Annotated in this window: 100 protein-coding genes and 1 other RNA gene (1 of these 101 only partly in view); 69 read left to right on the top strand and 32 right to left on the bottom strand. The window is 37.0% G+C overall.

Features of this window, described 5'->3' with window-relative positions:
- Nucleotides 1-106: 106 nt before the first annotated feature.
- The 4 genes from B4F31_RS02805 to B4F31_RS02790 all read left to right on the top strand — a co-directional run bounded on the left by B4F31_RS02805 (nt 107) and on the right by B4F31_RS02790 (nt 3,165).
- The gene (locus tag B4F31_RS02805) at nt 107-685 is read left to right on the top strand and encodes an RNA polymerase sigma factor (RefSeq protein WP_245764395.1); all 579 of its coding nucleotides are present in this window, start codon (nt 107-109) and stop codon (nt 683-685) included.
- Between the two features lie 70 nt (nt 686-755).
- Nucleotides 756-1,322: a hypothetical protein gene (locus B4F31_RS02800; protein ID WP_093305980.1), complete on the top strand. Its 567-nt coding sequence runs from the start codon at nt 756-758 to the stop codon at nt 1,320-1,322.
- Nucleotides 1,306-2,391: a hypothetical protein gene (locus B4F31_RS02795; RefSeq protein WP_093305977.1), complete on the top strand. Its 1,086-nt coding sequence runs from the start codon at nt 1,306-1,308 to the stop codon at nt 2,389-2,391. The genes B4F31_RS02800 and B4F31_RS02795 overlap by 17 nt, the downstream gene beginning before the upstream one ends.
- Before the next feature lie 39 nt (nt 2,392-2,430).
- Nucleotides 2,431-3,165, top strand: a complete 735-nt coding sequence (locus B4F31_RS02790) for a head GIN domain-containing protein (RefSeq protein WP_286760556.1) — start codon at nt 2,431-2,433, stop codon at nt 3,163-3,165.
- A gap of 35 nt (nt 3,166-3,200) precedes the next feature.
- On the opposite strand, the gene B4F31_RS02785 is transcribed toward B4F31_RS02790, so the two are convergent.
- Together B4F31_RS02785 and B4F31_RS02780 are read right to left on the bottom strand one after the other, a co-directional pair.
- Nucleotides 3,201-4,538: an MFS transporter gene (locus tag B4F31_RS02785; RefSeq protein ID WP_093305973.1), complete on the bottom strand. Its 1,338-nt coding sequence runs from the start codon at nt 4,536-4,538 to the stop codon at nt 3,201-3,203.
- Between the two features lie 82 nt (nt 4,539-4,620).
- Nucleotides 4,621-5,442 carry a M48 family metallopeptidase gene (locus B4F31_RS02780; protein ID WP_075327225.1) on the bottom strand — a complete coding sequence of 274 codons (822 nt, stop codon included), beginning with the start codon at nt 5,440-5,442 and terminating at the stop codon, nt 4,621-4,623.
- Between the two features lie 182 nt (nt 5,443-5,624).
- Here B4F31_RS02780 and B4F31_RS02775 point away from each other — a divergent pair, with 182 nt between their 5' ends.
- The 5 genes from B4F31_RS02775 (at nt 5,625) to lpdA (B4F31_RS02755) (ending at nt 9,686) form a co-directional block, all read left to right on the top strand.
- Nucleotides 5,625-6,494, top strand: a complete 870-nt coding sequence (locus B4F31_RS02775; RefSeq protein WP_093305971.1) for an alpha/beta fold hydrolase — start codon at nt 5,625-5,627, stop codon at nt 6,492-6,494.
- A gap of 90 nt (nt 6,495-6,584) precedes the next feature.
- A complete protein-coding gene (msrB, locus tag B4F31_RS02770; protein ID WP_093305969.1) occupies nt 6,585-7,079 on the top strand; it encodes a peptide-methionine (R)-S-oxide reductase MsrB in 495 nt (164 codons plus the stop codon).
- An 8-nt stretch (nt 7,080-7,087) separates the two neighbouring features.
- Complete coding sequence (msrB, locus tag B4F31_RS02765) at nt 7,088-7,480, top strand: peptide-methionine (R)-S-oxide reductase MsrB (protein WP_093305967.1); 393 nt, start codon at nt 7,088-7,090, stop codon at nt 7,478-7,480.
- Between the two features lie 19 nt (nt 7,481-7,499).
- Nucleotides 7,500-8,069: a DUF2977 domain-containing protein gene (locus B4F31_RS02760; RefSeq protein ID WP_093305965.1), complete on the top strand. Its 570-nt coding sequence runs from the start codon at nt 7,500-7,502 to the stop codon at nt 8,067-8,069.
- Between the two features lie 225 nt (nt 8,070-8,294).
- Nucleotides 8,295-9,686: a dihydrolipoyl dehydrogenase gene (lpdA, locus tag B4F31_RS02755; RefSeq protein WP_093305962.1), complete on the top strand. Its 1,392-nt coding sequence runs from the start codon at nt 8,295-8,297 to the stop codon at nt 9,684-9,686.
- Nucleotides 9,687-9,855: 169 nt separating this feature from the next.
- Here lpdA (B4F31_RS02755) and B4F31_RS02750 read toward each other — a convergent pair whose 3' ends face one another.
- The 4 genes from B4F31_RS02750 to B4F31_RS02735 all read right to left on the bottom strand — a co-directional run bounded on the left by B4F31_RS02750 (nt 9,856) and on the right by B4F31_RS02735 (nt 12,386).
- Nucleotides 9,856-10,584, bottom strand: a complete 729-nt coding sequence (locus B4F31_RS02750) for a diphthine--ammonia ligase (protein ID WP_349675914.1) — start codon at nt 10,582-10,584, stop codon at nt 9,856-9,858.
- Nucleotides 10,581-11,003, bottom strand: a complete 423-nt coding sequence (aroQ, locus tag B4F31_RS02745) for a type II 3-dehydroquinate dehydratase (RefSeq protein WP_093305958.1) — start codon at nt 11,001-11,003, stop codon at nt 10,581-10,583. Before aroQ ends, B4F31_RS02750 begins: the two co-directional genes overlap by 4 nt.
- 142 nt (nt 11,004-11,145) lie before the next feature.
- On the bottom strand, nt 11,146-11,634 hold the full coding sequence (locus B4F31_RS02740; RefSeq protein WP_093305956.1) for a hypothetical protein: 489 nt from the start codon (nt 11,632-11,634) through the stop codon (nt 11,146-11,148).
- Nucleotides 11,635-11,780: 146 nt separating this feature from the next.
- Nucleotides 11,781-12,386, bottom strand: coding sequence for a porin family protein (locus B4F31_RS02735; protein ID WP_093304947.1), 606 nt, complete (start codon nt 12,384-12,386; stop codon nt 11,781-11,783).
- Nucleotides 12,387-12,502: 116 nt separating this feature from the next.
- Here B4F31_RS02735 and xerD point away from each other — a divergent pair, with 116 nt between their 5' ends.
- Nucleotides 12,503-13,399, top strand: coding sequence for a site-specific tyrosine recombinase XerD (gene xerD, locus B4F31_RS02730; RefSeq protein WP_286760555.1), 897 nt, complete (start codon nt 12,503-12,505; stop codon nt 13,397-13,399).
- Nucleotides 13,400-13,517: 118 nt separating this feature from the next.
- Nucleotides 13,518-14,480, top strand: a complete 963-nt coding sequence (locus tag B4F31_RS02725) for an aldo/keto reductase (protein ID WP_286760554.1) — start codon at nt 13,518-13,520, stop codon at nt 14,478-14,480.
- A gap of 84 nt (nt 14,481-14,564) precedes the next feature.
- Here the strand turns inward: B4F31_RS02725 and rny are convergent, their stop codons facing one another.
- The 4 genes from rny to B4F31_RS02705 form a co-directional block, all read right to left on the bottom strand.
- A complete protein-coding gene (gene rny / locus B4F31_RS02720) occupies nt 14,565-16,127 on the bottom strand; it encodes a ribonuclease Y (protein ID WP_093304796.1) in 1,563 nt (520 codons plus the stop codon).
- A 50-nt stretch (nt 16,128-16,177) separates the two neighbouring features.
- Nucleotides 16,178-16,285: non-coding RNA, 6S RNA (gene ssrS / locus B4F31_RS02715), on the bottom strand.
- 55 nt (nt 16,286-16,340) lie between these two features.
- Nucleotides 16,341-16,631 (bottom strand): cell division protein ZapA, encoded by a 291-nt coding sequence (locus tag B4F31_RS02710; RefSeq protein ID WP_075327237.1) that lies wholly within the window; start codon nt 16,629-16,631, stop codon nt 16,341-16,343.
- Nucleotides 16,632-16,636: 5 nt separating this feature from the next.
- Nucleotides 16,637-16,927: a hypothetical protein gene (locus tag B4F31_RS02705; RefSeq protein WP_075327238.1), complete on the bottom strand. Its 291-nt coding sequence runs from the start codon at nt 16,925-16,927 to the stop codon at nt 16,637-16,639.
- Between the two features lie 184 nt (nt 16,928-17,111).
- Between B4F31_RS02705 and B4F31_RS02700 the strand changes: the two genes are divergently transcribed.
- Nucleotides 17,112-18,806, top strand: coding sequence for a M23 family metallopeptidase (locus B4F31_RS02700; protein ID WP_286760553.1), 1,695 nt, complete (start codon nt 17,112-17,114; stop codon nt 18,804-18,806).
- A gap of 200 nt (nt 18,807-19,006) precedes the next feature.
- Here B4F31_RS02700 and B4F31_RS02695 read toward each other — a convergent pair whose 3' ends face one another.
- Complete coding sequence (locus tag B4F31_RS02695; protein ID WP_286760552.1) at nt 19,007-20,179, bottom strand: GlmU family protein; 1,173 nt, start codon at nt 20,177-20,179, stop codon at nt 19,007-19,009.
- Between the two features lie 186 nt (nt 20,180-20,365).
- Nucleotides 20,366-20,617 carry a type B 50S ribosomal protein L31 gene (locus B4F31_RS02690; RefSeq protein ID WP_037314972.1) on the bottom strand — a complete coding sequence of 84 codons (252 nt, stop codon included), beginning with the start codon at nt 20,615-20,617 and terminating at the stop codon, nt 20,366-20,368.
- A gap of 148 nt (nt 20,618-20,765) precedes the next feature.
- Between B4F31_RS02690 and B4F31_RS02685 the strand changes: the two genes are divergently transcribed.
- Genes B4F31_RS02685 through B4F31_RS02670 form a run of 4 tightly spaced genes read left to right on the top strand, consistent with a single transcriptional unit; the run spans nt 20,766 to nt 25,880 of the window.
- Nucleotides 20,766-21,296, top strand: coding sequence for a DUF4199 domain-containing protein (locus tag B4F31_RS02685; protein WP_286760551.1), 531 nt, complete (start codon nt 20,766-20,768; stop codon nt 21,294-21,296).
- Between the two features lie 3 nt (nt 21,297-21,299).
- A complete protein-coding gene (locus B4F31_RS02680) occupies nt 21,300-22,259 on the top strand; it encodes a glycosyltransferase family 2 protein (RefSeq protein ID WP_286760550.1) in 960 nt (319 codons plus the stop codon).
- A gap of 48 nt (nt 22,260-22,307) precedes the next feature.
- Nucleotides 22,308-24,038, top strand: a complete 1,731-nt coding sequence (locus B4F31_RS02675) for a phospho-sugar mutase (protein ID WP_093304807.1) — start codon at nt 22,308-22,310, stop codon at nt 24,036-24,038.
- A 12-nt stretch (nt 24,039-24,050) separates the two neighbouring features.
- Nucleotides 24,051-25,880: an ABC transporter ATP-binding protein gene (locus B4F31_RS02670; RefSeq protein ID WP_286760549.1), complete on the top strand. Its 1,830-nt coding sequence runs from the start codon at nt 24,051-24,053 to the stop codon at nt 25,878-25,880.
- Between the two features lie 60 nt (nt 25,881-25,940).
- On the opposite strand, the gene B4F31_RS02665 is transcribed toward B4F31_RS02670, so the two are convergent.
- A complete protein-coding gene (locus tag B4F31_RS02665; RefSeq protein ID WP_075327246.1) occupies nt 25,941-26,294 on the bottom strand; it encodes a hypothetical protein in 354 nt (117 codons plus the stop codon).
- A 428-nt stretch (nt 26,295-26,722) separates the two neighbouring features.
- Here B4F31_RS02665 and B4F31_RS02660 point away from each other — a divergent pair, with 428 nt between their 5' ends.
- From B4F31_RS02660 to B4F31_RS02650, 3 genes are read left to right on the top strand one after another with little or no spacing between them, the layout of a single operon-like run.
- Nucleotides 26,723-27,268: an RNA polymerase sigma factor gene (locus B4F31_RS02660; RefSeq protein ID WP_075327991.1), complete on the top strand. Its 546-nt coding sequence runs from the start codon at nt 26,723-26,725 to the stop codon at nt 27,266-27,268.
- A 32-nt stretch (nt 27,269-27,300) separates the two neighbouring features.
- The gene (locus tag B4F31_RS02655; RefSeq protein WP_075327247.1) at nt 27,301-27,822 is read left to right on the top strand and encodes a hypothetical protein; all 522 of its coding nucleotides are present in this window, start codon (nt 27,301-27,303) and stop codon (nt 27,820-27,822) included.
- 1 nt (nt 27,823) lies between these two features.
- Nucleotides 27,824-28,267, top strand: coding sequence for a hypothetical protein (locus B4F31_RS02650; RefSeq protein ID WP_075327992.1), 444 nt, complete (start codon nt 27,824-27,826; stop codon nt 28,265-28,267).
- Between the two features lie 206 nt (nt 28,268-28,473).
- On the opposite strand, the gene B4F31_RS02645 is transcribed toward B4F31_RS02650, so the two are convergent.
- Nucleotides 28,474-29,541 (bottom strand): WD40/YVTN/BNR-like repeat-containing protein, encoded by a 1,068-nt coding sequence (locus B4F31_RS02645; RefSeq protein ID WP_286760548.1) that lies wholly within the window; start codon nt 29,539-29,541, stop codon nt 28,474-28,476.
- 269 nt (nt 29,542-29,810) lie between these two features.
- Here B4F31_RS02645 and B4F31_RS02640 point away from each other — a divergent pair, with 269 nt between their 5' ends.
- From B4F31_RS02640 to B4F31_RS02585, 12 genes are all read left to right on the top strand, one after another.
- Nucleotides 29,811-31,028, top strand: a complete 1,218-nt coding sequence (locus tag B4F31_RS02640; protein ID WP_093304811.1) for an RsmB/NOP family class I SAM-dependent RNA methyltransferase — start codon at nt 29,811-29,813, stop codon at nt 31,026-31,028.
- A gap of 76 nt (nt 31,029-31,104) precedes the next feature.
- On the top strand, nt 31,105-31,674 hold the full coding sequence (locus B4F31_RS02635) for a lamin tail domain-containing protein (protein WP_093304813.1): 570 nt from the start codon (nt 31,105-31,107) through the stop codon (nt 31,672-31,674).
- A 289-nt stretch (nt 31,675-31,963) separates the two neighbouring features.
- Nucleotides 31,964-35,650, top strand: coding sequence for a phosphoribosylformylglycinamidine synthase (gene purL, locus B4F31_RS02630; RefSeq protein WP_286760547.1), 3,687 nt, complete (start codon nt 31,964-31,966; stop codon nt 35,648-35,650).
- Between the two features lie 241 nt (nt 35,651-35,891).
- Nucleotides 35,892-37,673 carry an AMP-dependent synthetase/ligase gene (locus B4F31_RS02625; RefSeq protein ID WP_093304817.1) on the top strand — a complete coding sequence of 594 codons (1,782 nt, stop codon included), beginning with the start codon at nt 35,892-35,894 and terminating at the stop codon, nt 37,671-37,673.
- A 162-nt stretch (nt 37,674-37,835) separates the two neighbouring features.
- Nucleotides 37,836-38,288, top strand: a complete 453-nt coding sequence (locus tag B4F31_RS02620) for a MarR family winged helix-turn-helix transcriptional regulator (protein WP_075327253.1) — start codon at nt 37,836-37,838, stop codon at nt 38,286-38,288.
- Between the two features lie 72 nt (nt 38,289-38,360).
- The gene (locus B4F31_RS02615; RefSeq protein WP_286760546.1) at nt 38,361-40,769 is read left to right on the top strand and encodes a 3-hydroxyacyl-CoA dehydrogenase/enoyl-CoA hydratase family protein; all 2,409 of its coding nucleotides are present in this window, start codon (nt 38,361-38,363) and stop codon (nt 40,767-40,769) included.
- 48 nt (nt 40,770-40,817) lie between these two features.
- A complete protein-coding gene (locus B4F31_RS02610) occupies nt 40,818-41,147 on the top strand; it encodes a four helix bundle protein (RefSeq protein ID WP_093304823.1) in 330 nt (109 codons plus the stop codon).
- Between the two features lie 55 nt (nt 41,148-41,202).
- On the top strand, nt 41,203-42,393 hold the full coding sequence (locus tag B4F31_RS02605) for an acetyl-CoA C-acyltransferase (RefSeq protein WP_286760545.1): 1,191 nt from the start codon (nt 41,203-41,205) through the stop codon (nt 42,391-42,393).
- 31 nt (nt 42,394-42,424) lie between these two features.
- Nucleotides 42,425-42,790 (top strand): four helix bundle protein, encoded by a 366-nt coding sequence (locus B4F31_RS02600; RefSeq protein WP_093304827.1) that lies wholly within the window; start codon nt 42,425-42,427, stop codon nt 42,788-42,790.
- Between the two features lie 46 nt (nt 42,791-42,836).
- Entirely contained in the window at nt 42,837-44,651 is a 1,815-nt protein-coding gene (locus B4F31_RS02595; RefSeq protein ID WP_286760544.1) for an acyl-CoA dehydrogenase family protein, read from the top strand.
- Between the two features lie 116 nt (nt 44,652-44,767).
- The gene (locus B4F31_RS02590; RefSeq protein ID WP_093304831.1) at nt 44,768-46,543 is read left to right on the top strand and encodes a mechanosensitive ion channel family protein; all 1,776 of its coding nucleotides are present in this window, start codon (nt 44,768-44,770) and stop codon (nt 46,541-46,543) included.
- Nucleotides 46,544-46,549: 6 nt separating this feature from the next.
- Nucleotides 46,550-47,605, top strand: a complete 1,056-nt coding sequence (locus tag B4F31_RS02585) for a mechanosensitive ion channel family protein (protein ID WP_093304833.1) — start codon at nt 46,550-46,552, stop codon at nt 47,603-47,605.
- Here B4F31_RS02585 and B4F31_RS02580 read toward each other — a convergent pair.
- Nucleotides 47,602-49,401, bottom strand: a complete 1,800-nt coding sequence (locus B4F31_RS02580) for a glycoside hydrolase family 15 protein (RefSeq protein WP_286760543.1) — start codon at nt 49,399-49,401, stop codon at nt 47,602-47,604. The genes B4F31_RS02585 and B4F31_RS02580 overlap by 4 nt on opposite strands.
- A gap of 96 nt (nt 49,402-49,497) precedes the next feature.
- Between B4F31_RS02580 and B4F31_RS02575 the strand changes: the two genes are divergently transcribed.
- From B4F31_RS02575 to B4F31_RS02540, 8 genes are all read left to right on the top strand, one after another.
- Nucleotides 49,498-51,711, top strand: a complete 2,214-nt coding sequence (locus B4F31_RS02575) for a bifunctional alpha,alpha-trehalose-phosphate synthase (UDP-forming)/trehalose-phosphatase (RefSeq protein WP_093304837.1) — start codon at nt 49,498-49,500, stop codon at nt 51,709-51,711.
- Nucleotides 51,712-51,850: 139 nt separating this feature from the next.
- Nucleotides 51,851-52,138 carry a YtxH domain-containing protein gene (locus B4F31_RS02570; protein WP_075327262.1) on the top strand — a complete coding sequence of 96 codons (288 nt, stop codon included), beginning with the start codon at nt 51,851-51,853 and terminating at the stop codon, nt 52,136-52,138.
- A 138-nt stretch (nt 52,139-52,276) separates the two neighbouring features.
- Nucleotides 52,277-53,626: a M28 family metallopeptidase gene (locus B4F31_RS02565; RefSeq protein WP_286760542.1), complete on the top strand. Its 1,350-nt coding sequence runs from the start codon at nt 52,277-52,279 to the stop codon at nt 53,624-53,626.
- Between the two features lie 36 nt (nt 53,627-53,662).
- Nucleotides 53,663-54,523: a dienelactone hydrolase family protein gene (locus tag B4F31_RS02560; protein WP_286760541.1), complete on the top strand. Its 861-nt coding sequence runs from the start codon at nt 53,663-53,665 to the stop codon at nt 54,521-54,523.
- A 145-nt stretch (nt 54,524-54,668) separates the two neighbouring features.
- Nucleotides 54,669-55,310, top strand: a complete 642-nt coding sequence (locus tag B4F31_RS02555) for a hypothetical protein (RefSeq protein ID WP_093304842.1) — start codon at nt 54,669-54,671, stop codon at nt 55,308-55,310.
- Nucleotides 55,311-55,329: 19 nt separating this feature from the next.
- Nucleotides 55,330-56,136, top strand: coding sequence for a hypothetical protein (locus B4F31_RS02550; protein WP_286760540.1), 807 nt, complete (start codon nt 55,330-55,332; stop codon nt 56,134-56,136).
- 213 nt (nt 56,137-56,349) lie between these two features.
- A complete protein-coding gene (locus B4F31_RS02545) occupies nt 56,350-56,580 on the top strand; it encodes a hypothetical protein (RefSeq protein ID WP_286760539.1) in 231 nt (76 codons plus the stop codon).
- 17 nt (nt 56,581-56,597) lie between these two features.
- Nucleotides 56,598-57,245 (top strand): photosystem reaction center subunit H, encoded by a 648-nt coding sequence (locus B4F31_RS02540; protein ID WP_286760538.1) that lies wholly within the window; start codon nt 56,598-56,600, stop codon nt 57,243-57,245.
- Nucleotides 57,246-57,297: 52 nt separating this feature from the next.
- On the opposite strand, the gene B4F31_RS02535 is transcribed toward B4F31_RS02540, so the two are convergent.
- Together B4F31_RS02535 and B4F31_RS02530 are read right to left on the bottom strand one after the other, a co-directional pair.
- Entirely contained in the window at nt 57,298-59,424 is a 2,127-nt protein-coding gene (locus B4F31_RS02535) for a Tex family protein (protein WP_286760537.1), read from the bottom strand.
- Between the two features lie 97 nt (nt 59,425-59,521).
- Nucleotides 59,522-60,487 carry an App1 family protein gene (locus tag B4F31_RS02530; protein ID WP_286760536.1) on the bottom strand — a complete coding sequence of 322 codons (966 nt, stop codon included), beginning with the start codon at nt 60,485-60,487 and terminating at the stop codon, nt 59,522-59,524.
- Between the two features lie 68 nt (nt 60,488-60,555).
- Between B4F31_RS02530 and B4F31_RS02525 the strand changes: the two genes are divergently transcribed.
- From B4F31_RS02525 to B4F31_RS02495, 7 genes are all read left to right on the top strand, one after another.
- Complete coding sequence (locus tag B4F31_RS02525) at nt 60,556-61,431, top strand: diacylglycerol/lipid kinase family protein (protein ID WP_286760535.1); 876 nt, start codon at nt 60,556-60,558, stop codon at nt 61,429-61,431.
- 288 nt (nt 61,432-61,719) lie between these two features.
- Nucleotides 61,720-64,806 carry a SusC/RagA family TonB-linked outer membrane protein gene (locus B4F31_RS02520; RefSeq protein WP_286760534.1) on the top strand — a complete coding sequence of 1,029 codons (3,087 nt, stop codon included), beginning with the start codon at nt 61,720-61,722 and terminating at the stop codon, nt 64,804-64,806.
- Nucleotides 64,807-64,815: 9 nt separating this feature from the next.
- Nucleotides 64,816-66,405, top strand: a complete 1,590-nt coding sequence (locus B4F31_RS02515) for a RagB/SusD family nutrient uptake outer membrane protein (protein WP_286760533.1) — start codon at nt 64,816-64,818, stop codon at nt 66,403-66,405.
- Nucleotides 66,406-66,546: 141 nt separating this feature from the next.
- On the top strand, nt 66,547-69,918 hold the full coding sequence (locus B4F31_RS02510) for a VCBS repeat-containing protein (protein ID WP_286760532.1): 3,372 nt from the start codon (nt 66,547-66,549) through the stop codon (nt 69,916-69,918).
- Nucleotides 69,902-73,168: a VCBS repeat-containing protein gene (locus B4F31_RS02505; RefSeq protein WP_286760531.1), complete on the top strand. Its 3,267-nt coding sequence runs from the start codon at nt 69,902-69,904 to the stop codon at nt 73,166-73,168. Before B4F31_RS02510 ends, B4F31_RS02505 begins: the two co-directional genes overlap by 17 nt.
- Nucleotides 73,169-74,503 carry a vanadium-dependent haloperoxidase gene (locus B4F31_RS02500; RefSeq protein WP_093304865.1) on the top strand — a complete coding sequence of 445 codons (1,335 nt, stop codon included), beginning with the start codon at nt 73,169-73,171 and terminating at the stop codon, nt 74,501-74,503.
- Between the two features lie 4 nt (nt 74,504-74,507).
- The gene (locus tag B4F31_RS02495) at nt 74,508-75,410 is read left to right on the top strand and encodes a hypothetical protein (protein ID WP_286760530.1); all 903 of its coding nucleotides are present in this window, start codon (nt 74,508-74,510) and stop codon (nt 75,408-75,410) included.
- A 356-nt stretch (nt 75,411-75,766) separates the two neighbouring features.
- Here the strand turns inward: B4F31_RS02495 and B4F31_RS02490 are convergent, their stop codons facing one another.
- Nucleotides 75,767-76,411: a gluconate 2-dehydrogenase subunit 3 family protein gene (locus B4F31_RS02490; protein WP_093304868.1), complete on the bottom strand. Its 645-nt coding sequence runs from the start codon at nt 76,409-76,411 to the stop codon at nt 75,767-75,769.
- An 11-nt stretch (nt 76,412-76,422) separates the two neighbouring features.
- A complete protein-coding gene (locus tag B4F31_RS02485) occupies nt 76,423-78,129 on the bottom strand; it encodes a GMC oxidoreductase (RefSeq protein WP_286760529.1) in 1,707 nt (568 codons plus the stop codon).
- A gap of 149 nt (nt 78,130-78,278) precedes the next feature.
- Here B4F31_RS02485 and B4F31_RS02480 point away from each other — a divergent pair, with 149 nt between their 5' ends.
- From B4F31_RS02480 to B4F31_RS02440, 9 genes are all read left to right on the top strand, one after another.
- The gene (locus B4F31_RS02480) at nt 78,279-79,292 is read left to right on the top strand and encodes a sugar phosphate isomerase/epimerase family protein (RefSeq protein WP_093304872.1); all 1,014 of its coding nucleotides are present in this window, start codon (nt 78,279-78,281) and stop codon (nt 79,290-79,292) included.
- Between the two features lie 18 nt (nt 79,293-79,310).
- Nucleotides 79,311-80,546, top strand: coding sequence for a nucleoside permease (locus tag B4F31_RS02475; protein WP_286760528.1), 1,236 nt, complete (start codon nt 79,311-79,313; stop codon nt 80,544-80,546).
- A gap of 22 nt (nt 80,547-80,568) precedes the next feature.
- Complete coding sequence (locus B4F31_RS02470; RefSeq protein WP_093304874.1) at nt 80,569-81,708, top strand: Gfo/Idh/MocA family protein; 1,140 nt, start codon at nt 80,569-80,571, stop codon at nt 81,706-81,708.
- A gap of 12 nt (nt 81,709-81,720) precedes the next feature.
- A complete protein-coding gene (locus B4F31_RS02465; protein ID WP_093304876.1) occupies nt 81,721-82,776 on the top strand; it encodes a sugar phosphate isomerase/epimerase family protein in 1,056 nt (351 codons plus the stop codon).
- 9 nt (nt 82,777-82,785) lie between these two features.
- Nucleotides 82,786-83,565 (top strand): 3-keto-disaccharide hydrolase, encoded by a 780-nt coding sequence (locus B4F31_RS02460; protein WP_093304879.1) that lies wholly within the window; start codon nt 82,786-82,788, stop codon nt 83,563-83,565.
- Between the two features lie 122 nt (nt 83,566-83,687).
- Nucleotides 83,688-84,899, top strand: a complete 1,212-nt coding sequence (locus tag B4F31_RS02455; RefSeq protein ID WP_286760527.1) for a bifunctional alpha/beta hydrolase/OsmC family protein — start codon at nt 83,688-83,690, stop codon at nt 84,897-84,899.
- 103 nt (nt 84,900-85,002) lie between these two features.
- On the top strand, nt 85,003-85,599 hold the full coding sequence (locus B4F31_RS02450) for a superoxide dismutase family protein (RefSeq protein WP_075327283.1): 597 nt from the start codon (nt 85,003-85,005) through the stop codon (nt 85,597-85,599).
- 101 nt (nt 85,600-85,700) lie between these two features.
- Nucleotides 85,701-86,231: an RNA polymerase sigma factor gene (locus B4F31_RS02445; protein ID WP_093304885.1), complete on the top strand. Its 531-nt coding sequence runs from the start codon at nt 85,701-85,703 to the stop codon at nt 86,229-86,231.
- A complete protein-coding gene (locus B4F31_RS02440; protein WP_286760526.1) occupies nt 86,231-87,034 on the top strand; it encodes an anti-sigma factor in 804 nt (267 codons plus the stop codon). Before B4F31_RS02445 ends, B4F31_RS02440 begins: the two co-directional genes overlap by 1 nt.
- Before the next feature lie 208 nt (nt 87,035-87,242).
- Here the strand turns inward: B4F31_RS02440 and B4F31_RS02435 are convergent, their stop codons facing one another.
- From B4F31_RS02435 to B4F31_RS02425, 3 genes are read right to left on the bottom strand one after another with little or no spacing between them, the layout of a single operon-like run.
- Nucleotides 87,243-87,995 carry a LytR/AlgR family response regulator transcription factor gene (locus B4F31_RS02435; protein WP_286760525.1) on the bottom strand — a complete coding sequence of 251 codons (753 nt, stop codon included), beginning with the start codon at nt 87,993-87,995 and terminating at the stop codon, nt 87,243-87,245.
- Nucleotides 87,995-88,288 carry a 2TM domain-containing protein gene (locus tag B4F31_RS02430; RefSeq protein ID WP_286760524.1) on the bottom strand — a complete coding sequence of 98 codons (294 nt, stop codon included), beginning with the start codon at nt 88,286-88,288 and terminating at the stop codon, nt 87,995-87,997. Before B4F31_RS02430 ends, B4F31_RS02435 begins: the two co-directional genes overlap by 1 nt.
- Nucleotides 88,289-88,290: 2 nt before the next feature.
- On the bottom strand, nt 88,291-89,616 hold the full coding sequence (locus B4F31_RS02425; protein ID WP_286760523.1) for a histidine kinase: 1,326 nt from the start codon (nt 89,614-89,616) through the stop codon (nt 88,291-88,293).
- A gap of 190 nt (nt 89,617-89,806) precedes the next feature.
- Between B4F31_RS02425 and B4F31_RS02420 the strand changes: the two genes are divergently transcribed.
- Entirely contained in the window at nt 89,807-90,241 is a 435-nt protein-coding gene (locus B4F31_RS02420) for a hemerythrin domain-containing protein (RefSeq protein ID WP_075327289.1), read from the top strand.
- A gap of 54 nt (nt 90,242-90,295) precedes the next feature.
- Here B4F31_RS02420 and B4F31_RS02415 read toward each other — a convergent pair whose 3' ends face one another.
- On the bottom strand, nt 90,296-91,603 hold the full coding sequence (locus B4F31_RS02415; protein ID WP_093304893.1) for an NAD(P)/FAD-dependent oxidoreductase: 1,308 nt from the start codon (nt 91,601-91,603) through the stop codon (nt 90,296-90,298).
- Between the two features lie 178 nt (nt 91,604-91,781).
- On the opposite strand from B4F31_RS02415, the gene B4F31_RS02410 reads away from it, so the two are divergent.
- On the top strand, nt 91,782-92,276 hold the full coding sequence (locus B4F31_RS02410; RefSeq protein WP_075327291.1) for an RNA polymerase sigma factor: 495 nt from the start codon (nt 91,782-91,784) through the stop codon (nt 92,274-92,276).
- 6 nt (nt 92,277-92,282) lie between these two features.
- A complete protein-coding gene (locus B4F31_RS02405) occupies nt 92,283-92,921 on the top strand; it encodes a hypothetical protein (RefSeq protein ID WP_093304895.1) in 639 nt (212 codons plus the stop codon).
- A 232-nt stretch (nt 92,922-93,153) separates the two neighbouring features.
- Here the strand turns inward: B4F31_RS02405 and lpdA (B4F31_RS02400) are convergent, their stop codons facing one another.
- The 9 genes from lpdA (B4F31_RS02400) to B4F31_RS02360 all read right to left on the bottom strand — a co-directional run bounded on the left by lpdA (B4F31_RS02400) (nt 93,154) and on the right by B4F31_RS02360 (nt 105,686).
- A complete protein-coding gene (gene lpdA, locus B4F31_RS02400; RefSeq protein WP_093304897.1) occupies nt 93,154-94,560 on the bottom strand; it encodes a dihydrolipoyl dehydrogenase in 1,407 nt (468 codons plus the stop codon).
- 88 nt (nt 94,561-94,648) lie between these two features.
- Entirely contained in the window at nt 94,649-96,007 is a 1,359-nt protein-coding gene (locus tag B4F31_RS02395) for an NAD-dependent succinate-semialdehyde dehydrogenase (RefSeq protein ID WP_093304899.1), read from the bottom strand.
- Nucleotides 96,008-96,142: 135 nt separating this feature from the next.
- Nucleotides 96,143-97,393, bottom strand: coding sequence for a C45 family autoproteolytic acyltransferase/hydolase (locus B4F31_RS02390; protein WP_286760522.1), 1,251 nt, complete (start codon nt 97,391-97,393; stop codon nt 96,143-96,145).
- A gap of 82 nt (nt 97,394-97,475) precedes the next feature.
- On the bottom strand, nt 97,476-99,269 hold the full coding sequence (locus B4F31_RS02385) for a biotin carboxylase (protein ID WP_093304902.1): 1,794 nt from the start codon (nt 99,267-99,269) through the stop codon (nt 97,476-97,478).
- A 4-nt stretch (nt 99,270-99,273) separates the two neighbouring features.
- A complete protein-coding gene (locus tag B4F31_RS02380) occupies nt 99,274-102,030 on the bottom strand; it encodes an aminotransferase class I/II-fold pyridoxal phosphate-dependent enzyme (RefSeq protein WP_286760521.1) in 2,757 nt (918 codons plus the stop codon).
- Between the two features lie 2 nt (nt 102,031-102,032).
- Entirely contained in the window at nt 102,033-102,446 is a 414-nt protein-coding gene (locus B4F31_RS02375; protein ID WP_093304906.1) for a VOC family protein, read from the bottom strand.
- A 16-nt stretch (nt 102,447-102,462) separates the two neighbouring features.
- On the bottom strand, nt 102,463-103,395 hold the full coding sequence (locus B4F31_RS02370) for a carbon-nitrogen hydrolase family protein (protein WP_093304909.1): 933 nt from the start codon (nt 103,393-103,395) through the stop codon (nt 102,463-102,465).
- 149 nt (nt 103,396-103,544) lie between these two features.
- Complete coding sequence (gabT, locus tag B4F31_RS02365) at nt 103,545-104,852, bottom strand: 4-aminobutyrate--2-oxoglutarate transaminase (RefSeq protein ID WP_286760520.1); 1,308 nt, start codon at nt 104,850-104,852, stop codon at nt 103,545-103,547.
- A gap of 375 nt (nt 104,853-105,227) precedes the next feature.
- A complete protein-coding gene (locus B4F31_RS02360; protein WP_093304914.1) occupies nt 105,228-105,686 on the bottom strand; it encodes an Lrp/AsnC family transcriptional regulator in 459 nt (152 codons plus the stop codon).
- 158 nt (nt 105,687-105,844) lie between these two features.
- Here B4F31_RS02360 and B4F31_RS02355 point away from each other — a divergent pair, with 158 nt between their 5' ends.
- From B4F31_RS02355 to B4F31_RS02305, 11 genes are all read left to right on the top strand, one after another.
- Nucleotides 105,845-107,059, top strand: coding sequence for an aminotransferase class I/II-fold pyridoxal phosphate-dependent enzyme (locus B4F31_RS02355; RefSeq protein WP_286760519.1), 1,215 nt, complete (start codon nt 105,845-105,847; stop codon nt 107,057-107,059).
- A gap of 88 nt (nt 107,060-107,147) precedes the next feature.
- Complete coding sequence (locus B4F31_RS02350) at nt 107,148-107,726, top strand: outer membrane beta-barrel protein (RefSeq protein ID WP_177195694.1); 579 nt, start codon at nt 107,148-107,150, stop codon at nt 107,724-107,726.
- Between the two features lie 139 nt (nt 107,727-107,865).
- Nucleotides 107,866-109,353 (top strand): Na+/H+ antiporter NhaC, encoded by a 1,488-nt coding sequence (gene nhaC / locus B4F31_RS02345; RefSeq protein WP_093304922.1) that lies wholly within the window; start codon nt 107,866-107,868, stop codon nt 109,351-109,353.
- A gap of 186 nt (nt 109,354-109,539) precedes the next feature.
- Nucleotides 109,540-110,178 (top strand): peroxiredoxin, encoded by a 639-nt coding sequence (locus B4F31_RS02340; protein ID WP_057480715.1) that lies wholly within the window; start codon nt 109,540-109,542, stop codon nt 110,176-110,178.
- Nucleotides 110,179-110,201: 23 nt separating this feature from the next.
- A complete protein-coding gene (locus tag B4F31_RS02335; RefSeq protein ID WP_075327297.1) occupies nt 110,202-110,516 on the top strand; it encodes a thioredoxin family protein in 315 nt (104 codons plus the stop codon).
- Nucleotides 110,497-110,745, top strand: coding sequence for a DUF6952 family protein (locus B4F31_RS02330; RefSeq protein WP_075327298.1), 249 nt, complete (start codon nt 110,497-110,499; stop codon nt 110,743-110,745). The genes B4F31_RS02335 and B4F31_RS02330 overlap by 20 nt, the downstream gene beginning before the upstream one ends.
- 131 nt (nt 110,746-110,876) lie before the next feature.
- The gene (gene tpx, locus B4F31_RS02325) at nt 110,877-111,377 is read left to right on the top strand and encodes a thiol peroxidase (protein ID WP_093304924.1); all 501 of its coding nucleotides are present in this window, start codon (nt 110,877-110,879) and stop codon (nt 111,375-111,377) included.
- Nucleotides 111,377-111,739: a diacylglycerol kinase gene (locus tag B4F31_RS02320; RefSeq protein WP_093304927.1), complete on the top strand. Its 363-nt coding sequence runs from the start codon at nt 111,377-111,379 to the stop codon at nt 111,737-111,739. The genes tpx and B4F31_RS02320 overlap by 1 nt, the downstream gene beginning before the upstream one ends.
- Before the next feature lie 191 nt (nt 111,740-111,930).
- Nucleotides 111,931-114,300, top strand: coding sequence for a DNA translocase FtsK (locus tag B4F31_RS02315; RefSeq protein ID WP_075327301.1), 2,370 nt, complete (start codon nt 111,931-111,933; stop codon nt 114,298-114,300).
- A gap of 17 nt (nt 114,301-114,317) precedes the next feature.
- Nucleotides 114,318-114,959, top strand: coding sequence for a LolA family protein (locus tag B4F31_RS02310; protein WP_075327302.1), 642 nt, complete (start codon nt 114,318-114,320; stop codon nt 114,957-114,959).
- Between the two features lie 70 nt (nt 114,960-115,029).
- Nucleotides 115,030-115,343, top strand: the start of a protein-coding gene (locus B4F31_RS02305) for an LptF/LptG family permease (RefSeq protein ID WP_232228843.1). 1,066 nt of this gene lie beyond the right edge of the window; the window shows 314 of its 1,380 coding nt (coding positions 1-314); the start codon lies at nt 115,030-115,032; its stop codon lies beyond the right edge, outside the window.

Below are 115,343 nucleotides of genomic sequence, written 5' to 3'. Positions count from 1 at the left end.
AGAAGTAGTCAATTCCTGTGCCACCATCTTTTCCAGATTTTTTTTCTGAAAAGTGTAACAAATCAAATTCAAAGCTATCTTTAGTACAGAAACAAGATAGTTTTAATTGACACCAACCATCACACATATCAATGATCTTGTTGCGCGTTGCCGGAAAAATGACCAGCGGGCACAAATGGAAGTTTACGAGCGCTATTATAAGGCCTTGTATAATACTTCCCTGCGTATTGTAAACGATACAGCTGAGGCTGAAGACATTATGCAGGAAGCATTTTTAAAAGCTTTTTCTAAAATAGATAGCTTCCAGGGGACTTCAACTTTTGGCGCCTGGTTAAAAAGAATCGTGGTAAACCTAAGTATTAATGCTTTCAATAAAAAGGTGAAATTAAACGAAGTAGCCTATAATGATGAGCTCAAGAACGAAATGGATGAAGGTGAAGGAATTATCCTGGAAGAAGATTCAAAAAACCAAAAAGTAAATAAGGTTTTAAAAACACTTAATTCACTTAAAGAAAATTACCGCGTTGCTTTAACGCTGCACTTAATAGAAGGTTACGATTACGAAGAGATTGGTGAAATACTAAATTTAAGTTATGCCAATTCCCGAACAACAATCTCAAGAGCTAAAGAAAGCCTAAGAAAAAAATTGCTAAAAGATGAAACCGGCCTGATGCCGGACACATAAGCTGGAAAAAAACCAGGTGAAAATAATTAGTCTGCGAGAAACTTACTGGATTATTTCAATTTATAAAATTATGAAAAAGGATAATATAAACGAGCTTTTTAAAGAGCTGGATTTTGATAATAAAGAGCCTGCTTCGGGACATAAAGCAAGGTTTTTGAGAAAACTGGAAGAACAGAATGGTAAAACCAACACTTCTGGCAGCAGTCCTCATAAAAGAAGTATATGGGCGCCAATGCTTTCGGTAGCTGCAATACTTGCGATAGCTTTTATGGTTTTTGCCGGTTTTTTTAATGAAAACGCCAGCAGAAATTCAGGAGAATTGGCAAGTGTTTCTCCAGAAATGAAAGAAACCCAGCAATTTTATACCCAGCTTATAAAAACAGAACTGGCAACACTGGAAGCTGAAAATACCCCGGAAACCGAAGCTATTGTAAATGATGCGCTAACACAACTTGAAAAACTGGAAACCGAGTACGAAAAACTGAAAAAAGACTTGCAAAACAGTGGGAAAGACAAACGGGTTATCTATGCGATGATCTCCAATTTTCAGCAAAGAATAAATCTATTAAATGAAGTACTTGAGCAAATAGAAAATATTAAAACCCTAAAAAACCAAAGCGATGAAAACTATATTTAAAATATTAATGGTAACGATGCTGGCCCCGGCTTTAAGCTACTGCCACGGCGATCTCAACGGGAGACATACCAAAGAGAAAAAAGTTACAAAAACTTATAATGTGAGTGCTACTGATTTGCTCACTATAGACAACAGCTACGGGAATGTAGATATCTCTACCTGGAATCAGAACAAAGTGGTGATAGAAGTGAATATAAAAACCAATGGCGACGATGAGGAAAAAGTACAAAAGAAACTGGACGAGATCAATATAGAATTTAATCAATCTTCATCTGGAGTGAGTGCAAAAACCCATTTTACGAGAGAAGACAGATCCTGGTGGAGTTCACTTTTTAATAATTCTGGCAGTGTAAATATGGAAATTAATTATACCATTAAAGCGCCTGAAAGACACAGCGTAGATATAGAAAATGATTACGGCGGAATTTACATAGATCGTCTCTTAGGTAATGCAAAAATAAGCTGCGATTATGGAAAAATTGATATTGGCGAATTACGTGGAAATTCTACCCAGCTTAATTTTGATTACACCCGAAACAGCCACATAGGTTATGTAAAAAATGCGGAGATAAAAGCCGATTATAGCGGGTATGAAATTGAAGAAGCCGAAATACTAAATATTAGTGCCGATTATACTGATTCCAGGATTAAAAAAGTAGCCCAGCTCGATTTTAATTGTGATTATGGAAGTATAAATATTGAAAAAGCAAAAAGGATCGTTGGTAATGGAGACTATTTAAGTACTAAAATTGGTCGTGTTTTTGAATCTTTAGACCTTAATCTCGATTATGGTTCTGCAACTATAGAAAAGATCTTAAAAGGAGTTTCTAAAGTAGAAATAAACACCGATTATGCCGGTATAAAACTGGGTTACGATAGAGAACATCCCTTTAATTTTACGGTAAAATCATCTTATGGAAGTGCAAAAGGGCTTGAGGAGATGCAAATTAGAAAACGCCACGATGAGAATACCAGCAAGCTTTTTGAAGGATATCACCTTGAAGAAAATTCAGGTAACAGTATTTTTATAAACACTAGTTATGGAAATGTAACTTTCAGTAAACAATAGACAAACTAAAAATAATTCATCAATCATTAAACTTAAATCATGAAAAAACTAATCTTAATTTTATCAGTATTATTTACCGTATCATCTCCAGTACAGGCGCAATGGTGGGGTAGCAACGAAACCATAAAAGGAAACGGCCAAATGACTTCAGAAAAAAGAAGTATCGGTGATTATGACGAAATTTCCCTGGTAGGCTCTATGGATGTGGAACTGGTTTCTGGCAGTGAAGGCAATTTAACCGTAGAGGCCGAAAGCAACCTGCAGGAATATATCACTACCGAAGTGAATGGCGGTACTTTGAAAATTTCAGTAGAAAAAGGTTATAATTTGAAACCTTCCAGAAGTAATGGTATTAAAGTTACTGTTCCTTTTAAAGACTTAGCTGCAGTTGAAGTAACCGGATCTGGAGATCTTTGGAATTCTTCAACAATTACAGCCAGAAACTTTAGCACCAAACTTACCGGTTCTGGCGATATAAAATTAGATCTGACGGTTGAAAACCTGGAAGGTGCGGTAACCGGATCTGGGGATATACTTTTATCTGGAAAAGCCAGGGACTTTAATTGTAAAGTTACCGGATCTGGAGATTTTAAAGCCTATGATCTTAAAGCTGAAAATGTAGAAGCAACCCTAATGGGTTCGGGAGACATTCAAATTTCCGCCAGTAAAAAGTTGAAAGCTAAAGTAATGGGCTCGGGAGATATTAAATACAAAGGAAACCCTAAAAACCAGGATTTCAAAACTTCAGGTTCGGGTTCAATTTCTTCCAATTAATATTCAGAAGAAATAAAATTGAAAAAGAAAAATTATTAAATCCTGTCTTTCGAGACGGGATTTTTTATGGGTACCCGTAGCAATAAAATTACTCCTCCAATAAAAAATATCACTAGAAATAAGATTGAATTTCTGACACTCCCGGTGATTTGAGCTACAATTCCGTACAGAAACATTCCTATTACAATCCCTATCTTTTCGGAAACATCATAAAAGCTGAAATAACTAGCGGTATCTATAGCATTTTCTGGAAGCATCTTAGAATAAGTAGACCTGGATAAAGACTGAATTCCTCCCATAACCAACCCTACCGAAGCAGCCGCCACATAAAATTGCTGCGGACTCACTATAAAAAAAGCATAACCGCAGATAGCGATCCAGATTAAATTTATAAAAATGAGGATTTTAATATTTCCATATTTTATAGCTAGTCTTGAAGTTAAGGTTGCGCCTATTACAGCCACCAGTTGAATTAATAAGATACTAATAATTAAGCCGGTTGTGGCATCTTGCTCCCCCCACTCCAATTCTTCTATCCCAAAATAAGTTGCTACTAGCATTATAGTTTGTACAGCCATACTGTAAACAAAGAATGCGGCTAAATATCGCTTTAGTTGAGTATTATGTTTTAGAGTGAGCCATATTCCGCGAAGTTCTCTAAATCCATTGAAAAGCACATTTTTAGTAAATGCAGCTTTTTTATTTCCTTTTGGTAAATAGGCATAAGTGTATTGGCTAAAACCAATCCACCATACTCCGGTTAATACAAAAGACAAACGTGTAGGTAGAGCTTCACTTTCAAAACCAAAAGTTTCATAATTAAGAATCATTAATAAGCAGACTACCAATAAAATCACACTACCAATATAACCCAAAGAAAATCCTTTCGCGCTAACTTTATCCTGCTGATTTGGAAAAGCAATATCTGGTAAATAGGAATTATAAAAAACCAAACTAGCCCAAAAACCAATAAGCGCAAGAAAATAACACAATAAGCCAAACCAGAGAAATTCCAGACTAAACCAAAAAAGACCAATGCAGCTAAATGCTCCCAAATAGCAGAAAAACTTTAAGAAATTCTTCTTACTACCCACATAATCGGCAATTCCAGATAAAAACGGACTTAAAATAGAAACCACCAGAAACGCAGCTGCGGTAACGTAACTTATTAAAGAATCGTTGTTAAAACTTATTCCGAAGAAATCTACAGTATCGTCCAGGATACTACCATCTTCATCTTTTACAATGGTTAGTGCTCCATAAAAAATAGGAAAAATCGCTGAAGAAATTACAAGACTATAAACGGAGTTCGCCCAGTCATAAAAAGCCCAGGCATGTAGTAATTTTTTATGCCCTTTGGGGAGTGTATTCATTTATTCAGAATCTTTAAGGAGCCCTAAAATAGAAAAAGCTGCCTTAAAAGACAGCTTTTTCAGATAATTTATACATTATGTTTTATTGGAAACTTGTAACACCGTATTTTTTAGCTTCGGCTTCAGCTTCAGGTGCCCATTTTTGCAGGTTGTTTATCCTGGTTTCATTAGCAGGGTGAGTACTTAAAAACTCTGGTGGAGCCTGTCCATCACTTTGCGCAGCCATCCTTCTCCACAAATCGGCAGCCTCGTAAGGATCATATCCAGCTATTGCCATTAAAGTTAAACCAATTCTATCGGCTTCGGTCTCGTGGCTACGGCTAAAAGGTAACATTACTCCTAACTGTGTTCCCAAACCGTAAGCCTGTGCAAAAATTTGCTGAGTTTCCTGGCTTCTACCGCTAACAGCAACTGAGCCTGCAACTGCTCCTAATTGTTGCAATTGTGCTGCACTCATTCTTTGGGCTCCATGATCGGCAAGGGCGTGGGCAATCTCGTGAGCCATAACAACGGCTATGCCGGTTTCGGTTTCAGCTACCGGTAAAATTCCGGTAAAGAAAACTATTTTTCCACCAGGCATTGCAAACGCATTTACTGCATCATCTTTTACAAGATTATATTCCCATTTAAAATCTTCTAAAAATCCCTGGTACCCATTTGCATTTAGGTACCGCTCAGCGGCAGTTTCAATTTTATTACCTGTTCGCTTAATCATTTGTGACTCGGCAGTGCCAGTTATAACTTCATTTTCAGACAAGAATTGATCGTATTGCTGAAAAGAAGCAGGAAATAACTGATCGTTAGAGACAAAATTTAAATTCTTTTCTCCGGTAAATGGATTGGTTTTACATGCTACCACGAGCAGTAAAACAGCAATCACACTAATTGTCTTTTTAAGTTTCATATGTTTTGGTTTAGTTTTGTTAAAATTACAAAAGCCTTGAATGCTTATTAATCGCTTTAAGCATCATTTAACAGTTTTCAAAAATGATACCATAATGAGAATAATCCTGGAGATAGCCGTTTCTTCCGGGATAGGGCATTTAAGAAATATGTAAATTGCGACTTAATTACCTAAAATTAAAAATGAACAAACAGCAAAAAGACCAAATCCCGGTACAAAGATTACTTGTACCTAATTATATTAGATATACCGGCAACGTACTCTCTAAGCTATCACCCTTTGTAGCCAGCAGGTTTGCTGGGCAACTTTTTTTAACTCCGTTTAAATATAAGCTGCCAGAGCGTGAAAAAAACATGGATGAACTTTCTAAACAATACCGGACAGAAATTCCAAAAACCGGGCGTGAAATTGTGGTATATGAATTTGGGGAAAGCAAAAAGAAAATTTTATTGGTGCACGGCTGGAGTGGCCGTGGAACCCAATTAGCCAAAATAGCTGAAACCTTAAAAGCTGAAGGCTTTAGTACCATTAGCTTTGATGCTCCCGCCCACGGTAAAGCTCCTGGCAGGAAAAGTATGATGCTGGATTTTATAGATTCCATTCAGTTTTTAAATGAAAAACATGGCCCATTTGAAGCTGTGATTGGCCATTCGCTTGGGGGTATGGCTACGCTTAGAGCTGTAAAAGATGGATTGAACACAAAAAAACTGGTAATAATAGGCACAGCCAATAGTATTACCCACATAACCCGTGAATTTGCGCGAAACCTTAAGATGAACCGTAAGGTTGCCGATAAAATGAAAGCTCATTTCGATAAAAAATTCGATATTGATATGGACAGCTATTCAGGAGCAATCTCGGCTAAAGAGGTAAATATACCTACTCTTGTTGTTCACGATGAGGATGATGTAGATGTAGAAATATCTTCAGCTTACGATATTCACAAGGCTTTAGAAAACAGCGAACTCTTTATAACAAACGGCTTAGGACACAGACGTATATTGGGCGACTCTAAAGTAATTAACAAAATCACAACGTTCATCGCGGTATAATCTTTGTACTTTTAAAGGAAAAAACCCATCTAGGGTTTTTAGAAATGGCTATTTCCTTATAAAATATGTAGCTATTTAAATTAAAAAGCAATGAAAAAGATAATACCAATTTTACTCGCCGTCTTTGTGATGAGCTGCCAGGGCAATGCCCAAAAAGAACAGGAGAAAAATCAAAAAGCACAGGAAGAGTTTGAAGTTTCCAAAACTGATAAAGAATGGAAAGCAGAACTAACCGATGCAGAATATAAGGTTTTACGAAAAGCGGCTACAGAGCCAGCATTCTCCAGTCCTTTAAATGATATAAAAGAAGCCGGGACTTTTGTTTGCGCTGCCTGCGGAAACGAACTTTACAAAACCGAACATAAATTTATGAGCGGTACGGGCTGGCCAAGTTTTGATCGCCCCATTGAAGGCGGAGTTGCTTATGGAACCGATTCTAAATTAGGCTACCAAAGAAACGAAGTACACTGCGCCCGTTGTGGTGGGCATTTAGGCCATGTTTTTGAGGATGGACCAAAAGAAACCACTGGTAAAAGACATTGCATAAACGGGATTGCGATGGATTTTGAACCAAAAGAAAAATAAGATTTATTATGAAAAAGTACAGTATAGAAAAACCCGAAACCGAATGGAAAGAACAACTCTCTGAAGAGCAATTTCGGGTATTGAGAAAAAAAGGAACAGAAGCACCACACACCGGCAAATACAATATGCATTTTGAAGATGGTGAGTATTTTTGCGCCGGTTGTGGCGAAAAACTTTTTGACAGTGAAGCCAAGTTTGAGAGCGGCTGCGGTTGGCCCAGTTTTGATAAAGCTATAGAAGGAAAAGTAGAATACGTACAGGATAAAACCTTTGGTATGATTAGAACAGAAATTCTATGTGCTAACTGCGGCGGGCATCTTGGCCACGTCTTTGATGATGGACCTACTGAAACCGGACAACGATATTGCGTAAATTCGGCCAGTATAAATTTTAATAAATAACAACCTAACACCTATTATTATGAAAAAATTATTTTCTATTTTATTTATGACCACATTTTTATTCTCCGCCTGTGAAGGAGATCAGGGCCCGCAGGGACCTCCAGGACCTCCCGGTGAAGATGGATTTGGTGGCGCATCTGCAACGATATTCGAAATAAATTCTAACTTTTTTTATGACGAGGGAGCTAATTTATGGACTACTGATCTTTTGGCTTTTAGCGACTTCACTGATGTTGAAGTTCTTGAAACAGATGTTGTTTTAATTTATCGCCTGGACGCTATAGGTCAATTAGATGATGGTAGCGATGTAGATGAATGGAGCATGTTACCTCAGAATTTTTTTACCGAAGATGGAACTATACAATATGTTTTTAACCATACTTTTGTAGATACTGAAATTTTTATTGACGGAAATTATGACCTGGCTGCACTAAGTGATGATTTTACTGAAGGTCAGATTTTTAGGATCGCCATTATTCCGGCTAATTTTTATGAAAATGCGAATTTTGACAGTTCAAATATTGATGCCGTTATGAACGCACTTGATTTAAAAGAAAGTGATGTAAAAAAAGTTGAAGCAATTAAATAAGCCTTCATTTATATTAAGTTTTTATTAGACCTCCCAGGTTTCAAAACCTGGGAGGTCTATTTGTATTCATAAAATACAACATAAATAGAATTCAAAATCTTCACCTTTAATATAGCTGGTATACTCCTTACGAAAACTTTTCAGTTTAAGCGATTATTCCTTAAATTCGCAACTTCACTCGCTAAGCGAGATTTGATTTATTAAGCCTAATAAAAAATTCCGAATATGAGTAAATACGATATCATTGTTTTAGGTAGTGGCCCGGGAGGTTATGTAACCGCCATTAGAGCTTCACAACTAGGTTTTAAAACCGCAATTGTAGAAAAAGAAAGCCTTGGAGGTGTTTGTTTAAACTGGGGATGTATCCCAACTAAAGCCCTTTTAAAGAGTGCCGAGGTTTTTGATTACCTGAAACACGCCGAAGATTACGGATTAAGCCTTGAAAAAGCCGATAAGGATTTTTCAAAAGTCATTAAACGTAGCCGCGACGTGGCTGCAGGAATGAGCAAAGGAGTTCAGTTCCTAATGAAGAAAAATAAAATTGACGTAATTGAAGGCTTCGGAAAATTAAAATCCGGTAAAAAAGTCGCTGTCACAGATAAAGACGATAAAACCAAAGAATACCAGGCCGATAATATTATTGTAGCTACCGGTGCGCGTTCTCGCGAATTACCAAACCTTAAGCAAGACGGTAAAAAAGTAATTGGTTACCGTGAGGCAATGAGCCTGGAAAAACAACCAAAATCTATGATTGTTGTTGGTTCTGGCGCTATTGGGGTTGAGTTTGCTCATTTCTATAATGCTATGGGAACAGATGTTACAGTGGTAGAATTTTTGCCAAATGTAGTTCCTTTAGAAGACGAAGAAATCTCCAAGCAATTTGAGCGTAGTCTCAAAAAAGCGGGAATTAAGGTAATGACCAATTCTTCAGTAGAAAGTGTAGATACATCTGGCAAAACAGTAAAAGCTAAGGTAAAAACCAAAAAAGGCGAAGAAACACTGGAAGCTGATATCGTACTTTCTGCAGTTGGAATTAAAACCAATATTGAAAACATAGGCCTTGAAGATCTTAAGATCAAGACCGATAAAGATAAAATTGTTGTAGACGATTTTTATAAAACCAATGTAGACGGAATTTATGCCATTGGTGATGTAGTTCACGGGCCAGCCCTTGCTCACGTTGCTTCTGCAGAAGGTATTCTTTGTGTAGAAAAGATAAAAGGAATGGATGTAGAACCATTAGACTACGGAAACATTCCCGGATGTACTTATGCTACGCCAGAAATTGCATCGGTCGGTATGACTGAAAAGCAAGCCAAAGAAGCCGGTTACGAACTTAAAGTAGGTAAATTCCCGTTCTCTGCTTCAGGAAAAGCAAAAGCTGCAGGGAAATCTGAAGGGTTCGTAAAAGTAATTTTTGATGCTAAATACGGTGAATGGTTAGGTTGCCATATGATTGGCGCCGGCGTTACCGATATGATCGCGGAAGCAGTTCTGGGACGTAAACTGGAAACTACAGGCCACGAAGTATTAAAAGCAGTTCACCCTCACCCTACAATGAGTGAAGCGGTGATGGAAGCTGTGGCTGCTGCTTACGATGAAGTAATTCATATTTAAGAAGCATATAATTTTAAAAATTAAAATCCCCGAAGCAATATTGTTTCGGGGATTTTTAGTTTTTAACGTCATCCTGAATTTATTTCAGGATCTAATATGCTTAAATTTAATTATGTTAGAAGCTGAAACAATCCCAAAGTTTCGTGAAGAAGTAAAAATGTTTAGATTTCTATTCCAACAACAAATCACAATACACAAAACTGGTATCCCAGGATTTTTGATCGTTAGAAAAGCAATTATTATCTGATTCTTCAGCAGGTTTATAAGATCTCTCCACCATCTCCCCTTTTTTAAATTTAATTGGTTCGTTAAAGATTGGTCCATCAAAAACAAAAGTGTGAAATTCCCCGTTTTCACCACATGGATCCACGTCTTTTGGTAAATCTTTTAAAAAGCTTTGGTCTAAAATTCTTCCGCAGTAAGATTTGTCGAGTTTATTTGTATTTACGCAAACTACAATAGCTTTAAATCCGGTTGCAATAAATTCTTCTAAAAGCTTTTTTGTATCCTGTTTCCAAAGCGGAAATACTGCCTGCACCCCTATTTCCTCTAATTGATTTTCACGGTAACGCTTCAGGTCTTCGAGAAAAATATCACCAAAGATACTATGGGTAAATCCTTCATCTAAAAGGTTGTTCGTTTCTATTGTCATTATCTCATTATAATTTTCCATAGAAACCTCACCATTCAATTCTATTTGTTGAAGCGGTAAATCTAAACATGCTGTCTGTTTTTGTAGTAATTCGAGTCGTACACCGTGCATAGAAATTCGGTTAAACTCAGTATTTACCGTTGTGACTAATTTTTGCACCGAATATTCGCCATCCTGCTTAACCTTATAAAATGCCAAAGCAGCATCTTTACCACTACTCCAATTTAGATAGGCTTTTTTCATCATATTTCATTTAAAAAACTTTGAATTGCTAAATCATATCCCAAAAGTCCAAACCCAAGGATTACCCCCTTAGCGTTAGGAGCTATATAAGATTTATGCCTGAATTCTTCCCGCGAATGAGTGTTGGAAATATGTACTTCTACAACAGGAGTTTGTATGCCTTTAATTGCATCTCCCAATCCCACCGAAGTATGTGTGTAAGCGGCTGCATTTAAAACAATCCCGTCAAACTCCTTATCGGCTTCATGAAGTTTGTTGATGAGCTCCCCTTCTATATTACTTTGAAAATATGAAAGTTCGGTTTTTTGAAATTTAAACTGAAGTTCAGAAAAGTAGGTTTCAAAACTTTTATTTCCGTAGGTATCAGGCTCACGGGTTCCCAAAAGGTTTAGGTTGGGACCGTTTATAATCATTATTTTCATTTTTTACCGGTTAGCTGGTTATACTCGTAAAGGTAAAAAATAAGATATAGTTGATCTATAAAAAACCCTTCAGAAAAAAAAGAAGATCCTTTTAGGGAAATTCAATTTTTAAGAAGGGTAATTTCTGGTTGGTTACTTACAGTTACAATCCAAATTCAAGTCCCAGGTTTATAGCGCCAAAGCTACCGCCATCTACACTAATTCCGGTATAAGATCCTACCAGACCTATAATTCCAAAATTATAGCCCACTTGCGGCCTATAATAAAAACCACCGTCGTTGCCATCATTTAAACCTACTGCGTAGCCCAAATCGGCTCCAAAAAAGAAACCTCTTGCAAGTGAAATTCTTCCTGATGCTGCAATAGGTAGAAAAGCAGGATCATCTACTTCAAAACCGCCAAAATTATCTTCGTCCATAAAGAATTGAGTATATCCTATTTTAGGACCTAGATATAACATATCAGCGACGTCTAGCATATAAGCTAAATCTACCCCGGCTTGAAAATTACTGACTTCTTCAATATCTCCAACAGGTAAGCCAACATTTCCTCCTATTCTTAATCCGCTTTGTGCCTGCATAGCAGTGGTTCCCAATAAAGCAAAACAAATAATAAGTACCAGACGTTTCATAATTATACATTTTTGGTTACTTACCTAAAGGTATTGTAATTAACAATTATTAGAACCTATAGTAGTGAATTACAGGATTTCAGGTATAAAAAAAAGCGGGAACCATCAAGTTCCCGCTTTCCATTCATAGGTGTTAATATGCTGTATTAAAACATTAGTCCAATACCTGCCTGGATCCCGTTATTTTTAATAGCATCGTCATCCCAGTTGTCGCTATCAAATACATCTGTAAATCCTTGAGTATACCTCGCAGATAAGAAGAACCCGTTGTTGAACTTGTAAGAAGCACCAATAGCACCTCCAAATTCAAAAGTACTTCCGGCTTCAGTATCAAATTCTGCTTCACCAATACTACTTTCAAAATCGTACTCCTCTTCTACTAAAAAGTTAAAAGAAGGTCCTGCTTCAATAGATAAACCATCTATTAGGTAGATCTTAGCTAGAACAGGCACTTGAATATAATCAAGTTGGTATTCTCCATTTACATTCTGCCCGGCGAAATTTCTATTTGCTTCTACTCCCTGGGTTGCATAAAGCACCTCTGGCTGTAAAGAAAAACGTTCGCTTAATGGAATTTCAGAAAGTAAACCTAAGTGAAACCCTGTTCGGCTTTTCTCATCCTCAAATCCGTCTGAAGTCATATTGGTGAAATTAACCCCACCTTTAGCTCCAAAATACACGAATTCCTGTGCGCTAGCCGCGGTACTAAAACCAAATACGGCAATTACTGCAATTAAAATTGACTTTTTCATTACTTTCATTTTTGTTAGTGTTACAAGGGCAAATGTAGGAACAGGCTTCTTAATAAAATGTTATGTAAGCCTAAAGTATTACTAAGATTAAGGCAAATTGTTTATATCTTTAACGTATGAAATGGGCTTCAGCACTACAGGATTATTGCAACTATCTTCGTATAGAACGCGGACTTTCAAACAATTCTATTACTAATTACAGGATGGACGTGGTGAAACTTATCAACTTTTTAAGCGTTAAAAAAATTGAAGTCTCTCCACTTCAAATTTCAAAAGAAATCTTACAACAATTTATTTACGAAATTGCTCGCAATGTTAATGCGCGTTCCCAATCGCGTATAATTTCTGGCTTACGCGGATTTTTTAATTATCTGGTTTTTGAAGATTACCGCAAAGACAATCCTTTAGATCTTATAGAATCGCCCAAAATAGGCCGAAAACTGCCTGATACCATTTCGACTGAAGAAATAGACCTGCTTATCGCAACAATAGATCTAAGCAAAGCTGAAGGCGAACGCAATCGTGCCATCCTGGAAACTTTATATGGTTGTGGTTTACGGGTTAGTGAACTTACCGAGCTAAAAATTTCAGACCTGTTCTTTAAAGAAGGTTTTATTAAAGTAACCGGAAAAGGAAATAAACAACGTTTTGTACCTGTTTCAACTTATACACAGAAGTTTATTAATATTTATAAAGATGAAGTTAGAATTCATCAAAAGATCAACAAAGAATTTTCTGATACTTTATTTCTAAATCGAAGGGGAAACCAGCTCACCCGCGCAATGATCTTCACTATAATTAAACGTTTAGCCGAAAAAGCCGGAATTCAGAAAAAGATAAGTCCGCACACTTTTAGACATTCATTTGCCACCCATTTACTGGAAAACGGTGCCGATTTACGTGCTATTCAACAAATGTTAGGACACGAAAGTATTACCACTACTGAAGTGTATATGCACGTAGACCGCAAACATCTTCGGGAAATTATGGAGCAATATCATCCAAGACGATAACTTATATTAAAGTTCGGTTAAACAGGTTTCAAAACTTCAAAAAGCCTGTATTTATTAGTATTTTAAGGCCAACTGATTTTTAAAAATTGCGAAGAAAAAATTTAAACCAATTCAAAAAATGAAAACATTAAAGTTTAAGAACGGTGATAAGATGCCGGCTATAGGATTAGGCACCTGGAAATCTGGAAAAGATGAAGTAAAAAAAGCGGTGAAAACTGCATTAAATAACGGTTATCGCCATATTGATTGCGCCGCTACTTATAGCAATGAAGACGCGGTTGGTAAAGCTTTCACTGAAGTTTTTTCTGAAGGGAAGATAAAACGCGAAGAAGTATGGATTACTTCAAAACTATGGAATAACGCTCATAAAAAAGAAGATGTGATTCCTGCATTGAAAAAAACGCTGAAAGACCTTCAATTAGATTATTTAGACCTTTATTTAATTCACTGGCCGGTAGCATTCAAACCCGAGGTGGATTTTCCTCAAAATGATGAGGAATATTTATCATTGGCAGAAGTGCCGCTAATAGAAACCTGGAAAATGATGCTTGAAGCCAAAAACCAAGGTTTGGTAAAACACGTGGGTGTTTCTAATTTCAGCACAATGAAACTCGAAGAATTAATGGAAGAAACTTCAGAATATCCAGAAATGAACCAGGTAGAGTTACATCCCTATTTACAGCAAAATGAGTTACTGGAATTTTGCAGTAAGCATAACATTCACGTTACCGCATTTTCCCCTCTTGGCAGTGGCGACCGTCCCGATAGAATGAAAGCCAAAGACGAACCTTCATTATTGGAAAATCCTGTAATTAAGAAAATTGCTAAAAAGCACGGTGCAAGTGCCGGCCAGGTATTGATAAAATGGAATGAAATGCGTGGAACCGCGGTGATTCCAAAGTCTACCAATGAAGAAAGAATTATAGAAAACCTTGCCAGCGCCGGACTTAATCTAAATGAAGAAGATTTAGAAGAAATTGCTGCTTTAGACGAGCATTACCGGTATGTAACCGGCGAGTTTTTTGTCACCAAAGGAAATTCTTACCAGAACATTTATGACGATGACGATTATAAAGCTTAGTTAATTGTAATTAAAAAGGGTGTTTGAAATAGTTACTAAGTCAAACACCCTTCTTTATATGAAGTTTTAAAATATTATCTAACTCTATTTAGCAATATTTACCGCTCTTGTTTCGCGAATTACCGTTACTTTAACCTGTCCTGGATAAGTCATATCAGTCTGGATCTTTTGTGAAATTTCAAAAGAAAGGTTTGAAGCTTTTTCATCGTTCACTTTTTCACTTTCAACAATTACACGTAGTTCACGTCCTGCCTGGATGGCGTAAGCTTTTTTCACTCCTCCAAATCCAAAGGCAATCTCTTCAAGATCCTTTAAACGCTGAATATAAGAATCCAGCACCTGCCTTCTGGCTCCCGGTCTTGCACCGCTAATAGCATCACAAACCTGAACAATAGGAGAAAGTAAAGAATTCATCTCTATCTCGTCGTGGTGAGCACCAATAGCATTACAAACTTCAGGTTTTTCACCGTGTTTCTCTGCCCATTGCATTCCAAGGATGGCGTGAGGCACTTCTGTTTCAGTTTCCGGCACTTTACCAATATCGTGTAATAATCCCGCACGTTTAGCCAGTTTTGGGTTAATACCAAGCTCTGAAGCCATTACGCCACAAAGTTTTGCAACTTCCCTGGAGTGTTGTAATAAGTTTTGGCCGTAAGAGGAACGATATTTCATTCGTCCTACAAGTTTGATCAATTCTGGGTTTAAGCCGTGAATTCCTAAATCAATTACGGTACGTTTACCAATATCAATAATCTCCTCGTCAATTTGCTTACGGGTTTTCTTAACCACTTCTTCAATTCTGGCCGGGTGAATTCTACCATCGGTTACCAATTTATGTAGCGATAAACGGGCAACTTCCCTTCTAACCGAATCAAAACAGGAAAGAATAATAGCTTCAGGAGTATCGTCTACAATAATTTCTACCCCGGTTGCGGCTTCCAATGCCCTAATATTTCTTCCTTCGCGGCCTATAATTCTACCTTTTACATCATCGCTCTCAAGGTTGAAGACCGAAACACAATTCTCAATTGCCTCTTCAGTTCCAATTCGCTGAATGGTGTTTATAATAATTTTCTTGGCTTCTTGCTGTGCGGTTAATTTTGCTTCTTCTATAGTATCCTGGATTAACGCCATAGCATCTGTCCTGGCGCTGTCTTTAAGCGCTTCAGAAAGTTGTGCCTTGGCTTCATCGGCGGAAAGGCCAGAGATCACTTCTAACTGCTGTATCTGGCTGTTGCGAAGTTTATCTATTTCGTCCTGTTTCTTTTCAAGATATTCTACGCGCTGATTATAATCGGTTAACTTTTCTTCAAACTCTTTATTGAGCTTTTTATTCTTAGAAAGTTCTCCTGAAACCTGCGATTCTTTATCCCTAATGCGTTTTTCGGCATCGTTCATCTTCTTATCCCGGTTAAGAATTACCTTCTCGTGCTCCGATTTTAACTCGATGAATTTCTCTTTAGCCTGTAGTATCTTATCTTTTTTGATACTTTCTCCTTCAGATTTTGCCTCCTTAAGAATGTTGGCTGCAGTCTTCTTGGCGTTTTTAATGGTTTGTGAAGCTCTTTTTCGCTCCAACTGTTTTGCAATAGCAAAACCTATCGCTATACCCACAACCCCAATAACTATATTTAGTAATATCTCCATATTTAAAATTTATGTATAAAAAAAGCCTGTATTAGATAGGTTTTTGGATTAAACTCCTTAAAAACAAGTTTAGGGCTAACAAGCTGATCAAGAATCCGCTCTAAGGCGGCGCGCTTTTACAACTTAGACTCACCCTCTTTAAAGAATCTCTGTTGAGTTTATCAAAATATCACTAATACAGGCAGTAACCTTTATTTATTTAAAGAACGTTTATTATACCAGGTGCTTCTGCAGCAAATCGTTAAGTGATTTGAGTTTATCTTCTGCTTTAAGCGTATCGGTAGATCTATCTATATCTTTTTGCTCGGTTTGGGCGGCAAATTGTAAAGCACACATTGCTAATACATCCTGCTTATCCCTCACGGCATAACTTTGCTCAAATTGCTTAATCATAGCCTCAATTTTCTTGGCTGCCTTACGTAAACCTTCTTCCTGTTGGGGATTAATAGTTAAAGGATACACACGGTCTGCAATAGAAAGTTTTATTTTTAATTTATCGGCCATATTTATTATTCAGATAATTGAACAATGCATTGATCAATCTCCCTTATTAAGCTATTTAGTTTAAGCTTGGTTTCTGTTTTGAATTCGGTACTGCCCAGCATTGCATTGGCGGCTTTAAGGTTTTGAACTTCCTGATTAGAACCTTCAATTTTTTGGGCTAATCTTTGGTTTTCTTCTTTAACAGCGGTCATTTCTTCCTCTAAAGAACGGTGATTCTGCTTTAAATTTTCATACTTATGAAGCAGTTTACTAATCCTATTTTCAAGGCTATCAACGATTTCTGTCAATTCACTCATAAAAGCCAAATGTAATGCTTATCCCCACAAAGTTAACATTCGCGCTCTAATATGCCAATTGTTTTTTCGTCTATTTTTAAAATTAGGCAAGACATTTGCTAAGTTTCTAAGCACTAAGCCTTTAATTTTTGATTAAACTTTAATTAACTTTACCGCCCTGTTATACCCCTAATAAAAAATTAATATGAAATCTATTTTAGCTGTAATTCTATTATTCTTTAGCACTGCAATCTTTGCCCAGGCGCAGCTTCCGAAAGATTATTTTCAAAAACCGCTTGATGTTCCACTTGTGCTTTCAGGTACTTTTGGAGAACTGCGTTCCAACCATTTTCATAGCGGATTGGATATTAAAACCCAACAAAGACAGGGGTTAAATGTAATTGCTTCGGCTAAAGGATATGTTAGTCGAATAAATATTCAACATTATGGCTACGGAAAAGCGCTTTATATTCAACATCCTAACGGCTACACCACTGTTTACGCTCACTTAAAAGAATTTTCGCCCGAAATTGAAGCCTATGTAAAAAAGCGCCAATACGCAAACGAAACATACGAAATAGAGCTCTTTCCTGAAGCTGGAGAATTACCGGTAGAAGCCAATGAACTTATTGCCTTTAGTGGAAATACGGGTGGTAGTGGTGGCCCTCACCTTCATTTTGAAATTCGTGATGGCAGCCAACGACCTATGAACCCAAAACTTTTTGGGATAAATATTGAAGACAATAGAGCACCCATAATTGACGGATTGTATGCTTATCCTTTAGACGAAGAAGCACACATAAATAATTCCCGGGAGCGACAAAAAATAAACCTTACACCACTTGAAGATGGTAGTTATATTGCAAGCGAGATTGATGCCTGCGGAAATATTGGCTTTGGTATTTCATCTGTAGATCAGCAGGATGGAGCACCTAACCGAAATGGAGTTTATCATATTGAAGCTGAGCTAAATGGAGATCGTGTATTCACCTTACCCTTTAAGCGCTTTTCTTTTGCTGAAACCCGTCATCTTAATCAGTTAATCGATTATGAATATTATAGTAAAAACCGAAAACGCATTCAAAAACTCTTTGTTGAAGACGGAAATCCGTTAAGTCTTTATGAAGATGTAGTAAATAAAGGAGAGCTACATATTCAGGATAGCCTTAATTACAACTACACGATTAAGGTGAGCGATTTTGCCGGAAACCAGCGAGTGATACGAATTCCTATCCAGGGCATGCAGCGCAACGATATTCCGCCTAAAAAAGAAGATAAAACCGATTACTTTGCTCAGGCAAATCACCCCTTCGCTGCCGAAGCTAATGGAATGGATATTTATATCCCCAAAGGAAGTCTTTATAGCGACACCTATTTAGATATTGAATTTGGAGAAGACAAAGTGAAAGTTCATCAAGACCACACTCCGCTTCATAAAAATATCACTATAGGTTTTGATGTAAGTGAATATTCAGCTGATGAAAAGGAAAAACTTTTTATCGCAAGATTAGGTTATGGAAACCGCCCAAATTATTCTTCTACCTACAAAAAAGCAAACCGATTCACCACCGGCACAAGAACTTTTGGAGAATACACCCTGGCATCAGATGTTACACCCCCAAAAATATGGCCTACCAATTTCAATGATGGCCAGTGGATTTCCAGCAACAATACTTTACAAGTAAAAATTAGCGATGATCTTTCAGGGATTAAAAGCTATCGAGCTACGGTAAATGGGAAATTTATTCTTATGGAGTATGAGTATAAAAACAATACCCTAACCCACGATTTTAGTGATGGTGTGGTAACCGATACCGAAAACCAATTAAAAATTATTGTAACCGATAATGTTGGGAATAGCAATACTTATGAAGCAAGGTTTTTTAGGAAGAATTCTTAAAAACAGAAGTAAATAAGTTTTAATGAAAGAAATAAAAGGCTATCTAAAATATCTAATTTACATCAAGCTGAACTTGTTTCAGCTTCTAACACGTTGCAAATTCAACCAACTTAGATCCTGAAATAAATTCAGGATGACGACTTAAAGATATTTCAGATAGCCTTTATTAATATTCCTTTGGAAAGTGATGTTTTAATCAACTACCCTCTTCTCCACTTACTTGTTTCCTCAAAAACGTGTTCAAGGATCTTTTTATCTTCTTCTGAAAATTCTACGTGCCGGCGGTTCATAACAATTTCAGCAACTTCAAAGGCTTTTTCAGTTTTGTAAACCGTCATCCCGGCGCTGCCTCCCCAACTGAAGCTGGGTACAAAATTTCGTGGAAACCCGGCTCCAAAGATATTTGAACTTACGCCCACAACCGTCCCGGTATTGAACATCGTGTTTATTCCGCATTTACTATGGTCGCCCATCATTAATCCGCAAAATTGCAATCCGGTTTTAGCAAAACCTTCAGTTTCATAATCCCAAATACGAACTTCAGCATAATTATTTTTAAGGTTGGAATTATTGGTGTCAGCACCCAAATTACACCATTCCCCTAAAACTGAATTTCCTAAATAACCATCGTGACCTTTATTGGAATTCGCAAAAAGCACTGCATTATTTATTTCGCCGCCACCACGACATCCAGGTCCCAAAGTTGTTGGCCCATAAATTTTAGCTCCCATTTTCACCAAAGCACCTTCGCAAACTGCGAGAGCACCTTTAATAAGGCTGCCTTCCAGGACTTTTGCATCTTTCCCGATATATATGGGCCCGGTAGAAGCGTTTAATGAACAATTCTCCACTTCAGCCCCTTCCTCTATAAAAATCTTTTCGGGATTTTTTACGTAATTTGATTCGTGGATAGGCTGCGATTTTCGGCCTTTGGTTATAATTTCAAAATCGGCTTCTATGGCTTCCCCGTTTTTTGAAAAAATATCCCAGGAATTATTTATTTGAATTACTCCATCGGCCAACTCTATTTGCTCATATTCATCTAAAGCTACTTCCTGATCTTCATAAGCGTGAAAAGCAACAATATCTTCCTGATGAAAAATTGCCTGGTTAGGCTTTAGATTTTGTATTTGCTGTAAAAATTTAGGATTGGGAAGAAAAGAAGCATTTATCATTATGTTTTCTTCCAATTCTACAATAGGCCATTTTTCGGCTAAATAATCTTCAGTAACTGTAGAAGTGGTAGATTTTAAAAGTAACTCCCATTTTTCCCGACTTGTAAGAATACCAACTCTAATATCGGCTACAGGCCGCGTAAAGGTAAAAGGAAGTAAGCGGTTCCTGGCAGAACCGTCAAATAATATATAATTCATCCGCACAAATTTAGGTTTCAAAAATACAAATAAACTCACTTGACGCAAGTCTACGGGCTTTTAACTTGAAAAATGAAGTAAAAATAATTTCCTTCTTCCTGAAACCTTATATTTATTCAAAAAAGTAAAGCACAAAAAAAGTCGCCTTAAAAAAGACGACTTTTTGAAATTATATATAACAAAAAATTATTTCTTGAATTTCTTGTACTTGTTTTTAAACTTGTCAATACGTCCGGCGCTATCAACCAATTTGGTTTGCCCGGTGTAGTATGGGTGAGAAGTTCTTGAGATTTCCAACTTAATAAGTGGATACTCTGTACCTTCTACTTCAATAGTTTCTTTAGTGTTCGCGGTAGATTTAGTAATGAATACATCTTCGTTAGACATATCTTTAAATGCTACTAATCTATAATTTTCCGGATGGATTCCCTGCTTCATCGCTTTAGTTCTTTTAATTTTCGAGGTGCAAATTTAAGTAATTCAATTATAAAAACAAGGGATAGACAAAAATATTTTTAATTCTTCTGCAATGTAACGTTTTGTTATATTTGCTTACTAACCGGTTGTAACTAAACAATCTTAAATTATGGAAAATTCTACAAAAGTTTCACCTGGTAAATTTGGTGCAAATTACGGTCTTGTATTGGGAATTATACTCGTATTGATTTCTATTATAATGTATGTAACGGGTATGGCGCTAGAAGGCAAGCAATGGCCTATGTATATTTTTTATTTTATATTCTTAATCGTTATTGTTTTAGCCATTAAAGGTTATAAAAAAAATAACGCTAATTATTTAAGCCTTAGTGAAGCTTTAAAAACAGGTGTCTCTGCAGCGGTAATTAGTGGCCTTATTTATTTGGTTTATAATATTTTATTCAATTATGTTATTGAACCTAATTTTGCTGAAGATATGATTGATGTAGCCCGTGATAATATGAATGAAATGGGAAACCTAACAGATGAGCAAATAGAAATGAGCTTGCAATGGATAAAATGGGTTTCTAATCCATTCCTGGGAGGCGCAATTTGGCTAGGCTTTAGTGCATTTTTCGGATTAATTTATTCTTTAATTGCCGGTCTAATTATGAAAAATAAGAACCCACAAGACGTATAATACATGCAGATTTCCGTCGTTATTCCTCTTTTAAACGAAGAACAATCTTTAACTGAATTATATAATTGGATCGCAAAAGTAATGCGATCCAATTCCTTTTCACACGAAATCATTTTTATAGACGACGGCAGTACAGATAATTCCTGGAAAACCATTGAAGCTCTGGCAGAAAATGACCAGGCGGTTAAAGGAATAAAATTCAATAGAAACTACGGGAAATCCCAGGCACTTCACGCCGGGTTTCTACGAGCTAAGGGAGATGTTATTATCACCATGGATGCCGATCTACAAGACAATCCAGAAGAAATCCCCGAACTTTATAAAATGATTAACGAAGAAGGTTACGACCTGGTTTCGGGCTGGAAAAAGAAGCGCTACGACTCTGTAGTCACCAAAAATATCCCTTCAAAAGTTTTCAACGCTGCAGCGAGAAAAACTTCCGGCGTACAACTTCACGATTTTAACTGCGGACTTAAAGCTTACAAACAGGCGGTAGTAAAGAATATTGATGTCTATGGCGAAATGCACCGATATATCCCGGTTCTTGCAAAAAATTCGGGTTTTACTAAAATTACCGAAAAGGAAGTTCAGCACCAGGCCCGTAAATACGGAAAAACAAAATTTGGCGCCGAAAGATTTATTAATGGCTTCCTGGATCTTATAAGTATTTGGTTTCTTTCAAAATTTGGCCGCAGGCCTATGCACCTTTTTGGGGCTTTAGGGGTTTTAATGTTTATTTTCGGTTTTCTTTCGGCCGGTTGGATTGGTATTTCCAAACTCTACAAACTTTATCACGGCCTGCCCAACGTTTTGGTAACCTCAAACCCCTGGTTTTATATCGCGCTCGCGGTAATGATAATTGGTTCGCAATTGTTTCTTGCAGGTTTCCTGGGTGAGCTTGTTTTACGCTCTAAACGTGAAAAAGAACGCTACCTTATCAATAAAACCACGCCAAATTTATAATGCCATTAAGGCATTAATCCTTATTTTTGTTTCTCTAAACTTATAATTATGGCTAAAAATAAACCAGAAATCCTGGCTAAGGCTAAAACCTGGCTGACTGATATATTTGACGTAGACACGCATAAAGAAATTAACCATCTTATTGAAAACGATCCAGCTGAACTGGAAGAATCTTTTTATAAGAATGCCGCTTTTGGAACCGGTGGTATGCGTGGAATTATGGGTGTAGGCACCAATCGAATCAATAAATATACCCTCGGAAAAAATACCCAGGGACTTTCTAATTTATTGAAAACCGAATTTAAAGGTGAAAAATTAAAAGTAGCGATCGCGTACGATTGTAGAAATAATTCTAAAGAACTGGCGCAAATGGTAGCTGAAGTATTTTCGGCTAACGAGATTGAGGTTTATTTGTTTTCAGAATTAAGGCCAACCCCAGAGCTTTCTTTCGCGGTGAAATATCTTGATTGCCACGCGGGAATTGTACTTACCGCAAGCCATAATCCGCCAGAATATAATGGTTATAAAGTGTATTGGCAGGACGGTGGCCAGTTGGTACCGCCACAAGACACCAAGCTTGTAGACATAATCAATAATTTAGAATACGAAGAAGTTAATTTTAAAGCCAAACCGGAATTTATTCATAAAATAGATACCGAAGTAGATGAAGCATTTCAAAAAGCTTCAGTTGAAAATGGAAGTTTTAATACTTCCGCCTCGGCGAAAGATAATTTAAACATTGTTTTCACCTCCTTGCACGGAACGGCCTGTAAGACGAATCCGCAGATTTTAGAAAAAGCTGGTTATAAAAATGTTTTTCTTGTTAAAGAACAAAAAGAACCTAACGGAAATTTCCCAACGGTAAAATCGCCAAATCCTGAAGAACCGGAAGCCTTAAAAATGGCGTTAGACCTGGCGGAAGAAAAAAATGCCGATATTGTAATTGGCACCGATCCAGACGGCGACCGTCTTGGCGTAGCAGTTCGTGATTTGAATGGAAAAATGATTCTGCTTAACGGTAACCAAACCATGTTAGTTATGACCTGGTTTTTGCTGGAACAACATAAGAAACAGGGTAAATTATCGGCTAATTCTTTTGTGGCTTCTACCATTGTTTCTACCCCTATGCTTAAAAACATTACAGAAGATTTTGGCGCTCAGTATCACGAAGTTTTAACTGGGTTTAAGTGGATCGCCAAATTGATTAAAGACAATCCAGACCTTGATTATGTTGGCGGGGGTGAAGAAAGTTTTGGTTTTATGGTAGGCGATTTTGTGCGTGATAAAGATGCGGCTACTTCTACTCTACTCGCCTGCGAGATCGCAGCACAAATGAAAGCCGAAGGCAGCTCTTTCTATGAACAACTTTTAAAACTTTATACTGAATACGGTCTTTACCGTGAAGAACTAATTTCTTTAGTGAAAAAAGGGATTGAAGGGGAAGCAGAAATCAAGCAGATGCTAATTGATTTAAGGGAAAACCCGTGGCAGGAAATTGATGGTGAAAAAGTTGTTCTTATTGAAGACTATCACACCTCTAAAGCCAATAACCTACAGGATAAAATTGAAGAAGAGATTAGAATCCCAAAATCTAACGTATTAATTTACTATACCGAAAACGGGACAAAAATAGCAGCAAGGCCAAGTGGTACCGAGCCAAAAATCAAGTTTTACTTCAGTGTGAATTCAGATTTGGATAAAGTAGAAAATTTTGATGCTGAAAATGCCAGGCTGGCCGAAAAGATAAAGCGCATTAAAAATGAATTACAACTGGGCTAAGCGCTCTACTCTATGACCTATTTAAAGAAGATTCTTCAGTTTGCAAGACCCTACAAGCGTTTTGCGATACTTAACATTATAAGTAATATTTTTTACGCACTTTTTAGCACCCTGGCGTTTATTTCTTTTATTCCCATGTTGCGGGTGCTTTTTCAGGAAGAAGAGCCAATTAGCAGCAGGCCGGTATGGAATGGCGAGTTTAGTGGCCTAAAAGATTTTGCTAACGATTATTCTAATTTTTTCCTGAATCAACAGGTAGAAGCTCACGGCCAAATTGCTGCTTTGGTAAGTATTTGTATTACAGTAATTGTGCTTTTCTTTTTAAAGAACTTTTTTAATTACCTGGCTTTATATTTTATTGCCAACCTTAGAAACGGGATGCTTAAAGATATAAGGAACCGTATCTACGATAAAATTGTAGAATTACCGGTTTCCTTCTTTTCTGAAAAACGAAAAGGAGATTTTATTTCCAGGATTACCAGTGATGTTCAGGAAATTCAGACTTCATTCTTAAGTATGCTGGAGCTTTTTGTTAAAGAACCGCTTACTTTGATTTTTACCCTGGTAGCAATGATCGCGCTTAGCCCGAAATTGACGCTCTTTGTGTTGGTATTTTTACCACTTTCAGGTTTATTGATTTCTTCTATTGGAAAGAAATTAAAATCTCAATCTACACAGGCACAACAGGAAAATGCAAACTTTCTAACCATTGTAGAGGAGTCACTTTCAAGCTTAAAAATCATTAAAGGTTTTAATGCTGAAGATAAATTTAAAAAGAAATTTTATGACAGCACCGGCCGATTAAACCGAATTTTAAATATGCTTTTACACCGCCAGAACCTCGCCTCACCTATGAGTGAGTTTCTGGGTGTGGTGGTAATCACGATAATTTTATGGTTTGGGGGAAGAATGGTGTTGATTGATAATACTATGGACGCCTCAACTTTTATAGGATTTCTGGTATTAACGTATAATATTCTAACGCCCGCAAAAGCAATTTCAAAAGCTACTTACTCTATTCAAAAAGGAAATGCCAGTGCCGAACGAATTTTAGAAATCCTGGAAACCGAATCAACAATAAAGGATGATAAAAATGCCATAAAGAAAGAGAGTTTTGAAAACAGCATTAAAGTAGATAATATCAATTTTAGGTACGAAAAAGAAAACGTACTTAAGAATTTTTCTATGCAGGTGGAAAAAGGGAAAATGGTTGCTCTGGTAGGTCAATCTGGTAGTGGGAAATCCACCATCGCAAACTTAATAACCCGTTTTTACGACGTTAACGAAGGTGATATTAAACTAGATGGGCATAACATTAAAGGAATTACCAAAAAATCGCTGAGAAACTTAATGGGACTTGTTACCCAGGATTCTATACTCTTTAATGATACGGTTAAAAATAATATTGGATTAGGGAAAGACAATGCTACCGAAGAGGAAATTATTGAAGCCTTAAAAGTTGCCAATGCCTGGGAGTTTGTAAAGGATCTTCCCAAAGGCCTGGAAACAAATATTGGCGATAGTGGCAATAAATTAAGTGGCGGTCAAAAACAAAGGCTTTCAATTGCCCGGGCTGTACTTAAAAATCCACCAATTATGATTCTTGATGAAGCTACCTCTGCCCTGGATACCGAAAGCGAAAAGCTGGTGCAAAAAGCCCTGGAAAATATGATGAAAAACAGAACTTCTATAGTTATCGCCCATAGACTTTCCACCATACAAAACGCAGATAAGATTATTGTACTACACCGGGGCGAAATTGTAGAGCAGGGCAAACACCTGGAATTACTCGCCCAAAAAGGTACCTATCAAAAGTTAGTAGAAATGCAATCTTTTGATTAAGGCACAAAAAAAGCTGTCTAAGAAAATCTCAGACAGCTTTTTAAAGTTTTAGATATTTTTTTATAAAATCAACTCTCCATTTTCCAGAGCTTCATCTATATTAGCGCTAATCGTAGTATGGGTTCTAAAGAATTTTCTTCCATCTTCTCTTTTCAATTTAACAGTAGTTTCACCTGCATCATTTGTTTCTACTGCAGTTACTTCTACTCTATTCCCATTCAGGCTCTTATAGTTTGCAATTCCACCTTTTTTAATTATGAAATTAGCTTTAGGTAAATCTAAAGATTTAAAATTCTGATTTTCAGTTTGATTAATCACTAATACATCTCCTACCGTTACCGGTTCAGTTTGGTTTTGTGCCTCTACTTGAAAAGCAAATAATAGCATAATCGGAATTATAAGTAAATTTCTCATAGTAATTGTTTTTATTTAGCAAAAATATACATATTTTTTTGCCATAATACAATTATTAAACACTTTTAGCATAACTTTCACATGTTCATTTATAGGCATAAAAAAAGGACGAAGTAAACTTCATCCTTTTTTAAAAATTATTCTCATTGTGGGGCAACTAAGAATAATAGATTTAATTCGTTTTCAATTGGGGCAAAAAAGATTAAATCATTTTTGATACTGTAAATATAGATTAGAGAAATCAAATCACCAAACAAAAAATGCATTTTAACTGATTTTTATGCATTTTGTCGATTATATAAAGATTTGGCTTACGCGAAAATTAGGATCGAATTCTTTTACTCGCTGACTTTAAGAAGAATAAAGTTTTAATTACCTTTGGCTTCCGCTACACGGGATTCCACATGAAAATTAAGACAAGTATCCCTTTGAAAACGTCCGAAGATCTACTTATTAAACGCTTACAGGATAAAAAGACTTCTTCTGAAGCTTTTAAGGAATTGGTATCTTTATATAAGGAGCGTTTATACTGGCACATTCGTAACATGGTGAAAGACCATGAGGATGCGCATGATGTGCTTCAGAATACTTTTATCAAAATTTTTAGAAATATCAATAATTTTAAAGGAGAAAGTAAATTATTTTCCTGGATGTATCGCATAGCCACCAACGAATCTATAAGTTTTTTAAATAAACGCGCTAAATGCAATCACATCACTTCAGAAGATTTACAGCAACAACTAATTTCCAATTTAGAAAGCGATGTTTATTTTGAAGGAGATGAAATTCAATTAAAGTTGCAAAAAGCAATTGCCAGTCTGCCAGCTAAACAACAACAGGTTTTTAATATGAAATATTTTGAAGAATTAAAATACCGGGAAATGGCAGAAATACTTGAAACCAGTGAGGGAGCGCTAAAGGCATCATACCACCACGCGGCTAAAAAAATTGAGGAATACTTAAAAACCAATTAAACCTTTTGTACTTTTCATAGTCAAATAAGCAAATGAAGAAAGAAAAAATATCATATAATCAAAAATCAGGCTTTAAGACCCCAGCAAACTATTTTGAGGGTCTAGAAGAGGATTTGTTAGATATGGTGAAACTTTCAGAAACTCTGGGAGAAAAAAAATCTGCTGGTTTCACTGCACCAATTGGATATTTTGATGGCCTGGAAGACGAAATTCTTAAAAAAGCGACTAAACCAGAAACCAGGGTTAGAAATTTATTTACCAAAGAAGCATTTCTTTATGCTGCCAGTATCGCCGCAATTGTAATTGCTTTTGCCAGTACTTTTTACATTAACCCTGAAACTCAAACAAGCTGGGACAATGTAGAACTTTCAGTGATGGAAAATTATATAGACAATAATAACATAGAATTTTCTACAAGTGAGATTTCAAATTATATTTTTCAGCAAGGATATATTATTGATGATGCAGATCTAAATACTGTAAATTCTGATGCGATGAAGAATTATCTTGATGAAAATTTAGAAGATCCGCTTTATATTTTAGATGAAGATTAATATGAAAAACCTACTTATAATATTATTAATGTTTTCTGGATTGTGGGAAATGCAGTCCCAAAACAGAAGTGAATCTCATCGAGAGAAAATAAAGGAATTAAAAACTGCTTTTTTTACCCAGGAGTTAAACCTGGATAAACAAAAAGCTCAAAAATTTTGGCCAATTTATAATGAATATGAGTCTGAATTGCACGAATTGAGAAAACGAGAGCATAGAGATTTGCCTAATTTAGAATGTATTTCTGAAGATGAGGCCGAGGAAATGCTAAAAGAATACGTCATTATAGAAAGGCAGGATTATGTTCTTAAAGAGAAACTTTTCAAGGATTTGAAAGAAATAATGTCTTCTCAGGAAATTATTAAACTTCATAAATTGGAAGACGAATTTCATAAAAAATTGATTAAAGAATACCGATCTAGAAAAGATCGCGAAAATCAGGAATAATAAAGCAAAATCCTGGTTGGGCAATAAAAATCTCACCTGGTGAGTCTTAAAAGTTAGTTTTTTGGTTAGTTAGTAGTTAGTTAGCATCCCGGTAGGTTTTGCCTCCCGGGATTCTTTTTAATTCAAACTCCTCGAAAGGTAAGTTTACAGGATATAGTATTGATTATTCTTCCCCTAGAGGTGAGCCCAGAATATTTAAATCTCGATTATTGAGTAAAATTGAGCTTCGCAATCCTACCTTTTCCTGCAGCATACGCCACTGAGTCGTTTCTAAATCTTAAGGTATAAAAACCTTCTTTAGAAATTTCTTCCCAGGTTTTACCAGAGTCTTTAGAATATGAAATTCCGCTAAATCCAGTGGCTATTATTTTTTCTCCTCCACCATTAGGTACAAACCTCACACTACTTTTGTAGCCTGGCTCCTGCCCTTCTGCAATTAATTCCCAGGTTTTGCCACCATTTTTGGTAATAGCTTTATTCCCGGTATTTCCATTGGGTTTGGTATAATCTCCACCGATAATAATTCCGAAGTTTTCATCATAAAAATCCATACTATATCCGCCGGTTGTGGCTTCCCCATCTATTAAAGGAGTATTATAAACTTCCCAGGTTTTCCCTTTGTCTGGAGAGAAATAAATTCTGGATTTCATGCCGCCGGTTAAAATCCAGGTATTATCTCCTTCAATAGCTATATTAGAATTACTCGCTGCAAAAGCAGCTTCTCCTTCTATAACTTCAGGTAAAACATCGCAGTTTAACTTTTCCCAGGTTTTACCACCGTTACGAGTTATAATTATTGAAATACAATTATCGGTTGGGTCACCCATTGCAATTCCTTCCTCATTATTCCAAAAAGCCATGGCATCATAAAAAGCTTTTTCGTGCTCCTCTTTATAAACTAATTCCATCGCACCGGAATCTCCGGTTTTATAAAGTAAAGCGGGGCTTCCAACGCTCAACATAAAAAAATCGTTATCTGTAGAAGCTACTGCTCTAAACTCGGGAACAAGTGTATCGTATTTTTGATTATTGGTTCGCCAGTTTTTATTATTAAAATTATACATCCCAAAAGTGGCATTATTTGCTGCGAAAGCCAGGTTATTCCCAATTATCTCAATCGCTCTAATACTCAAGGAATTATTTTCCAGAATAGGTTCTATAGTTACTGAAGTATATTCTATTTCAGGTTGTACCCGGTTTTCTTTTTCCGCTTGTTTCTCATTTTTACAGGCACTAAAAATTATAAAAAGACATAACAATAGAATTCTGTTCATAAGTTGAATTTAAATGTTCTGGTTAAAAAAATTACTTCGGCACAAACCTAAAAAGCTCTCCTCAAAAATATATGGTGATCTCGAGACAGTACTTATACTAATTCATCTCAATTATCAAATCAAATATAATTTTTTTCTGCAGCAAAACAGCCTATTGTGAGCTTATAAAGCGCCCTAAAACTTATTATTTAATATGTAGCCAGGCCTTGAAGCAATTAAACCACAATTGTCGACTAAAAAAATTACCTTTGCAAATTCAAAATTTAGTTATGCGGTTACACAGGAATTTGGTTTTTGCCACCATAGACGCCTTAAATGAAATATTCAACAATAATAAATATGCCGATAAGGTTATAGAGCAAACCCTAAAGCGCGATAAGCGTTGGGGGGCTCGCGATCGTAGTTTTATTGCTGAAACCGTTTACGATATTGTTCGGTGGAAAAGACTTTATGCTGAAATTGCTGAAGTTAAAGAACCTTTTGATCGTGAAAATTTATTTAGATTATTTACCGTTTGGGCTACCTTACGCGGAATTGCGCTCCCAGACTGGCCTCAATTTGCTGGCACACCTACCCGAAGAATTAAAGGAAAATTTGATAGTTTAAGTAAAATTAGAAAATACCGGGAATCTATTCCAGATTGGATGGATGAGCTTGGAGTAAAAGAACTTGGTGAAAAGGTGTGGGATAAAGAAATCGCAGCGCTAAATCAACAGGCGCCCGTTATTCTTCGCGCTAATACCTTAAAAACAAGTAAAGATAATTTACGCAGCGTTCTTAAAAACGAAGAAATTATTTCTGAACCTATAAAAGGGTATAAAGACGCTTTAAAACTGGAAGAACGCGGTAACGTTTTTAGAACGCAGGCTTTTAAAGATGGTTTTTTTGAAGTTCAGGATGCTTCTTCGCAAGTAGTAGCCGAATTTCTTGAAGTAGAACCCGGGATGCGCGTAGTAGATACTTGCGCCGGTGCCGGTGGTAAAACACTTCACCTCGCAGCTTTAATGGAAAACAAAGGCCAAATTATTGCTACCGATATCTACGGAAATAAACTCAAAGAACTTAAACGCCGCGCCAAACGTGCAGGTGCCCATAATATAGATCCGCGTGCCATAGATAGCACAAAAGTGATCAAGAAGCTTTACGGAACTGGAGATCGTGTGCTTATAGATTCCCCTTGTAGCGGCCTCGGAGTGTTAAGCCGAAATCCTGATGCCAAATGGAAATTGCAACCTGAATTTATAGACAATCTTATAAAAACACAGGCCGAAATTATTGAAACCTATTCCCGTATTGTAAAACCGGGAGGAAAAATGGTTTACGCAACCTGTTCGGTTTTACCTTCTGAAAATGAAAAGCAAGTAGAAAATTTTCTAAAAAATACTGAAGAAGGAAAAAAATTCAGATTGCTTAGAGATCAAACCCTGCTTTCTTCTGAAACCGGTTTTGACGGATTCTATATGGCACTTTTAGAAAAAAAGGTTTAAAGGTTTCTCCCCAAATTTTTAGAATCAATCAATTTCAGGTAAAATCACGCTATTTTTCCTGAAATTGATTTTTTTGATGAAAAATTTCTACTTTTTATTTCTTCTTATACTTTTTTATTCCTGTTCAGAAGACGGTACCTCAATTCCTGAAGAAAAACCGGAAGAAAATAATTTTTCTTCTGAAATCTTCTTTTCAGAATATGTAGAAGGCACCTCCTATAATAAAGCGCTGGAAATTGTAAATCTTACCGGAGAAAATATTAACCTGGAAACTAAAATTTATTCCATTAAAAAACAGTCTAATAGAACCGGCGATTGGATGGGCGAAGTTTTACTTGAAGGTGATTTAGCACATGAAGAAACTTTTGTGATAGGTAATGAATCGGCTCCTATTTCTAAAATTATTTCAGGATCTAATCAATTAAAAGCCGGTACACCTTTAGATTTTAACGGTAACGATCCTGTAGGGCTTTTCAAAAACGGGGAGTTAATAGATATTATTGGATATCTTGATACCGTTGAAGATTTTGCTAAAGACCAAACTTTAAGAAGAAAGAAATCTATAACAGAACCTTCTCTTGAATACAATCCCGATGACTGGGAATTTCTGGAAATGGATAATGTTGAAGATTTGGGTAGTTACTAAACTACGAAAGGAGTTATGTTATTGCGAGCGCGGGACGAGTCTGGCAATCTTTGGTTATAGTCCCGCTTATTTTAAAAGGAACTTATTTGAAAAAGTACAGATTGTGTCGCAGACGCCTAAAAAAACTCCTTCGCAATGCCAGTACTTTAAAAGAGCAATACTTAAAATTAAAGATCGGTTCGTGAATTCGTGGCAAAACCTTCACAATATTTTCTGCACTAACTTCCTAAAATATTTCCTTTAAAAAACCTAAATTTGTCTTTTCGCGAACAACACAAAACAACATAGAATGATCCTTTTCTTTGGAGACCAATCCACCAAGGTTTTTGCGGTAGAAACGCATACTAACCTTACGGCGCAAGACATTACTAAATTAAACTGGCTTTTTGGGAATACACAACAAATTAATAAATCTGCTCTGGCAGATTTTTTTGTTGGACCCCGTGCTGCAATGATCACTCCCTGGAGTACCAACGCGGTAGAGATTACCCAAAATATGGGAATAAATGGCATTATTAGAATTGAAGAATTTTTGCGAATAGATAAGAATTTTCACGATTTTGATCCAATGCTTTCTCAAAAATACGAAGGTTTAGACCAGGATATTTTTGATATTCATATTAATCCTGAACCTATTATTGAAATTGATGATATTGCGGCATATAACCAGCAGGAAGGTCTCGCACTTAATATAGAAGAGGTTGCTTATTTACAGGGCTTAGCCGATAAATTAGGTCGTAAACTCACAGATTCTGAAGTTTTTGGTTTCTCCCAGGTAAATTCTGAACATTGCCGCCACAAAATTTTCAATGGTACTTTTGTAATTGATGGAGAGGAAAAACCGAATTCGTTGTTCAAAATGATCAGAAAAACTTCCGAAGAAAATCCTAACGAAATTGTTTCTGCTTATAAAGATAATGTTGCTTTTATAAACGGGCCGCGAGTACAGCAATTTGCACCAAAACGCCCCGATGTTCCCGAATATTATGAAAATAAAGATTTTGATTCGGTAATTTCCATAAAAGCCGAAACTCATAATTTCCCCACCACGGTAGAACCATTTAATGGTGCTGCAACCGGAAGCGGTGGCGAAATTCGTGACAGGCTTGCCGGCGGAAAAGGTTCTTTACCTTTAGCCGGGACCGCGGTTTATATGACTTCTTATTCCAGGCTGGATAAAGACCGGAAATGGGAAAATGGAATGAAAGAACGCGATTGGTTGTACCAAACTCCAATGGATATTTTAATAAAAGCATCTAACGGGGCTTCAGATTTTGGAAATAAATTTGGACAACCTTTAATTTCAGGATCGGTACTTACTTTTGAACATACTGAGCACAATAGAAAATTAGGTTACGATAAAGTAATTATGCTTGCTGGCGGTATTGGTTACGGGAAAGCCAGTCAGGCACAAAAAGATATTCCGAAGAAAGGTGATAAAATTGTAATTCTTGGTGGTGAAAATTACCGGATTGGAATGGGCGGTGCCGCAGTTTCATCTGCAGACACCGGAGAATTAGGAAGCGGAATAGAATTAAACGCCATACAAAGAGCCAATCCCGAAATGCAAAAACGTGCCTCTAATGCGGTGCGTGGAATGGTAGAAAGTGAAGAAAACCCAATAGTTTCCATTCACGATCACGGTGCAGGTGGGCATTTAAATTGTTTAAGTGAACTTGTTGAAGAAACCGGGGGAAAAATAGATTTAGATAAATTGCCGGTTGGGGATCCTACCCTTTCAGCTAAAGAAATTATAGGAAACGAATCCCAGGAACGAATGGGACTGGTTATTGGCGGTAAAAATTATGAAATACTTCGCAGGGTTTCAGAACGTGAACGCTCCCCTATTTATCAGGTTGGTGATGTAACAGGCGATCATAGGTTTACTTTTGAAGGTTCAAAATCGGGTAAAAAACCAATGGACCTGGAACTTTCTGATATGTTTGGTAGCTCACCAAAAACTATAATGACCGATACATCGGTAAAACGTATTTATGCCGATTTAGAATATTCTTCAGAAGATATAAAAGATTATTTAACCCAGGTACTTCAATTAGAAGCCGTGGCCTGCAAAGACTGGTTAACCAATAAGGTGGACCGCTGTGTAACCGGGCGCGTGGCAAAACAACAAACCGCCGGGCCATTGCAGCTTCCGCTAAATAATTGCGGGGTGATGGCGCTGGATTATAATGGAAAAGAAGGTGTGGCCACTTCTATTGGTCACTCTCCTGTTTCGGCTTTAGTAGATCCGGTTGCGGGTTCTAAAAATTCAATTGGCGAGGCGCTTTCAAATATTATTTGGGCTCCGTTGGAAAAAGGCTTAAAATCTGTTTCGCTTTCAGCCAACTGGATGTGGCCTTGTAATAATGAAGGGGAAGATGCCAGGCTTTATGAAGCGGTGCGTGCGGTTTCAGATTTCGCGATTTCCCTGGGAATAAATGTTCCTACAGGAAAAGATTCGCTTTCCATGAAGCAACGCTATAAAGATGGCGAGGTACTTTCTCCCGGCACGGTAATAATTTCAGCTGCCGGGCATTGTGATGATATCACGAAAGTAGTTGAGCCGGTTTTACAGCCCCAAAGCCTCGGGGGCGGTGATATTTATTATATCAATTTATCACAGGATAATTTTAAACTGGGCGGATCTTCTTTAGCGCAAATTCTAAATAAAGTTGGGACAGAAGTTCCAACTATTAAAGACCATATAAAATTCGCTGATGCTTTTTATAATATTCAGGCATTAATTAAGCAGGATTTAATCCTGGCCGGGCACGATGTTGCTTCTGGTGGATTAATCACTACGCTTCTTGAAATGTGTTTTGCCGATACTAATCTTGGCGCAGATTTAGACCTTACCGCCTTGAATGAAAAAGACAGTGTAAAATTATTATTCAACGAAAACTGCGGAATTGTTTTCCAGGCAAAAGATGAGACTGCGGAACAAGTACTTACTGATAATAATGTTGAATTCTTTAAAATTGGAAAAGTAACGGAAGGAAACGAACTAAAAATCAAGAACGGCGCAGAAAATCTCAGTTTCAATATTCCTGAAATGCGAGATGTTTGGTATAAAACTTCCTTCCTATTAGATCAGAAACAAAGCGGTGTAGATAAGGCTACTGAGCGATTCAATAATTACAAAAATCAACCACTGGAATTTAAATTCCCTTATGGATTTACCGGTCAGCTTCCATTCCAATCTGATTTATTGGAGAAGCCTACCAAAGCTATTAAAGCGGCGATTATTCGTGAAAAAGGTTCTAATTCTGAACGTGAAATGGCCCGTGCGATGCACTTAGCCGGTTTTGAGGTTAAAGATGTACATATGACCGATTTAATCTCGGGAAGGGAAACCCTGGAAGATATTCAGTTTATAGCAGCCGTAGGAGGATTCTCAAATTCAGATGTTTTGGGCAGTGCAAAAGGTTGGGCAGGAGCTTTCTTATATAACGAAAAAGCTAAAAATGCGCTCGATAATTTCTTTGAAAGAGAAGATACCTTATCGCTTGGAGTATGCAACGGTTGCCAGCTTTTTATTGAGTTAGGATTAATAAATCCAGACCACGAAAAGAAACCGAAAATGCTTCATAATGCATCGCATAAATTTGAATGTAATTTTACTTCCGTAGAAATTATGGAAAACAAATCGGTGATGCTATCCACACTTTCTGGAAGTAAACTCGGTATTTGGGCTGCTCACGGTGAGGGGAAATTTAGCTTTCCTTATAAAAAAGAGCATTATAATATTGTAGGAGAATACGGCTATGATAAATATCCAGCCAATCCAAATGGCTCTAACCACAATACAGCTATACTTACCGACGATACCGGAAGACATTTGGTTATGATGCCGCACTTAGAACGCTCTACCTTTCCCTGGAATTGGGCCTATTACCCAAAAGACAGGAAAGACGATAAAGTAAGTCCGTGGCTTGAAGCCTTTGTGAATGCCAGAAAATGGTTAGATAAAAAATAATTTTTCTTCAGCATTATTTAAACGCCCAATGATATTTTTATTGTTGGGCGTTTCTAATTTAATTCAATGATTATCAATTTAATAAATAGCCCTATAGGTATAAAACTGTTATAAATAGAATAGCTATATTCTTTAAAGAATTTATATTCTTAGTAATATATCTATGTTTATTTTAATATTTCAATTTGAAATAGGCTACAAATTTGCTATTTTGCAAAGTATATAATAATGCTACACCCAAATGGATAAACCAACAAGACTTTTTGACTTTCCTTATTTTCAACTGGAAAAACACGCTTTAGATAAGTCGTTAGTCACAAAATATAATGGAGAATGGAAAGCACTTTCCACCCAGGAATATATTGATAAGGCAAATGCAATAAGCCGTGGATTATTGCGATTGGGTATAAAACCAAACGATAAAATTGCTATAATTTCTACGAGTAACCGTACAGAATGGAATGTAATGGATATTGGGGTTTTGCAAACAGGTGCGCAAACTGTACCTATTTATCCTACAATTTCTGAAGATGATTATCAATATGTATTAGATCACAGTGAGGCCGTTTTTTGCTTTGTATCAGATAAAGAAGTACTGGATAAACTAAATTCTATTAAACACGATACCAAACTTAAAGAGGTCTATACTTTTGATGAAATAGAAGGTTCTAAAAACTGGACTGAAGTATTAGAGCTGGGAGACGATAAAAGCAACCAGGACGAGGTTGAACAATTAAAGAAAGCGGTTAAGCCAGATGATCTTGCAACTTTAATATATACATCAGGAACTACCGGGAGGCCAAAAGGAGTTATGCTTTCCCACAATAACCTGGTGAGTAATGTAATGGATAGCTCTAAGCGTGTTCCTTTTGAAAGGGGAACTTATGTAGCGCTTAGTTTCTTACCGGTTTGCCACGTTTTTGAAAGAATGATACTTTATTTATATCAATATTATTCAGTATCAATTCATTTTGCCGAATCTATAGAAAAAATTAGCGATAACCTCAAGGAAGTAAAACCCCACGTAATTACTGCGGTTCCAAGACTTTTAGAAAAAGTCTACGATAAAATTATTGCCAAAGGTTCTACCGTTGGTGGCGTTAAGCAAAAATTATTTTTCTGGGCCGTAGAACTTGGTTTGGAATATGAACCATACGGCGCAAATGGATGGTGGTATGAAACCCGACTTAAACTTGCCAGAAAACTTATTTTCTCTAAATGGAAAGAAGGTTTAGGCGGAAATATTGAGTTGATTGTTTCAGGTTCGGCAGCGCTTCAACCGCGTTTGGCACGTGTTTTTGCCGCAGCTGACATTCCGGTGATGGAAGGTTACGGATTAACCGAAACTTCACCGGTAATTGCAGTAAACGATCAGAGAGATAAAGGTTTCCGAATTGGAACAGTAGGAAGACCTATAGATAACGTAACAGTTAAAATTGCAGAAGACGGTGAAATTCTCGCTAAAGGACCAAATGTAATGCTTGGTTATTACAAGGAGCCGGAAAAAACAAAAGAGGTTTTAAACGGTGATCAATTTTTCCATACCGGTGATATTGGAGAGCTGGATAAAGATGGTTTCCTTAAAATTACCGATCGTAAAAAGGAAATGTTTAAAACATCGGGAGGAAAATATGTAGCACCACAAATTATTGAGAACACGATGAAACAATCTCGATTTATCGAACAAATAATGGTAATTGGCGACGGCGAAAAAATGCCGGCGGCGCTTATTCAACCAAATTTCGAGTTTGTAGAAGAATGGGCCAGACGTAAAAATATTGATATTGGTGATGGCTCTGAAAAAGCTATTGCTGAAAATACCCAGGTTAAAGAACGTATTCAGGAGGAAGTAGATTTTTATAATGAGAAGTTCGGGAAATGGGAGCGTGTAAAAGTTGTTGAACTCACCCCTGAAGTCTGGGGGATTGAAGAAGGGCACCTCACGCCAACAATGAAATTAAAACGTAGGAATATTAAAGATCGCTATAAGAAATTATACGAGAAGATTTACAGACCTTCATAATTACAGATTATTTACAACTTAAGTTAAAACCCTTCTTTTCGAAGGGTTTTTTTATGCATTTCTCATAAATTTACTCAAATAATAGAATGTCCTGATTATTTATTCCATTTTATTATGCGTGCATAATATATTTTTCTTAACTTTGAGAATCAACATTCAAAAATGAAGGAAAAGACCATAGATTATGTTTTACGTGCCACCTGGATGGCGGTATCAAAAATGTATAATGAAGAAGCCGGTAAGGCCGGCAGCACTATGTCTACCGGTTTTGCACTTTTAAGCATAGACCCCGAAAACGGAACTCCTTCTACCTCGCTTGGTCCTAAAATGGGAATGGAAGCGACTAGCTTATCCCGAATCCTTAAAACTATGGAAGATAAAGGATTAATTCTGCGTAAAAAAAACCCAAAAGATGGTCGCAGCGTCCTTATCTATTTAACCGATTTTGGCCGGGAAATGCGGGAATATTCCAAAAAAGTGGTTCTACGCTTTGATGAAGCCGTAAAGGAAAACGTTTCAGAAGAAGATCTAAAAACCTTTACAGAGGTAGCTAATACAATTTTAAACCTTATTTCTGAAAAGAAAATTTATAAAGAAGAAATTAAAATTGAATAGACCTCGCAGGTTCACAAACCTGTACAATTAAGTTAATAATCGAAAACCTTATAGTAAAACCAGATAAAAATTATGAAGAGAAGAATTAATAAAGTAGCGGTAATCGGTTCCGGAATTATGGGAAGCGGTATTGCCTGCCACTTCGCCAATATTGGCGTAGAAGTTCTCTTGCTGGATATCGTCCCGCGGGAACTCAATGAGAAAGAGAAGAAAAAAGGACTCACTTTAGAAGATAAGGAAGTTAGAGACCGCCTGGTAAATGAATCTTTGCAAGCTTCTTTAAAATCCAAGCCCTCTCCTATTTATCATAAAGATTTTGCCAATCGTATAGAAACCGGAAATATGGAAGATGATATTTCTAAGGTTTCTAAAGCAGATTGGATTATTGAGGTAGTAGTAGAACGCCTGGATATTAAGCAGCAGGTGTTTGAAAAACTGGAAAAACATCGTAAAAAAGGAACGCTAATTACTTCCAATACTTCGGGAATTCCTATTCAGCAAATGAATGAAGGAAGAAGCGAAGATTTTCAGCAGCATTTCTGCGGAACACACTTTTTTAACCCACCGCGTTACCTGAAATTATTTGAAATTATCCCGGGACCAGACACGAAACCGGAAGTTCTTGAGTTTCTTAACGAATATGGCGAAAAATTCCTTGGTAAGAAATCGGTATTAGCTAAAGACACTCCGGCGTTTATTGGTAACCGAATTGGTATTTTCAGCATTATGAGCCTTTTCCATATGGTTAAAGATATGGATATGACCATTGAAGAAGTAGACAAACTTACGGGGCCGGTTATTGGACGCCAGAAATCGGCGACTTTCCGTACGGTAGATGTAGTTGGTTTAGATACTTTGGTACACGTAGCCAACGGGCTTCATAAAGGTGTTCCAAACGATGAGGCCAACGAACTTTTTGCTTTACCAGATTTTATCCAGACGATGATGGATAACGAATGGTTGGGTAGCAAAACCAATAATACCGGATTTTACAAAAAAGTAAAGAAAGAAGATGGTTCCAGCGAAATCAAGTCTTTAGACTTAGATAAAATGGAATATCGCGATAGAAAAAGCGCGAAATTCGATGTGCTGGAACAAACCAAAACTATAGATAACCTGGAGGACCGCTATGAAGTTTTAGTTGGTGATAAAGGAAAAGCCGGTGAATTTTACCGTAAAAACTTTGCAGCATTATTCGCTTATGTTTCTAACCGAATTCCAGAAATCTCCGATGAACTTTATAAAATTGATGATGGTGTAAAAGCCGGATTTGGTTGGGAGCACGGTCCATTCCAAATGTGGGATGCCCTTGGCGTAAAGAAAGGTGTTGAAATGATGAAAGCCGAAGGTAAAGAACCGGCGGCCTGGGTAAATGAGATGTTGGAAAATGGTAAAGACTCTTTTTACACCGTAAAAGAAGGCAATACCTATTATTACGATATTCAGAAAAAGGATTATACCAAAATTCCTGGTCAGGATGCATTTATCATTTTAGATAATATTCGTGAATCAAAAGAAGTTTTCAGCAACAGCGGCGTTGTAGTTGAAGATCTTGGCGATGGAATCCTGAATGTGGAATTCCGCAGTAAAATGAACGCCATTGGTGGTGATGTTTTAGACGGCATCAACAAAGCCATAGATATGGCCGAAAAAGATTACCAGGGATTAGTAGTCGCAAATAACGGAAAGAACTTTTCTGTTGGAGCAAACATTGGGATGATCTTTATGATGGCTGTAGAGCAGGAATATGAAGAGCTTAATATGGCGATTAAATATTTCCAGGATACGATGATGCGTATGCGCTACTCCTCCATTCCTACCGTAGCTGCCCCACATTCGATGACACTTGGTGGTGGATGTGAACTTTCACTACACGCCGATAAAGTGGTAGCAGCAGCCGAAACTTATATTGGTTTGGTTGAATTTGGCGTTGGGGTAATTCCCGGCGGTGGAGGTTCTAAAGAAATGACCGTTCGCGCTGCAGATACTTATGAAAAAGATGATGTAGAATTAAATCGATTAAGAGAACATTTCCTAACTATAGGAATGGCAAAGGTTTCTACTTCGGCTCACGAGGCATTCGATTTGAATATACTTCAGAAAGGAAAAGATATCGTAGTGGTGAACCAGGAACGACAATTAACCATCGCAAAGAAACACGCATTGTTAATGGCTGAAAATGGATATACAAAACCAATTCACCGTACCGATATTAAAGTGCTCGGGAAACAAGCCTTAGGGGCTTTCTTGGTAGGAACCGACCAAATGAACGCCGGAAAATATATTAGCGACCATGATAAGAAAATCGCAAACAAACTGGCTTATGTAATGGCCGGAGGAGACCTTTCAGAACCACAAATGGTTAGTGAACAATACCTGTTAGATCTGGAAAGAGAAGCATTCCTTTCCCTAACCGGAGAACGCAAAACCTTAGAACGACTTCAGCATATGTTGAAGAAAGGCAAACCATTGAGAAATTAGTAGTGAGTATTTAGGATAGAGTAGTGAGTAAGCATAAAAATCAGAGATATGCACCATTTAAATGATTTAAAAATTTGGAATAAAGCAATGGATATTGCTGAAAAAACTTACCTACTCTCTGCTAATTTTCCAACTGAAGAAAAATTTGGTTTAACAAGTCAGATAAGAAGCGCTGCTGGTTCGGTTCCTTCCAATATTGCTGAAGGAGCGGGTAGAAATACTAAAGGAAAATTTAAAAATTTCTTATGTATAGCCAACGCTTCTTTTTATGAACTGTATACGCACTTGATTCTTTTGCATAGACTTGAAGAAGAAAAAGTTAAACCGGTTTCGTCTGAAGTTTTTGAGGTTCAAAAAATGAATTATGCATTAATGTAATCGTTAGCGGTTTGAGTTTTCTCAATACTCAATCCTAACATCTAAATACTAAAAAATGAACAAAACAGCATACATAGTAAAAGCATACAGAACAGCCGTGGGGAAAGCTCCCCGTGGGGTGTTCAGGTTTAAGCGTCCAGATGATCTGGCTGCAGAAACCATAGAATATATGATGAAGCAATTACCCGATTTTGATAAAACCAGGATCGATGATGTAATTGTTGGAAATGCGATGCCCGAAGCAGAGCAAGGCCTTAACGTTGGGCGTTTAATCTCATTAATGAGTTTAGATACCGATAAGGTTCCCGGGATGACAGTTAACCGTTATTGCGCTTCGGGACTCGAAACCATCGCGATTGCTTCGGCAAAAATCCAAAGTGGAATGGCCGATTGTATTATCGCCGGTGGCGCCGAAAGTATGAGCTACATTCCAATGGGCGGTTACAAACCGGTTCCCAATTATAAAACTGCCAAGGAAGGTAACGAAGATTATTACTGGGGAATGGGGCTTACTGCAGAAGCAGTAGCCGAGAAATACAAGGTTTCCCGGGAAGACCAGGATGAATTTGCCTTTAATTCTCATCAAAAAGCATTGAAAGCTCAGGAAGAAGATCGCTTTCAGAACCAGATTGTCCCTATAGATGTTGAAGAAACTTTTGTAGGGAAAGACGGTAAGAAGCAAACCAAAACTTATACGGTAAATAAAGATAAAGGGCCGCGTGCCGATACCTCTAAACAAGTTTTAGGGAAACTAAGACCAGTTTTTGCCGAAGGCGGAAGTGTAACAGCAGGGAACTCATCACAAATGAGTGATGGCGCCGCTTTTGTAATGGTGATGAGTGAAGAAATGGTGAAAGAATTTAATCTTGAACCAATTGCAAGGATGGTGAGTTATGCGCCTGTAGGTGTAGATCCTCGAATTATGGGAATTGGGCCGGTTCATGCTATTCCAAAAGCTTTAAAACAAGCCGGATTAAAACAAGACGATATGCAACTTATTGAATTGAATGAAGCTTTTGCTTCACAATCTCTAGCGGTAATAAGGGAGCTCGGATTAAATCCTGAAACCCTTAATCCGAATGGAGGGGCAATTTCTATGGGTCACCCGCTGGGTTGTACAGGAGCAAAACTTTCAGTTCAAATCTTTGACGAAATGCGTAAACGCAATCTAAAAGACAAATACGCTATGGTAACCATGTGCGTAGGAACCGGACAGGGAGCTGCTGGGATCTATGAAGTATTTTAAATGATGAATGTTTAATGTTAAATGAATAAGATTGAAAAGTGAGAACATCATAGTAGACAAAACCTTTAAGTTTTCTCTTGATATTATCTCGCTTTTCAAAAAACTTCAAGAGGAAAGGGAGTTTATAATTTCCAGGCAATTATTAAAATCTGCAACAAGTATTGGCGCTAATGTAGAAGAAGCAAACGCGGCACAATCAAAGCGAGATTTTATAAGTAAAATGTCAATCGCTTCCAAGGAAGCCAGGGAAACTAAATACTGGCTAAGACTTTTGGAAGATTCAGAAATAACAAAAATTGAAGTTTCACATTATTTAAATGAAATCACACATATAATAAACATCATAACTAAAATTATAATTACAGCTCAAAAAAACATTAATAACACTGAATTATAAAAGCTTGATCATTTAAATTTTATAATTCAAAATTCAAAATAATAGCATGGAAACAACAGAAAATAAAAAAGAACTTCTACGCGGTGGGCAGTTCCTGGTAAAGGAAACCAAAGCAGAAGATGTATTTACTCCAGAAGATTTTACAGAGGAGCAAAAAATGATGCGCGATTCGGTTAAGGAGTTTGTAGACAGAGAGATCTGGCCGAAAAAAGAAGAATTTGAAAAGAAAAATTACGCGCTTACCGAAGAGGTAATGGGCAAAGCAGGAGAACTTGGCTTCTTAGGTGTTGCTGTACCCGAGAAATACGATGGCCTCGGAATGGGCTTTGTTTCAACAATGTTGGTTTGCGATTATATTTCAGGAGCAACCGGATCTATCGCAACCGCTTTTGGTGCCCACACGGGAATTGGAACTTTGCCAATCTTACTTTACGGGAATGAAGATCAGCGTAAAAAATATATTCCGAAGTTAGCTACGGGAGAATGGTTCGGCGCATATTGTCTTACCGAGCCGGGAGCGGGAAGTGATGCAAATTCAGGGAAAACAAAAGCTGAGCTTACCGAAGATGGAAAGAGCTATAAGATAAATGGACAAAAAATGTGGATTTCCAATGCGGGATTTGCAAGTGTTTTTATCGTTTTTGCAAGAATTCAGGATGATAAAAATATCACCGGTTTCATTGTAGAATACGATAAAGAGAATCCTAACGGAATCACTTTTGGTGAGGAAGAAAAGAAACTGGGAATCCACGCCTCCTCTACCCGTCAAGTATTCTTTAACGATACTGTGGTACCTGCTGAAAATATGCTTTCAGAAAGAGGAAACGGATTTAAGATCGCGATGAATGCCTTAAACGTTGGTCGAATTAAACTTGCCGCAGCTTCTTTAGAAGCACAGCGTAGAGTGACAGATGTTGCAGTGAAATATGCGAATGATAGGGTTCAGTTTAAAACTCCAATTGCAAAATTTGGTGCTATAAAATCTAAACTTGCCGAAATGGCTACTTCGGCCTGGGTTGGAGAAGCTGCAAGTTACCGCGCTGCTAAAAATATTGAAGATAGAATTAATCTTCGACTGGAAGCCGGAGAATCGCATTCAGATGCTGAATTAAAGACTTTTGAGGAATATGCAATAGAATGTTCTATTCTAAAAGTTGCTTGTTCTGAAGATGTTCAGAATTGTAGCGACGAAGGCATACAGGTCTTAGGCGGTATGGGCTTTTCAGCAGATACGCCTATGGAATCTGCGTGGAGAGATGCCAGAATTGCCAGAATTTATGAGGGAACCAACGAGATTAACCGAATGTTGGCGGTTGGAATGCTGATTAAAAAGGCGATGAAAGGCCACGTAGATCTTTTAGGTCCAGCACAGGCAGTGGGCGAAGAACTTACGGGAATCCCGTCTATGGATAAACCAGATTTTAATGAATTATTCGCTGAAGAAAAGGATATGATCAAGAAACTGAAAAAAGTTTTCTTAATGGTAGCCGGAAGCGCTGTTCAAAAATTCGGTCAGGATCTGGAAGAACACCAGCAATTACTAATGGCCGCTTCAGATATTCTTATTGAAGCTTATATGGCTGAATCTGGTATTTTAAGAGCCGAAAAGAATGTAAATCGTTTTGGTGAAGACTCGCAGAAAGAACAAATTGCTATGGCTAAATTATATTTATACCACGCTGTAGATATTGTAAACCAAAAAGCCAAAGCGGGAATCGCTTCTTTTGCTGAAGGTGATGAGCAACGTATGATGCTTATGGGACTTAAGCGTTTCACTAAATATGACAGGATGCCAAATGTGGTAGAATTAAGAAACACTATTGCGGAAAAACTTACTTCAGAAAATAAATATTGTTTCTAATAATTTCTATTAAATCTATTGTAAAAAGGCCGTCAAATTTAGACGGTCTTTTTTTATTCCTTAATTTTAAAATTATTCCAACGATAAATTTCGCATAATTTTCAATAATTAGAGGTATGATAAACCGTATTAGATTGCTATTGTTAAGTTCTTTCTGTGTCTTTTGGATCCAGACTTCAGGCTTTGCCTCCCAACAAGATTCCACTAGCACTGAAGATGAACTTCCTTCCGAAGAAAAAATAGCAGATTCTACTGATTCTAATTATTTGCCTAATAGTTTAAAAGATTATAATGAAGCTTATTATTCAATAACCAGGTTAAATAATCCGCTTGGTTCTCCCCCCAATAGATTCAATTTACAAACTCCGCAAGCTACTTTAGAGCATTTTGTAATTAGCTGCAGAAATAAAAATTTTAAAGATGCTGCCTATGCTCTAAACCTCAATTTAATGCCTAATACTATAAGTGAGAAAGAGGCAATAGATATAGCTCAAAAGCTTTATTTTGTGATGGATCAACGGGTAGCAATAGATTGGCATGGCTTACCCGACCGCCCCGATGGGCAGGTAGATATTAGAACCACCACCAACCAGGCAGTTGCAGGGGAACCCAGAAGAAGCGTGGTTTTTGGTGAAGCAAGCATAGAAGACCGCGATATTATTTTTAGGCTACAAAGAGTAAAATACCAAGATTACGGAGCTTTTTGGTTAATTTCAGCAAATACTGTAGAAAATACGGAAGAGCTTTACCAAGTTTACGGTCCCACCTTTTTAGACCGGCATATGCCCAACTGGTCCCAGGCACAAATTGGAACTGTGCCCCTATGGAAACCCGTTTTAACCATTTTGTTATTAATAGTTTCCTACCTTTTGGGAAGAGTGGTTATTTTATTAATTAGAAAAATTGCAAAATCTTTTACCAAACCACTTATCCTGGCTTTATCTAAAAGGTTGGGTCTTCCTGCGGCTTTAGCTACGGGGGTTTTGTTTTTCTATATTACTCTTAATAATCTCATTTCTTATTCTGGTGCTTTTTCGAGTACAGTTTATGCTCTTTTACTCGCAGTGGTTATTGCTTCAATAACCTGGTTTTTTATGCGAATTCTGGATTTTGCAATGCGTTATGTTGCCGAAAATAAAATAGGCGATGTTACTTCAGAAAACAGTCACGAATCAAGACAACTTTTCACCTATTTATCTGTGGCCAGGAGAATTTTAACTTTTACCGTGGTAATTGTGGGTACAGCAATTATTCTTTCTCAATTTCGATCTTTAGAGAAGCTGGGGATTTCTATGCTGGCTTCCGCAGGATTAGCCACCATAATTTTAGGTATAGCGGCACAAAGCACTTTAGGAAATATTATTGCAGGAATTCAAATAGCACTCACCAAACCGGCAAGAATTGGGGACACGGTGATTATAGATGATCGCTGGGGTTATGTCGAGGATATTAGGTTTACTTATATGATTGTGAGAACCTGGGACCTTAGACGCTTAATTGTTCCTCTCAAAACAGTGATTTCTGATACTTTCGAAAATCTTTCTATTACAAGTCCGCATTCCATAAATGAAATTGAATTTTATGTAGATTACCGGGTAGATGTAGATAAACTTAGAACGAAATTTAAAGAATTAGTTGAGAACTCTGAAGAATGGGACGAAGAACATCCACCAATGCTGCAGGTCACCGAAATGACCGAAAAATCGCTAAAACTTAGAGCCATTTGCAGTGCCAAAACTGCCACCATCGCCTGGGAACTTCATTGCAAGTTAAGAGAAGAAATGGTAGCCTATATTAAAGAATTGGAAGAAGGCATATACTTTAGCAGATCACGTGTTGAATTAAAAAAACCTCATTTTACAGCCGAAGATTCTAAAAAAGCCAATAAATAATTACTTATGAGCTTAGACCCTTTAACGTTTAGATATATTCTTGCAGGTGTAATTAGCCTGCTTGTTTGCTTCTTAATAGCGTTTTATATCCTGAAGAAAATAGGCAAAGATCCCCGAAACATACTACCGGTAAATTTTGCACAAAGGGTTTGGGTTCCATTATTAATACTTCTGGCTGCTTTAATTTTGAAAGTTGCCCTGCTAAGTAAGATTTTTATTTACGAATACACATACAATCTTCTTCAACCCATAAGTACCCTGGGAATAATTTTAAGTGTTACCTGGTTAATTATTTTAACGCTAAAAATTCTTAAAAACCGAATGCTGAAACGGTATGACGTAAACACATCTGATAATTTAAAAGCGAGGAAAATTTATACTCAGTTTAATATCCTTGAAAATATTATCATTTTTATTATCGTTATTCTGGCCATAGGAATTGCTCTCATGAGTTTTGAAAGCATACGCTCGGTTGGGGTAAGTGTATTAACTTCAGCAGGAATTGCAGGGATTATTATAGGTTTTTCGGCACAAAAAGCTATTGGAACGCTACTCGCGGGAATTCAAATTGCTTTTACTCAACCAATAAGGCTGCAGGATGCAGTAATTGTTGAAGGCGAATGGGGTTGGATTGAAGAAATTACGCTCACTTACGTGGTAATTAAAGTTTGGGACAAAAGGAGACTGGTAGTGCCTTCTACTTATTTTATTGAAACACCTTTTCAAAACTGGACCAAGAATTCTGCCGATTTATTAGGAACCGTGTTTTTGTATACAGATTATACCGTTCCTGTTGAAAAGATTAGAGAAGAACTGGATAGGTTACTGGAAACGACCCCGCTTTGGGATAAACAAGCTAAAGTAGTACAGGTAACTGATGCTACCGATAGGTCTATGGAAATAAGGATTTTGGTAAGCGCTAAAGATTCTCCAACCGCTTTTGATTTACGCGTATTTATTAGGGAGAAACTCATAGATTTTCTAAAAGAAAATTATCCCGAGAGCCTCCCTAAAAGTCGCGTGCAAATTAATAAAGAAGATAATAAGCAAGATGAGAATTAAAACTCGCTAAGCCAGGTTTCTTCAGAGGTTGTCCCCAAACTAAAATTGGCAGCGGTTTCTATTAAAGCTAAATGCGAATAGGCTTGAGGGAAATTACCCAGCAACCTTTTGGTTTCAAAATCTATGTCTTCACTAAACAAGCCTAAGTGATTACTGTAAGAAAGTAACTGATCAAACATTTGTTTGGCTTTCTTCTTCTCTCCTATTTTGAAAAGACTATCAATTAACCAAAACGTACAAATCGTAAAAGAAGAAGTTGGTTCTCCAAAATCATCCTTATTTTTATAACGGTACATTAACCCGTCTTTACATAATTCCTTTTCAGTGGCGTGTACCGTACTTACAAAGCGAGGATCTTTGGCTTCAATAAATCCATATTGTTCCATTAATAAGGTAGAAGCATCTAAATCTTTAGAACCATAATATTGGGTATAAGCTTGCACTTCTTCATTCCAGCCGTTATTGTAAATATCGTTATAAATTTCAGCTCGTAGAGATTTCCAATGCGTATCATTAATACCCATTCTCAAAACTTCACCAATTTTTATGGCTCTGTCTATCGCCACCCAGCAAAGTAGTTTTGAAAACACAAAATGCCGGTCTTCGGTACGTAATTCCCAAATTCCTTTATCTGGTTTTTGCCAGTTTTCTTCTACAATTTTTACAATTCCGCGCACCACGGTCCAGAGTTCTTCAGAATTTTCTAAAGAAGTCTCAAACTGATTAAACTGCTGATAGATCACCTCCATCAAAATTCCGTAGATATCGTTCTGCTTCTGAATATAGGCGGCATTTCCGGTTCTTACAGGATGGGAATCCTTATAACCAGATAAATGATCTAAAATATGCTCGGTAAGCTCTTTTTCACCATTAATTCCGTACATAATCTGGATCTTTTCATCTTTATCGGGGATAATATCTATGATAAATTGAAGAAAATCTTTAGCCGATTTTATATGGCCAAGGCCTGCCATTACTTTAATTACCATAGAAGCATCACGAATCCAGCAGAAACGGTAATCCCAGTTGCGTTCTTCGCCAATTGTTTCGGGCAAAGAAGTGGTGGCTGCGGCTAAAACCGCACCAGATTTTTTGTAACTAAGGCATTTTAAAACCAAAGCACTACGCATTATTTCATTTTCGTAATGCGTATAGCGGGTAGTCTTTGCGCTCCAATTCATCCAATAGGTTTTGGTACGCTGAAATTTTAAATAAGAGCGATCTAAAGACTGGGTAATAAGCTTTTCATGGTAACCAAGTAAAAAATATGCGTTTCCGGTTAATTCCAGTTCTTTACCTTCTAAAACATCGTTAAGATCCAAATTCGAGTATAGAAAAAGGGAATCGTATTTACCTTCTTTGGTAAAACTTTTTATATAATTTCCTTTATATTCATTGTAGGTTTTTTCACGGGCAAAATCTAAACGAGGATCATATTTTACTTTAAACTTAGGCTTTCCGCTAATTAATCTTATAAACCTTATTACATCTGGCGGGGCGTAAAAAGAACCATCTTCCCGAGGATAACGGGGCATAAAATCTATAACCTGAAAAGAGTTTGTTCCATCGGTAAATTCGGTATTTAAAATATTGGTTTCCCAAAGATATTCCTGGGTTATTTTATAAGAATCGTCTACTATAATTTCAAAACTTCCTCCCTTTTTCTCATCAAGTAGTTTTGCAAAAACCGCAGCCGATGCAAAATTTGGCAAACAACACCATTCTAACGAACCTGTTTTTGATATTAGCGCAGCACTCTTACAATTCCCTATAATTCCGTAATCTAAATTCTCCATATACTCTTAAAATTCTTTAAAAAGACTTGTCGTGTAAAATGATTTTCGGAAATTTAATAAAAATCAATTTCGCAACAACAGCATTCACATATAATTATGAGTAAGACAATAATAATTTCCAACCGATTGCCATTACAAATTAACCTAGAAAATAATAATCTTGAAGTTACGCCAAGCGTAGGTGGGCTCGCAACAGGCTTAAAATCATTCCATAAGGATGGTGATAGTATTTGGATTGGTTGGAGCGGACTTACCGAAGAGGAAATTCCGGAAAATCTTTTAGAAGATGTTAAGGAAAAAGCCCGAAAAGAAGATTGTGTTGCTGTAAATCTTAGTGAAGAAGAAATTGAAGGATTTTATTACGGGTTTAGTAATCGTACCATATGGCCGCTTTTCCATTATTTTATGGAATATACCGAAGCCGATAAAGATCATTGGGAAATTTATAAAAGCGTAAATAAAAAATATGCCGAAGAAGTTCTGAAACATTATGAAGATGGCGATCACATTTGGGTACACGATTATCAATTACTTTTAGTCCCAAATATGATTAGGGAACAACAGCCTGAAGCCATTATTGGCTTTTTTAATCATATTCCATTTCCTTCTTACGAGGTTTTTAGAACCCTGCCCTGGCGGGATGAAGTTTTAAAAGGAGTATTGGGTGCAGATCTAATTGGTTTCCATACCTACGATTATGAAAGACATTTTTTAAGTTCTGTAAGTCGAATTTTACGTCACCAGGTAAGTTTTAATGAAATTACCCTGCCCGAGAGAATTGTAAAAGTAGATTCTTTCCCAATGGGAATAGATTATAACAAATTTGAAGACGCCGCTTTAAATCATTTTAAAAATACCGAAGAGCAACGTACCGAGTTACAGCGCAGGTTAGACCATCATACCAATGAAACCCCTGAAGCTAAACTTATTCTAAGTATAGACCGCCTGGATTATACAAAAGGTATCGCCAATAGAATTAGGGCTTTTGAATATTTTCTTGATAACCATCCAGAATTCATTGAAAAAGTAAGATTGGTGATGCTTGCCGTACCATCAAGATCTAACGTGCCGCAATATCAACGTTTAAAAAGGGAAATAGATGAATTAGTTGGAAGAATAAACGGTAAATTCTCTACCGTGAGCTGGACGCCTATCTGGTATTTTTACCGCTCTATGCCTTTTGAAAATTTAATTGACCTTTATACGAGTTGTGATATTGCACTATTAACACCAATTAGGGACGGGATGAACCTGGTTGCCAAAGAATTTGTGGCTACAAGAATAAATCAAACCGGAGTACTTATTTTAAGTGAAATGGCTGGTGCCGCACACGAGATGAACGAGGCGTTAATTATTAATCCGAATAATTTTGAGCAGATTTCCGAAACTTTAATCCAGGCAATTGAAATGCCTGAAGAAGAACAAAAGCAGCGCAATAAAATACTTCAAAAGCGACTGAAACGCTATAGTGTAGAAAAATGGGCAAACGATTTTATGAAAGCCTTACATGAAACGAGTCAGGATAGAGATGCGTTTAAAGCGAGAAGAATTTCCTCTAAAGTTTCAGATGAAATTCTGGAGAAATTTAAAAATGCGAAGAACCGAATCCTATTCCTGGACTACGACGGTACATTAGTAAACTTTACCGATAAGCCCGAAAAAGCAAAACCAGACCAGGAATTAATAGATTTAGTTCACAAATTAAATCAATCAGCAAATACAGATGTAGTTCTTATTAGTGGTAGGGATAAAGACACCCTTGGTGCGTGGTGGCAGGAAATTCCTGTAGAACTTATTTCAGAACACGGGGTTTGGATGCGCCAAAAAGATAGCGAATGGGAACTTTCAGAAAACGTGAATAACGATTGGATGAGTGCGGTGCGCCCGGTAATTGAAACTTTTGTAGATAGAACGCCCGGTACATTTATAGAAGATAAAAACTATTCACTAGCCTGGCATTATAGAAAAGCCGATCCCGAACTTGGTGAAATAAGGGCCAATGAGCTTTCAAATGTTTTAAAAGAATTAATCTCAAATCGCGGACTTAGCGTTCTTGAAGGAAATAAAGTACTGGAAATAAAAAGTAGCGGAGTAAATAAAGGAAAAGCTTCCAATAAAAAACTGGTAGGCAAAGATTACGATTTCATCTTTGCCATTGGAGACGACTGGACAGATGAATATATGTTTGAGGAACTTCCAGAAAATTCTTTTACGGTTAAAGTTGGAATGAAAAAAACCAGTGCACGTTATTATGTTGAAGACACTTTAAAGGTAAGGGATATACTTAAAAAGTTTGCTGAAAATTCATAAGCCTTTAAACTGTTAAATTCCTTGACATTTTCTAAGAAAGTTTATGCATAACTTAACTTCAAAAATATGGTAACGGCGTGATTATGATCTAATTTTACATTAAACAAAAATACGAACCAAAACTTAAAAACTTAGATCGATGAAATCAGGAAAAATGTTATTAGGATTAATATCAGGAGCAGCTGCAGGAGCGGCCTTAGGACTATTATTTGCCCCTAAAAAAGGTGCAGATACCAGAAAGGCGATTTCAGATTCAAGCAACGAAGCTATACAAGGAACTAAAGGAAAATTCAATGAATTTTCTGACTCTTTAAGCCACAAAGTTGATGCTTTAAAGAACAAAACTAAAGCCAGCCTTTCTAACTCGAAAGCTGACCAAAAAGCACACGAAGCAAAAGCTGAAATTCATAATATGAAAGCAAGCTAAATTGTAGTTAATTAGAATGTGATTTAAAATCCCGGCATTATTTGTCGGGATTTTTTTGTTTCATATTACTTCTAAAGCGTATTTAATTGTGAAATCACCCAAACATTAGGTATTTTAGAAGCTTAAAAAAATAATTTTATGATTAGAAATATACCCAGTCTTGCCCTACTCCTATTTTCGGGACTCATTTTTCAACAAACAAATGCGCAAACCGATGAGCGTATTTACGAAATAATAGATAGCATTTCTGCAGATAGGATTGAAGCCGATATTAGGAAACTTGCTGGTTTTGGAACAAGGAATACATTTAGTGATACAATTTCTGACACCCGTGGAATAGGTGCCGCACGTAGATGGATAAAATCTGAATTCGATAATATATCTAATAATTGCGATAATTGTCTTGATGTTTTTTACCAAAAAGACTTTGTTACTACAGAGGATGGGGAACGCATACCACATGATGCCTGGGTGGTAAATGTGGTTGCGGTACAAAAAGGAACCAAATATCCAAACCGCTATATTATTATGAGCGGCGATATAGATTCCCGCGCCAGCAATACTATGGATTTTGAAACCGATGCGCCCGGTGCCAACGATAATGCCAGCGGTATGGCTGGTGCTATGGAAGCCGCCAGGGTTTTATCTCAATATGAATTTGAAAGCAGCGTGGTATATGTTGGACTTTCTGGAGAAGAGCAAGGTCTTTTTGGAGGAAAAGGACTGGCCGAATATGCTAAAGAAAACAATTGGGAGATTATTGGAGTTTTGAATAATGATATGATTGGGAATATTGAAGGTGTAGATGGCGTAATTGATAACCGAACTTTTAGAATATTTTCCGAACCCGTTCCTCCAAATGAATCTGAAAGAGAAAGAACAATGCGTAGATTTTACGGCGGTGAAGTAGATGGAATTTCACGACAACTTGCTCGTTATGTACATAAAACTACAGAAACCTATATGCCAGAAATGAACCCGATGATGATCTATCGTTTAGACCGTTTTGGTCGTGGGGGTCACCACAGGCCATTCAACGATCTTGGCTTCGCCGGAATCAGGATTATGGAAGCGCACGAAAATTATAACCGACAACACCAGGATATTAGAACCGAAAACGGTATTGAATATGGCGATGTTATAGAAGGTGTTAATTTTGATTATGCTGAAAAACTTACCGCAGTAAATGCTATAAATATGGCTAGCCTTGCCTGGGCTCCACCGGCACCTGAGAATGTTGAAATTGGAGGAATTGTAGAACCTTCAGCAAAATTAAGATGGGATAAAGTTGAAGCTGATATCGCCGGCTATAAAATTTACTGGAGAGAAACTACTGAAGCGCAGTGGCAATATTCCCGTTTTGTAGGTGACGTAAATGAATTCACTCTTGATGGAATTGTTATAGATAATTTCTTCTTTGGAGTTGCTACAGTAGGAAAAGACGGTCACGAAAGTGTTGTAGTTTTTCCTTCAGGAGTTTTCAGATAGAAAATTGAAAGAATATTCAATTAAAATTTTATAGTTATGAAACATTTAAACCACATATTGCTGCTGTTTTTCTTTGCGTTTTCCCTTTTTTCCTGCGGAAATAAAAATGATAAAAAAGGGTCTAATAAAGAAGAAGCGCAAGTTGAAGCTGATACGACAATAGCTCAAAAAACTGAAGCCGAAGAACTTTCTGATTCTCCAAGACATCACGAATGGGTTACTATATCTCACGGTGAGAGGGAATTTCAGGCTTTTGTAGCCTATCCTGAAACAAATGAGGCTACAAAATCTGTAATTGTAATTCACGAAAACCGTGGATTAAATGATTGGGCAAGGTTGTTTGCCGATAAACTTGCTGAAGCCGCCTATTTGGTGATCGCTCCAGATCTGATTTCAAATACACAAGGTAAACGTCGAACCACAGATTTTGAAAATCCTGATGCTGCAAGAGATGCCATTTATGCCTTAGACCCAGAACAGGTAACTGCAGATCTTGATGCTGCCTTCAACTATATTAAGGAGGATTCCGCATCAACCGGAGAAGTTGCTGTAGTTGGGTTTTGCTGGGGTGGCTCGCAAACTTTTAGGTATGCTACCAACAACCAGGATATCTCTTCCGCACACGTTTTCTACGGAACCGGTCCTGAAGATGCAGAAGCAATTGTTAATATGTCGGCTCCTGTTTATGGCTATTACGGCGGTGATGATAATAGGGTAAATTCTACCATTGAGGCGAGTGAAAAAATGATGAAAGAAGCCGGCAAGACATATAAATATGAAATCTACGAAGGCGCCGGTCACGCTTTTATGAGAAGTGGACACCAAACCGATGCCGAAAAAGCAAATAAAGAAGCACACGATAAAGCCTGGAACCGACTCAAAGATCTTCTGAAATAAAATTTATTAAATATTCTTTTTAAAAAGGCATTCCATTGGGATGCCTTTTTTGATTATAACCTAATTAACAATAGTTTGGGCTAACCTTAGTATTATTAAGAAGTAGATTATTTAACTTTAAGAATCTAACCAGAAAACTAGAATTATGGCAGAAATTAAAATTGAAAAGAAAAAACCTATTTGGCCCTGGATTCTCCTTGGTCTAATAATCCTTGCAGTAATAGTATATTTTGTAATCGCCGATAACGGTGACGACGATGATGATTTTAATGAAGAGGAAAACACCGAACAGGTTGCAACACCTATGGAAACCGAGGAAGAAGAAGATACTGAAACTGCACGCTGGGAAGATGATAACCTTTCCGGAGATGAAAGTGTCTCTAAATACCTTACCCATATTGGTGACCGCGAAAAAATGGGAATTGACCATGAATATAGTAGTGAGGCCTTAATCTATCTCATCAATGCTCTTGAAAACAGATCAGAAGAAGCTAATATAGATACTGAAATTGAAATTCAGGAGTTAAAAGATGATGTTAGAGATATTAAAGAGGACCCACAGAAGCTTACTCACGCTAATACAATTAATGATGTTGGTGGTAAGATAGTGGACCTGATGGAGAAAATGCAGGAAGAAAAATTCCCAGACATATCACAGGATGTTCAGGAAGTAAGAACCGCATTAGAAAGTATTGAGCCATCAACTCCTACCCTTGATCAAAAGGACGCAGTTAATTCTTTTTATAAAGAAGCCGGCGATGTAGTACAGAATATGAAAATGAGCTAATTAAAAAATTAAAGAGATTATGGCAAGTAATGATAATAATAACAGAAGTAGAGATAAACATTTGTTCTATCTAAACGAACTTTCGGATTATAAAGTTTCAAGTGAGGATCCAGATGTTCGTGGTTGGAAAGTAAAAGATGTAGACCAGCGCGTGATAGGGCAAGTGGATAATCTTCTTGTAAATAAAAATACAGAACGTGTTGTTTACCTGGATGTAGAAGTAGACAAAAGTATTATTGAAGCAAATCACGATCCCTACAGGTCTTCTGCAAATGAAGGAGTACATGAATTCGTGAATAAAGATGGTGAAGAACATCTTATAATTCCTATTGGTCTTGTACGGCTAAATGAAGATGATAAATTTATTTATACAGATAAAGTGAATCATAGAACTTTTGCCGAAACTAAAAGAAAAAAGAAAGGTGCTAATATAGACCGGGAATACGAAGAAGTTGTTTTAGCTTCTTATAACAGAGGCGCTATTTCTTCAGATGATAAACACAGAGACGATCGGAGTCAGGCAGAATTTAACGATGATACCGCTACTAAAATCCGGGAGGATCGGGAAACAAACTTAAAAAATTCAGATGTTTCTCGTAACGAGCCTACTCATAAAAAACCTGGTGAAAAGGGTGAAATTAAAGATGATTTTAATCCTAAAAATACTCAGAAGACAAGTTTTACGAGTAACAAAGACAAAGGTTCAGGTCACGGCACTTCCCGGTCTCAGACAGATACTTCCGCAGGCAGAAGAGATCATAAGGAGGATGAAGATTTCTATAACAAGAAGGAATTCGATGATAAAAATTATCGGAAAAGGAAATAGATTACCAAAAGGGAAATTGAAAAGTTTCACTTTTTTCTTTTAGCAGAATTCTATTTTTTTCACTTGAATTCTTTAAAATCCTTTTCTAAAAATGATATTTACCAGAACCACTTTTTTTTGCTTATGATCTAATTAACAATTGTTTGGGGTAATCTTAGCTATGTTAAAGGTCAGGATTATTTAATTTTAAGAGTCTAACCAAAAACTAAAATTATGGCAGAAATTAAAGTTGAAAAGAAAAAACCGGTTTGGCCCTGGATTCTCTTAATCGCTATCATCATACTGGGCATATTATTTTATGTTTTCGCTTATGATGACACTACTGACGATGTTGATAATATTGATGATACCAATGATATTGAAGAATTGAATGATACTTCAGGCATTTATTTTAATGAAAATAGCAAGATCAGTTTTCTTTATTCAAAAGAATTGATTGCATAACTGAAAAACTGTGAATTATGAGCAAGGATATAAAGAATAAGAATCTATATTATTTAAGTGAATTAAAAGACTATAAGATTGCAGGCGGTTATCCCGATATTCGGGGCTGGGTGGTAAGAGATGCCGACAAACGTGTAGTTGGAAAAGTCGATAATTTACTCATTAATAAAAATCTTGATCGCGTAGTTTATGTAGACGTAGAAGTAGACCAGACCATTATAGATTCCCGGCACGATCCCTATGGAAAACCCGCAGATCCTGAAATTAAGGAGTTTGTAAACAAGGACGGCCAGAATCACGTAATTGTACCCATAGGCCTGGTAGAGCTCGAAGAAGGTGAAAAATACATCTATACTTCAAGAATTACGCACCAAACCTTTGCTGAAACAAAACGCATTGAACGCGGTGCTAATCCAGATAGACATTATGAAGAAACTGTTTTAAGCTCTTATAATCGTCCGTCTCTTGCCGAAAGAGAAGACGAGCATCTCCAACGCCGAAAAGAAGAGGAATATGCCGATAAGCCAATTTCTGAACAAAGGGAAGGGAAAATTATTGACAATGAAAATGAACGTAGAGACCGCTATAGCGAAGATCGCTACGCTGATGATGAATTTTATGAGCGGGAAGAATTTGACGGCGCAAATTTTAGAAAAAGAAATTAGAAAGTTTAAAAACAAACGAGGCTGTTACCAGTTTTTCAACAGCCTCGTTGTATTAATCTATTAAAGAAAGTTGAACCCTCTTTTTTTCTTCATCTACAGAAAGTACAGTCACTTCCAGTTCCTGGTTGAGTTTAACCACCGAATTTACATCACTTATAAATTCATTGGCAAGTTTTGAAATATGGATGAGCCCGCTTTCTTTGATTCCAATATCTACAAAGCAGCCAAAATTGGTTATATTATTTACTATTCCCGGCAGTTTCATACCCGGCTTTAAATCGGTAATACTTTTTACTGAAGGATCAAAACTAAAGGCTTTTTTCTTTGCTCTGGGATCGGCTCCAGGTTTTTTTAATTCTCCTAGAATATCTTTTAAACTCAGTAATCCAATATTATCAGAAATATAATCTTCCGGTTTTATTTTTTCAAGAACTTCAGTATTTCCTATTAGTTCTTCCGGCTTCAAGGCATTATTTTTCGCCATTTTTTCTACCACAAAGTAACTTTCTGGATGCACGGCCGAATTATCTAATGGATTCCTAGCATTTTTAATTCGTAAAAATCCCGCCGACTGTTCAAAGGCTTTTTCTCCCAGGCGTGGCACTTTTAGCAATTCTTTTCTGCTTGTAAAACGTTTATTTTCTTTTCTGTAATCCAGAATATTTTGTGCCAATCCCGGGCCAATTCCAGACACATAAGACAATAATTCTTTACTTGCAGTATTTAAGTTTACTCCTATTTTATTTACACAACGCATTACCACAACATCAAGTTTTTCCTTTAATTTGCTTTGATCTACTTCGTGTTGGTACTGCCCTACTCCTATTGATTTTGGATCTATTTTAACCAGTTCTGCCAGCGGATCACTTAATCTTCTGCCTATAGAAACTGCTCCGCGCACCGTAACATCATAATTAGGAAATTCTTCCCTGGCAATTTTCGAGGCAGAATAAACAGAAGCTCCTGCTTCATTAACCGTAAAAACCGAAACTTCTTTTGGTAGATAAACATTTTTAATAAATTGCTCGGTTTCCCTGGCTGCGGTGCCATTACCTATAGCTATAGCTTCAATTTTATAAGCATTTACCAAACTTTTAATCTTTGCTGAAGCCGCATCTGTTTTCTTCTGTGGCGGGTGAGGAAATATTGTTTCATTATGTAATAAATTCCCCTGTTCATCTAAACACACCAATTTGCAACCCGATTTAAAACCCGGGTCCAATGCGAGAATTCGTTTGCTACCCAAAGGGGCTTCCATTAACAATTGCTCAAGATTTGAAGCAAATACGCCGATGGCATCTTCATCTGCTTTTTCCTTAGCTTCATTTAGAAATTCTGTTGCAAAAGATTTTTTCAGCAATCGTGTAAAAGCATCTTCAAACGCTTCTTTTAAATATTTTACTCCAGAAAAACCGGGATTTTTAATTATTGCTTTTTCAATTAAGTTTAAAGCTTCTGCTTTATCGACTTCAATTTTTAGTTTAATTATCCCCAATTTTTCGGCTCGATAAATAGCCAAAAATCTGTGTGAAGGAATTCTTTTAAGCGGTTCTTCCCACTTTTCAAAGTGTGTGAATTTGGAAGCTTCTGAGTGCTCTTCCTCTGTTTTCACCCATTTGGTACTTAGTTGCGCTTTTCGGGCATATAATCTTCTAAGGGAATTTCTAACATAAGTATTTTCATTAATCCATTCTGCAATAATATGCCCGGCCCCGTTAAAAGCTTCTTCTTTAGTTTTTATATTTTCAGAAAGAAATTGTTTTACCGAGAGGTCAATATTGGCTGCATTTTGAGCCATTAAGATTTTGGCAAGTGGTTCTAAACCGGCTTCCCTGGCTGCATCAGCCTTTGTTTTTCTTTTCTTTTTAAAAGGTAAATAAAGGTCTTCAACTTCGGTTAAAGTGTTGGCTTTATTAATTTTTTCCGCTAAAGCTTCGGTTAACTCATTCTGAGTCTTTATGGCTTTAAGTACCGCTGCTTTTCGCTTTTCGAGTTCGTTAAAAGAATTGAGTAACAGCGCAATTTTTTCAACAGCAACCTCATCTAAATTGCCGGTGGCTTCCTTACGGTAGCGGGAAATAAACGGAATTGTAGCATCGGCTTCTAAAAGTGCAATAGTATTTTGAATACTTTTGGTGGGCAATTGGGCCCTGGATTTTATATAGTCTTGTACGTTCAAAAAATGAAATTTCAGAGTAATTAAAATATCGACTTAAACTTTGGTTTTTTATATTTAAACAGCGAGTTAATTTCAGCACATATAGGATTCAAAAACTTTAAATAATCCCTTCTGCGCGGGAATGTTTTATGGCCTTATTGCTATGTTTAAAGTAACAAATACTTACGCCAAGGCTTTCTATATTCTTGAGAATTGTAGTGATTTCCGGCTTCTTTTTTCTTCCGGTTTGCCGTATATAAACTGCTTTTAAACTCTTTGGAAAAATTTTACATATACGCTCGTAAATATGAGCATCTTTCTGGGAATCGTCTCCTAATAGTACATAAGGAATGTGGGGATAAAAAGAAATAATATCTTTTATCTTTTCAAATTTATGATCGTGGCTTCCGCGGCCGGTAGAGAGAAAATCTGAAATCCCCGTTTTAATTTTCTTTAGTTTAATTACCGCTTTAGGCAACTGGTGCATCTTGGCGAATTCATTGATAAACTCATATAAATTCCACTCACTGCTGGAAACATAAAAGAAGGAATTGGAAGCATGCTCAGAGTCCTGCCCTGCACGGCTCAATTCTTTATAATGATCTACAACGTCATCAAAAATCTTACGCTTATTGATGTTTTTGGAAAGCATCACATATAACTTTTTAAAAAAGCTATTGCTATGGGAAATAAGAAAAGTATCATCTATATCTGAAATTATACCGTATTTAGATGGGTGCGGTTTTAATAATTCCCCCTTCTCTATCATTCCAAAATCCTTGATATTACAACTCACCTCGTATTCATGCCAGCCGCTTTTTAATTCTTCTGAAAAAGGAATTGTAAATCTAAAATACCCATCGTTCAGGGTTTTAGTGGTGACTGTAGTATTGCGAAATTTCAAGGTGATTTCCCTGTTTTTTAAAGGACTAATGCGAAACATATGAATAATAGCTACCGCATGTTTTATTCCTTTTCTATCCAGCCTGTACTTATCTGGCGCCCAGGATTTAAATAAATGGCCATATACAACCAACTCCTGATTATTAACATAACCACGATAAAGTTTTAGATCTAACTTCAAAATTTTAGATTTTTATTGAATTTTTCTTACTCCAAAATAATTAAATTTAAGCATATTTTAGAAGCTATATGAAAGAAATACAGAAGGTACTACTTGTTGTGAACCCAATTTCAGGAGGTCTTAATAAGGAGCATATAATACAAACTATTGATTATGAGCTTTTAAAAATTAATGCTGGACTCATTACTTATAAAACCACCGGCAAAAATGATCGTGAGAAAATTCAAAAATTGGTTACCGAAAATAATTTTGACCGGGTTTTTGTGGCAGGCGGCGACGGGACTATAAAACAAGTAGCAGAAGCTTTAATTAATTTTCTAATTCCTATAGCAATATTTCCTGCAGGTTCAGCCAACGGGCTTGCTGTTAACCTGGGCATTCCCAACATCCTGGAAGAACAATTGAAAATAGCGCTGAGTAATGAGCATAAAGAAATGGATATGCTTGAAATTAATGGAGAACTATGCCTGCACATAAGTGATTTGGGATTAAATGCTGAATTAATTAAAAATTACGAACATTCCAGAATAAGAGGAAAAATGGGCTATTTGCTACAATCTATACCTACACTTTGGGAAAGTAAATATCCTTTTGAATTTGAAATTGAATTAGAAAATAAAACTATTACCAAAAAAGGAATTCTCTTGGCATTTGCCAATGCAAAAAAATACGGCACCGGTGCTAATGTAAATCCCAAAGGAAAAATAGATGATGGTGTTTTTGAAATCCTTTTATTCAAAAATTTCGACATCCTGGAGATTCTAAAAACTTTGCGTAATGAAACTGATGTAAACTCTGAATTTGTGGAGATAATACCGGTTAAAAGTGCTAGAGTTTTTTGTAGAAAACCGGTCGCTTTTCAGGTTGATGGTGAATATATTGGAGAAAAGGAAGAAATTTCTGTCAAAATTTCGGCCAAAAAACTATCAATAATGACCTATTAAAGGGAATAAAATGAAATTTTATCAACAAAAATTATAAAATTACGATTTCATCACGTGTATTTATTACATTTAATTTTTAGAATCCTGTAAGACAGCTGTTTACTTCGTATTGCGATATTTTCAATAAAATTTTAGCTTCAATTTTAGTCTAAAAAACCCCTTCAATATTCACATCTTTGAAAACACGAAAACGTTTGCGTGTATAGACTACTTAATATTTAGCATAATTTTTTACTAATTTAGGTCATCAACTTAATGGTTTAATTAATCAACTGTAAAATTAAATTTATGAAACAAGGATTACTCAAAATCGGTTTGTTTCTGTTTGCAATCTGCAGCTTCGGATTTGTCCAGGCGCAGGAAACAATAACAGGAACGGTAACCGATGGGGAAATGCCCTTACCGGGAGTGAACGTTGTGGTTAAAGGTACCTCTAATGGTACGGTAACCGACTTTGACGGAAATTATTCGTTAAACGATGTTCCAGGTGATGGTGTTCTGGTATTTAGCTTTGTAGGCTATGCCCAACAAGAGATTTCGGTAAACGGAAGAACAACTATTAATGCTACCATGCAGGAGGACACCGATGCCCTTAGCGAAGTAGTGGTTATTGGTTATGGAAATGTAGAAAGACGAGATGCCACTGGGGCGGTTTCTACAGTTTCTTCTGATGAATTTAACCAGGGTGTAATTTCTTCGCCAGAAGAACTTATACAAGGTAAAACAGCCGGTTTACAGGTTACTACCTCCAGTGGAGAACCTGGCGCCGGTGTTAACATTCGTATTCGAGGTACAACTTCGGTTAGGGGTGGTAACAATCCGCTTTTCGTTGTAGACGGTGTGCCATTGGCTGGTGATGAAGTATCAGCAGGTGGAGACGATGTAGGTTTTGGTTCTTCTAGTGCTAAAAACCCACTAAACTTCCTTAACCCATCTGATATTGAAAGTATGAGCGTTCTTAAAGATGCTTCTGCAACCGCAATATATGGTTCCAGGGGAGCTAACGGGGTTGTAATTATTACTACAAAAGATGGTAGAGGAGATCAGGGAAGATTAAATTACAGTACCAACCTTGGTATTGCAACTCCGGCTAACGAATTTGATCTTTTAAACAGAGAAGAATTCTTAGACGCTGCCGAAAGTTATGGCGGTAATAGAGAAGACCTTGATTTTGGTGGAGATACTGACTGGCAGGACGAAATTACCCGCTCTGCTTTTTCTCAAATTCATAATCTCTCCTATTCTAATTCTTATACCGGTGGTAACTATAGAGTTTCTGGTAATTATACCGACCAAAAGGGGATAATAGAGAATTCCTCTATGGAGCGATTAACTGGAAGGTTAAATATCACCCATAGGCTATTTGATGATAAATTGAAGCTAAACCTTCAATCTACCATTGCAAGAGTGAATGATGAACGTGCACCAATATCAGATAATGCAGGGGCGCAGGGAGATTTATTAGGAACAGCATATTTTGCTAATCCTACCTACCCGGCCGACCCTGAATTTACTCCTGGTGGTGATTTTATAAATCCGTTGGCATTATTAAAGTATAACCAGGATGAAACTGAAACTGATAGGGTTTTACTTAATCTATCTGCCGATTATAAAATCTTACCAGAGTTAAGTGCAAAAGTTGCCCTTGGATATGATGAATCTAACTCCTACCGTGGTGCCGCTCTTTCTGGGGACATCGCAGGGGTAGGATCTGGTGTTCCGGGAAATGGTAGAGGTTATATCAATGAGATTAATTCTACCAACCGCTTAATGGAACTTACCGTGAATTACGAAAAACAATTTGAGAATTCTAAGTTCACCGCATTAGCCGGTTACTCCTTCCAGGACTTTAGTCGTTCAGGAATAAATGTTTCAGGATTTGGTTTCTCAACCGGGGATATGGATGCGATGATAGATGAACTTCAAGCCGGTAGAGACGCTATAGAAGGTTCTATAAGTGGTTCTTATCAGCAATATGGTTATACCGGAGAAGATATCTTTGTAAATCGTCTTTTTCCTGAAATTGCTACAGATAATGTGTCTAACCCAGGAAATATAGTAGCCAGTGCCATTGCCGGTGATAAATTTGATGTAACCGATGAGTTGCAATCTTTCTTCACCAGGTTAAATTATGAATTAGCCGGGAAATATTTATTCACCGCGACTTTAAGAGCTGATGGTTCTACACGTTTTGGTGGAAATAATAAATACGGTTACTTCCCTTCTGGAGCTTTTGCCTGGCAAATGGGTGATGAAGATTTCATCCCAGATGCTATATCTACTTTAAAACTAAGATTGGGTTACGGGGTTACCGGTAACCAGGAAATTCCTTATAACCAATACCAGCAACGTGAGAGATGGGCAGGTTTTGGAATTAACAATGGAGGCGGTATAGATGCCCCAGGTACTACCCTTGTATCATTTGCTAATCCAAACTTACAATGGGAAGAAACCAGTCAATCCAACATCGGTCTTGATTATGGTTTTATGAACGATAGGTTAAGCGGATCCTTAGATTTTTATTACAAAAACACTACAGATCTTTTAATCCAGGTTTTCTCTGCTCAACCTTCTCCACAACCATTCGTATTCCAAAACCTGGATGCTAATGTGATTAATAAAGGGGTTGAATTTGCAATAGATTATGATATAATTCAGCAAGAAGATTTATTCTGGAACTTCGGCTTCAACATTGCTTACAACGATAATATGGTTGAAGATTTTGATGGCGTTATTGATACCGGCGGAATTAGCGGACAGGGATTAACGGGAGCCTTTGCTCAACGTTTAGTTGGTGGCCAACCACTGTTCTCCTATTTCTTAAGGGAGTTCGCAGGCTTTGATGAAACAGGCCAGTCTATTTATCCTAATGGAGATGTTCAACAATTTGTTGGAAAAAGCGCACTACCCACCACCAATTTAGGTATTTCTACCAGTGTACAATATTTAAACTGGGATCTATCTGCATTTTTAACAGGCCAGTTTGGGCACTATATTTATAACAATACCGAGAATGCTTTCTTTACTGCGGGAGCAATTGGTAATGGTAGAAATGTTACTCAAAATGTAATTGGAAATGGAGAATCTAACCTTAACGCACCAGATGTATCTACAAGGTTCCTTGAAAAAGGAGATTTTTTAAGAATGCAAAACCTAACTTTAGGATATAACTTTGATATCGCTGAAGAGAGTTTATTCAATACATTGAGATTATCTTTGACAGGTCAAAACCTTTTTGTAATTACTGATTACACAGGTCTTGATCCAGAGGTAGATACCAATAAAGCACTAAATAATGTTCCTTCGGCAGGTATAGATTATACCGCATACCCAAGACCTACAACAGTGACTTTTGGTTTAAATGCATCATTTTAAAAAAGTATTATGAAAAGGAGTATTTTAAAAATAACACTAGCTACTTTAGGAGTTCTAAGTATCGTGTCCTGTACCGATCTGGAACTTGAAGATACCGACTCGGTATCCCGTGAAACTTCAGATGGGGGATTTGACGGAGTAAGTAACGTAGAAGGCTCAATAAATAACGCGTATAACACGATCCAGGGACATTTACAAACCCAGGAAAATTTATATGCTTTACAGGAAGCCACATCAGATGAATTATTAATTCCAACCAGGGGAACAGACTGGGGAGATAATGGGGTTTGGAGAACCTTGCACCAGCACACCTGGGATGCTACCCACCCATATCTTTTAAATACCTGGAACAACTTTAATTCCAGTGTATTTTCCTTAACAGAAATCATCGAAACCCCTGAGGCAAGCGCAGCACAAGTTGCAGAAGCCAAGGTTTTAAGAGCCTTCAGTATGTACTGGATAATAGATCTATTTGGCCAGGTGCCGTTTAGAGGTGTAAATGAGGGTCCAGATGTTAGCCCAATGGTAATGTCGCGAGCTGAAGCTTTTGATTTTGCTATGAAAGATCTTGAAGAAGCATTGCCTGAATTACCAGCCAATGGTCCTGGAGCTGAAACCAATAGAGCTTCTAAGGCACTTGCAAACTTTCTACTAGCAAAAATGCACCTAAACAAGCATATTTATTTAGGTACAGGAACTGCATCTCCCGAAGATATGAATGAAGTGATAAATCACGTTGATGCGATTGCTGAAGATGGATTTGCACTTCAAAGTGGATTCTTTGAAATTTTTGAGCCCGATGTAGATGTTTCTGATACAGAAATAATTTTTAGAACCAATTACGGAGCAGATACCCGTATGTGGAGTACCTTACATTATAACCAGGGTACACCGGGTCAACCACCGGGAGGCTGGAATGGTTTTTCAACTTTAGCTGAATTCTATGACCTTTTTGAAGGTGATCCACAGGTTAACGTTCCAGGTTCTGGCCAGGAAGAACGCAGAGGTTTTGTACCTACTTCAGGAAGTACTGCCGAAGCAGGCGACTTAGATGAAGATGACGACGGTATGGAAGATGGATCTTATATTGGATATGGATTTCTTATAAATCAGCAATATGCTTTAGATGGCTCTGAATTAAACGATAGAACCGGGAACCCTTTAGTTTATACCAAAGAATTGCCAGGTTTAGTAGGTAACAATGAGAGAACAGGTATTAGATTACTAAAATACCATCCATCAGATGGAGCTTATCCAGGCAATTTAATCGTTTTCCGTTATGCAGATGCTCATCTTATGAAAGCTGAAGCTATTCATCGCGGTGGAACTGCAGATGAGTCTGCTTTAGGCCTGGTTAATGAATTACGTGAACTAAGACAGGCTACTCCGCTGGAAAGCCTTACAGATCAGGATCTACTGGAAGAAAGAGGTCGTGAGCTTTATATGGAATTCACCAGGAGACAGGATCAAATTAGATTTGGTACTTATACTGATACCTGGGAATTTAAAGATAATACAGAAGCTTTTAGGGTATTGTTCCCAATACCTTCAACAGCCTTAACATCTAATCCTAATTTAGAACAAAACGAAGGTTACTAATTACTTGAAATAGTTTTTATATTAAAGAGACTATCAATGCATTTGCATTTTTAGTCTCTTTTCTTTTAGACTCCTAAATTCTTCTTAAATTTTGTTTAAATTGCCAATTAAAATAGCCTCCCTTCTAACCTGTTTTTCTCAATGAAAATCACTTCTCATTTATCTTCTTCAATTTTTGGTTCAATCTTTATTATACTGCTTTTTATGGCTTGTGCTAATGATAGAACAGAAAATGAAATGCCTGCGGAAAAAGAAAATAAAGATGCATTATTCTCCAAAATGTCATCTACTCAAACGGGAATCAATTTTGAAAATCCAATAACCAATACTAAAGATTTCAATATTTTTAGATATAGAAATTTTTATAATGGTGCGGGTGTAGGTATTGGAGACATTAATAACGACGGTCTACCTGATATTTATTTAACCTCAAATCTTGGTAAAAACAAACTTTACTTGAATAAAGGCGATTTTAAATTTGAAGATATTACTGAAACTTCAGGTACTGCAGGAACAAAAAACTGGAGTACCGGTGTAAGTATGGTAGATATTAATCACGACGGACTCCTGGATATTTATGTGAGCAATGCCGGGAATATTGAAGGTGCAGATCGTAAAAATGAACTTTTTATCAATAATGGAGATCTTACATTTACTGAAGACGCCGCTTCCTATAATTTAGATGAAAATGGATTTACCACCCACGCTGCTTTCTTTGATTATGACGGGGACGGTGATCTTGACGTATATATTCTTAACAATAGCTTTATCCCGGTTTCCAGCCTAAGTTTTAATAACAAACGTGATCTAAGAAGTGAAGATTGGGACTTACCAGAAATTTTTAAAGGCGGTGGTGATAAATTACTACGAAACGATGACGGGAAATTTACCGATGTTAGTGAAGAAGCAGGAATTTACGGAAGCTTAATAGGTTTTGGACTTGGAGTTACCGTAGGTGATGTAAACAACGATCAACTCCCCGATCTTTATATTTCTAACGATTTTTATGAACGCGATTATCTTTATATCAATAATGGTGATGGTACTTTTACTGAAGATATTAAAAACCGTGTTTCCCATTTAAGTCTTTCTTCGATGGGCGCAGATATGGCCGACATAAACAACGATGCGCGTCCTGAGATCTTTGTTACCGATATGCTTCCGGAAAGCGATAAACGCCTTAAAGAAACTTCAGATTTTGAACGATATGATATCTATAAACTCAAAGAAAGTAGGGATTTCTATCACCAATTTATGCAAAATACCCTACAGCTCAATACGGGTGAAAATTCCTTCTCTGAAATCGCATTTCAAAGTGGTGTTGCACAAACAGACTGGAGTTGGGGCGCCCTAATTTTTGATATGGATAACGATGGGTTCAAAGATATTTATGTGAGCAACGGGATCTACCACGATCTCACTAACCAGGATTTTATGGATTTCTTTGCCAACGATATTCTTCAGGAAATGGTTCTCACCGGTAAGAAAAAAGAATTTGATTCCATTCTTAGTGAAATGCCCAGCAATCCTATTCCCAATTATGCATTTCAGAATAATCAAGACCTAACATTTGATAATAAAACTAAAGATTGGGGCCTAAATGAACCCAGTTTCTCTAACGGCTCTGCTTACGCCGATCTGGATAATGATGGTGATCTAGACCTTGTTGTCAATAACGTAAATCAGGAGGTATTTATTTATAAAAACAGAACTTCAGAACAATTAGAAAATAATTACCTGAAATTAAATCTAAAAGGGGAGGGAAAAAACACTTTTGCTATTGGTAGCAAAGCCCTACTCTATTTTGACAACCAGGTGCTTTCACAAGAATTAATTCCTACACGAGGTTTTCAATCTTCAATAGATTACAGCCTAACTTTTGGCCTGGGAAAAACTAAAAAAATCGATTCTCTCCAAATTATCTGGCCCAATAAAGCTACACAAGTCATTAAAAATCCTACGATCAATACCACTTTACAACTGAGTCAAACAGAGGCGAATTCAACTTTTAATTCAGATAGAAAACAAACGCAACCAATTCTTACTGAAATAAATACAAAACTTCAAAACCACAAAGAAAATAATTATATAGACTACGATTATGAAGGTCTAATACCAAAAATGTTATCGCGTGAAGGCCCGGCATTAGCTGTAAGCGACATAAATGGTGATGGAAATGAGGATTTTTATTTAGGAGGCGCAAAAGGCCAGGCCGGAGTTCTTTATCTACAGAATAATTCAGGAAGCTTTAGCGAAAAGAATCTCGAAGTTTTTACCTCAAATTCAAGTTTTGAAGATACCTATGCAGTTTTTGCTGATGTAAACGGCGATAATAAACCAGACCTGATAGTAGGTTCAGGCGGGAATGAAGCTAACGTTGATAAAGAAATATTTCGCGATAGAATTTATATAAATCAGGGAAATGAAAGTTTTAGCGCTTCAGAATATCAACTACCTAATTCTGCACAAAATACTTCAGTGATCGCGCCATATGATTTTGATAATGATGGTGACATAGATTTGTTTATAGGAAAGAGAAGCGTGCCGGGAATTTTTGGAATTAACCCCAAACATCAGCTATTAGAAAATGACGGTAAAGGCAGTTTTAAAGATGTAACCGATGCTAAAGCTTACATACTTAACGACCTGGGAATGATAACCGATGCCACTTGGGAAGATACAAATGCTGATGGGAAAAAAGATCTAATTTTAACCGGCGACTGGATGGCGCCTAAAATTCTTCAAAACAACGGAAATTCTTTTAACCCGGCAGATAATAATCTGAACGAATTTTCCGGAGCCTGGACAGGTTTATCGGTTTCAGATATAAATGGGGATGAAAATCCAGATTTTATTTTAGGAAATCGCGGTACCAACTCGTTTTATCAAACTTCAGCCGAAAATCCGGTTAAAGTTTATATCAACGATTTTGATAATAATGGTACTATAGAACAAATTTTTACCAGAAATATTGATGGCAGAGATATCCCAATTCATTTAAGAAGAGAACTGGCAGGGCAAATTTCAGCAATAAAAAAGCAGAATCTTAAATTTTCAGAATATGCTACGAAGTCAATTCAGGAACTTTTTTCAGAAAAAATTGTTGAAAATTCTATTGTAAAAGAGATAACCACTTTTAAAAGTTTTCTTGCTTTAAATAATGTTGAAGGTAATTATGAGTTTAAAGAACTTCCTACCGAAGCACAGTTATCAAGTATTCACGCTATTGAACATCTAACTACCAAAAATGGAAATAGTTATTTTTTACTCGCCGGAAACGATTTCAACTTAAAACCCCAATTTGGGCGTTTGGATGCAAGTAAAGGGCTTCTCCTAAAGGTGAGTGGGAATGGTGATATGGAGATTATATCTTCAGAGAAATCAGGATTTTTAGTTGAAGGTGAAGTGAAACACATAAGGAAAATATCAAATAAAAATGCAGAAATTCTTATTCTGGTAGCCATAAATAATCAGGAACCAAAAATTTTTAAGTTTGATGAGAAAGCTCTTTAGCCTGGTATTTTTATTCATCTTTCTCACTTCCTGTGAAAAAGAAAAAACTTCGGAAGATTTTCTTTTTGAAAACCTACCGGCAGAAACCACAGGCCTAAATTTTAGCAACGATCTTACTGAAACAAATGCGCTAAATATTTTAGATTATTTGTATTTCTATAATGGCGGCGGCGTTGCTGTGGGCGATATAAATAAGGATGGTTTACCAGATATTTACCTAACCGGAAATCAGGTAAAAAATAAACTTTTTCTTAATAAAGGAAACTTGCAGTTTGAAGATATTACCGAAAAGGCAGGAGTTTCAGGCACGTCTAATTGGAATACAGGAGTAGTTATGGCCGATGTTAACGGTAATGGGTTGTTAGATATCTATGTTTGCGCAGTCTCTGGAATAAACGGTTTAAACGGGAAAAACGAATTATTCATCAATAATGGTAACGGCACATTTTCTGAAAAAGCTGAAGAATTCGGGCTCGATTTTCAGAATTATTCTTCTACTGCTGCTTTTTTTGATTTTGATAATGATGGCGATCTGGATATGTACCTACTTAATCACGCTGTTCACACGGTGAATACTTACGGCCCTGCAGATATTAGAAATAAACGTATTGCTGAAAGCGGTGATAAACTTTTAAGAAATGATAACGGAAAATTTGTGGACGTTAGCGAAGAAGCCGGGATTTATGGTGGCGCAAACGGTTACGGACTCGGACTCGCAACTGCCGATTTTAATAACGATGGTTTCACAGATATCTACGTGAGTAACGATTTTCACGAAGATGATTATTATTATTTGAATAATGGAGACGGTACTTTTACCGAAACGCTAAAATCTAAATTTGGGCATGTGAGTCGGTTTTCTATGGGAAATGACGCCGCTGATGTGAATAATGATGGATTTATAGATATTCTTACCCTGGATATGCTTCCCCAGGATGAAAAGGTTGTAAAAGCCTCTGTAGGAGACGACCCACGCGATTTAGATAAATTAAAGACCGAAGAATTAGGCTATCATTACCAGTACACCCGAAATATGCTGCAAATAAATCAGCAGGGGGATTACTTTCAGGAAACCGGTCTTTTAAGCGGTTTAGCTGCTACAGATTGGAGTTGGGCTCCCCTATTTGCCGATTTTAACCAGGATGGCTTTCAGGATCTTTATATAGCTACAGGGATACCCAAACGTCCCAATGATTTAGATTATATAAAATACGTTTCCAGCAACCAGATACAGAAAAAAATAAATAATACACGTTTAGTAGATAATGAAGCTTTAGAAATGATGCCTTCGGGAAAGGTGCATAATTACGTTTTTAAAGGTTCTAACAGCCTAAATTTTAAAGACCAATCGGGGAAATGGATGGCTCGAGATTCGGTTATTTCTACGGGTCTCGCCTATGCCGATCTGGACAATGACGGGGATTTAGATATTGTAAGCAATAATATTAATGCAAATGCGAGCATTTATGAAAATCGGGCAGACTCAACCTCTACCTATTTAAAATTATCTTTTAAGCTAGATACTCAAAATACCTTTGGCATTGGCACCAAAGCCATTGCCTGGCAGGAAGGAAAAATGCAAACGCGCCAGCTTTATAATTCCAGGGGATTTCAGTCTTCTTCAGAACCCATTATTCATTTTGGTTTTCCGAAGAAAGAAAAGTTAGATTCGTTATTGATTATCTGGCCAGACAATACTTACCAAAAAAAGGAAAAACTGGATTTAAATCAGCATTTGGTAATAAGTCCGAACCAAAAGCGCGATGCTATTGATTATAAAAAACTTTTCCTTGCGCCAAAGCAATGGTTTGAAAAGGTAGATTCTCTACCGGGAATTACTTTTAACCACAGCGAAAACAGGTATACCGATTTTGACAGGCAAAAATTGATTCCTTATCAAATTTCTGACCGTGGGCCCGCGGTGGCCGTTGGCGATTTAAATGGGAACGGGCTGGATGATATCTTCTTCGGAAATTCTAAATTTGAACCTGCAGAAATTTATTTTCAGCAGGAAAACATTTTTAAAAAGCAGGATTTTAAATTGTTGAAAAATGATGAAAAAACCGAAAATACATCAGCCATTATCGCAGATCTCAACCGGGATGATAAGAATGAACTTTTTGTCACTTCAGGTGGTGGAGAATTTTACGGGGAAGCAGATGCCCTTTTAGATAAATTATATTGGTTTGAAAACGGTGAATTAAAAGCTAAAAAATTACCGCAATTTTTTGAAAACACTTCAGTTGCGAAATTAGGCGATATTGACGGCGATGGCCACCTGGATATTTTTGTGGGTGGTGCAGCAGTTTCCAACGATTTTGGCAAGATCCCTTCCTCCTACCTGCTCATTAATGAAAATGGTAATTTCAGAATCCAGGAAAATTCAGAGCTGGAAAAAATAGGAATGGTTACCGATGCGATTTGGACAGATTTTGACCAGGATGGCCAGGAAGATCTAATTGTTATTGGAGAATGGATGTCACCTCAATTCTTCAAAAATAATAATGGAAGTTTAGAAAATATTTCAGGAAAAATACTGGAAGAAAAGCTAAATGGGCTTTGGCAGCGTATTATTCCTTTTGATATAAATAACGACGGAAAAATGGATTATTTACTCGGAAACTGGGGCCTGAATACTAAATTCCCAGCTTCGGCAGAATTTCCGCTAAAAATGTTTTATTCAGATTTTGACAAAAATGGAAGTACAGAAACAATTATAGCTTATGCCAAAAATCAAAAATATTATCCCGCAAACGGGCTCGATGAACTGGTAGGCCAGCTTTCCTATTTACGAAAGAAGTTCCCGCAGTATAAAGATTTTGCCGGGAAAACTATTGAAGAAGTTTTTGAAAAAGAAACCCTTGCAGAAGCTAAATTACTGAAAGTGCATACAATGGCGTCGGGATATTTGCTAAATCAGGAAGGAAAGTATATTTTTAAGCCTTTTGAAAGTGCATTACAGGTAGCGCCTATTTTAGCATTTTTAAAAGCCGATTTTAATAAAGATAATCAGGAAGAAGTACTGGTTGCCGGCAATTATTTTGGAATAACGCCCTACCACGGAAGATTTGATACGTTAGCGGGAAATTTAATCACGCAAAATGGTGAGGTTTTAGAAGGAGTTGAACTGGGATTAAATCTTACTCAAAAGAGTGTAAGAAGCCTTGATTTAATTAATTTTAAGGGAAAAGATTATCTTATGCTAAGCCTGAACAATGGTAAACCACAATTTTATAAATTGAACAATTAAATGAAAAAATATCTTTATTTTTTTATAAGCACATTAATTTTAACTTCCTGTTCCCAGGAAGAAAAACCTATTGTAGTTACAGCCGAGAATTATCACCAAACGGTAGATAAAATTACCGATATTATGGTGCACGATATTTTTTCACCACCGGTAGCCAGCAGAATTTATGCGTACTCCAACCTGGCTGCTTATCAGATTATGCGGCAGGAAAATAAAGATTTAATAGATCTCACTTCAAAATTTGAAGAGCTGGAACCTATCCCTAGTGTCGATTCTACTGCAAATATCAATTATAAACTCGCCGCGCTTGTGGCAAAAATAGAAATTGGAAAAAAATTAATTTTTTCTGAAGATTTACTTACCACTTACCGTGACAGTCTCTACACAGAATGGGAAAAAACGAATAAAGATGAGTTTAACTCATCAAAAGATTATGGCCTGGCGGTTGCTCAGCATCTTTCCTCCTGGATAGATAAAGATAATTATAAAGAAACCCGCACTATGCCCAAATACTCGGTGTATAGTGACGATCCCAGCCGTTGGCAGCCTACCCCTCCATCTTATATGGATGGTATTGAGCCTCACTGGCCAAAAATTAGACCTTTTACATTAGATTCTGCCTCCCAATTTAAACCTTTACCTCATCCCGAGTTTTCATTAAAAAAAGGAACCGCCTTTTACGATGAGCTCGTTGAAGTCTACGAGATTAAAAACGAAATGGAGAAAAAAGGAGACGAAGCCGAAGAAATGAAAATTGCTCAATTTTGGGATTGCAATCCTTATGTGTCTACCCAACGCGGTCATCTTATGTTTGCGACTAAGAAAATCACTCCTGGCGGGCACTGGATGGGAATTTGCAAAATTGCTTCTAAAAAGGCAGAGTTAGACTTCGCACAAAGTTCATATGCTTATACCACAACTGCTATCGCTTTGGCCGACGGGTTTATAAGCTGTTGGGACGAAAAATACAGAAGTAACCTGGTAAGGCCTGAAACATTAATTAATAAGCATATAGACGAGAATTGGAAACCTGTACTGCAAACTCCGCCCTTTCCTGAATATTCTAGTGGGCATTCTGTAGTTTCGGGGGCGGCTTCTATTGTTCTTACCCGTATTTTTGGTGAAGAATTCAGTTTTGAAGATGATACCGAGGTAAAATATGGTTTACCGGTAAGATCGTTTACTTCTTTTTCCCAGGCTGCCAACGAAGCGGCAATAAGTAGATTATATGGCGGAATTCATTACCGCTCTGCTGTAGAAAATGGCATTGTACAGGGAAGAAATCTTGGCAACCACGTAGTAGAAAACCTCAACATACAACCCCTCACCTACTAATTTAATGTCCAAAAAATTCTGGCTACTGTTTCTTACTGGTTTACCTGTGCTTTTTCTGCTATGGTATTTCGTAATTAAAAATGACGATTATACTATTAAGTTCGAGGCGAAAGCGCTTCCCGGCGAAATAGTTTACAGGGTAGATTCACCTATTTTTGATAAAATGAAGGTGGAAAATTCTGAAATTAAATCTGATTTATCACAGGTAATTCAGGAAACAGAATTGAATTCAGAAAGCTATGAACTCAATTGGATTATCAAACCAAAGAACGATTCCATCACCCAGGTAAAAGTAGAAATTAACAATAAAAATAATTCTTTTGAACACCGTTTCTTATTGCTGACAGGCCAAAATAATTTTCAAAAAGAAATGAAAGCTGAAATTGCCTATTTTAAAAAAGCTCTATCTACCAATAGAGCGTTATATAACGTACAAATTGAAGGAAAAAATGTTACTCCTCAGAACACCTGTGCCTGTATTACAACCAACAGTAAAGTAGATCAAAAAGCTTTTGAAATGATGAAGACTATAGATATACTTTCTAATTATATCCTAGAGAATGATTTAGAAACCCTGGGCAGACCTAGAATTCTAATTAATTCCTGGAATAAACAGACTAAAAATATCAACTTCAGTTTTTGCTTCCCTATCGCAAAAATGCAAACCTATCCTAAAGATTTATTAATTGATATTCAAAAAATTACTTCAGAAAAAGCTTTAAAAGCGAGTTTTCTCGGGAATTATATGTTTTCGCATAATGCCTGGTTTCATTTACTTGATTATGCCGAAAAGAATAATATTGAGGTTAAAAGTGAAAATATCCTGGAAATCTTTAAAGATAATCCGCAAATGGGTGGAGATGAATCTTTATGGGAAGCTGAAATATATTTACCAATAGTAGAATAGAATACTATCTCTTATCCTCTCAGTGGTTTTAAGATTCTAATAAATAAATAAATAAATAAAGCCTGAAAAATTCTGAAATTTGTCATCCTGAACTTGTTTCAGGATCTAAGATAATTGATAATCAAACCACGTTAGAAGCTAAAACAATCCCAAAGATTCGGGGTAGCTTAACGAAAATAATACTTTTTAGACTTTCTTTTAATACGGTAAAAACCTGAATTAAACTGCGCGGCTGGCAGTTGTGGGAAAACATAGTGTGTCTTAAAAACAAGTCTGGATGCATTTAATACTAAAAAAACCTCACAGGTTTTTAAAACCTGTGAGGTTTGATATTTATTCCATGTACTTCTTAAAACTTAAAGCGACATAGCTTTGCCCCCGCCCAGTTCATCTACGGGACCACAAGCAATATACTCTCCTGGAATTGGATCGTACCACATTACTTCTTCCCCAATTTTTTCACTGGTCTTATAGGCCCAAATTCCCATACTTCTTACTTCTTCCAAATAAGCTAAAGCACCGGCATCTGCATCTAAAGTTATTTTTTGATCTTTATCCTGCGGATCCTGGGTTTCGGTATTTCGTTTAGCTATTTCATCTCTTTCTGCCGGAGTTGCTCTAAGATATTTTGCTACAATTTGCTCATATTCTTCAGCATTACCTTCTCCTGCATCTTTATCAAATTCGTTTTTAAACGCCCTGGAAAAAGCATCAGCAGATTGTTTGAATTTGTCCTGCCTGTCCTGGTGAGCAACCTCTTCCATATAAGAATCTATGAATTCGGCTATATTTAAATCATTAGCACCAGGAGTATCAGTTTTTGGAATAATAACTTCTAAAACCTGTTTTAACGCGAAACCGTTAGCAGCGCTTAAAAAAGTTGGCTCCCAGTTATAAGAAGGATCATTTTTACAGCTTTGCAAAAGGTTTAAAGTAGTGGGACCTACAATAATAGCTCCCGCGCCAAGTCCTATATTTCTTAATGCTTGTCTTCTATTCATAATCCTAATAATTAAGCGTTAGATGATTTTTTAAAGTTTTTAGAAGCGTGATCTGCTGCTCTGGCAGTCATAGCCATATAAGTTAAAGAAGGGTTTTGGCAACCTGCAGAGGTCATAAAAGAACCATCGGTAACATATACATTAGGAACAGCGTGCACCTGGTTGTTTCCGTTTAAAACCGAAGTTTTAGGATCTCTACCCATTCTGGCAGTTCCCATTTCGTGTATTCCAAGTCCCGGTGCGCCAATATCATCGTAGCCCTGCACATCTTTAAATCCGCCTTTTTCCAGCATCTCTACTGCCTGGGCTACCATATCTTCTCTCATTTTGAGTTCATTTTCCTTGAACTCGGCATCAAAAGTTACTGTTGGTAAACCCCATTCATCGGTTTTATCATAATCCAGCATCATTTTGTTTTCATGGTAAGGTAAGGTTTCCCCAAAGCCCATTAAGCCCATAGTCCAGCCACCTGGTTTAACGATAGCTTCTTTTAATTCTTTTCCATAGGAAGCTTCAGCAATACCTTCACTCCAGTCTCCACGACTCGCACCACCCTGATAACCATAACCACGGGTAAAGCCTAAATTATCGCTTCCGTTAATATTTCTAAAACGAGGTAAATAGATTCCGTTAGGCTTTCTTCCTTTATAATATTGATCTTCAAAACCATCATATTTACCAGATGCTCCAGCTTTAAAATGGTGATCCATTACATTATGTCCCAGTTCTCCACTATCGTTCCCCAAACCATTCTCAAATCTATCAGATTTTGATTGCATTAGGATGCTTGTAGAAGCAATGGCAGAAGCACAAAGGAAGATAACATTAGCTTTAAATTCTATTTCTTCTTTAGTTTCGGTATCTATAACTTTTACCCCTGTAGCAAGTTTAGTTTCAGGATCGTAAATTACTTGATTTACTACAGAATTAGGTCTTAAAGTCATATTGCCAGTTCGTTCTGCCGCCGGTAATGTAGAAGAGTTACTACTAAAGTAAGCGCCGTAAGGACAACCTCTAATACAACGGTTTCTAAATTGGCAACTAGACCTACCTTCAAATTCTTTATCACCAGTAATATGCGCAACCCTACCTGCGGTTAGCACACGGCCGTCACTAAAATTGTCGGCCATACTTTTTTTAAGGTGATCTTCAACGCAGTTTAGCGGCATTTGCGGCAGAAATTTCCCATCGGGTAATTGGCTTAACCCAAGGTTTTCACCACTCACGCCAATATATGATTCAACATAATCATACCAGGGTGCAATATCTTTATAGCGAATTGGCCAGTCTACACCGTGGCCATCTTCTTTATTGGCGGTAAAATCTAAATCACTCAAGCGGTAGCTGTGACGTCCCCACATAATAGATCTTCCTCCCACGTGATACCCACGCATCCAGTCAAATCTTTTTACTTCATTATAAGGGTGTTTAATATCGTCTACAAACCAATGTGCGCTGGCTTTATTAGTAGTATAACCGGTACGTGCTTGTTTTTGCTGACGTTTTTCTTCTTCTCGTGTTAATTGTCCTTTAAACTTATAATCCCAGGGATCATCGTTCATTGTTGGATAATCTTCAATATGTTTTACCATACGTCCACGTTCAAGCACAAGGGTTTTAAATCCTTTTTCACTAAGCTCTTTGGCGGCCCAACCACCGCTAATTCCTGTACCTACGACTATTGCATCATAAGTGTCTTTTTCATAATAATTGCTCACTGTCTTGTAGTTAATTAATAATTTAGTTAATCGAATGCCTTCAAATATATAAATTTATGGTTATAATTTTGCTTCTTTAAAAAAAAGTATACTTTTAAGATTTTAAACTATCAGTAAAATCACATTCTAATAACCCTTAAACCTATTTTATGAACCTAAGACCAACCAAACTTTCTTATTATTTATTATTCCTTTTTATCTCCTTCGGAATTTTTTCCTGTAAAGATCAAAAAGCTGAAAAAGACAACGCAGCAACCGCTGAAGTTAAAACCGAAGAAAATGCTGAACCATTTTTTAAACTTTCTCTTGCTCAATGGTCTCTTAATAAGCCAATTTTTGCCGGGGAATTAGATCCAATAGATTTTGCTGAAAAAGCGAACGAAATGGGATTTGAAGGCATTGAATATGTTAGCAGCTTTTACGGCCAGCGCATTAGTGAAGCCAGTAATCCTGAAGAAGCAATGCAAAAAGTGCTGGATACTTTAAAGGCAAAGAGCGAAGAATTTGATGTAGAGAACGTTCTAATTATGGTAGACGGTGAAGGCGAATTAGCCAGCCCCAACCAGGCAGAACGTGAAAAAGCCGTAGAAAATCATAAAAAATGGGTTGATGCCGCTAATTTTTTAGGCGCCCATTCTATAAGAGTTAATCTTTTTGGTAGTGAAGAACCGGAAGAATGGAAAGCTTCAGCCGCCAAAGGCTTAAAAGCGCTTAGCGAATATGCAGCGGGAAAAAATGTGAATGTTTTAGTAGAAAATCACGGATATCTTTCTTCTAACGCGGCACTTCTTGTTGAAGTTATTGAAGATGTAAATATGGAAAACTGCGGTACCCTTCCAGATTTTGGTAATTTTTGCCTTAAAAGACAGGGTGGTGAACGTTGGGAAGCAAAATGTGTAGAGGAATATCCAAAGTACCAGGGAATAGAAGAAATGATGCCTCATGCAAAAGCTGTGAGCGCAAAATCTTACGATTTTAATGACGAAGGGGAAGAAACGAGCCTTGATTATGAGAGAATCTTAAAAATTGTTCAGGATGCAGGATACACCGGTTTCATTGGGGTAGAATATGAAGGAGGAAATTTATCTCCTGAAGAAGGTATAAAAGCCACTAAAAAACTTTTAATAGAAGTTGGGAGCAAATTAAACAGCAACAATAACTAAGAGAAGCTACAAAAGATAATGAAAAGTTTAACCAGATTCCAGCTATCAACCATGATGTTCCTCGAATTCTTTATTTGGGGAGGGTGGTTTGTAACTTTAGGTACTTTTTTACCACAAAATTTAGAAGCCACAGGTGCACAAACGGCTATGGCTTTTTCTACTCAATCCTGGGGAGCAATTGTAGCTCCCTTTATTATTGGACTAAGTGCCGACCGTTTTTTTAATGCCGAACGCATCCTTGGGGTACTTCATCTTATTGGTGCCTTATTGCTTTATATGATGTTTCAGGCAGAAGATTTTAGCAATTTTTATCCTTATGTTTTAGGGTATATGATTATTTATATGCCTACCCTGGCTTTAGTAAATTCCATTTCTTTTTATCAAATGTCAGATCCTTCTAAACAATTTTCAAGTATTCGAGTATTTGGAACCATAGGATGGATTATTTCAGGATTAATAATAAGTCTAGTTTTTGCATGGGATTCTGCCGAGGGCCGTGCAGAAGGAATGCTTCGATATACCTTTTTAATGGCTGCTATAGCTTCTGCTATGTTAGGTTTATTCAGTTTTAGTCTACCTAAAACTCCACCGAGTAGCAAAGGAGAAAAAGTTTCAATTTCCGATATTTTAGGACTGGAAGCAATTGGCTTACTTAAAGGCAAAAACTTTCTTATTTTCTTTATTTCCTCTATTCTAATTTCTATTCCACTGGCTTTTTATTACCAAAATGCCAACCCTTTTCTTTCTGAAATTGGAATGGAAGATCCTACAGCAAAAATGTCTATAGGCCAGGTTTCAGAAGCTTTGTTTCTTTTACTTATTCCTTATTTCTTCAAAAAATTCGGTTTTAAGATTACCATCCTGGCAGGAATGTTAGCCTGGACGGTTAGATATTTGCTGTTTGCCTATGGAGATACCGGGGAACTTGCTTTTATGTTAATAATAGGAATTGCACTTCACGGAATTTGCTATGACTTTTTCTTTGTTTCGGGACAAATATATACCGACTCCAAAGCGGGGCCAAAAATTAAAAGTGCCGCTCAGGGCTTAATTACTTTAGCCACCTATGGTGTGGGGATGCTTATTGGTTTCTGGGTAGCCGGGCAGGTTAGCGACATGTATTTGAACGCCGATGGCAGCCATAATTGGGAACAAATTTGGATCTTCCCCGCAGCATTTGCTTTTGTAGTTCTTATATTATTTGCTATTTTCTTTAAAGATGAAAAAATAGCCAAAAAAGATATTGAAATATAACCAATCAAAAAATTACTGAAATATGGGTAAAAAAATAAAATTAGGAGTTTTAGGCGGCGGAGGAGATTCCCTTATAGGAGTTTTACACCGGGTAGCTTCTTCTATGTACGATAAATTTGAATTTGTTGGCGGGGTTTTTAATCCAGCATTAAAAGAAAGTCAGGAGTTTGCTAGAGAACTTGGCATTGGTACCGATAGAGTTTATAAAGATCTGGACCATTTAATTGTAGAGGAAGCCAAACTGCCTGAAGAAGAGCGCATAAAGGCTGTTTCTATTCTTACCCCCAACTTTTTACATTTTCCAATGGCAAAACAGCTGCTGGAAAACGGTTTTCATGTGATCTGTGAAAAGCCAATGACCACCACTTACGAAGAAGCAAAAATACTTGAAGAGACACTTACCAAATCTAAAACGGTTTTTGCGGTAACCTATACCTATACCGGTTACCCAATGATTAGGCAAATGAAAGAAATGATTGCTGCCGGAGAGATTGGAGAAGTTCAAAAAATTGACGTGCAATATTATCAGGGTTGGATTAATTCAATTATACACGATAAAGAAGAAAGAAACAGTATTTGGCGACTTGATCCCGAAAAAGGTGGAATAAGTTGTTGTATTGGTGATATTGGAACCCACGCTTTTGATATGATTGAATATGTAACAGGCCTGGAAGTAAAAGAGCTTTTAGCCGACCTGAACTACGTATATTCCGATAATAAGATGGATGTGGACGGCACTGTGCTTCTTCGTTTTTCAGAATTTGTAAAAGGAGTGCTTAGATCAAGCCAGATCGCTACCGGGGAAGAAAATAACTTTGCGGTAAAGATTTATGGAAAAAAAGCCGGTTTAAAATGGGAACAGGAAAACCCAAATTACCTTTACAAATTAGAAGAAGGGCAACCTATGAAGGTTTTAAAACCGGGGCACGAGTACAATTCTGCCCTATCTTTAGACGGCACCAAACTCCCTCCGGGACATCCAGAAGGTATTTTTGATTCTATGGGGAATATTTATAAAGGAGTTGCTCGCGCCATTAATGGCGAAAAATATCACCCTGCTGAATTTCCTACAATGAAAGACGGCATACGTGGAATGAACTTTATAGAAAAAGTAGTAGAGTCTCACGCTAAAGGAAATGTTTGGATAAAAATAGACGCATAAAAAATTAATGAGATGAAAACAGTAAAAGGACCTGCGGTTTATTTAGCCCAATTTATGGATACAGAAAAGCCTTTCAATAGTTTGGATGGTTTATGCGAATGGGCAGCAGATTTAGGATATAAAGGAATACAAATCCCAACTTGGGAATCAGCTTTGATAGATTTAACCAAAGCGGGGAAAAGCAAAGATTATTGCGACGAGATTAAAGGAAAAGTAGAATCTTACGGACTGGAAATCACAGAGCTTTGTACCCATTTACAGGGACAGCTCGTGGCAGTCCATTCTGCGTACGATACTATGTTTGATAATTTTGCTCCAAAAGAAGTTAAAGGCAATCCAAAGGCCAGAACCGAATGGGCCGTAGAACAAATGAAAAGTGCAGCCCGCGCAAGCCGTAATTTTGGTCTTGATGTGCACGGTACATTTAGCGGGTCTTTGCTTTGGCATACCGCTCATCCCTGGCCGCAAAGACCGGAAGGTTTGGTAGAAATGGGATTCAAGGAACTTGCAAAACGCTGGCTACCTATTTTAAATGAATTTGATGAACAAAACGTAGATGTTTGTTATGAAGTTCACCCGGGAGAAGACCTTCACGACGGAGTTACTTTTGAACGCTTTCTTGAAGCAACCAATAATCACAAGCGGGTTAATTTATTGTATGATCCTAGCCATTTTGTGCTGCAGCAATTAGATTATATTTCATACATAGATCATTACCACGAATTTATTAAAATGTTCCACGTAAAAGATGCTGAATTCAACCCTACCGGGAAAAAAGGTTCTTTTGGTGGTTACGGTGATTGGATAGATAGAGCGGGAAGATATAGACATCCCGGAGATGGCCAGGTAGATTTTAAAACTATTTTTTCTAAATTAACCGAATATGGTTGTGATGTTTGGGCAGTTCTTGAATGGGAATGCTGCATTAAATCGCCAGACCAGGGCGCTCGTGAGGGAGCTCCTTTTATTCAAAGTCATATTATTGAAGCTACTCAAAAGAAATTTGATGATTTTGCAGGAAGTGAAATTGACGAGAAGAAATTAAAACGAATCTTAGGAATCAACTAATTATATAAAATGAAAAAAATAAGTTTAATTCTAGTAACGGCTACAATTATGGCCACCGCCTGTAAATCTGATAATAAATCAGACAGAGAAAACCAGGAAGCAAAAGAGGCCTATGAATCTGATGCAGCGAACGATACTACGGCAATGGCTAATAATGAGGAAAATTACACCAACTTGTTCAACGGGCAAAACCTTGAGGGCTGGAAAGCCTTTAACGCCGATTCCATTTCAAACCAGTGGCAGGTAAAAGATGGCGTGCTTGCTTTTACCCCTGCTGAAGGAGAACGTGAAGGTACTGAGAATCTTATTTCAGAAAAAACCTATACTAATTTTGAACTTTCTCTTGAATGGAAAATTTCAGAAGGAGGAAATAGCGGAATTATGTGGGGCGTTCAGGAAAGTGAAGAATTTTCTGAACCATATTTAACAGGTCCCGAAATTCAGTTATTGGATAATAAACTGCATCCAGATGCAAAAAATGGTGAGGTTAGACAAGCCGGTGCCCTTTACGATATGATGCCGCCAAGTGAAGATAAAACCAAAAATGCGGGAGAATGGAACAAAACCGTAATTAGAATTAACCATAAAACCAATAAAGGTTCGGTACGTTTAAATGGAACTTTAATAAACGAGTTCCCGGTACATGGGGAAGAATGGAGCAAATTGGTAGAAAACTCAAAGTTTAAAGACTGGGAAGATTTCGGTAAAAATCGGGAAGGCCACATTGCTTTACAAGATCATAGCGATAAAGTTTGGTTTAGAAATATTAAAATAAGGGAACTGGAATAAGCAGAAACCTTCTTGTTATTAAAAGCTGATTGAAATTCAAAAAATCCATTTTTTTGATAATTCAATCAGCTTTTTTGTTTTAGCCATTGCAAACAATTTGTACCTTGAATAAAAACTTATAGATGAAAACGGAAAAAGTAAACTTTAAGAATAAAAATGGAGACGATTTATCTGGATATTTAGAGCTTCCATTTAACCAGGATCCTCATAATTTTGTGCTCTTCGCCCATTGTTTTACCTGTAATAAGAACTTTTTTGCTGCTAAAAATATCAGTAGAACGTTGGCCCAAAACGGCTATGGAGTATTACGTTTCGATTTTACAGGACTGGGAGAAAGCGAAGGAGAATTTTCAGAAAGTAATTTTTCAGGAAATATTCAGGATCTTCTGGCTGCTGCAACTTATTTAGAGGAAGAATTTACAGCACCCAGCCTTTTAATTGGACATTCGTTAGGTGGTGCAGCAGTTTTATTCGCTGCAAAAGAATTAAAATCGGTTAAAGCGGTAACCACTATAGCAGCGCCTTCAACTACTGCTCATGTTCAGCATTTAATACAAAATAATGTTGAGGAAATTGAGAAAAACGGTGAGGCACAGGTAAATATTGGCGGTAGACCTTTTAAAATAAAGAAGCAATTTCTTGAAGATATTGATAAACACGAATTAAAATCTTACCTGGGTGAGCTTAAAAAGTCACTGTTAATAATGCACTCGCCACAGGACAAAATTGTAAGTATTAAAAATGCCGAAGAACTTTATATTGCTGCCCGGCATCCTAAAAGTTTTATTTCCCTGGACGGTTCGCAACATTTGCTTGCCAATAAAGAAGATGCCTCTTATGCCGGAAATGTTATTGCTTCCTGGGCTTCAAGATATTTAGACATTCCTAAGAAAGAAGTACCAGAATCGGAAGCTGATGTGGTAGCAGGCTTAGAAGCAGAAGATGGGTTTACCACCCAAATGAAGGCCGGGAACCATACTTTCCTGGCAGACGAACCTATAAAAGCCGGCGGTAAAGATTACGGCCCTACTCCATATCAGTTCTTATCTTCTGGCCTGGCTTCCTGTACTTCTATGACGCTTCAAATGTATGCTAAACGAAAAGACTGGCCTTTAAAAGACGTTGAAACCCACGTTCATTATTCCCGCGAACATAGTACAGATTGCAAAAACTGCGAAGAGAAAACTTCAAAAATAGATACTTTTAGAAGGGAAATTAAGCTCGTTGGGGATTTAGATGAAAAGCAAAAACAAAGACTTTTGGAAATTGCCGATCGTTGCCCGGTACACAGAAGTTTAACTTCTGAAACAAATATTACTACCAAACTAATTTAGAATGCTGAAAAACTGAGTTTGTTAACCTATCCTTAAATCTTTGGTCAGGCCTTGGGATAGGCTTAATTTAGTAATGTTTAATCTAAAAACCAATCAATAGATTATGAAAAGAATAAGTTTATCATTAGTATTTTGCGCCTCTTTATTTATAATTGGCTGTAAAAACGACAAAAAAGACAATGACGCTGAAAACGCTGCCGAAACAGAAATGAATTCTGAAATGGAAGCACAGCAAGACGAGGAAGAAGTTAAAGAAATAACTGTACCTCTAGAGCCTAAAAGCGGAAGCAACTTAGGTGGTGAAGTAACTTTTACCCAGGAAAATGGAGAAGTTACTATGGAAGCTACCATCACAGGTTTAGCCGAGGGTCAACACGCGATCCATATTCACCAGAAAGCAGACTGCTCTGCTGAAGATGGAACTTCTGCCGGGGGCCACTGGAACCCAACCAACGAAAAACATGGTAAGTGGGGTGATGCTGAAGGCTACCACAAAGGCGATATAGGCAACTTTGAAGTTGATGCCAATGGAGAAGGTACTGTGAGCATGACTACAGATGAATGGTGTATAGATTGTGACGATGAAAACAAGAATATTGTTGGAAAAGCAATAATAGTTCACGACGGAGTTGATGATTTCACCTCTCAACCTTCTGGAGCTGCAGGCACCAGAGTTGGATGTGGAGTAATAAAAATGTAAATCTTTTCACATAAGAATTAATAAAAAGCGGCAATTTGCCGCTTTTTATTTTTTTACACGGGAGTTTATCATATTTTTACCCGGCAAGTCATTATATATTTATGCAACAAGACGCTTTAATTTTAGAACTTCAAAAGGGTAACGAACGTGCCTTTGAGCGTATTTACCATTTATATTCTGAAAGTACTTATGGAATTATTTTTACCATAATTAGAGACGAAAAAGTTGCTGAAGAAGTATTGCAGGACGTGTTTTTAAAAATCTGGGACAAAGCACCCAGTTATAATTCAGATAAAGGTCGTTTTTTCACGTGGATTCTTAATATTGCCCGAAATGCTTCTATAGATAAAATACGATCTAAAGATTTTAAAAACGACCAACAAAACCTTAAGACCGATAACTTTGTAGATATATTAGAGGCTAAAACTAATTTCTCTGAAGCTGTAGATTCTATAGGTCTTAAAAAGTACATAGACGCTTTAAAACCGGTTTGTAAAAAATTGATTGATTACTTATTTTTTAAAGGCTATACTCAAAAAGAAACTTCAGAAGAATTAGATATACCACTGGGAACGGTGAAAACCAGAAACCGTGTTTGTATAGATAAATTAAGAGCAATGGTAATTAAGTAATGGATATCCAAAAGTACATATCGTCTGGAATTCTTGAACTATATGTTTATGGAGCACTTTCTGAAAAAGAAAGTAGAGAGGTTAGTCATGTGCTAAAAGAATATCCTGAAGTTAAAGCCGAAGTTGAAGAAATTGAAAAAGCATTACTTACACTTTCGGCTGCTACGGCTCCAAATAATGCCGAACATTTGATTTCTTCAATAAAAGAGAAGTTAAGCAAATCACCAACGGGAACCGCTCCGGTAGCGACTCCTGTTAGAAGCATAAACTGGATTACTTACTCAGGTTGGGCAGCAAGTTTATTATTGCTTATTGGCCTTTTCGTTTTCTTTAACCGAACCAGCGAATTAAGAGAAGAATTGCAAGCTGCCAATGCCAGAAATGTTCAAATGGAAGAACAAATCGCTAACGCACGTGAGGATGCTGAAAAAGCAGAAGAATTACTTGCGGTTATAAGAGACAGAAACGTACAGCGAATCCCGCTAAAAGGTCAGCAGGTAGCTCCTGAAGCCTTTGCTTCCGTTTATTGGAATACACAAGAAAACACCGCTTATATAGATGCAAAAGAGCTACCTGAACCTCCCAGAGGAAAAGTTTACCAGGTTTGGTCACTTACCATGCAACCTCTTACTCCTACCAGTTTAGGTTTACTGGCAAATTTTGAAGCCGATGATAATAAAGTTTTCAGTCTGGAAAACCCAAACCAGTCTGAAGCTTTTGGAATTACCCTGGAGCCTGAGGGTGGTAGTGAAACTCCAACAATGGATCAGTTATACGTTTTAGGAACTGTAGCTGCACCTTAATTTTAAAACAAAACATTTTAGTTGAATCTCCATCATTAAAAAATGAAGGTTCGCCATATCTTATACAGCAAACCTTCATATAACCAACCAAAAAAAATAGAAATAGAAAACCGGAAGAAAACAAAGTTGTTTAAAATCCAGTCTTCATTAATATTTACGAAGAAATAAGTCGTAAGGTTTTAAAATATTCTACTTTAACAGTTTAAGGTTAAGAAATCCAATTTTTAAAGTCTTTAACCCGCTCCCGACTTACAATTAATTGAAACGCTGAAAAAGCATTCAACTTAACTTCTAAACGGCTGTTGGTGTAGCTAATAATATCTTCTATGCAATCAATATTCACAATAGATTTACGATTAATTCTGAAGAATTTTTCAGGATCCAGGTCGTTTTCCAGGTTTTCAAGCGAAATATCTACAGGATAATTTCTACCGGAAGTGGTTGTGAGGTAAGACGCTTTATTTTCAGAATAAAAACAACAAATTTCGCTGGTTGAAATAATTTTTAGATGCTGCCCAACCTGAATGGTAAAACGGGTTTTATAATCTGGTTTGCCACCGGTTTCAAGAATTCTTCTAAAAGCATTAAAATCAATTTGGGAATTATTCTTCTGGTAATTTTCCCTGAACTTGTTCACGGCATTTTCCAATTCTTCTTCATCTATGGGCTTCAGCAAATAATCTACACTATTTAGTTTAAAAGCTTTTAGCGCATATTCATCGTAAGCAGTGGTAAAAATCACAGCACTATTGATTTTTACCTTGTCAAATATTTCAAAGGAGATGCCATCACTAAGTTGAATATCAAGAAAAACGAGATCGGGTTCAGGATCTTTATTAAACCACTCAATTCCTTCTTTTACCGAGTGTAACATAGTATTTACTTCCAAATCCAGCTTTTTCAGCATTCTTTGTAAGCGGCGTGCGGCAGGTTTTTCGTCTTCAACAATTACTATTTCCATTACTCCAAACGTTGTTTTTCTTCCTTCTCCATATATTCCCTAATTTTTCGTTCTTCCCAGCGTTTATCAAACATAGGGTTTAATCTAAAGGCTTTTAGAGCATCGAAGGCTAAACCAATTCCCCAACCGCCTACAACCCATAAAAACCAGGGATATTCCCATTGATTTGTATAGTAATTGATTCCGGCTAAAAATAAATTCACTAAAATATAGGAGAATAAATGATTGTAGAACTCCCGTAATTCTTTAACCCGTTCCCGGGCTTTTAAATATTTATCTTCTGAAGTTTCCATAATTAGTTGATTTTATCTTTTTGCAATAATTCTTTAATTTTTCGCTCTTCCCAATTTTTTCCAAGTAAAAGATTATAATTAAAAACCGATAAGCCGTGAAAAAACACTCCTATGCCCCAACCTATTGCCGGAAAAATAGCCCATATAAATCCGCTGTAGGTGAGGTAATTGAATAATCCCAGTACAGGAATTACAATTAAATAAGATGTTAAATTTGCATAGAATTCGCGCTCTACTTTTACTTGCTTCTTTGCCCGTAAATAAGCGTCCTGCTCGGCAAACACCGGTGGTTTTTCTTCCATTTTTACAATTTTGGTTAACAGCGGTAATTTTACGCTGAAAATGTTATTTGAATTGTCTATTTGCACTTTCCTATCGGTTAGCAAATGATAGCGCTGTTTAATATTTGAAAGTCCTACTCCACTACCCCGCTTGAGAATTGCTTTGGGCTGAAGATTATTTTTCACCACCAGATTTCTATCTTCTTCTACAATGCTAATCTCTAATGGATTTTCAGAATTTACAGTGTTGTGTTTTATAGTATTTTCTAAAAGTAATTGCAGTGAAAGCGGGACAACTTTTGCTTCGGGATTTTTTAAATTTGAAGGAAAATTAAAAACAATAGCATCTTCAAAACGCATTTTAAGTAATTCCATATAGGTTTTGGCGAATTTTAATTCTTCTTCAAGATCAACCAATTCCTTATTTTTTTGCTCAAGAACGTAACGATAAACCTTTGAAAGCGCACTGGTAAACTTTTGTGCCTGCTCGGGGTTTTCATCAATTAAAGCACTTAAAACATTTAAACTATTAAATAAAAAATGCGGATCTAATTGATTTTTAAGCGCATCAAATTTAGCCGAAGCCGTACCGGCGATTATCTTTTGCTCCTTTACCTTCTTTTCTTGTAAAGCTTTGTAGAAATAAATAAGATGGAAAAACAGGGAAATAATAGTAGTGAAAAGCAAAGGAAAAAGATAAAAAGACATTCTTTCGTTGCTCAAAAATTCCTGAAATGGGACTCCATCATAAACTACGTGATGCAATAAGCGACAAAAAAAGAAACCTATTAAGGTTAGAACCACAGAGCCAAAAGAGCCTAAAAGTACTTTTTTTAAGGTTGCATTCTCCCAGCTAATTTTCGCTCCAAACCACCAGAAATAACTCGCATTTATAAAGGTGAGGATAAAACTGTAAGAAAAATATAGCAGCCAGGTTTCTAACTCCAGGAAAATTTCAAGATTAAATTCACTAAAAAGTAATTCAAGAAAAACCACCAGGGCGGTTATCACCAAACTAATCTTTAATATTTTCAGAAAAAATTTCATCAATTTTTATTTACAGGAGCTAAGATGCGAGAAAGTCAATTTCTTTACTAATTAAAATTTCTGAATTGTAGAAAACTTAAGCTGAACCGTAATTATTCTTTAGAACCGATTTAAACTATAAAGAAATTACCTGATTATATTTTCTTTAACTTATAAATCAATAATTTCGATGCAAAACCCATACTAAATTATGAATATTTTTGAAGCATTACGCCAGGAACACGAAATACAACGCGATCTCGTAGCTAAATTGGTAGAAACCCACGGTGATACCGAAGAAAGAAAAAAGATTTTTGAGCAGTTAAAACACGAATTAAAAATTCACGCCGATGCAGAAGAAAGGCATTTTTATATTCCGTTGATAAAGAAAGATCTTACACAGGAAAAAGCCAGGCATAGTGTGGCCGAGCATCACGAAATGGATGAACTAATAGAAGAATTGGAAGATACTGAAATGGACGCTTCTAACTGGCTAAAAATCGCTAAAGAACTAGAACATAAGGTAACTCACCATCTTGATGAAGAAGAACAGGAAGTTTTTCAAATGGCCGGAAAAGCCTTAACCGAAAAACAAAAAACCAGCCTTGCAGAAGATTATAACAAAGAGATAAAGAAAATGAGATAATTGTAATTTTAAAAATGCAGTTAAGCGAAAAACTCTTAACTGCATTTTTAATTTTTATATCTCTTCTTTATCAACTTTCATTTGCTTTTCGTAACCTTTAAATGGCCTGATAATTAGCCTGGCGGCTTTATCATAATTCCAATAGTTATACAGCCAGTTAAAGAAAGTTACCAGCCGGTTCCTAAAGCCAATTAGAAACCAAAGGTGTACAAACATCCAGATAAACCATGCGAAAAATCCGCCGAAAGAGCCCTGTTCTAAATCTACTACCGCACGGTTTCTACCCACAGTGGCCATAGTTCCTTTATCTTTATATTTAAATGCTTCCAGTTGTTTCCCTTCCAGGATATTCATAATATTTCTGGCCAAATGTTTCCCCTGTTGAATAGCCGGTTGAGCAACCATGGGATGCCCTTTTGGATAGGCTTCAGTTTGCATTAGCGCAATATCTCCAATTGCAAAAATATTCTCATAACCTTTAATCTGGTTAAAAGCATTCACTTCATATCTATTGGCTTTTTCTACCATGGCTTCGGCCTTTAAACCTTTAACCGGTGCACCGGTTACTCCCGCGGCCCAGATAAAAGTCTCGGTTTTTAGGGCGAGGTCTGTGTTGGTGGTCACTAAATGCCCATCATATTCCTCTACCATAGTATTTAAATGAACCTTAACACCTAACTCTTCCAAAAAAGCATGAGCTTTTTTAGAAGCTTTTTCGCTCATAGGTGGTAAAACCCTATCTAATCCCTCCAGCAAATGAATATTCATCTCGTTAGGGTTTATATCGGGATAATCGTTGGGTACAATATGATTTTTTAATTCTGCAATGGCGCCACTAAGCTCTACGCCGGTTGGCCCCGCACCTACTAAAACAAAGTTAAGTAGTGCTTTTCGTTTTTCAGGATCATCAGTAATTACGGCCTGTTCTAAATTTTCCAGAATTAAACTTCGAATATTCAATGCCTGCGGAACGGTTTTCATCCACATTCCATTCTTCTCAATACTTTTATTTCCGAAGAAATTAGTCTTAGATCCGGTAGCGATTACCAGGTAATCATAAATTAAATCGCCAATAGAAGTTTCAATATAACTTTTTTCGGTATTTATAGATTTCACCTCAGCCATTCTAAAAAGGCATTTTTTACTATTACGTGTAATTTTACGCATAGGATATGCAATAGAATCTGGCTCTAAACCAGAGGTAGAAACCTGGTATAATAGTGGCTGGAAAGTATGATAGTTATGACGGTCTAAAATAACGGTTTGAACGTCTTCGCCAATTAATTTTCTTACCATTGCCATTCCAGCAAAACCGCCACCAATAATAACGACTCTAGGTAAATTTGTTCTTGGAATATTCATAAAGGTTGGTTTTACTCGATAATCGAGATTTAGATCGCTCCCTTTTTATGGAAGTTATGCACTCAAATTTAAGTTTTCTCCCGCTTTGGCTGAAAAAATAAGCCTGCATTAACTATACTTTATACTTTTTTGTAACATTACAGCCTGTTATACTACATATAAGAGCTAACCAATTATTGTGGATAAAGAATTAGAACATCAGTTTGTAAAAAACCTGGAGAAACACCAGAATATAGCGCATAAAATATGTCGTATTTATACTAATGATCAGGATTCCCACAACGACCTATTTCAGGAAATTACTATTCAGCTGTGGAAAGCTTACCCCAAGTTTAGGGGAGAAGCAAAATTTAGTACATGGATGTACAGGGTTGCCTTAAATACTGCCATCACCTTATACCGAAAGAAAAAAAGAAGTATAAAAACGCAGGATTTTGATACTGTAGATTTTAAAATTAAAGCCGAAGAATATGATGATGAGACCGAGCAACAATTAAAGGTAATGTACTCGGCAATTCAGGAATTAAACGATATTGAAAAAGCACTCGTTTTTTTATATCTCGAAGATAAAAATTATAGAGATATTTCTGAAACCCTGGGTATTACTGAAGTAAATGCAAGAGTGAAGATGAACAGGGTAAAAACTAAGTTAAAAAACATTTTAAATCCGTAGAGAATAATGGATGGACTGGATTTATTAAAAAAAGATTGGAAAAAACGGGAAGGTAATATTCCCCAACTTTCCTACGATGAAATCTATAAGATGCTGTTGAAGCGCTCATCTTCAATTGTAAAATGGATTTTTGTAATTAGTATTCTTGAATTTCTATTCTGGGCACTTATTACTATTTTCTGGGCAGATCACGAATACTGGGCCGAAATGGAACGTATTCATTTAAAAGAATTTACCGTAGTAACGTATGTTATTAATTATGGAATAACCTTTTTCTTTATCTATTGTTTTTACAAGAACTACCGAAGAATATCTTCTACAGATAGTGTAGCGAAATTGATTAAAAATATTCTACGAACAAGAAAAACTGTAAAATACTATATAGGTTATATTTTAATTTCCACTGCGCTAATTACCCTTATTTATACTTACTTTTTTATGAATTATCACGCCACTAATACCGTGGTTGAAGATGTTGAAAAATATAGTTTTACTCCGCTACAATGGCTAATGTTTGCTGGAATAATGTTAGGTGGACTGGCAGTTTTCCTGGGAATTATATGGTTATTCTACCGGGTGATCTACGGAATTCTACTAAGACGTTTGAATAAAAATTACAAAGAATTAAAGAAATTGGAGGTATAGATAATAATTTACAGTTGCAATATTCTTTAAAGCGTACTCCTCATCGTAAAAGAGCCTCTCCACAGTTTATTTGGGGGTCTAATCAGCTTAGATTCTGAAACGAGTTCAGAATGACGCCCCTTACCAGAGAAAAGTTAGAATAATAAGCTCTTAGACTTCAAACTATAAAATAAAAAATGGCTGTTTGAAAATTATATCAAACAGCCATTTTTATATAAAATTTAATTCAAAATTATACGTGTAGCGCACGATTATCGGTTGCGGCAAGAGCGGCTTCCTTAACGGCTTCAGCATAAGTTGGATGTGCGTGGCTCATCCTAGCGATATCTTCGGCAGAAGCACGGTATTCCATTGCGGTTACAGCTTCAGCAATAAGATCGGCAGTACGAGCACCAATCATATGCACGCCTAAAACCTCATCGGTTTTTTCATCGGCTAGAATTTTTACAAATCCGTCTGTATCTCCACTAGCTCTGGAACGTCCCAGAGCACGCATTGGGAATTTTCCTTCTTTATACTTTATTCCTTCTTCTTTAAGTTCTTCTTCGGTCTTCCCTACCGCAGCAACTTCTGGCCAGGTATAAACAACACCCGGAATTAGGTTATAATCTATATGCGGTTTTTGTCCGGCGATAGTTTCAGCAACAAAAGTTCCTTCTTCTTCGGCTTTATGAGCCAGCATCGCACCACGAACAACATCTCCAATGGCGTAAATATTATCTACATTGGTTTGTAAATGCTCGTTTACCTCTATCATTCCTTTATCGGTCACTTTAACCCCGGCAGCATCGGCATTTAACCCATCTGTAAAAGGTTTACGACCTACAGAAACTAAGCAGTAGTCTCCTTTAAATTCTACTTCCTTATCTTTCTTATCGTCAGCTTTAATAATGATCTCGTCTCCTTTACGCTCTACCGATTTCACTTTGGTAGAAGTATGGAATTTTACGCCTTGCTTCTTCAGTACCTTTTGAAGTTCTTTAGAAAGTGCGCTATCCATTGTAGGTATAATTCGGTCTAAAAATTCTACCACAGTAACCTCAGCTCCCAGACGGCGATAAACCTGACCTAATTCCAGGCCGATCACTCCGCCGCCAATCACTATCATGTGCTTGGGGATTTCCTTAAGCTTTAAAGCTTCGGTAGAAGTGATAATTCTTTCTTTATCAAGTTCGATAAACGGAAGGTTAGCCGGTTTTGAACCTGTAGCTATAATGGTTTTCGCAGCTTCAATGGTTTCGGTTTCACCATCGGTTTTCTCAATATTGATGTGGGTTTTATCTTTAAAAGAGCCTACACCTTCAAAAACATCAATTTTATTTTTATCCATCAGGAACTTTACTCCGTCGCAAGTTTGACTTACCACCGAAGATTTACGTTCCATCATTTTTTCAAGATTAACTTTTACTTCTCCCGGAATTTCAATTCCGTGTTCTTCAAAATGTTTTACCGCATCGTGATAATGATGTGAAGAATCCAGCAAAGCTTTACTTGGAATACAACCTACATTAAGGCAGGTTCCACCCAAGGTTGAATATTTTTCTATGATAGCAGTTTTCATTCCCAGTTGCGCGCAGCGTATAGCGGCCACATATCCTCCGGGGCCCGAACCTATAACTGCAACATCATATTTAGTCATAATTCTATATTTTATGTTGATTTTTTGACAAAGTAAACACAAAAGTACAACTATTCAGGGCAATGACCAATGCTCATAAAATTATGATTTAGGCTTTAACATAAACTGTTTTCTTATTAACAAACTCCATCATTCCTTCTTTTGCAAGCTCTCTGCCATACCCAGATCTTTTGGTTCCGCCAAAGGGAAGCCTGGGATCAGATTTTACCAGTTCATTTACAAAGTATGCGCCATCACTTACGCTACCAGCCATTTCCATAGCTTTTTCTAAGTTTTTAGTAAAAACCGTTGTCCCCAAACCAAACTTTGATTTTTCTGAAAGTTCAAAAGCTTCTTCTATGCTACTTGCTTTAATAATAGCTGCAAGTGGGCCAAATGTTTCTTCGTCAAAAGCAGCCATTCCCGGCTTTACATTTCCAAGGATAGTTGGTTGGTGAAAACAGTTATCCTGTTCACCGCCAAGTAGCAACTCAGCTCCCTCTTCTAAAGACCTTTTGACCTGGCTTTGAAGTTGATCTGCCAAATCTTTCCTCGCCAGCGTACCAACCTGCGTAGCATCTTCCATAGTGTCTCCGGATTGTAACTCGCTTACTGCAGCCTTAAATTTGGAAACAAATTCATCGTAAATTCCTTCCAGAAGAATAAAACGTTTCGCTGCGATGCAGCTTTGTCCGCAGTTTAACATCCTGGCAGAAACCGCTGTTTTAACAGCGCGTTCAATATCAGCATCTTCCCAAACAATAAAGGAATTATTTCCTCCCAACTCCAGTAAACTTTTTTTAATATATTTTCCCGAAAGCTGTGCTACTGCAGATCCTGCAGCTTCACTACCTGTTAAAGTAACAGCCTGCACAGCCTCGTGGGCAATAATCAATTCGGTTTGATCGTGATGTACAATTAAATTCTGAAAAACACTTTTTGGATAGCCTGCTTTTTCAAAAACTTCTTCGATCTTTATAGCACAGCCAAAAACATTAGGAGCGTGTTTTAAAACCCCGGTATTACCGGCAGTAAGAGTTGGTGCGGCAAACCTAAAAACCTGCCAGAATGGAAAATTCCAGGGCATAATCGCAAAAACACTACCCAAGGGATCGTGCCTTACATAACTATGAGTTGCATCTGTTTTTATTTCTTCCTGCTGAAGAAAATCTGAAGCATTTTCGGCATAATAATCACAAACCCAGGCGCATTTATTAACCTCAGATCTAGATTCAGAAATTGGTTTTCCCATTTCCCGGGTAATCATACGCGCATATTCTTCTACATTATCCCTTAAAACCTGTCCGGCTTTTTTTAAAAGGTCGGTTCGGTAAGAAAGTGATGTTTTCTTCCATTCTTTAAAAGCTTTTCCAGAATTATTTAAAACCTCTATGGTTTCCCCTTCCTTCTGAGCCGTATACTTTCCAACTTGTTCCCCATTGTAGGGGTTTGTGCTATAAAATTCCATTGTATTTTATTTTTTATGGAGTATTAAATTAAAATTACTCCGAAGAATTTTTAACTAAAAAACCTGGTGAAATAAATAGGAGATATCCTTTATTTATAGCACCAGGTCCTTAAGAAAATTATTTAACAGAAATACCTAACTCCTCCAGGATTGGGCGTAACCTGTTCCCATTTTACTCCAGAAACCGGCTACTGCCTGCCAGGATACTTCTCCTTTATTAATTATTTTTTCTCTTAATTTTTCAAGATCTCGCTCATTTGTTGATGGGTGAGCCTTAGCCATAGCATTAACCATAATTTCGGTAACAGTTTCCTGCCAATCTACATTTTCGGCGAATTGCTCCTCAAATGGATCTTCTACCGTTTGGGCTACATCTACCGCATCCTGGTTCCACCATTCAGTTGCAACCTGAGCCGGTTCGTAATTTATCAGCTTATAAACTTCCTTAAAGTTTTCAAAACTTTGTTGAACCGACATTTCAGGCCAGCGAAGTTCTACTTTCCCCTCTAAAGGCCTATAAACCGAGGTAAATAAAGTTCCAAAACCTTCCTTAAACTTTGTGTTATAAAGTGGAGTTTTTAGAAAAGCATCAGCCACCTTCGTCGAATTCACGCCTTTCTCTGACAACAATTTATTCAGAAAAGATGACCGCTCCCGGGTTTTATTAAAGGCCGCATTTTCCGGCCAGTCTATTGTTCCCTGGTGGTTTGTGGTAAAAGCCGCATCAGTAACCCGTGGTGTCTTATCTGGTGCCAGTTGTACGGTTTTAAATTTTCCGGTTTTGTCCACTACGGTTACGTTATATGACATATGTGAAGGAATCCTGATTAAAGCTGCAACAGCTTCATCAACATCACTGCAAAATTCTAGAACATAACGCAAAATAAACGGAATACCGAAACCTACTCCTACCTCTTTTCTACCTCCAAAAGTGAGCGAAATGGCCAGGCCGTCTTCATTCATTCCGTCTACAACCCCAATAAGAAAATCGCTGGTAGCAATTACTTTTTTGCCATTCCAGGAGGTTAGCAATTGAGTTCCCTCCATAAGATCTGGATGAAAATCGTAATTTCTAACCAACTGAATATCACTTCCCGTTGTAACCGCCTGTGAGCAGCCACTTATATAAGCAGGAGGCTGAAAGCCTGTTAAAAATCTTGAGGCTACCTTATCGTCTTTCGCTAATTTGCATAAGCGCTGATAAGTAGGCCACATCTCTGGCATATACTTTTTAAGTGCTTCCTGTGAGGTTTTAAGATCTGGATAATTTGTTGTTCCTTTTGATTTAAGCCAACTTTTATAAGCGGACCAGTGAGTATTATATAATTTTTGCCATTTGGAACCCGGTTTTCCGAGTTCTGAAATAGCATTAAAATGTAACTGCATTTAGAATGGTTTTTAAATAATATTGATTTATTACTGTGGCAAAGTAGTTTTATTTCCTTTTACTCTCACAAAATCTCACCTATTATTTAGTTAAAGTTCCTGATAATTTTCGCTTTTTCTTGTCTTCTACCATTTCAGAAGTGTATTGTGCTCTAATAGCTTTAATCCAGTGTTTAGCCCTGTTATTGAGCCTAAAATCATCGGTCATCATACGCCCGCGGCTTACCAGAATTCCCATATCTGCACCTTCATATAAATAATCTCCTTTTCGGGTTATTCGTAAGAAAAACGCTTCATTTTCATTTTCCACTGCCCTACGGTGAGTATCCATCCTGTCAAACTGAATATGGCCGGTATCATACATTCTGTAAATACCAGAGTTTGGTGCATTTGTCACATATTCTATGGTATCTTCGGTATGCTTTATAATAAGCTGGCTCCAGCTATCTATATTTTCCTGGCGGGCCCAACGGTTGTTTATAGCTTCTATATCAAGATCATAATCAATATCCATCCATTCCAGAATATGAAAAACGAATAATGGTGCATCTGCCAGGGCAAATACCGCGTGATTGGTTATAGAACTTGCTCCTGTTACCCGTGGATTTAGTTCTCCTAAATAGATCTCTCCATTATCCTGATCTATTAAGAAATCTAGTTCAAAATAGCCTTTATAACCTTCTTCCCTTAATTGATTTCCGAATAACTGGGTATATTCTATCGCTTTATCTCTTAACTCGGGCGTAAAAGCATTTGGATAAATCTCGTTACCACACCAACCACCTTCATATGGAGTAAGGTCTTTAAAGCCTACTAGTTCTGTCATAAGCGGAGCTACGATTGTTCCATGCCTGGTTACACAAGCTTCTATAGCAGAACCACGGCAACGAATACGCTTCATTACCTTTACTTCTTCTTCTTTTTCAATTTCTTCAGCGTGTTTTTGGTATTCTTCCTCATTAGAAATAAAGAAAGTAGTATGGCCGGAATCTCCAAAAGGGGTCTGGATAACCAACTCGTTTCCAAGGTGCTTAGAAACCTCTCTTAAATGTTCATAATTATCTACTTTTGTCAACACATAAGGCACACAAGCCACTCCGGCTTTTTCTGCAATACGGTTGGTATTTACTTTATTATCTAGGAAAGTTCGCATTTCGGCTTTTGGAAACATAATTTCCAAACCGAGTTTTTCTGCAAGTTCCTCGGTTTTTTCATTAAACATAAGGAACATCGCTTTCCCTGCCCTTCCATCTACAGATCGTGTTTTTAGATAATCCTGAACTTCGGGATGTTGTAATAAATAGTTATTTATGTCCTCTATTCCTTCAAAATCATCGTGAGGAATTTCGGTTTTAGGAGAAAAAACATTAGGATGAAGACCATCAAAACATTCGATATGGCATATAAATTTGAATCCTTTAATCCACTCATCGGCACCTAAAAGATTAAAATTTGTGGCGCTTATGAAATATAAAGGTTCTTCGTTTTTGTGAAAAGATCTTCGAATATCTGAAACTCCCTCCAGCGCATTCTTACTTTTATACTGTCTTGGAGCATTGGTAGCTAATTTTTTACCAGTAGCCTTAGTGCCTCCTACTTCTTTTTTTGTGGTGGTAGTAGTTTTAGGCTTTTTAGCACTCGAAGTTTTAGCAGTTTTTTTCTTTTTTGCAGAAGAAGAACCTGGTGCTTTACCTTGCTGCGCCGTAGAATCTAAAGGCACAGATTTTTTTCCTTTTAATGGTTTTTCTTCGGTAACCTTTAATTTTCGGTCTTTTTTCGCGCTACGTTCCGGGGAAACCGGTTCTTTTTCAGGCGTTGTTTTTTTTGTATTTGTTCCTTCCTTTTTATTGGAAGATTTTGGTTTCTTTGATTCCATAATTTTAATTTTTTAAGTTAGTGATCTTTTTCTTCGAATTGTTCCCCATAGAGCCCATAGAACTCACTGTTTTTTGACGATTTAGCACATTATCCTTAAAAATTCTTAGGCCGAGATCTGCCCGGTAGCCGTGAATTTCAGAAACATCTAGTGCAGTAAGAAATCTTATTATTTCCTTACTTACTACCTGACCGGGAACAAGTACCGGAAATCCCGGCGGATAAGGAATTATAAAAGAGGAAGCTACCAGGATCCGGTTTTCTTCCATTGCCGGTAAGCAATCGGTAAGCGGCATATATTCATAATTCTCTTCGTTGTAAGCGAGAAAAAATGCCTCTCTAATATTACCGCCCGGAACTCCAGGAACGGCCTGAAATGAATGATGGAAATAACTAAAATCTGGTAAGGGTGGGAAATCTTCAGTTAAAGATTTAATTCTATCCCTGCGATTATTCCCCTCTTTCTGGCTAAGGGTTTTGAATTCCTGGTCCAGCTCATCGGCTATTTTCAAAAGTGCATTAGTTAAATAAGTTACACTCCCTCGTGTAGTTCCAATATTCGTCATAAACAAAACCGTATTTCTGGAAGTTTTATTAATCTGAATATTGAATTTATCCATCAAGTATCTATTCTTAAAAGTATCTCCGTCTACACCGGTTCTACCAATGTGTAGGGTAATTTTGGTTGGATCTAAAACAAACTCATCCTGTTCCCAGGCGGTTTCCATCCTATTCCAACCTTCCTTTGAATTATAATATTCCTTTATGCCCGATTTACGGTGTTGTTTCGGAATAAAATTGCCTATTGTTAAAACATCAAAATATTTCTTCAATTTAGGATGATCATTCACCTTGGCCCTTAACACCATAGCCAGCTCTATGCTTTTTTCTACCAGCTCATAACCTTCAAATTGCACCTGTCTTCTTCCAACATCTAATGAAGCGAGCATCTGATAATTAGGAGAAGTTGAAGTGTGTGTCATGTAGGCTTCCATAAAAGTATTCTCGCTTTTTTTACGGAAATCTTCGTCCCAAATATGAATCATAGAACCCTGCCTGAAGCTACTAAGCGTCTTATGTGTACTCTGCGTAGAATAAACCCTGATTCGCACTTCATCTGGATTTGGGAGGCTTGGAATTTCATTCTTTTTAAGGTTTTTAATATGCGCATTGTATTCTTCCCTGTAACTATCGCTTTGGTATTTATTAAATAATTTTTGCGCAACAAACATTCCGGTTCTTTGCTTATAATTATAGGTAAAACCAGCAAATGCAAACCAGGCTTCATCCCATAGAAAGATCATATCTGGTTTAATGGCCAGAACTTCCTGCATAACTTTTTCAACATTGTAAACGAGTCCGTCAAAAGTGCAATTGGTTAACAACAGCATTTTCACCAAACTTAACCTTCCTGCTTTTTTTAACTGAAGTAATTTTTCTTTTATCTGTTTTAGCGGTACTGCACCATACATAGAATATTCTTCAATAGGATAAGAATCCAGATAAACAGGATAAGCTCCTGCTAACACTAATCCATAATGATGCGATTTATGGCAATCCCGGTCTATTAAAATCACATCTCCAGGTTTAACCAGGGCCTGCACTACTATTTTATTGGCGGTAGAAGTACCATTGGTTACAAAATATGTATTTCTGGAACCATAGGCATCGCTGGCCTTTTGCTGCGCTTTTTTAAGCGAACCGGTTGGTTGCAATAAAGAATCTAAACCTCCCGTGGTAGAAGAAGTTTCTGCCAGGAACATATTTCGACCGTAAAAATTTCCAAAATCGTTGATCCATCTTGACTTAAAAACCGAATTTCCCCGCGAAATAGGCATTGCGTGAAAAATTCCGGTTGGCTTTTTACTGTAATCTTTTAAAGCTGAAAAAAACGGTGTTTCATAGCGCTCGCTTATTCCTCTAATTACGGTAAGGTGTAATTCCTGTAAATCTTCAGTTCTATAAAAAATCCTTCTGAAGGTTTTTAAAGTGCTATCTTTTAAATTACCTAAAGCCGTATCAGTAACATAATAGGTATCCAGTTCTGGCCTGAATTTTTTTACCATAGTTCCTAAAATCGGACCTAACTCTGTAGGCGGTTTAGAACCATATTTCAATTTTAAAATATTCTGTATAAAAGGTTTAATTACCGGAGTAATCTTTTTAGAATGGTAGGGAGGCGCATAACGAATTACAACCGCCTGAATATTAAAATTAAACTGAAGCGCAATTAAAGCATCTTCAAAAGAACGCTGTACTACAATCCCATATGCAAACTGCTCGTTAGAAAGTCGCATTTCTTTAAGATCATGCCTCAGTTTATTTTCTTCTGCTTGAGAAATATCTTCAACAAACATGACTTCAAAATAATTTTTCCTGGCAACTTCGGTATATTCTCCTTTATCTGTAAGGTCTGCTCCTGGATCTTCATCTTCCAAAAAATCTGGATTACTTCTATACCGGTCACTTACCAGGTTCTTTGTGATTTCAGCAATTTTATGGGAAGCCGCGGTATGTTCCTGTCTATCTAACATTTCGCGCAGAGTATCTATACAGGATAAACCCGGAAATGCGAAAAAGCATTCTACACCCTCCAATTCCTTGAGTAGTTGCCGAAGATTTTTCTTATGTTTTTTTTCATCTTCTGATCCTCGAGGGGAAGAATGAAGTTTAGTCGACTCACTTTTTAAGGTGTTCCAGGATTCTACTCTACATTGAGCGATATTATAATAATGTGCACTATCTAATTTTTTCTCTGGCATAATTATTCTTTTGAATGTAAAGCGAGTTTATTCCCTTCAGAATCTATAAAAATGGCGAAATAACCCGATTCAGGATTAATCAGGGTTTTGGTCATCACAATTCTTCCTCCGGCTCCTTCAACTCTATTTAAAATACGGTTTAGATCTTTGCCGGCATTGAGATAAAGCAAGGGCCCTATTATTCCCGGAATAGAATTTGGACCTGTAACAATGGCCCCTCCAATTCCCTTTTCTGCCGGGAAAAATGCCATCGCATAATTTCCGTCAAATTGAGTTTCCATATCCATATTAAAAATACGGTTATAAAAATCTACCGCTTGCTGGAAATTAATTGCAGGAATTTCAAACCAACTAATAAAATCTTTAAGCGTTTCTTCCTGTTTTTCCTTTTTCTTCTTTTGTGATGTTCCTCCCATAGTTCCTGTTTTTTAATTATGCTCCAAAACCTTTATATCCTGTAGGATTTTCAGGTGGTTCATATTCGTGTTCTTTCATTTTTAACTTGGCAAGATTATCTAATCTCGTAGGTTTAATAAGTGGCCCCAGCGAATTGAGATAAGGCAATTGAGTTCCTTTTTGATAAATATTGAAATCACCTATATGATCTCTAAAGCTTTTTAATGGTTGTCCCAAACGTAAAACTCCGAGTTCCCGACTTCTTCTTACCCTGTTAATATTAAGCTCTAACGGAAAAATTTCCTCATTGCCTTCGGCCTGATAAATAACACGTCCATCTGGTCCACAAACCAATGATCTTCCATTACCACCAGACTCCAGCCCGTTTACGTCAAAAAAGTAACACTGATTCACCGCGGCCATAGCCCTTACAATTGATAATTCTATATCCCTGTCTATAGTACCGGTCATGGTGGGGTGTAAAATTACTTCGGCTCCCATTACTGCGAGGGTACGCACAGTTTCAGGAAACCACATATCGTAACAAATAGATATCCCAAATTTTGCCACTCCCGGGACGTCAAAAACGCAGAAACCAGAACCGGGAGTTACTCCTACTTCGTAAGGGTAAAAAGGAAACATTTTTCGGTAACGTGTAACAATTTCTCCCTGAGGGTTTATTACTGTTGCGGTATTATAAATTTTACCTTCACTTTTTTCGAATATTGAACCCGGTAATAACCAAACCCCGTGCTTTTTAGCTGCGGCCTGCATCTCCTTTTCAAAATCTCCCGGTATTTCCTGTGCATTATGAGTTAAAGGGCCGTAGCCACATAATTCACTAAAAACTACCATATCTACCCAGGGGTAAAGGCTCATGGTAATATCAAGTTTCAACTTCATCATCTCAACATTTGAGGCGACTGCCGAAACTTTCATCTGTATTCCTGCTATTGCAAATGGATTCATATATTTTTATTTCTTATTACCCGTAGAAAATATTTTCACGGGTTTTATGTATTTAGTTTATTATCAAACAACTACTAATTAATTTAATTCAAAAAATGAGCACAACAGTGTCACTGTATCTTCTTTTTAGAAAATTCAGTTTGAAAAAATTAGGTATGCTTTTTTATTTGATTTTCAAGAATATCCAGAGCACTATTTAATTGTTCATCGGTGATTACGAGAGGGCATAATATTCTTATTACATTTTTAAAGGTACCTGCACTTATAAGTATTAAACCCTCTTCTGCGCATCCTTTTACGATTTTAGCACAAAGTTCTGTATGGGGTTTTCCAGGGTCGTTATCCTGAATAAATTCTATTCCAATCATAGCACCTAAACCTCGTACATCGCCAATTTCAGGACATTCTTTCCTGAAATTTTCCATTCTTTCAGTAATGAGCTTACCTATATAGAGTGCTCGCTCGTTTAGGTTTTCATCTTTCATCAATTGAATAGTGGCAAGGGCGGCTGCACAACAAACGGGGCTCCCAATATAAGTGCCACCAATGGTTCCCGGTTCAGCAGCATCCATAATTTCAGCCCTTCCAAGAACAGCGGCAATAGGAAGCCCGGAGCCCATAGATTTTGCATAAGTGCTAATATCTGGTTGTACGCCGTAATGCTGCCAGCTGGCCCAATGGCCTGTACGGCAAAAACCACTTTGAATTTCATCAAAAATTAATAAAACTCCATGTTCATCACAAAAGGAACGCAAGCCTTCCAGGTATTTCTGCGGAATTGGATTAAACCCACCTTCTCCCTGAATTGGCTCAACAATAATAGCAGCAACGCTATTTATATCTACCATACTATGGGCGCTTTCCTTAAGTCTCTTTAACTCTGTCTCTACAAACTCCTCCATACTTTGGGTACCGTGATATTTGTAAAAATTGGGAAAGGGAATTCGGTAAACTTCCGGAGCAAATGGCCCCGAAGAAAATTTGTAGTTCACTTTACTGGTTAGACTCATTCCCATAAGCGTACGTCCGTGGTATGCCTCGGTAAAACAAATTACCGCGGGTCTTTTTGTGGCCTGCCGGGCAATTTTAATGGCATTTTCTACGGCTTCTGCGCCCGTGCTAATAAGCATAGCTTTGGTTTTCTCTCCATGCGGAAGAATTTCAGCCAGTTCTTCACAGAGTTGAATATAAGGCTCATAGGTCACCACGTTAAAACTGGTATGTAAGTACTTTTCAGCCTGTTCCTGTATAGCTTTCACAACAGGTTCGGGACAATGGCCTGCGTTTACCACACCAATCCCCCCGGCAAAATCTATATGTTCTTTTCCGTCTACATCGGTAATTATTGCACCTTTTGCCTTTTTAACTGTGGCTGTATTGAAAACACCAACTCCGTTGGCGACAATGTTTTTTCTCCTGTCAAGGAGCTGCTGAGATTTAGTTTGCTCTTCAGTCATAAAATATTTGGTTGTTCAGTTGAATGGTTAATCTAAAACATACAAAAAGCGAGAAGGAATAAATAAAAGCCCCACTTTTTTTCGATGCTTGTTAATATACAATATTATTTTCTTATTTCATATGGCTTTCTTACTGAAAACCAATTAGAAAGAGCTTCTAACACTGATATTTGGAGAGAAAAACTGAAGAATTATTAAATGAAAACAGAAGCTAAAAAAATCTTATATTTTACTAATATTCAATAATTTATAGATTTCAAGAATGTACTTCTTAAAGTAAAAATAAAGACTATTCAATTAAAATTTACTTCCTGTAAACTATTTTAAATATTTTGTGATCTTATTGTTATTTTTAATAACACTTTAACTTAAATACTATAAAGGTATAGCTGTAGTGCTTTTCACCGGACTTATTATAAAAGTACTTTGAGTACTACCAATGTGATCTAAATTAGTGAGTTTGGTAACCATAAATTCACGGTAAGCTTCCATATCTTTTACAATAACTTTCAAGATATAATCATATTCGCCACTTACGTGATAGCATTCCAAAACCTCAGTAAGTTTTGTGACCTCACTTTCAAATTTTGTTAAATAAGACCGGGAATGCTGAATAAGTTTTATCTGGCAAAAAACCATAAAATTCTTTTCCACTTTATCTGGCGAAACAAGTGCCACATATTTAGAAATCACCCCTTCCCGTTCCAGGCGTTTAATTCTTTCAAAAACCGCAGTAACCGAAAGTTTCAACTTGTTAGAAATCTCTTTATTAGTCATTTTACTATCCTGCTGAAGATGTTTTAAGATTTGGAGATCTTTTTGATCTAATTTCATAAAGAAAATTTTTCTACGCTTAATTACTAAAATAAGTATTTACTGATTATAAATCTAATAAATATCCCATATATAGTTTTATTTACTGAATTAAATCGCACCTATTGATTTTAATTCTATTAGTCTGTAATTTTGAGAGAACTATAAATTTGATAAAGATGAAATATAAACCTGCAGATAATATCCAGGACCTTCAGTATTTTGGCGAATTTGGAGGAGTAAATCCTTCAATTTCCGATTCTTCTATTTACACTTTTCTTTCGGCAAAAACCATGTTCGATACGTTTGAAGGAAACTCAGAGGGTTGCTACCTTTATTCCAGGCATTCTTCCCCTTCAAATTTATATTTGGGTGAAGCCCTTGCCGCAATGGAAGGTACCGAAACCGCAAATGTAGCCGCCAGTGGGATGGGCGCTATCACTTCTACCCTGCTTCAACTGTGCCAGGCCGGCGATCATATTGTTTCCAGCCGAACGGTTTACGGAGGAACTTATGCGTTTATGAAGAATTTTATTCCGAAATTTAATATCAAAACCTCTTTTGCAGATATTACAAATCTTAAAAGCATTGAAGCTGCCATCACCAAAAATACTAAAGTGCTTTACTGCGAATCGGTAAGTAATCCGCTTTTAGAAGTTGCAGATCTTGAAGCTTTAGCAAAAATCGCAAAAAAGCATCAGCTCACCTTTGTGGTAGATAATACGTTTTCACCACTTTCTATTAGTCCGAAAGAATTGGGAGCCGATGTGGTAATCCATAGCCTAACTAAATTCATTAATGGCAGCAGCGATACGGTTGGTGGCGTTACCTGCGGAAGTCAGGATTTTATTAACGCGCTTCGCAGTGTTAACGATGGTGCTAATATGTTACTTGGCCCAACAATGGATAGCATGCGAGCGGCTTCGGTTTTAAAGAACCTAAGAACACTGCATATTAGGATAAAGCAACACAGTCATAATGCCATGTTTTTGGCTAAAAAATTCCAGGAAGACGGCTTAAGAACGGTTTACCCCGGATTAAAAACGCATCCCGGCCACGAAACTTTTAAAAAGATGATGAATGAAGATTACGGTTTTGGTGGTTTATTAACCGTAGATGTAGGTAGCCTGGATAAAGCCAACGCGTTAATGGAACTAATGCAGGAAAAAAACCTGGGTTACCTTGCCGTAAGTTTAGGTTTTTACAAAACCCTGTTTAGCGCACCCGGAAGCTCTACATCTTCTGAAATCCCAATCGAAGAGCAGGAAGAAATGGGCCTAAGCAACGGACTTATTCGTTTTTCTATTGGTTTGGATAATGATATAGAACGAACTTATAAAATAATGAAATCCTGTATGGCTGAAGTGGGCATAATGGATGAGGAGATAGTTTAATAAAGAAGAAAGTCCGAAAATAAAATCGTTAAAGGGTGATAATATTTTCGGACTTTCTCTTTTTTGTATATTCACAAAAAATAAAACTTTGAAAAAACTACTACTCTCCCTATTCCTCCTATTTTTTAGCCTCAGTGCGTTTGCACAAACTCAAAATGAAGTTCGGCTTTATTTCGGGTTTACCAACAGCGATTTATTAAGAAGTGAAGAAATTACCGGAGGCGGAAGCGCTGACATTGAAAACTCATATGAATTCGGCTTCAGATATTTACTTTCTGTAACCGATAACCTTTCCCTGGAAACCGGACTAAATTACTGGCGGGGAGATGTATTGATAACATCAGCCCCAATGCCGGAACAAACTACGCGCTCTGAGGAATTGCAAACCACTTCTATTCCTATTTTTGCTAATTATAATTTCCTGGATTATTTCTTTGTAAATGGAGGCCCTGTAATGGATTTTCAAGGCTCAGAAAGTGAATCTGTAGATCCGCAGGCGGGAATTGGTGTTGGTTTTGGATTAGGCGCCCAATATGCGTTTAATAATTTCAATTTTTATGTGAATCCTAATTTTAGAAGGTATGCGGTAATTCCTTTTGAAGAAAAAAATTTCCACCAAAAACTTACCACCTTTGGAATTCAACTTGGAGTTGGATATAAATTTTAATCAATTTTATAGTTTTATAGAAAACTTGCTCATTTTCCTGTAAAATCGTAAAATTACAGGCGAATAGAAAAATCTGATTAAAATAAATTCAACCGAAAACCTTTTTTGATAAGGTTTTCTACATATACTTCAAGCTTTAATGGAAAACCAAGACCCGTCTCAAACCAAACAAATTCCTACCAATAAAGAACTCGGTATTTGGCCTGCATTAATTCCTGTTTTTGCGCTTATCGCAATGCTGGCCTTTAATGTATTTGTTTTTGGGGACGATTCATTAAGCGGTTCCAACCAGTTTGTCTTGTTACTTGGAGGTGCTGTTGCAGCTATTGTTGGGTATTTTAATAATGTGGAATACGATAAAATGATAGATGAGGTTGCCGGTAATATTCAAAGTACGGCCGGGGCAATTCTTATTCTATTAATGGTGGGTGCTTTGGCGGGGACCTGGCTTATTTCAGGAATTATTCCCACCATGATTTACTACGGATTACAAATTTTAAATCCTACGATCTTTCTCGCCGCGTGTGTCATTATTTGTGCTGTGATCTCAGTCGCGACAGGAAGTAGCTGGACAACTTCAGCCACCGTAGGTATCGCCTTAATAGGAATTGCGGAAGCTTTAGGAATTTCGGTAGGGATGACAGCGGGAGCAATTCTTTCCGGGGCTTATTTTGGAGATAAATTGTCACCTTTAAGCGATACTACCAACCTTGCACCGGCAATGGCTGGAACCGATTTGTTTACGCATATTAGATATATGACCCTTACCACCGTTCCCACGGTCACCATAACACTAATTATTTTTGTGATTATTGGATTGAATTTAGATACTTCGGGAACTACAGATACTTCTGCTATTCTTGCATCCATAGAAAATTCTTTTAGAATATCCCCCTGGTTATTTTTAGTACCCATAATTGTAATTGCATTAATAGTAAAAAAGACTTCCCCTTTAATCGCTTTATTACTGGGCACGCTACTTGGTGCTGCCGCTGCCTTATTTTTTCAACCTGAAATTGTAGCGCAAATCGCAGGTACCACAAACCTGGATTTTGTTAGTGGCTACCGGGGCGTTATGCAGGCAATTACTGTAGAAACTGCAGTTGAAACCGATAATGAAAACTTAAACGATTTGTTTTCTGCCGGCGGAATGGCGGGAATGTTAGGTACGATTTGGCTAATTATTTGCGCTATGGTTTTTGGCGGAATTATGGAAGCTATTGGTGCACTGGCCAGAATTAGCAAGGCTCTATTAAATTTATTCCATACCACCTTTGGTTTATTCGCCAGTACGGTATTTAGCTGTCTGGCTTTAAACGCTACTGCTTCAGATCAATATTTAGCGATTGTAGTTCCGGGAAAAATGTTTGCCAAAGCTTACCGCGATAAAGGTCTTGCTCCAGAAAATTTGAGTAGAGCTTTAGAAGACTCGGGAACGGTTACTTCAGTATTAATTCCGTGGAATACATGCGGGGCGTATCACAGTGGTGTTTTGGGTGTACCAACCCTTAGTTATGCGGGCTATGCTTTCTTCAATTATTTGAGTCCGTTTATGACCCTGCTTTTTGCTGCTTTTAGCATAAAAATCAAAGAATTAAGCGAATCTCCTAAAACTCAAACTGCTTAAAACCCCTGTTTTTACTGGTAAAACAATTCCTAAATAAAACCTCTCTATTTAGTTTCGCAATAGCAATAAGCAAAATCTATTATTGTATAGTATTTTAAAATTTCAATAACTTTTTTAAGGGGAAACTTTCCTTAAATTTGCACAAGAATTACAATGTAAGTTAAACCAATAAAAAACAGAATTAATATGTCATTAGTAGGAAAAAAATTTCCAAATTTAAGCGTAAACGCAATGGATGAAATGGGTGATACCTTTCAACTAAATATTTTGGAAGAAGCACAGAAAAACAAGAAAAAAGTATTGTTATTCTGGTACCCTAAAGATTTCACCTTTGTTTGCCCTACAGAATTACACGCTTTCCAGAAAGCTGCTGAAGAATTTGAAAAAAGAAATGTAATGGTAGTTGGAGCTTCTTGTGATACTCCAGAAGTACATTTTGCCTGGTTAAATACTCCAAAAGATAATGGAGGAATTGAAGGCGTTAAATATCCAATCCTTGCAGATTCTAACAGAAACCTAAGTTCACGTCTTGGAATTCTTGATATTACCGGAGAATCTTATGATGAAGAAACCGGGGATGTTACTCTAGAAGGAGACAACGTAACATACCGTGCTACTTACCTTATTGATGAAGAAGGTAAAATCTTCCACGAAGGAGTAAACGATATGCCACTTGGTAGAAATGTAGCAGAATTCTTAAGACTTGTAGATGCTTACACTCACGTACAGGAAAAAGGTGAGGTTTGTCCTGCAAACTGGGAAGAAGGTAAAGACGCAATGAACGCCGATAGAGACGGAGTTGCTTCTTACCTAAGCTTAAACTAAGAAAAAAAGGGAAAGAGATTGTTATGATAAAAGAATTAGAACAGGATAATTTAAACGAAATAGTTTCAGATAACGAAACCGTTGTGGTACAATATATGGCCGGATGGTGCGGTAACTGCCGATTAATGAAGCCTAAATTCAAGAAATTAGCTTCAGAAAATGAGAACGCAACGTTCTTATTGGTAGATGCCGAGAAATATCCGGAATCCAGAAAACTGGCAAATGTAGATAACCTACCAACTTTTGCCACTTTTAAAAACGGAAGTTTCGTAAACCAGGTACAAACTAACAAATTTGAACCTCTAAAAGACCTAGTAAATGAAGTTACCAGTAATTAAACATTTAGCACGTGAGAACGAGGCTCAAAAACTGGAACATACCATAGAAGTCCTTGAAAGCTATTCTGAACATCGTTCGGTAAAAGACGAGGAAATGGATGTGATAGGCGAATTGATCTCGAACTTATGCGGAGCTGTGGAAGTAAAGCATTCTATAGATGGAGGTACTCCAGAAAAAGATGCCTGTAACAACTTTATGCAAAAAGTAGTTGGCTCTATAGACCGTTAGAAATCGCGTTTTGATTATAATTTAAAAAGGGCTGTCTTATATTAAGGCAGCCCTTTGTTTTTATGATAATTTTAGTAAATCCCTAAAACAGATGTTCTAAATTTATCAATCCAATTTAATAGAAAACATCCATGTCGCAAATAACATTAAAAGGTGAAAAAATTAACACCTATGGTAACCTTCCAGAAAAAGGAGAGAGAGCACCCCATTTCGCCCTCATTAAATCAGATCTTAGCACCGCAACCTTAAACGATTTTAAAGGAAAGCGTGTAATTCTTAATATTTTTCCAAGTATAGACACAGGGGTTTGTGCAACTTCAGTTAGAAAATTTAACGAGAGAGCTACAGAACTTGATAATACCGTTGTACTTTGTATTTCCCGCGATTTACCATTCGCTCAAAAGCGTTTTGTGAACGATGAAGGTTTAGAAAACATAATTAACCTATCAGATTTTAGAGATAGAAACTTTGGAAAAGATTACGGTCTTGAAATTATGGATGGCCCTTTTGAAGCTTTACTTTCTCGAGTAGTAATTGTTTTAGATGAAAACGGCAATGTAATCCACAGCCAGCAAGTTCCCGAAATTGGCGAAGAACCAGATTACCTGGCTGCTCTTAAAACCCTGTTATAATGCGGGATAGTTTCCTCGGAAAAAGAATTAGAGGAGGCGGCTATGCCATTAAAGGTGCCTGGTTGCTACTAAAACACGAGCAGAGCATACAAGTGCAATTTGTGCTCGCAATAATTATGTGTATTGCCGGTTATTTCTTTGATATTAGTAAAACCGAATGGATGTTTCAGTTTGTAGCTATAGGCCTGGTGATGACTGCCGAAGGACTAAATTCAGGTCTTGAAGCAATGGCAGACTTTGTGCATCCAGATTTTCATAGTAAAATTGGTCATATCAAAGATATTGCCGCTGGCGCAGTATTTATCGCTGCAGTAACTGCGGTAATTATTGGTGCGTTTATTTACTTTCCTTATATTTTTTAAAATATTCTTCAGTAGCTTTCAGAATCCAAGGCTTTTAGATGCTGAATGATTTTCCGCTATATTTCTCAAAAAATAATTGCTTAGATTTGAACGTTTAAGCATACAAAACAGCACCCCATAAACTGAAAGCAATTTTCTTTATTTTAGACGGGGCTAATTTGTATTTTTGCTCAAAATCCTACAAATCATCTATGGCCAAAAAGAAAACCAGGACTAAAACAAGCACCGGGAAAAAGTCGACTAAATTTTCCTTTAAACTTAACCGGCAACAAAAGGTAGTTTTAGGCAGTTTCTTAATGTTATTTGGCCTCGCTTTAAGTGTTGCATTTATTTCGTTTTTATTCAATTGGCAGGTAGACCAAAGCACGCTTGGCGAATTCTCAAATCGTGAAGTAGAAACCAAAAACTGGTTAAGCAAATTTGGCGCTTCAGTTAGTGACTTTTTTATGTACAAAGGATTTGGCGTTGCCGCTTTTATCTTTTCAATTTTAGTAAGCTACAGCGGATTTCATCTTTTTCTTGGTGTAAAATCTACAAAACTAAGGGAATCCTGGTTTTGGGGTATTTTAATAATGCTTTGGCTGGCTATTTTCTTCGGTTTTTTCGCTGCAGAAAATCCGCTGCTGGGTGGCCGAATTGGCTTTGAAATGAACGATTTCCTTCAGGATTACCTAGGTTTCTTCGGAACAATATTATTGATGTTGTTCTTATTTATAGCTTACCTAACTTTAAGATTAAACCTTACGCCTGAATTAATAGGAAGCTTTCTGAAATCTAAAAAAGATAGCCTTAATAAAGAATTTAAGTCTAATGATGAAGAAATTTCAGCAACAGAAGAAGAAACCGACTGGAAAGAAAAATCAATCCCAAAAACCGATAAACCAGCTGAAAAATCTTCAGCAGAAATAAAACTGGATACCACGCCTCCAACACAAGAAAAAACTGCACCTACTCCAAAACCTAAACCGGTTGAGCCTGAAGAGGTAGAAATGGAAGTAGAAACAGCCCAGGAAGAAGAGTTGGATGAAGATAAAATTAGCAATAAAATTGTAAAAGATTTTGGGGAATTTGACCCCACTTTAGAACTAAGTAATTATAAATTCCCAACCCTGGAGTTGCTTCAGGAATATGGTGGTGGTATTACAGTAGACCAGGAAGAGCTGGAAGAGCATAAAAACCGTATTGTAGATACGCTTAAAAATTACAAAATTGAGATCGCTCAAATTAAGGCTACGGTTGGCCCAACCGTAACTTTATACGAAATTGTCCCGGAAGCCGGAATTAGAATCTCAAAAATTAAAAACCTGGAAGACGATATTGCGCTTTCCCTTTCAGCATTGGGTATTCGTATTATTGCGCCAATTCCCGGGAAAGGGACTATTGGTATTGAAGTTCCTAATAAAAACGCAACCATTGTTTCTATGCGTTCGGTAATTGCTTCGCCAAAATTCCAAAATGCTGAAATGGAATTACCAATGGCCCTGGGCAAAACTATTTCTAACGAGACTTTCGTGGTAGATCTCGCAAAAATGCCGCATATGCTTATGGCCGGGGCAACAGGTCAGGGTAAATCGGTTGGATTAAATGCCATTCTAACTTCTCTACTCTATAGCAAACATCCTGCTGAAGTAAAATTTGTGCTGGTAGATCCTAAAAAAGTAGAACTTACACTTTTCAATAAAATTGAAAGACATTATCTGGCAAAACTCCCAGATTCAGGAGATGCAATTATTACCGATAATACTAAGGTTATAAATACCCTGAATTCTTTATGTATTGAAATGGATAATCGTTACGAATTGCTTAAAGACGCGATGGTTCGTAATATTAAAGAATACAACGTAAAATTTAAAGCCAGAAAATTAAATCCCGAAAACGGCCATAAATTCCTTCCATACATTGTATTGGTAGTAGATGAATTTGCCGATTTAATAATGACCGCCGGGAAAGAAGTAGAAACCCCAATTGCCCGTTTAGCACAGTTGGCCCGTGCCATTGGGATTCATTTAATAATTGCAACTCAAAGACCATCGGTAAACGTAATTACCGGGATTATAAAAGCAAACTTCCCGGCAAGGATTGCTTTTAGGGTAACTTCAAAAATAGATTCCAGGACGATTTTAGATGGCCAGGGCGCAGATCAACTAATTGGGCGTGGAGATATGCTTTTTACCCAGGGTAATGAGCTTAAGCGTCTACAATGTGCTTTTGTAGACACCCCTGAAGTGGATAAAATAACCGAATTTATTGGTTCGCAAAAGGCTTATCCCGAAGCGCACCAACTTCCTGCCTACGAAGCTGACGATAGTGGCACAGGTGTTGATATAGATGTAAGCGAAAGAGATAAACTCTTTAGAGAAGCTGCCGAGGTGATCGTTACGGCTCAACAAGGCTCTGCTTCTTTGCTGCAACGTAAACTAAAATTAGGGTACAATCGCGCCGGTAGGATTATAGATCAATTAGAAGCAGCCGGCATTGTAGGACCTTTTGAAGGAAGTAAAGCCCGACAGGTTTTAGTGACAGATCTTGCAGCTTTAGATCAATTATTAAACGAAGAATAATACACCTAATTACTAAGATGAAAAATTTAATTTTAATTACGCTCGCTGTTTTCACCCTGAGCTTAAGCGCCCAGAATTCTCAAAAAGCTGAAAACCTTTTAAAAGAAGTTTCTTCTAAAGTTAAAAGCTATGACAATATGGTGATAGATTTTAAATACACCCTACAAAATAATGCAGCGAATGTTAACCAGGAAACCCGTGGGGATGTAAGTATTGCAGGAGAAAAATATGTACTAAATTTAATGGGAACTACCCAAATGTTTGATGGAGAGAAAATTTATACCATTATTCCTGAAGACGAAGAGATAAATATTTCTACCTACGTTGAAGAGGAAGAAAATAATATCACTCCGTCAAAAATGTTCACTTTTTATGAAGAAGGTTACAATTATGAAATGGACGCCGCTCAAAATTTGAATGGTCGTAAAATTCAGTATGTAAAATTAACTCCAAAAGACAGTGATGCCGAGGTTAAGAATATCCTGTTGGGAATAGACAGTCAAACCAAGCATATTTATAATCTTATTCAAACCCAGGATAATAACACCAAAATAACTATTACCGTAAAAAGCTTTAAAACTGACCAGGAACTGGCACAAAACCTTTTTACCTTTGAAGAAGATCGTTACGAAGATTTTTACATCAATAGATTAGATTAAATTGAAAATATTAGACCGGTACATACTCACCAGTTACCTAAAAACGTTTTTTACAGTTTTTATTATCCTAATGTTCATCTTTGTACTCCAAACCATTTGGCTGTACATAGGTGAACTAGCCGGGAAAGATTTGGATACTGAAATTATTCTTAAATTCCTTCTCTATTTCTCTCCCAAACTGGTGCCACTGGTTTTACCGCTTACTATTCTGCTTACTTCCATAATGACTTTTGGTAATTTTGCCGAAAATTATGAGTTTGCGGCAATGAAATCTTCGGGGATTTCACTTCAAAGAGCTATGCGTAGCTTAACTTTATTCATTCTTTTAGTAAGTGTTACTGCATTCTTTTTTGCTAATAATGTTATTCCCGCCGCAGAATATAA

Source organism: Salegentibacter sp. UBA1130, from assembly GCF_002311535.1.
Classification (GTDB): domain Bacteria; phylum Bacteroidota; class Bacteroidia; order Flavobacteriales; family Flavobacteriaceae; genus Salegentibacter; species Salegentibacter agarivorans.
Note: the sequence above shows the minus strand (reverse complement) of the source record. Positions and strands in the feature narration are given on the sequence as shown.

What these genes read in the sequence shown, in the direction of transcription:
- B4F31_RS02645 (WP_286760548.1), bottom strand. Translation starts at nt 29,541, where the DNA reads ATGAACAGAATTCTATTGTTATGTCTTTTTATAATTTTTAGTGCCTGT.
- msrB (WP_093305967.1), top strand. Translation starts at nt 7,088, where the DNA reads ATGAAAAAGTACAGTATAGAAAAACCCGAAACCGAATGGAAAGAACAA.
- B4F31_RS02555 (WP_093304842.1), top strand. Translation starts at nt 54,669, where the DNA reads ATGGCAGAAATTAAAATTGAAAAGAAAAAACCTATTTGGCCCTGGATT.
- msrB (WP_093305969.1), top strand. Translation starts at nt 6,585, where the DNA reads ATGAAAAAGATAATACCAATTTTACTCGCCGTCTTTGTGATGAGCTGC.
- B4F31_RS02490 (WP_093304868.1), bottom strand. Translation starts at nt 76,411, where the DNA reads ATGAATAGAAGACAAGCATTAAGAAATATAGGACTTGGCGCGGGAGCT.
- B4F31_RS02500 (WP_093304865.1), top strand. Translation starts at nt 73,169, where the DNA reads ATGAAAAAATATCTTTATTTTTTTATAAGCACATTAATTTTAACTTCC.
- B4F31_RS02545 (WP_286760539.1), top strand. Translation starts at nt 56,350, where the DNA reads ATGGCAGAAATTAAAGTTGAAAAGAAAAAACCGGTTTGGCCCTGGATT.
- B4F31_RS02610 (WP_093304823.1), top strand. Translation starts at nt 40,818, where the DNA reads ATGCACCATTTAAATGATTTAAAAATTTGGAATAAAGCAATGGATATT.
- purL (WP_286760547.1), top strand. Translation starts at nt 31,964, where the DNA reads ATGATCCTTTTCTTTGGAGACCAATCCACCAAGGTTTTTGCGGTAGAA.
- B4F31_RS02315 (WP_075327301.1), top strand. Translation starts at nt 111,931, where the DNA reads ATGGCCAAAAAGAAAACCAGGACTAAAACAAGCACCGGGAAAAAGTCG.
- B4F31_RS02685 (WP_286760551.1), top strand. Translation starts at nt 20,766, where the DNA reads ATGGAAAATTCTACAAAAGTTTCACCTGGTAAATTTGGTGCAAATTAC.
- B4F31_RS02680 (WP_286760550.1), top strand. Translation starts at nt 21,300, where the DNA reads ATGCAGATTTCCGTCGTTATTCCTCTTTTAAACGAAGAACAATCTTTA.
- B4F31_RS02340 (WP_057480715.1), top strand. Translation starts at nt 109,540, where the DNA reads ATGTCATTAGTAGGAAAAAAATTTCCAAATTTAAGCGTAAACGCAATG.
- B4F31_RS02655 (WP_075327247.1), top strand. Translation starts at nt 27,301, where the DNA reads ATGAAGAAAGAAAAAATATCATATAATCAAAAATCAGGCTTTAAGACC.
- B4F31_RS02740 (WP_093305956.1), bottom strand. Translation starts at nt 11,634, where the DNA reads ATGAAACGTCTGGTACTTATTATTTGTTTTGCTTTATTGGGAACCACT.
- B4F31_RS02460 (WP_093304879.1), top strand. Translation starts at nt 82,786, where the DNA reads ATGAAAAAAATAAGTTTAATTCTAGTAACGGCTACAATTATGGCCACC.
- B4F31_RS02455 (WP_286760527.1), top strand. Translation starts at nt 83,688, where the DNA reads ATGAAAACGGAAAAAGTAAACTTTAAGAATAAAAATGGAGACGATTTA.
- B4F31_RS02725 (WP_286760554.1), top strand. Translation starts at nt 13,518, where the DNA reads ATGAAAACATTAAAGTTTAAGAACGGTGATAAGATGCCGGCTATAGGA.
- B4F31_RS02525 (WP_286760535.1), top strand. Translation starts at nt 60,556, where the DNA reads ATGAAAGAAATACAGAAGGTACTACTTGTTGTGAACCCAATTTCAGGA.
- B4F31_RS02590 (WP_093304831.1), top strand. Translation starts at nt 44,768, where the DNA reads ATGATAAACCGTATTAGATTGCTATTGTTAAGTTCTTTCTGTGTCTTT.
- B4F31_RS02775 (WP_093305971.1), top strand. Translation starts at nt 5,625, where the DNA reads ATGAACAAACAGCAAAAAGACCAAATCCCGGTACAAAGATTACTTGTA.
- B4F31_RS02335 (WP_075327297.1), top strand. Translation starts at nt 110,202, where the DNA reads ATGATAAAAGAATTAGAACAGGATAATTTAAACGAAATAGTTTCAGAT.
- B4F31_RS02785 (WP_093305973.1), bottom strand. Translation starts at nt 4,538, where the DNA reads ATGAATACACTCCCCAAAGGGCATAAAAAATTACTACATGCCTGGGCT.
- B4F31_RS02570 (WP_075327262.1), top strand. Translation starts at nt 51,851, where the DNA reads ATGAAATCAGGAAAAATGTTATTAGGATTAATATCAGGAGCAGCTGCA.
- B4F31_RS02330 (WP_075327298.1), top strand. Translation starts at nt 110,497, where the DNA reads ATGAAGTTACCAGTAATTAAACATTTAGCACGTGAGAACGAGGCTCAA.
- B4F31_RS02515 (WP_286760533.1), top strand. Translation starts at nt 64,816, where the DNA reads ATGAAAAGGAGTATTTTAAAAATAACACTAGCTACTTTAGGAGTTCTA.
- B4F31_RS02560 (WP_286760541.1), top strand. Translation starts at nt 53,663, where the DNA reads ATGAAACATTTAAACCACATATTGCTGCTGTTTTTCTTTGCGTTTTCC.
- B4F31_RS02780 (WP_075327225.1), bottom strand. Translation starts at nt 5,442, where the DNA reads ATGAAACTTAAAAAGACAATTAGTGTGATTGCTGTTTTACTGCTCGTG.
- B4F31_RS02480 (WP_093304872.1), top strand. Translation starts at nt 78,279, where the DNA reads ATGAACCTAAGACCAACCAAACTTTCTTATTATTTATTATTCCTTTTT.
- B4F31_RS02605 (WP_286760545.1), top strand. Translation starts at nt 41,203, where the DNA reads ATGAACAAAACAGCATACATAGTAAAAGCATACAGAACAGCCGTGGGG.
- B4F31_RS02430 (WP_286760524.1), bottom strand. Translation starts at nt 88,288, where the DNA reads ATGGAAACTTCAGAAGATAAATATTTAAAAGCCCGGGAACGGGTTAAA.
- B4F31_RS02475 (WP_286760528.1), top strand. Translation starts at nt 79,311, where the DNA reads ATGAAAAGTTTAACCAGATTCCAGCTATCAACCATGATGTTCCTCGAA.
- B4F31_RS02585 (WP_093304833.1), top strand. Translation starts at nt 46,550, where the DNA reads ATGAGCTTAGACCCTTTAACGTTTAGATATATTCTTGCAGGTGTAATT.
- B4F31_RS02640 (WP_093304811.1), top strand. Translation starts at nt 29,811, where the DNA reads ATGCGGTTACACAGGAATTTGGTTTTTGCCACCATAGACGCCTTAAAT.
- B4F31_RS02620 (WP_075327253.1), top strand. Translation starts at nt 37,836, where the DNA reads ATGAAGGAAAAGACCATAGATTATGTTTTACGTGCCACCTGGATGGCG.
- B4F31_RS02760 (WP_093305965.1), top strand. Translation starts at nt 7,500, where the DNA reads ATGAAAAAATTATTTTCTATTTTATTTATGACCACATTTTTATTCTCC.
- B4F31_RS02710 (WP_075327237.1), bottom strand. Translation starts at nt 16,631, where the DNA reads ATGGCCGATAAATTAAAAATAAAACTTTCTATTGCAGACCGTGTGTAT.
- B4F31_RS02415 (WP_093304893.1), bottom strand. Translation starts at nt 91,603, where the DNA reads ATGAATATTCCAAGAACAAATTTACCTAGAGTCGTTATTATTGGTGGC.
- B4F31_RS02595 (WP_286760544.1), top strand. Translation starts at nt 42,837, where the DNA reads ATGGAAACAACAGAAAATAAAAAAGAACTTCTACGCGGTGGGCAGTTC.
- B4F31_RS02675 (WP_093304807.1), top strand. Translation starts at nt 22,308, where the DNA reads ATGGCTAAAAATAAACCAGAAATCCTGGCTAAGGCTAAAACCTGGCTG.
- B4F31_RS02520 (WP_286760534.1), top strand. Translation starts at nt 61,720, where the DNA reads ATGAAACAAGGATTACTCAAAATCGGTTTGTTTCTGTTTGCAATCTGC.
- B4F31_RS02625 (WP_093304817.1), top strand. Translation starts at nt 35,892, where the DNA reads ATGGATAAACCAACAAGACTTTTTGACTTTCCTTATTTTCAACTGGAA.
- B4F31_RS02505 (WP_286760531.1), top strand. Translation starts at nt 69,902, where the DNA reads ATGAGAAAGCTCTTTAGCCTGGTATTTTTATTCATCTTTCTCACTTCC.
- B4F31_RS02750 (WP_349675914.1), bottom strand. Translation starts at nt 10,584, where the DNA reads ATGATGAAAAAAGCCTATCTAAATTGGAGTAGTGGTAAAGATGCTGCT.
- B4F31_RS02425 (WP_286760523.1), bottom strand. Translation starts at nt 89,616, where the DNA reads ATGAAATTTTTTCTGAAAATATTAAAGATTAGTTTGGTGATAACCGCC.
- B4F31_RS02635 (WP_093304813.1), top strand. Translation starts at nt 31,105, where the DNA reads ATGAAAAATTTCTACTTTTTATTTCTTCTTATACTTTTTTATTCCTGT.
- B4F31_RS02405 (WP_093304895.1), top strand. Translation starts at nt 92,283, where the DNA reads ATGGATGGACTGGATTTATTAAAAAAAGATTGGAAAAAACGGGAAGGT.
- B4F31_RS02665 (WP_075327246.1), bottom strand. Translation starts at nt 26,294, where the DNA reads ATGAGAAATTTACTTATAATTCCGATTATGCTATTATTTGCTTTTCAA.
- lpdA (WP_093304897.1), bottom strand. Translation starts at nt 94,560, where the DNA reads ATGACTAAATATGATGTTGCAGTTATAGGTTCGGGCCCCGGAGGATAT.
- B4F31_RS02435 (WP_286760525.1), bottom strand. Translation starts at nt 87,995, where the DNA reads ATGGAAATAGTAATTGTTGAAGACGAAAAACCTGCCGCACGCCGCTTA.
- tpx (WP_093304924.1), top strand. Translation starts at nt 110,877, where the DNA reads ATGTCGCAAATAACATTAAAAGGTGAAAAAATTAACACCTATGGTAAC.
- B4F31_RS02575 (WP_093304837.1), top strand. Translation starts at nt 49,498, where the DNA reads ATGAGTAAGACAATAATAATTTCCAACCGATTGCCATTACAAATTAAC.
- gabT (WP_286760520.1), bottom strand. Translation starts at nt 104,852, where the DNA reads ATGACTGAAGAGCAAACTAAATCTCAGCAGCTCCTTGACAGGAGAAAA.
- B4F31_RS02465 (WP_093304876.1), top strand. Translation starts at nt 81,721, where the DNA reads ATGAAAACAGTAAAAGGACCTGCGGTTTATTTAGCCCAATTTATGGAT.
- B4F31_RS02615 (WP_286760546.1), top strand. Translation starts at nt 38,361, where the DNA reads ATGAAGAGAAGAATTAATAAAGTAGCGGTAATCGGTTCCGGAATTATG.
- lpdA (WP_093305962.1), top strand. Translation starts at nt 8,295, where the DNA reads ATGAGTAAATACGATATCATTGTTTTAGGTAGTGGCCCGGGAGGTTAT.
- B4F31_RS02580 (WP_286760543.1), bottom strand. Translation starts at nt 49,401, where the DNA reads ATGGAGAATTTAGATTACGGAATTATAGGGAATTGTAAGAGTGCTGCG.
- B4F31_RS02495 (WP_286760530.1), top strand. Translation starts at nt 74,508, where the DNA reads ATGTCCAAAAAATTCTGGCTACTGTTTCTTACTGGTTTACCTGTGCTT.
- B4F31_RS02440 (WP_286760526.1), top strand. Translation starts at nt 86,231, where the DNA reads ATGGATATCCAAAAGTACATATCGTCTGGAATTCTTGAACTATATGTT.
- B4F31_RS02320 (WP_093304927.1), top strand. Translation starts at nt 111,377, where the DNA reads ATGCGGGATAGTTTCCTCGGAAAAAGAATTAGAGGAGGCGGCTATGCC.
- B4F31_RS02450 (WP_075327283.1), top strand. Translation starts at nt 85,003, where the DNA reads ATGAAAAGAATAAGTTTATCATTAGTATTTTGCGCCTCTTTATTTATA.
- B4F31_RS02705 (WP_075327238.1), bottom strand. Translation starts at nt 16,927, where the DNA reads ATGAGTGAATTGACAGAAATCGTTGATAGCCTTGAAAATAGGATTAGT.
- B4F31_RS02470 (WP_093304874.1), top strand. Translation starts at nt 80,569, where the DNA reads ATGGGTAAAAAAATAAAATTAGGAGTTTTAGGCGGCGGAGGAGATTCC.
- B4F31_RS02670 (WP_286760549.1), top strand. Translation starts at nt 24,051, where the DNA reads ATGACCTATTTAAAGAAGATTCTTCAGTTTGCAAGACCCTACAAGCGT.
- B4F31_RS02540 (WP_286760538.1), top strand. Translation starts at nt 56,598, where the DNA reads ATGAGCAAGGATATAAAGAATAAGAATCTATATTATTTAAGTGAATTA.
- B4F31_RS02395 (WP_093304899.1), bottom strand. Translation starts at nt 96,007, where the DNA reads ATGGAATTTTATAGCACAAACCCCTACAATGGGGAACAAGTTGGAAAG.
- xerD (WP_286760555.1), top strand. Translation starts at nt 12,503, where the DNA reads ATGAAATGGGCTTCAGCACTACAGGATTATTGCAACTATCTTCGTATA.
- B4F31_RS02700 (WP_286760553.1), top strand. Translation starts at nt 17,112, where the DNA reads ATGAAATCTATTTTAGCTGTAATTCTATTATTCTTTAGCACTGCAATC.
- B4F31_RS02795 (WP_093305977.1), top strand. Translation starts at nt 1,306, where the DNA reads ATGAAAACTATATTTAAAATATTAATGGTAACGATGCTGGCCCCGGCT.
- B4F31_RS02390 (WP_286760522.1), bottom strand. Translation starts at nt 97,393, where the DNA reads ATGCAGTTACATTTTAATGCTATTTCAGAACTCGGAAAACCGGGTTCC.
- B4F31_RS02380 (WP_286760521.1), bottom strand. Translation starts at nt 102,030, where the DNA reads ATGCCAGAGAAAAAATTAGATAGTGCACATTATTATAATATCGCTCAA.
- aroQ (WP_093305958.1), bottom strand. Translation starts at nt 11,003, where the DNA reads ATGAAAATAATGATTATAAACGGTCCCAACCTAAACCTTTTGGGAACC.
- B4F31_RS02445 (WP_093304885.1), top strand. Translation starts at nt 85,701, where the DNA reads ATGCAACAAGACGCTTTAATTTTAGAACTTCAAAAGGGTAACGAACGT.
- nhaC (WP_093304922.1), top strand. Translation starts at nt 107,866, where the DNA reads ATGGAAAACCAAGACCCGTCTCAAACCAAACAAATTCCTACCAATAAA.
- B4F31_RS02510 (WP_286760532.1), top strand. Translation starts at nt 66,547, where the DNA reads ATGAAAATCACTTCTCATTTATCTTCTTCAATTTTTGGTTCAATCTTT.
- B4F31_RS02370 (WP_093304909.1), bottom strand. Translation starts at nt 103,395, where the DNA reads ATGAATCCATTTGCAATAGCAGGAATACAGATGAAAGTTTCGGCAGTC.
- rny (WP_093304796.1), bottom strand. Translation starts at nt 16,127, where the DNA reads ATGGAGATATTACTAAATATAGTTATTGGGGTTGTGGGTATAGCGATA.
- B4F31_RS02800 (WP_093305980.1), top strand. Translation starts at nt 756, where the DNA reads ATGAAAAAGGATAATATAAACGAGCTTTTTAAAGAGCTGGATTTTGAT.
- B4F31_RS02690 (WP_037314972.1), bottom strand. Translation starts at nt 20,617, where the DNA reads ATGAAGCAGGGAATCCATCCGGAAAATTATAGATTAGTAGCATTTAAA.
- B4F31_RS02650 (WP_075327992.1), top strand. Translation starts at nt 27,824, where the DNA reads ATGAAAAACCTACTTATAATATTATTAATGTTTTCTGGATTGTGGGAA.
- B4F31_RS02360 (WP_093304914.1), bottom strand. Translation starts at nt 105,686, where the DNA reads ATGAAATTAGATCAAAAAGATCTCCAAATCTTAAAACATCTTCAGCAG.
- B4F31_RS02355 (WP_286760519.1), top strand. Translation starts at nt 105,845, where the DNA reads ATGAAATATAAACCTGCAGATAATATCCAGGACCTTCAGTATTTTGGC.
- B4F31_RS02695 (WP_286760552.1), bottom strand. Translation starts at nt 20,179, where the DNA reads ATGAATTATATATTATTTGACGGTTCTGCCAGGAACCGCTTACTTCCT.
- B4F31_RS02420 (WP_075327289.1), top strand. Translation starts at nt 89,807, where the DNA reads ATGAATATTTTTGAAGCATTACGCCAGGAACACGAAATACAACGCGAT.
- B4F31_RS02385 (WP_093304902.1), bottom strand. Translation starts at nt 99,269, where the DNA reads ATGGAATCAAAGAAACCAAAATCTTCCAATAAAAAGGAAGGAACAAAT.
- B4F31_RS02790 (WP_286760556.1), top strand. Translation starts at nt 2,431, where the DNA reads ATGAAAAAACTAATCTTAATTTTATCAGTATTATTTACCGTATCATCT.
- B4F31_RS02565 (WP_286760542.1), top strand. Translation starts at nt 52,277, where the DNA reads ATGATTAGAAATATACCCAGTCTTGCCCTACTCCTATTTTCGGGACTC.
- B4F31_RS02375 (WP_093304906.1), bottom strand. Translation starts at nt 102,446, where the DNA reads ATGGGAGGAACATCACAAAAGAAGAAAAAGGAAAAACAGGAAGAAACG.
- B4F31_RS02310 (WP_075327302.1), top strand. Translation starts at nt 114,318, where the DNA reads ATGAAAAATTTAATTTTAATTACGCTCGCTGTTTTCACCCTGAGCTTA.
- B4F31_RS02550 (WP_286760540.1), top strand. Translation starts at nt 55,330, where the DNA reads ATGGCAAGTAATGATAATAATAACAGAAGTAGAGATAAACATTTGTTC.
- B4F31_RS02735 (WP_093304947.1), bottom strand. Translation starts at nt 12,386, where the DNA reads ATGAAAAAGTCAATTTTAATTGCAGTAATTGCCGTATTTGGTTTTAGT.